Origin of the sequence: Emcibacter sp. (genome assembly GCF_048269205.1) — a bacterium.
In the GTDB taxonomy this organism is placed as follows: Bacteria; Pseudomonadota; Alphaproteobacteria; order Sphingomonadales; family Emcibacteraceae; genus Emcibacter.
Window position 1 is genome coordinate 458,788 of record NZ_JBLXJC010000002.1, and the last position, 112,915, is coordinate 571,702.

Sequence of the window (112,915 nt, forward strand, 5' to 3'; positions counted from 1 at the left end):
CCCTGGGCTATGACACCATTTATGCCCACCAGGACAAGGAAGACGATGCCCTGATCGGCGTAAAATCCACCGCGCTCAGGCTTGGCGCGTCGACCCCGGCCTGGCTGATTATTTTTTACGGCATGACGGCGGTTCTCTTTACCATGGCCGGGGGCATGACCGGCATGGGGTTCGGCTTCTATCTGGGCATGCTGGCCGCCACCGCTCACCTGCTCTGGCAAATCTGGTCGCTGGAGATGGACAACCCGGAAAGATGTCTGAAACTGTTCAAGGCCAACCGGGATTTCGGCGCCCTAATTTTCGCCGCCATCGTCGCCGGGCACTATATCTGAATGAATCGAAGGAAGATCGGAAAATATAGACCGGCGTGACGAACATACTCGTACTTTCCTGATACTCAGGGTCCGTCACACCGGAGAAACCAGGCAGTTTTGCTACAGGCCCAGCTTCCTATACGGTATAGCAAAGGCCATGCCAAAATAAAGTTTTTCCTGTAACCTTCTGAAAAACAACCACCCTGAAGGTTAATCCTGGTTAATAATACTACTTTTGGACGGTAAAATGACGCATTTTGCAATGCATTTTGCATCACTCCCGCACATCGCAGAACGCTAAATAAGTCACTCGCAATATGCAATGTATATACATTGATTGTTTGTAATATTTAAATATTCAATATTTACAGTGCCGCCAAACCCGCAGCTCCTAGCGGGAATAGGCCAGATTAGGTGCCAGCCAACGCTCCACTTCCTCCACCTTCATCCCCCGGCGAGCGGCATACTCTTCCACCTGATCACGGGAAATTTTTCCAATACCAAAGTACTGGCTGTCCGGATGGCAGAAATAATATCCGGACACGGAGCTTGCCGGCAGCATGGCCATGCTGTCGGTAAGGACCACCCCGGCATTCTGCTGAGCATTAAGCAGGCTGAACAGGGCCGGTTTCTCCGTATGATCCGGACAGGCCGGATAGCCGGGCGCCGGGCGGATCCCCCGGTATTTTTCCCTGATCAGTTCCTCATTGCCGAGGTTCTCGTCAGGCGCATAGGCCCAGAATTCCTTGCGTACCCGCTCATGCATGCGCTCGGCAAAGGCTTCCGCCAGCCTGTCGGCGAGCGCTTTCAGAAGAATGTCGTTATAGTCGTCATGGTTCGCCTGGAATTCCTTCAGCTTGTCCTCGATGCCAATCCCGGCTGTGACCACAAAGCCACCCATATAGTCGCTGAGACCGCCATCCTTCGGCGCCACGAAGTCGGCAAGGCACATATTGGCCCGCCCTTCCCGTTTCGCCACCTGCTGGCGCAGAAAATGCACAGTTTCCAGCAGAGACCCGTCTTCGCCGTAAAGCTCCACATCATCGCCAGTTGCATTGGCCGGCCAGAATCCGATCACCGCCTTGGCGCGCAGCCATTTTTCATCAACAATGGATTTCAGCATGGCTTCCGCATCCTGGAACAGGTTCCTGGCAGTCTCTCCAACAATCTCGTCCTTCAGGATTTTCGGATAATTCCCCGCCAATTCCCAGGTTCTGAAGAAGGGGGTCCAGTCGATCCGGTTCACCAGATCGCTCAGATCATAATCCTCGAACACCCTGGTTCCCGTAAAAGCGGGCCTCGGTGGCTGGTAGCCCGTCCAGTCGATCCGGAACCTGTTGGCCCGTGCCTGTTCCAGTGTGACCTGGTTGTCGGCCTTGCGCCCCCGGGCATGCCGTTCGCGCATTTGTTCATAATCATTTGCCACGTCCGCCATGAAAGCGTCGCGATGTTCTGCGCTCAGCAGCTGGCTTGCCACCCCAACGGCGCGGGAGGCGTCCAGCACATGCACGACAGCCCCGGACGTATTGGGGGCAATCCTGACCGCCGTATGCACCTTGGACGTGGTTGCCCCGCCGATCATCAACGGCAGCTTTATTTTCCGGCGCTCCATTTCCGCCGCCACGGTACACATTTCCTCCAGTGACGGGGTAATCAGTCCGGACAGGCCGATGATATCCACCTTCTCCTCCAGCGCCGTGGTAAGGATCTTTTCAAAAGGCACCATCACACCGAGATCGACCACATCATAATTGTTACATTGCAGCACAACACCGACGATATTCTTGCCAATGTCATGTACATCGCCTTTAACCGTCGCCATCAGGATTTTACCCTTGGCCTGACTGCCTTCTGATTTTTCCGCCTCAATATAGGGAATAAGATGAGCCACAGCCTGTTTCATCACCCGGGCGGATTTCACCACCTGGGGCAGAAACATCTGGCCGGAGCCGAACAGGTCACCGACTACATTCATACCATCCATCAGTGGCCCTTCGATCACCTCCAGAGGTTTTCCGCCCCGGTCTGCAACCAGTTGCCGACATTCTTCCGTATCTTCAACGATATGGCTGGTAATCCCCTTGACCAGGGCATGGGTCAGACGCTTGCCCACAGGCAGCTCACGCCAGGCCAGATCCTCCTTGCGCTCAACACCCTTCTCGCCCTTGTATTTATCGGCAATCTCCAGCAAACGGTCGGTGGCGTCCGGGCGACGATTGAGAATTACATCCTCCACACGCTCCCGAAGTTCCGCGTCAATTTCCGAGTAAACGGTGATCATGCCTGCATTGACAATGCCCATATCCATCCCGGCCTGAATGGCATGATAGAGAAATACACTATGCATGGCTTCACGTACCGGATTGTTGCCCCGGAAGGAAAAGGAAACATTACTCACCCCGCCGGACACATGCACATGGGGCAGGTTTTCCTTGATCCGCCGGGTCGCATTGATGAAATCAAGACCGTAACTGTTATGTTCCTCGATCCCGGTGGCAACCGCAAAGATATTGGGATCGAAAATGATATCTTCCGGCGGAAAGCCCACCTTTTCGGTCAGGACCTTGTAGGACCGTTTACAGATTTCATATTTCCGGTCCTCGGTATCGGCCTGGCCGGCCTCGTCAAAAGCCATCACCACCACCGCAGCGCCATAACGCTTGATCTTGCGGGCCTGGTCGATAAAGATTTCCTCCCCTTCCTTCAGCGAGATGGAGTTGACGACACCCTTGCCCTGGATGCATTTGAGGCCTGCCTCAATCACCGACCATTTGGAACTGTCGATCATGATTGGCACCCGGCTGATGTCCGGTTCCCCGGCAATCAGGTTAAGGAAGGTAACCATGGCCTGCTCGCTGTCGAGCATGGCCTCGTCCATGTTGATATCAATGATCTGGGCCCCGGCTTCCACCTGCTGCCGCGCCACATCAAGGGCCTCGGCATAGTCGCCGTTCAGGATCAGTTTTTTGAACTTGGCCGAACCGGTCACATTGGTCCGCTCGCCTACATTGATAAAGATCGGTGTCTGTTTCATGGTCTTGTCTATTGTCCCTGCGACTGAACGACTTCGAAGGGCTCAAGCCCGCTGAGCGTCATATGAGTCGGAATATTCGGTATTTTGCGCGGCGGGATATCAGCCACCGCCTCGGAAATGGCGCGGATATGTTCCGGCGTGGTGCCACAGCACCCGCCGATAATATTCACAAGCCCGCTTTTCGCCCACTCCCGAAGCTGACCAGCCATCTGTTCCGGTGTCTCGTCATAGTCACCCATCTCATTGGGCAGGCCCGCGTTGGGATGAGCAGATACGCAGGTATCCGCTACCCGGGACAAGGCCAGCACGTGCTGGCGCAACTGGTCAGCGCCCAGGGCGCAATTAAAGCCGATACTGACCGGATCCGCATGACGTACGCTGTACCAGAAGGCTTCCGCCGTCTGGCCGGACAGGGTGCGCCCCGAGGCATCTGTTATGGTGCCGGAAATCATAATCGGCAGCTTCCTGCCAATGTCATCAAAGACATTCTCGACCGCAAAAAGGGCGGCCTTGGCATTGAGCGTATCAAAAACCGTCTCGAGCAGGAGGATATCCGCACCACCCTCAATCAGGCCTTTCGTCGCCTCTTCATAGGATTCCACCAGTTCATCGAAGGAGACATTGCGAAAAGCCGGATTATTCACATCGGGAGAAATACTGGCCGTCCGGTTGGTCGGGCCAAGCACCCCCGCCACAAATCTCGGCTTATCCGGTGTTTTCTCCGTAAATTCATCGGCAGCCTGCCGGGCCAGGCGTGCCCCTTCCCGGTTCAACTCGTAGACCAGTTCTTCCATGCCGTAGTCGGCCTGGGATATGCTGGTGGAATTAAAGGTATTGGTCTCCAAAATATCAGCCCCGGCCTCCAGATAGGCCCGGTGAATATCAAGGATCATATCCGGCTGGCTCAGGATCAGCAGGTCATTATTTCCTTTTACGTCCTGTTTCCAGTCGGCAAAACGCGCGCCCCGGTAATCCGCCTCGGTTGGTTTATGTTGCTGGATCATGGTGCCCATGGCCCCGTCCAGCACAAGAATACGTTTTTCCAGAGCTTTTTTTAGGAGGGTCGTGCGGTTGGTCATTTGCTCTCTCCAGCGCTTTGATCCCGGTTGGGACGGATTCCCAGAACATGGCACAGGGCCAGGGTCAATTCGGCCCGGTTCAGGGTATAGATATGAAAATGTTTTGTTCCGCCCTTATAGAGGCGCATGCATTGCTCCATCGCCACCATCGCCGCCACATGCTGGCGACAGTCCGGGCGTTCCTCCAGCCCGTCAAACAGGTCGTACAGCCATTGCGGAACCTCGATCCCGCTTGCCTTTGAAAACTTTTTTGCCGTTTCGAAATTGGTGACCGGCAGAATTCCCGGCACAATCGGCACGGTAATCCCTGCCGCAAGCACACGGTCCATAAAACGGAAATAATGTTCTACATCGAAAAAATACTGGGTAATGGCGCGGTTCGCCCCGGCATCTATTTTCCGTTTTAAGTTGTCAATGTCAGCCTGTACGCTGCCTGATTCAGGGTGATATTCCGGATAGGCGGCTACGGAAATATCAAAATCCGCAATTTTTTTGGCCCCGGCCACAAGCTCCGCTGCATTTTCGTAACCACCAGGATGCGGCCGGTAAGGCTCTCCCACTGTCGGCATATCACCACGCAGGGCAACAATATGCCTCACCCCCGCATCCCAATATTGACGCAGTATATCATCCACCTCGCCCTTTGTCGCCGCCACACAGGTCAGGTGCGCCGCCGGCGTAAGGGAGGTTTCCTTCAATATCCGGGACACCGTGGAAAAGGTTCTTTCGCGCGTACTGCCCCCGGCACCATAGGTTACGGAAACCATCTCCGGCTGCAACGGCTCAAGCAGGCGAATACTGTCCCACAGTGTCTCCTCCATTTTATCCGAATTCGGCGGAAAAAACTCAAAGGATACCCTGATATCTTTGGCCCGTGTGGCAAACAGGCTTGCTTTAAGCAGATCTGCTTTCTGATCTTCTGTCACTTTATTAAACTCTTGATATATAAAGGAAATAATTTTATTCTTTTCGGGCAAGCCAGATGGAAACATCCAGCTCTCTGCCCCTCAGGGGAATCATTCTGTCGCACATGAGCCCGACCCGGGTACACCAGCTCCGGATTTCACTGTCGGAAAAGCCGAGCCGCCTGTGGGCATGTTCTTCCCTGAGGAATTCCAGGTTGTGGGGCGCAAAATCAACAATAATCACGCGCCCGCTGCGCCTGAGTAACCGGCTGGTTTCCCTGAGCGCGGACAGAGGGTCGTCCGCGAAGTGCAAAACCTGGTGAAACAGAACCAGATCAACGGTTTCATCAGGCAGAGCAAGGTCATACATATCACCGTGCCGAATCTGGCAATTTTCCACCTTGGCCTTTTCCAGATTGACCCGGGCAACAGCCAGCATCTCCCGGCTCAGGTCAATGCCGATGCCGCGCTCGATCCGTGACGAAAAAACCTCCAGCATACGACCGGTACCGGTCCCCACATCCAGAAGCGTCTCAATCGTCATATCGCCGGTCAGTTCAAGCAGGAGGTTTTCCACTTCCTCTTCGGAAACATAAAGGGACCTTATCTTGTCCCAAATCGCTGCATTTTCACGGAAATATTCCGAAGCCCGCTCCGTTCTTTCCCACTTAACTTCGTCAAGCCGTTCCTGATCATGCTGCAACACCTGGTCAGACAGCGGAATAAAGTCCAGTATAGCGCGGGCCAGTTTTCCGAGTGCACCTTCTTCCGCGAGCCGGTAGAAAATCCAGGTTCCTTCCCGGTGCCGTTCCAGAAGCCCTGCCTCACACAGGAGCTTCAGATGACGGGACACCCGGGGCTGGCTCTGGCGTAAAATGGTCACAAGTTCGGTCACCGTCAGCTCTCCGGACCTGAACAAAGCCAGTATCCTGAGCCTGGTTTCCTCACCTGCCGCCCGCAGGCCCGCCAGTATTTCTTCCAATGAATTTTCAGACATTTTATTTTTCCCGACTCCTAAATACAAACAAATATATAAATATATCTTTATATGAAGTAAAGTCGTTAATTTAAAATTTATCTTCCACTGTTACCTGTTGGATGTTGAAAAGCGCAGGAATCTGGACTAGTTATGCTTATCAGGAAGGAAAACGCCCAGACCCAAGTCCCGGCTCAGAAGGATAATATGAGATACTCTTTAGGAAAAATCGCGCCGGGCAGGTCCGGAAACCCTCTGTTGCTCGCGTTATTGTTGGCTGTTTTTCTTATTGGCGGCTGCGCCACGCGCCCGCCGGTAGACGACCATGCCGCCCTTGCCGCCTACGAAGAAGCCAATGATCCTTTCGAACCCTGGAACCGGGCAATCTTTGCGTTTAACAATGCCTTTGATGAGATCATCCTTGAGCCTGTGGCAAAACTCTATCGTAAATGGGGCCCGCCAACCGTTCGCACCGGTATCTCCAACTTTGTCAACAACTGGCGGGAACCGGTTACCTTCATCAATGATATTCTGCAGGGAGAACCGGAACGGGCGGCAACCTCCATCACCCGCTTTCTGATCAATTCCACTTTCGGACTGTTCGGCATTCTGGATACAGCCGGCCACTGGGGCATCGAACGGCATTCGGAGGATTTCGGAGAGACTTTCGCTGTCTGGGGATTTGGCGAAGGCCCCTATCTCATGCTGCCGATTCTGGGCCCGTCAAACGTGCGTGACTTCTCCGGCTTCATGGTTGATTTCTTCTATGATCCGGTCAGTCTCTATCTCCAGGACAGGGGCTGGTGGTATATCCGCTATGGCAGGCTGGCCCTGCGCGGCCTGATCTACCGGGAAGAAAACCTGGAAACCCTGGATGACCTGAGCAAATCCTCGACCGATTTCTACGCCACGCTACGTAGTGCCTATCGTCAGATGCGGGCCTATGACATCAGCAACGGTCAACTTGACCTTGGCGCCGAAGACGACCTGTTCGATGACCTCGACGACGAGGAAAGCTTCTAGAGTTCCCGGTCAGCTCGGTCCGGAGACACGACCTACGCTTTACGCCGGACCTTCCGACGTCCACGCAGCCTTTTGTCCGCTATGGTCTTGGCCCGCTTCTCGACATAGTCCAGAATGGTGCCGGTAATATCCTTGCCGGTCGTGGTTTCAATCCCCTCAAGTCCGGGAGAAGAGTTCACCTCCAGCACCTTTGGCCCCTTTTCGGTTCTGAGCAGATCGACACCAGCCACTGACAGGCCGAGGATGCGGGCTGCCCGGATAGCCGTCGCCCGCTCTTCGCGGGTGATCTTGATTTTGGAAGCCTTGCCGCCTTTATGCAGGTTGCTGCGGAAATCACCGTCACTGCCGGTTCGCTTCATGGCGGCGACAACCCGGTTTCCAATCACAAAACAGCGCACATCGGTACCTGCCGCTTCCTTGACAAATTCCTGAATCAGGATGTCAGCGTCCAGGCCGCGGAAGGCATCAACAACTGATTCCGCCGCTTTTTTTGTTTCCGCCAACACCACACCCTTGCCCTGCGTTCCCTCCAGCAGCTTGAGCACAAGTGGTGCCCCTCCCACGATTCCGATAAGGTCATCGGTGTCGCTGGGCGAACTGGCGTAACCCGTAACCGGCATGCCAACACCCTGGGCCGCCAGCAGCTGGTGTGCATAGAGCTTGTCCCGGGACCGGCGTATGGCATCGGAAGAATTCAGGCAAAAGATGTTCATGGCCTCGAACTGGCGCACAATGGCCGTGCCATAAGAGGTGATTGAGGCCCCGATACGGGGAATAACCGCATCATACCCCTGTAAAACCGCCCCGCCGTAACGGACTTCGGGTTTGGCTGAGGTAATATTCATATAACAGCGTTTTGTGTTGATGATATCCATGCTGTGGCCACGGCGTTCCGCTTCTTCCAACAGGCGGCGTGAAGAGTAGTTGTCCGGTTCGCGACTCAGCAACAGGATTTTGAGGGGCCGGTGTTCAGGTTCCACAGGAACCAGATCATCATATAAGCTGCCTGACAAAACGCCGCACAGGCACGACTGCACAGGATCCACAATGACGCGGCCTTCCAGGGCAGACCGCCCCAGAAGCATCCGGTAGGCCATATTCTCCCGGTAAGTCAGGGATATTTCCACCGGCCAGGCCTCACCGCCAATTCCCAGTGTGGTGGCGATGATGTGACGAAGCTCGGTCTGTCCGTTGGAACTGGTCACTTCCCTTTTGTCCACAAGCGGCGCCGTGCAATGGATCTCGATGTCAGGCCTTTCCGGCAGAGGATGCACGCCGAAGGAGACCATTTTCTTTCCGCGTTCGGTAAATTCATATATGCCGAAAGCATGCAGGGCAGAAGTCTTGGCGCCGGTATCCACCTTTGCCTTTATGGCTGGCAACCCCAGATCAGGCAGGGCCAACCATTCTTCCCAGCCCACTTTTACCTTTTTCACCTCTGACGTCATTCCATTCCTTTCCCGTTCCGGATTTTCATGATCTAACTAGCCTACCAACATGAATGATTTAGGTCATTGCCTCAATGGAAATGAAGCTTTACTCTCTTTCTCTAATAGGGAAAACAATTAGTTTGAAAAATGCATTATAATGGGAGCAACCGGCCTAAAGAGCGTTTGTCCCATAGTGCAGTTTCAGCGCAAAAGGGTGATGTAATGTCTGAAGAAAAAAGTAACATGTCCATGGACGAAAATCTGCGCAACAGGGCCCTGCTCAGCAGCCGCGTCTTCCTGCTTGTCCAGTGGCCGGCCTATATTGTCCTGGGGATTGTCGGCCTTCTGCTGCCGGCACTGACCCATGTGGACCAGGCGGCATTGATGGGGGCCATTCTTCTGGGCATGGCATTCACCAAAATCATCATCATGATCAAGACAGGTCGTGGGCCGGGGACCTGTTTCTGCTGGCGCGCCGGTGTCACCGCCCTCAACATCCTCGCCAGTTTTCTGATTCTGGCCAATCCCCTTCCCTTCGAGATACCCCTGCATATGATTGTTGGCGCCTATATGGTGCCGGCAAGTTTCTATGTGGTTCTGGAGGGCCGCTATTCCTTCCTCGACAGGCGCATTGAAATTGTCACCTACAGCGGTTTTCTGGGCATGGCCATCGGCGCTTCCGTCTTCAGCGGCTTTCCGGATATCGCTTTCTGGACACCGACTTTCGCCTATAGCCTGTATCTCCTGATCCTGGGATATACGTCCCAGCACTTTACTTTCCTGAAGATTTCCGGAGGAGACTTTCAGAGCCCCGACCAGGCTTAAAGACGGCCGGTTTCAGCCCTGGCGTGCCGGACCTGTTTCCCTGGTGTCTCCTGGTCCGGGCATCCTGAAACTGTGCAATGCCGGCAACCGCACCCAGACGGTCAATATAACCATGCCAATGAAAATGATCTGATCCGGATAAAAAAACCGGCCCTCATGGGGGCCGGCTTCCATAGTGATCTGTTGAAAAGTCTAGCGGGTCAGCTTTTTATATTGCAGACGGTGCGGACGATCAGCCGCGGCGCCGAGACGACGATGGCGGTCTGCTTCATATTCCTGATAATTGCCTTCGAACCAGACCACCTCTGAATTACCTTCATAGGCCAGGATATGCGTGGCAATACGGTCCAGGAAGAAACGATCATGCGAAATGATCACCGCGCAACCGGCAAAATCCTCAAGCGCAGCTTCGAGCGCAGACAGGGTTTCCACATCCAGATCGTTGGTTGGCTCATCGAGCAGAAGAACATTGGCCGGGCGGCGCAGCATCTTGGCCAGATGAACGCGGTTACGTTCCCCTCCGGACAGCTGACCGAGTTTTTTCTGCTGGTCGGTGCCTTTGAAATTAAAGTTGCTGACATAAGCGCGGGTCGGCACATCCCGGCCGTTGAAATCAAACATATCCAGCCCATCGGAGATTTCCTGCCAGACAGTTTTACTGTCATCCAGGGCATCGCGGCTCTGGTCCACATACCCAAGCTGCACGGTTTCGCCAAGGCGCAGGGTTCCGTTGTCCGGCTCTTCCTGCCCGGTGATCATGCGGAACAGGGTGGTTTTACCGGCACCGTTGGGGCCGATAATACCGACGATACCACCCGGCGGCAGGCGGAAATTGAGATCTTCAAACAGCAACTTATCACCATAGGCCTTGCTCAGGTGCTCTGCCTCGATCACAACCTGACCAAGACGCGGGCCCACAGGGATCATGATTTGTGTGCTATCGACACGCTGTTCCTGCGCCTTTTCCAGCAGATCGTCATAGGCCTTGATACGGGCCTTGCTTTTTGACTGACGCGCTTTCGGGGATTGCCGGATCCATTCCAGTTCCCTGTTCAGGGTCCGCTGGCGGGATTCCTCAACCTTGGCTTCCTGGCGCAGACGCTTGTCCTTCATTTCCAACCATGCGGAATAGTTGCCCTCGAAAGGATAGGCATGACCACGGTCAAGCTCCAGCACCCAGCCCACCACATTGTCGAGGAAGTAGCGGTCATGGGTCACCAGAACCACAGTACCGGCATAGGCCTGCAGATGCTGTTCCAGCCAGGCCACGGATTCCGCATCCAGGTGGTTGGTGGGCTCGTCAAGCATCAGAATATCGGGTTTTTCCAGAAGCAGACGGCACAGCGCCACCCGGCGGCGTTCCCCACCGGACAGCTTGGTCACATCCGCATCGCCCGGCGGGCAGCGCAGGGCCTCCATCGCCAGTTCCACCTTGCTGTCCAGGTCCCAGGCATCGGCGGCATCTATTTTTTCCTGCAGCTCACCCTGTTCGGCAATCAGGGCATTCATTTCGTCGTCATCCATGGGCTCGGCGAATTTCAGGCTGATTTCCTCAAACCGGTCAACGATGTGCTTGAGCTCGCCCATGCCTTCCATCACATTGGCAAAGACGTTCTTCTCCGGATCCAGATACGGCTCCTGTGGCAGGTAGCCAACCTGGACACCTTCCGCCGCCCAGGCTTCGCCGGAAAAATCCTTGTCCATGCCGGCCATGATTTTCATCAGGGTCGATTTACCGGCGCCGTTGACCCCGATCACGGCAATCTTGGCGCCCGGCAGAAACGACAGGGTCACATCCTTGAGAACCTGTTTGCCGCCCGGGTAGGTCTTGTTCAGACCCTTCATTACATAACTGTATTGATAAGATGCCATTTCGCCTGAATCCTCATAATAAAATCCGTTGCCCTCTCTTACCGAAAGAGAAGGCAACGGACAAGAGCTTTTCCGGCTTACTGGAGGGTGTTTTTGTAGACTTTGCCCTCTTTCATCACGAAACCGACTTTTTCAAACAACGTCAGGTCTTCCAGGGGGTTCCCCTTTATAGCGATCATGTCCGCCAGATGGCCTTCCTTAACTATGCCCACCCGGTCCTCAATGCCGAACAGTTTTGACGTTTCCCGGGTTGCAGTAATCACCGCCTGCATGGGGGTCATGCCCCATTCAACCATCTTGACCATCTGCTTGCCGTTACCGCCGTGGGGATAAACCCCGGCATCGGTACCGTAAGACAGTTTTACACCGGCCTTGACCGCTTTCTGGAAGCTCTGGCGCTGACGCAGGCCAACCGCCCGTTCCTTGGCAAGGGATTCCTCGGTCATGCCATGCTTGGCGCCTTCCTGCAGGATAAAGTCGTCATTATAGATATCCATGGAAAACCAGGTGCCGTGCTTTTTGGCCAGTTTGATACCCTCGTCATCCAGATAGCTCACATGTTCAATACTGTCGGCCCCGGCCAGGATAGCGGATTTAATGCCCTCTGTACCGTGGGCATGAACCGCCACCTTGCGGCCGGCCATATGAGCCTCATCCACAATCGCTTTCATCTCCTCAAGCGTATATTGCTGGGCACCAACCCTGGTTCCCTTGGAGAAAACGCCGCCGGTGCCGCAGAATTTGATCACATCGACGCCGTATTTCATATTCCGGCGCACTTTCTGGCGCACTTCCCACGGACCATCCGCCACCCCCTCGGACTCTTCACCATATTCAAAGGGCAGCATATTATTGTCGCAATGGCCGCCGGTAATCCCCAGCGACGGACCGGACACCAGCATGCGCGGCCCGGGCACATCGCCGGCATTGATCGCATCCCTGAGTGCCACATCCGTAAAACCGGGGGCGCCCACATTGCGTACAGTAGTAAAGCCAGCTTCAAGCGTGATTTTCGCGTTGGCGACGCCGTAAACCAGTTGACGTGCTGTGGAATGTTGATAGGCGTCATAGCCCCAGATTGGCGATCCCACCAGATGCACATGGCTGTCCATCAGGCCCGGCATCAGGTAGCTGTCCGGCCCGAGGTCGACCACCTCCGCCCCTTCCGGAGCGGCAATTTTGGCGTTCTGACTGACAACTTTCGTAATTTTGTCGTTTTCGATCCAGACAGACATATTGTCCAGCACCGTGCCCTTTTCCACATCAATCAGATGGGCCGCGTTCACAATTTTGATTTTTGGTGTTTCATCAGCCTGTGCCGATGCAGAAAAAGTTGACGCAATAAGCGCCAGGGCCATCATCAGGCCAACTCGTACAGTATTCATTACAGGAACCCCTTCCCATTATCCAATAATGAAAATCATGCACCCTATTGTACAAACATACAAGACCGATTGTGGCCGGTCAGAAAATTGACCGCCTTGTTACTGTTCGTTTTCTTCCGATATGACAGGCAGTTCCCCTGCCTGTCCCCTGTCGCGGAGCAGATAGACAAACCCGTAGATAAAAAGCCGCACCACATAGGGCACAAACAGCCACAAAAGCCAGCCAATGAGATTGACGGTCTCTGTAAATCCGTAAAAAGACAGGACATTCCCCAGACCAACTCCCAGCGGCGCCACCGCTGCCAGCAGGAAAGTCCTCAGCAGTTTTTCAACCGTGACCCGGTTATGATCGATAAAATTCAGGCTGCGCACCAGAACAAACAGGAAATAAAGGATCAGTATGGCCAGCAGGATCAGGGGCATGGTTATTTTCCGAAGACCTCCATCATCAGATATTCCAGCTTTTCCCGGTCAACCTGGTCAAAGGCGGCGGGTTCCGTACTGTCCACATCGAAAACCGCAATAAGTTGACCACCTCTGTCGACAACCGGCACAACAATTTCCGAATTGGTGCGGGAATCGCAGGCGATATGGCCGGGAAAGGCGTGTACATCCTCCACAAGCTGGGTTTCCCTGGTGGCCGCCGCCGCACCGCAAACCCCCCTGCCGAACGGAATACGCAGGCAACCGAGCGTGCCCTGATAGGGTCCGACCACCAGTTCATCCGACTTTTCCGGGTCAACCATATAAAAACCGGTCCAGAAATAGGTTTCAAACGCCTGCGGCAGCAGACAGTTGATGGTCGCCATCCGGGCGATAAGATTGTTTTCGCCTTCCACCACCGCCAGAATTTCCCGAATGACGGAGTCGTAGCGTGCTGATTTTTCGTTCATTCCTGCTCTCATTCCCTACTGTTTGGCCCCGACTATAACACCAGCGATCAAGTGGTTCGAGGAAATAATAAAAGCCTAACCATTTGATTTATATATACTTATTAAAAAATAACAAAATCCGTTATTGACAATTGTTGTTTTGGTGTATTATATTACTACAACACTTAAACACCACAACAGTATACTAGTGCCGAAACGAAGGATTGGAATTTAACAGTGGCAGAACAGTGGAAAAATGATCAGCCCATTTACCTTCAACTGAAGGAGCAGATCCGCACCATGATTCTGGAAGGAATCCTGGCCGAAGGTGAAATGCTTCCGTCAGTTCGCAAGGTTGCTGTGGAATACCAGATCAACCCCATCACCGCCTCCAAAGCCTATAGCGAGCTGGTGGACGAGGGGTTGGTGGAAAAACGAAGAGGTCTTGGAATGTTTGTTCTGGAAGGTGCCAGAGAAAATCTGCTTAAAGCCGAACAGCAAAAATTTCTGGAAGAGGAATGGCCCGAAATCATGAAACGTATCGCCCGTCTGGGCCTGGACCCGAAAAAACTGGTGGCTGAAACCACCGAGAACCAAGCGTGAGGGGTAAAAAGATGAGCAACCTGATTACAGCCCGAAACCTGAAAAAAAGCTACAACAGCTTTAAAGCCCTTAAAGGCGTCAACCTGGATATTGAACGGGGTCAGATCGTTGGCATCATCGGCGCCAACGGCGCCGGGAAGACCACTCTGATCAACACCATCCTCGGCCTGTCCGATTATGAAGGCGAGCTGCATGTGATGGGCCTTGCCCCCTATGCCAACCGGGACGAACTGATGAAAGACGTCTGCTTCATTTCCGATGTGGCGACCCTGCCCAAATGGATGAAAGTGAGCCAGACCATTGATTTCGTCGAGGGTGTGCACCCGAAATTCGACCGCCAGAAAGCTCTTGAACTTCTGTCTGGAACAACGGTGCCGCTGGAGAAAAAAATCCGCCAGCTGTCAAAAGGGATGATCGTCCAGGTTCACCTGGCCCTGGTCATGGCCATCGACGCCAGCCTGCTGGTACTGGATGAACCGACCCTGGGTCTGGATATCCTGAACCGCAAGAAATTCTACAGCCAGCTGCTGGAAGACTATTTCGACGAGGAAAAGACCATTCTCATCACCACCCATCAGGTGGATGAAATCGAGAATATCCTGTCCGAGGTGATTTTCATCCGCGAGGGCCTGATCATGCACAAGGCCTCCATGGAGGAAATCGGTGAGCACTGGTTCGTGCTGCACCCGACGCCGGAATATATTGACGCGGCGCGCGCCCTGGGACCGCTACAGGAACAGAAAAGCCTTGGCCGGACGTCTATGGTCTTCAACAACCGGCCGCGTAATGAACTGGAACAGCTTGGTGATGTCAGCCGGCTCAGCCTGTCTGACCTGTTTGTCACCCTGATGACCCGGGATCAGTGATACCGGGGCGATAAGGAGAAGAGCAATGAACAGCATTTTTGCAGGTGATATTCCTTCCCGGAGCTTCCTCGGCCTTATCAGAGCCCAGGAGCAGGAAGTTGAACGCATCAGGCAACTGAAGCCATTGCATACCCTGATCAACGCTGGACTTGCCGCGCTGCTTGTCAGCATTGCCATAGCCGGCTTCGCCACATTGAACGAGGCCCGAACGGAAAACAACCGCATCGGCATGTCCCGCAAACAGATGAACGACCAGGTCGTTGTCTGCAGCCTGGACAACTGCCGCATGACAGAAGTTATGGACGCCTGAAACCGGCCGAGATTAACGGAGATAAAGAAATGAAAACCGATATCATGAAAGTCACCGGATACAGTCCCTTTAAAACCCTCCTGCTGAGGGAGTTCTGGGAAAACCGTCGAAGCATTTTCTACGGTCCGATGGTCGGTGGCGGCATCAGCCTGTTTCTGGTCCTGATCGCCCTGTTTGGCGGCTACATCGGCATACAAACGACAGAAATTGAAATCAATGGCGTTAATTACTACAGCATCATCGACCTGCTTGACGAGTACGGCAAGGTGAGCCCTGAAAAACAGCAGGAAATTATTGGCCTAAGCATGGTGGTGGCCATTGTCTTCATCGGCATCATCGCCTGGTTCAGTATGGTGTTCAACAGCCTTGGTTGCCTCTATGACGAACGCAAGGACAACAGCATCCTGTTCTGGAAATCCATGCCGGTTTCAGATCTGCAGACCGTGGCGGCCAAAACCGTCAGCAATATGTTTGTCACGCCCCTGGTTGCCCTCGGCTTTGCTTATGTCAACCAGTTGCTGGTGGTTGTGCTGATCTCCATTGTTGCTCTGGCGGGTGGGCATAATGCCTGGGATCTCTTCATCCAACCCGCCAATCTGCCGGCCCTGTTCCTTACGGAACTGGTCGTGGTGATCATGTACAGCCTGTGGGCCATGCCGATCTTTGCCTATCTGATCCTGGCTTCTGCCTTCGCCAAACGGACACCGCTGCTGACCGCCATTATCCCGCCGGTGGTTGTGATTGTCGGGGAATATATCCTCTACGGCCAGTCCTATCTGGCGAGTTGGATCGGCAACCAGCTAAACGGACTGAGCGTCTTTGTGACAGCCTCCGACAACGAAAATGTGCAAATTTCCGTGACTGAAGCCTCGGGCATCCTGCAGAGCGCCAGCCTGCCCTCCTTCTGGATTGGCCTGGCCATCGCCGCCGCCCTGCTCTGGGCCGCCACTCAGCTGCGCCGTCGCAGCAACCAGTGAGTCGGCAAAATCGAGATCCTATTGGGAGCTAACTCCTGATATCTTCCACTGCCCCGGCCCTGCGCCGGGGCTTTTTTTTATGACAAAGCCGAAACCGTAACAATATTGAAACATTGCCAATCAGGCTTTTTTCTTTTGTATACAATCCACTAAAAACACCTCAGCGCGCCACTGTAACAAACGTCATATATCTGTCACTTACACCCTACAAAGCTTCATATTCCTATCATTGCATTGCAACAGATTCCCCGGAATATCCGCCTCGATCTCATTGTTGATTTCATCGAACCAGAAACTCCCGTTAACCCAGGCTACCCGAGGGGAAGAAAATGATATTCCTACACAACAGATCGACATTCTACCGGTCAACCACAGCCATGGCGCTGGCCCTGCTGTCCACCGCAACACTGGCCATCGAAGCACAGGCCGTGGAGACCACATCAAGCATCCAGGGTCAAGTCATGACCGAAGCTGGCGTTCCGGCTGGAAACGCCACAGTAACCATCACTCACACCCCGTCCGGCTCCAGAAAAGTTGTTGAAACGGACTCCGGCGGCTCATTTCACACCGCCGGCCTGCGTGTAGGCGGTCCCTACAGCATCACCGTTGAAAGCAGCTCCGGCAACGGCCGCCAGGATAATATTTTCCTGACCCTGGGCGAGGCCTCTGACGTCACTGTCACTCTTCAGGCCATCGCACTCGAGGAAATCGTCGTCACTGGCGCTGCCGGCAGCGGCCAGATCAAAATGGGCATGTCTTCCTCGTTCGATGAAGAGCGCCGTCAGGGCATCCCGGCCACCAGCCGCGACCTGCATGATTTTGTTCGCGTCGATCCCTTGGTCACCGTCGACCCGACAAACAGCAACGCCATCAGCATTGCCGGGTCCAACAACCGCTTTAACAGCCTGACCATCGACGGCGTGAAACAGAACGACGACTTCGGCCTCAACAACGGCGGCTATCCAACCCAGAGAAGCCCGATCATCCTTGACGTGATCGACCAGCTCTCTGTAAATGCCGCTCCCTTCGATGCCCAGTACGGCGGCTTCCAGGGCGGTAACATCAACGTTGTCACCAAGTCTGGCACCAACGAGTTCCACGGCGCCGCTTGGTTCTATTACCGTGATGACAGCCTGACCGGCGACAACATCGACGGCGAGGCACAGGAACTGGACTTCGAGGAAAAAGTCTATGGCGCCACCGTCGGCGGCCCGATCATCCAGGACAAACTTTTCTTCCAGGTGGCTTATGAGAAACAGGAATCAACTGAACCGTTCGACACGGGACCGGCCGGCGCAGGTTTCACCAATGACATTGACGGTGTCACCAAGGCGGATGTGGATGAAATCATTTCCCTCGCCGACAGCGTCTATGGCTATGATGCCGGTTCCTATGAAGACGCCCGCAGCATCGACGAGGAAGACGAGAAAATCTTCGCCAAGATCGACTGGAACGTCAGTGACGATCACCGTGCCGCCTTCACCTACCAGCGCGCCAAGGGCAACAACATCAACCCGCAGAATACTTCTGGCAATAACTATGGCCTGATTTCCAACTGGTATAACAAGACCGAAACCATGAACAGCTATGCGCTGCAGGTCTTCTCCGACTGGACGGGAAATTTCTCCACCGAGGTTCGTGTCTCCTACAAGGAAGTTGAAACCCTGCAGGAAAGCATGACCGGCAATGACTTCGCCCTGATGGAAATTGCCACCGCAGGCGGCGGCACCGTCTATATCGGTCCCGATTATTATCGACATGCCAACTATCTGGACAACAACACCTGGCAGATCAAGCTCGCCGGCACCTATTATCTCGACAACCATGAGATCACCGGCGGTTACGAACGGGAAATGCTGGATGTGTTCAACCTGTTTGTTCCCGGCAGCCGCGGCACCTATGAATTTGACAGTATCGCGGATTTTGCCAGTCAGACGGCCGCCTCCCTGTTCTACAACAACGCCAGTACCAACAATGCAGACGACGGTGCGGCGAGCTTCGGCTATAATATCGACACCCTTTATCTGCAGGACAACTGGACCGTCAACGACCAGTTGAACCTGATGTTCGGTGTCCGATACGAGCGCTACAGCTCCGGCGATGATCCGCGCCTCAACCAGGATTTTGCGGCTTTGCACGGCTTTGGCAATGATGAAACCATCGACGGGCTGGACATCATCATGCCGCGTTTCGGCTTCAACTACGCCCATGATGACCGCCTGACCGTTCGCGGCGGTGCCGGTCTCTTCTCCGGAGGCAACCCCAATGTGTGGATTTCCAACAGCTACTCCAACGATGGGGTAACCATCGTCAATACCTTCATTCCGGGACCGTTAACTGTCCTTGATGGCTTCAACCTGCCCCAGGACGCGCTGGATAACGTGGCCGGTGGAGACGCATCAGGCGATGTCAACTATATCGACCCAAGCTTCGAAATCCCGCGGGCCTGGAAATTCAATCTGGCGGTTGACTATGATCTGGACCTGGGCTCCATGGGCGACGGCTGGCGGATCACCGCAGAAGCTCTCTATAGTAAAACCGACAAAGGCACAGCCTGGGTAGACTCCTGTCTGGACCAGACCGGTACCGCCCCGGACGGGCGCCCGATCTATTCAAGCCTTTGTGATGGCAGCGACCAGCACCTTGGGCTGATCAATTCCGAAGACGGAGAAAGCACCGTCTTTGTCCTGTCCCTGCAGAAAGAGTTTGAAAGCGGTCTGGACTTCTTCTTCTCCTACACCCACACGGACTCCAAGGACATCAATCCCGGAACCAGCTCCACAGCTTCTTCCAACTACGCCAAAATGGCCTTTGATGACCCGAACAATCCGAAACTGGCCACGTCCAACTATGAGATCGAGCACAAGTTCGTGTTGAACCTGAACTATCGCAAAGAATTTGTTGAGAATTGGGAAAGCCAGTTCGGTCTCTTGTTCACCAGCCAGTCCGGTCGCCCGTTCAGCTATACCTATGACGGGAACAGCACCTTCGGCAACCCGGACAATTACCGTGACAGCCAGCTGCTCTATGTGCCGACAGGGGCAAATGATCCGCTGGTGGTTCTGGATGGCATTTCCCAGGCAGATTTCGATGCCTTCCTGGAATCCAGCGGTCTGGACAAATACCGGGGTGAGATTGCCCCGCGTAACACCTTCAACACCGACTGGGTCACCACCGTGGACTTCAAGTTCCGCCAGGAAGTGCCCGGCTTCATGGAAGGTCACAAAGGGGTCTTTACCTTTGAAATCCAGAACCTGACCAACCTGATCAACAACAGCTGGGGCCGGTATAACTATGTCCCGTTCCACTATGTTGAGCCGGTTGTCAGCACCGCGATCGACGGCGATCACTATGTCTATAGCGACCTGAACACCGACGCCGGTGAACAGGATACCAATACCCTGGCATCGCTGTGGAAAATCCGTCTCGGCCTGCGGTATGAATTCTAGGTCACACACCTGAACCATTCCCGGGCGGCAGGACACTGCCGCCCTTTTCCGTTTTCAAGTTCAGAAGAGTAAGGATCATGCAGATTTCCAGAAGACAGTTTCACCGGTGCGCAGCCTCACTTCTTGCAGCCGGAACCTTTTCCTCCTTGCCATTGCAGGCCCTTGCCCTGCCGGAACGAAACGTCTCCGGCCAGCAGCTGAACCTGATTGCCTTCGGCTCCTGTGCCCAGCAGGAACAGGAACAACCCATCTGGGATAAAATCTCCGCCCTTGATCCCGATCTATTTGTTTTCCTTGGCGACACCGTTTACGCCAACACGGAGATTGCAGACAAAATGGCCGGTGATTATGACTTATTGGCCAGGCAAGATACGTTTCGGGCCTTCCGGGAAAAAACCCGGATGATCGGTATCTGGGATGATCACGATTACGGCACCAATGACGGCGGCAAAAACTATGTCATGAAAAAACAGGCCAAACAGATCTTTCTGGATTTCTTTGATGAACCCCGGGACAGTGAACGGCGCACCCGCGACGGCGGCATCTATACCTCCTATCTGTTTGGTCCGAAAGGCCGCCGCATCCATATCATCCTGCCCGATTTGCGCTATGAACGCGACGACACCCCTTATGACTTCAGCACAGATAGTTATCACCAACAACACCGCAATGTGGCGGGCCTCGGCCCCTTCCTGCCCAATCTTGACCCCAGTGCCCGGATCATGAGCGACACACAATGGAAATGGCTGGAAGAAGAACTGAAGGTGCCGGCCGAACTGAAAATCATCGGCAGCGGCATACAGTTTGTCGCCGCCACCTCGGGCTGGGAGGGCTGGGCCCAGTTTCCCCATGAACGTACCCGCCTGATCCGGCTGATCGAAAAAACCCGCACCGATGGCGTGCTGTTCATCAGCGGAGATATCCATCGGGGTGAATTTTCCATGCTGCCTGTGGCCTCCCGGGAAAAGGCGCCCTATCCGATCTGGGATTTTTCCTCGAGCGGCCTGCAGGCTAAAATGTATCCCGGCATCAACCCCAACCGGTTCCGCTTTAACAATATGTATTATGACCAGGCCAACTTCGGCCTGATCCAAATAGACTGGAACCTGCCGGACCCGCAAATCACGGCTGAAATCAGAAATGCAAACGGGGAAATGGTCCTGCAGCATACAATTGCCCTGGGCGATCTGCGGGGCGGCTGGCACCGCGTTGCGGCTGAATAAGCGCCCAGATTACATAGCTTCCGGACCAGCATCAGGAATTACTGTTAACCGAATGGTTATTTTTCTGATATATCAATATATCTGTATATAATAAATAAATCGGAAGGTGGTCCTGCCCCCTGCCGATCTTCGGTTTCTGCGACGGGATTCCACTACCTTGTCAAAGCGCAAGAATAAAAATATACAACAAGGCCATAGGGAAGCGAGAGGCTCGCTGGCACATAATGCCATTGCAAAAGCCGTACCGCCCATTCTGGCCATCACCATTCTTGTGTGCAGCATCTCCTTCTACCTTGTCAGAAATAATTACGAGGATGAATTGCTGGATGGTCTCCGGTCCTATATGGAGCAGCGTATAGACAGGGAAAGCCGTCTGTTTGACGACATTCGCCAGCTTCATGAAAGCGCCAGGGCAGAGTTTATCCGCCGCCTGGATGATCCTGCCCCCACCGACCTGGAAGAACGTTTTGATCAGCTTTTCCCCCTGATGCCTGACGGCACAAGACGTAGCAATCCGTTGCTGTTTGACGGCATGAAGCTGGCGGACAATGTCCCGGTGCGGGGGTTTGGCGCCTTTATCTCGGACGGTAGGGACCTCTCTCTGAATGACAAAAAAAACCTCCTGACAGTTTTTTATATCGTTCGCGATTTTGGCTATACGAACCTTGCCCGTTTCTCCAATTTCTATTTTTTCACGCCGGACAACAAATTGCTTATCCTGGCGCCCGATCGGGAGGACAAGCTCCTGTTCTACAGGCAGGATGCTCCTGCGGATTTTAACTACTACAACGAGGAAGTAAACCAGATTACCCTGCCGGAAAATAATCCCGGCAGGACCACACAATGCACCAGCCTGCAGCCGATTATCTATGACCAGACAGACAAAACATGGACAACCGGTTGTATGACCCCCATGGATATTAACGGTAAACATATCGGGGCATGGGGCAGCAGCATTCTCCTGAACGAGCTTCTCGACCATGCCATACTCGAGAGACTCCCGGAAGCCAGAAACATGATTATAACCGACCAGGGAAAACTGATCGCTCATCCAGATATTACTTACCAGGGCGACCAGTCACTGATCCGGCATCTTGATATTCCCACATCTTCCAATGACTATATGAAAGCCGTATTCCAGAAAGTCCGGGAACACGGAAAGAAAAAGGTCTTTCTGATCGATAACCGGGAATATGGTGAATATATTTCGGCAGGCTATATCGAAGGACCAGGCTGGTATTTTCTGACCTCCCTGCCCGCAAGAATGGTTTCCGACCACGCCTTTACCATTGCCTTCGGTCTTCTTCTGATCGGACTCTTTGCCATTCTGGCCACCTCGGGCGTGATTTACTTTGTGGTCAAAAACACAATTGTACGGCCGGTTTCCGAACTGGCAGAAACCAGCAACCAGATTGCCCTGGGCAGGTTCATCGATCTCGAGGACAACGAGGAACTGAGCAAACTTACCGGCCGGTCAGATGAAATAGGCGGACTGGCCAATGACTTCAACGCCATGGCGCTTCAGCTCAAAAGCTTGTTCCAGTCCCTCGAAGACAAGGTGGAAAAACGGACAACAGATCTGAACAAAGCTAAAAAAGAGGCCGAGCGGGCCAACCGGGCCAAATCCGCCTTCCTGGCCAATATGAGCCACGAAATAAGAACTCCCCTGAACGGCATCATCGGTATCCTGGACATTCTGGAAAAAAGAAATCTGGACGACCAGACAAGACATTATGTCGAAACGGCGGAACATTCGTCACGCATCCTGCTTGACCTGATCAATGATATCCTTGACCTGACCCGGCTTGAGGCCGGCAAACTTCAGCTCCACAACAGCAGCGTCAATCTCGGCGAGGTCACGGCAGATATTCTCAAGGGACTTGCCATCCAGGCGGAAAACAAAAAACTGGAACTGGCCGGTGATGTCAGCAACTCAAGCTCCTTCTGGGTCAAGATCGACGCCAAGGCCTACCGTCAAATTCTGCTCAATCTGGTCGGTAACGCCATCAAGTTCACTGAAGACGGACAGATTGCGGTCAGTCTTGCCATGGAAGACCTGAAAAATGGGACTGTCCGGGCCGTTCTGTCTGTCCGCGATACGGGTATTGGTATTTCCGAAGAAGATCTGCCGCGATTGTTCGACCGTTTCGAACAAGTCACTGCCCATCATGAACATAAATATCAGGGAACCGGGCTGGGACTGGCCATCTGTCATCAGTTGGTCGAGTTGATGTCCGGGACCATACGCGCGGAAAGCATGGTCGATCAGGGCTCCATCTTCACTGTCGAATTTGTACTGGACATCGCCAAAGCGCCCGCAAATGCCAACAGCAGGAAGCGGCAGGACCAGGATGTTCCACCTGATCTGAAGATTCTGGCTGTGGATGATAACCAGATCAACCGCATGATCATTGAAAAAATGTGCCAGTCCCTGAAGATGGAAACCGCCATGGCGAGCGGCGGACAGGAGGCAATCGATATTGTGCGTAAGACAATGGAAGCCAAAGCCGCCCCCTTTGATCTGTTGCTTCTGGATATCAGCATGCCCGACAAGGATGGACCGCAAACCCTTGCCGAGATTCGCTGTCTTGGCGACTGGGCAGTTCATGTCCCTGCCATAGCCCTGACGGCGCATTCGCTGGACGGGGATCGCGAAAGATTCCTTCTGCAGGGAATGGCCGGATATGTCGCCAAGCCCGTTGACCTGAAACTCCTGGCCAGCGAAATCAGAAATGTATTGCAAAAACCCGCAAAGAGCAGGGTATCATAAAGGCAGCCCTTTACTCTTCTTTGAAACTGGTCTAGAATCTTTCAAATATTCTTTCTTTTTCATGTAGTTACAGGAGTCAATAATTAACTAAATCAAACATCCTGTACCCGGGTATTTCTTTCCACAGTAGTTAGTTTAATAGTATTATTTTTGGGAATTTGACCATGAACAAATTTGATGGTGATGCCATGTCAGCAACTCCGAACTCCGGGTTGAATGTGTTGAGCAAAGGACTGTTTTTGTCTTTGTTTGTTGCCACAACCGCCTGCCCCCCGCTTTACGCTCAAGCGGCCGATGAAACCGTCTATGAAGAAATCGTCGTCACCTCTCAGAAGAGAGCGCAGAGCCTGTCGGATGTTCCCATCTCCATCTCAGCCTTCAATGCCGACAACATACAACAGACCGGTATTAACCAGCTTCGGGAAATTGCCGACTTCATTCCCAATGTACTGGTGAGTGCAACCAATGATTTCAACTCCCAGATCACCATCCGCGGCGTGGGGGCAAATAGCCGGAATATCGGCTTCGATACTCGCGTCGGCATCTATCTTGACGGCGTTTATCTGGGACAGTCGCCGGCCATCAATCAGGAACTGATCGATCTGGAACGCATTGAAATCCTGCGTGGTCCGCAAGGCACCCTGTTTGGCAAAAACAATGTGGCCGGCGCCATCAGTCTTGTCTCAAAACAGCCGGCAGACGAACTCGGAGGACGGGTGGCGACATCCATTGGGTCAATGGGTACACTGGAACTGAACGGTGGCATATCCATCCCCATCAGCGACAACGTCCGAAGCAAGTTTTCCGTCCTGCATCAGAGCAGGAACGGTACTGTGCTGAATATTTACAACAGCGACCGTCTGAACGAGCGGGATTCCCTTGCCTACCGGGCGCAACTTGCCATAGATGCCAGTGAAGACCTGGAAATCAATTTTTCATTTGACGGTCTGAACAGTGACCATCTGGCCTTTCTCGGAGAAAACCTCAGCGATACACTGGGAACCACAAAGGACATGATCGCCCCCGAGGAGCGCGAAGTCAGCTTTAATGTCAATCCCTTCGAAACAAGGGACCTTTACGGCGGCAGCATGACCATAAACTATCGTTTCGCAGATGATCATGCCCTGAAATCCATTACAGCCTATCGCGACAACAAGATCCATTACCGGAATGACACTGACTATTCATCGCTGGACCTGGTCTTTATCGACTATTTCGACCACTATCAACAATTCACCCAGGAACTGCAGCTGACCTCTCCGGATAGTGCTCCGCTGACCTATGTGGCCGGCCTTTATTATTACCATCAATCGGCAGACACCGACAGGATTGTGACCAACGGTGAACACTCGTTTCTCCTTGGCAATGTGCCCGGTACGACCGTTTACAACATCGGGGAGCTGACCACCAACAGCTATGCCGCCTATGCAGACCTGAACTATGACATCACGGAACGCCTGACCCTGAATGTGGGCGGACGCTATACTTACGAGAAAAAGGACGTGAACTGGTCGCTCAATGGCGATGATTCCGGCATCTTCCTGATTGCCACAAACCAGGTGGTTGATGACAGATCAGATGACTATGTCTCGGCCCGCGCCAGCCTGTCCTATGCCCTTTCAGACAACATGAATGTCTTTGCCAGCTACGGCAGCGGCTTCAAGAGCGGCGGCTATAACCTGGACTATGTCCGCGCACCGGATTTCATCGAAGGGCTGGAGTACGGCAAGGAAACCGTGAACAGCTATGAGATCGGTTTCAAGAGCGCTCTGCTGGACAATCGCCTGATCGTCAATCTATCGGCCTTTCTGGCCAATTATGACGACTATCAGGTCAATCAGTTTATAGATATCGGTGGCGGCTTTACCTCCATCAGTATCCGCAACGCCGCCAAAGTGGAAACCAAAGGCATAGAAGCGGAAGTCACCTGGCGACCGCTGGACGGCCTTGAGCTGCAGGGTGCCCTGGGTCTTCTGGATGCCACATTTGACAGCTTCCCGGGCGGCGGAGCCGGCGGAGCTGACGTTTCCGGCAACGACCTGATCCGGGCCCCGGAAATCACCTTTGCTGCCAGCGCCCAGTATGAAACCCCCCTGACCGGGCTTGAAGCCCGACTGCTGCTTCGGGCGGAAGTCACCCATACGGGCAGCTTCTATACCACTGAAGACAATTTCAGCACGGCTACATTGGCCGATATGAGCGTCGTGCCCTTCGGTGAAGTGGAGGCCCTGACCCTGGTCAACGCCCGGGCGGGCCTATTATCGGAAAATGAAACCTGGGAGATATACGCCTGGGTTCGGAACCTGTTTGATCAGCAACAAAGCATTGATAGTACGCGTGACTTCTTCGGCACCATTGTCAGTACCCCGAATGATCCAAGAATCTATGGTGTCGAGCTTATCTGGAACTTTTAAACCGGGATAAACTGGCAAATACTATTATGAAAACCCTGAAACGGATTCTGATCCGCGGAACAACGGTTCTCGCGGCGATATGCTTATTATCAATTTCTGTCTCGGCAGAGACGACAACCGAACCGGATATGGTTGTTCCCGACTTTCCGGCCTATCCCGCACCCCGGGATAGGCTGTCGGAAAATGACAGCGGAACACTCTATTTCCCCTCCCAGACCCCCAGCGACTTCCGCTGGCTTTTTGCCCAACAGGCCCGGCCATATCCCATGACGGTCCGGGGCGACTTCTATCTACCGGAGACGGCCTCTGCCGACAGCCCCGTGCCGGCGATCATCATCCTGCACGGCAGCGGCGATATCCGCGAGCGCCGGGAAGTGGCTTATGCGAAACTGCTGCAGTCCAGGGGAATTGCCGCCTTTGTCATTCATTCCTTCGCGGCGCGCGGCCTTGACCAGAACACCCCCTACCTGACCCGGGTCCTGGCCTTGAGCCATGTGGATATCATGACAGACGCCTATGCGGCCCTCAGATTCCTGAACAATCACCCCGCCATCCGGCACGACAGGATCGGCCTGTTGGGATTCTCCTATGGCGGCATGGCCACCCGGGCCGCCATAGACAAACGCATGTATGACATCCTGGGAGATGATGTACCGCCCTTCGCCGTTCATATTGATTTTTACGGCCCCTGCCATACAGACCTGAACACCCGGAAAACTACCGGCGCGCCCTATATCAGCGTCCGCGGCACGGATGACGCCTCCAACAACCCGGAAACCTGCGCCGCCCGGGAAAAGGCCCTTAGACAGGCCGGAAGCCCGGTTGATAGCGCCAGGATCATCGGCGCCGGTCATGCCTGGGAATTCGCCCACCGGCGCAGGTTCATTCCCACCCTGAATGTGGGCCCCTGTGAATTGACATTGGACAGGGACGGCCGCTGGACCATCGGCGATATGACACTTGAGGCCCCGCTTGAGGCACCCCGTACAGAACGGATCGAGGTACGCCGGGAAATGGTGGCAGCCATGCGCAAGAGCTGCATGAGCGAGGGTTACATCATGGGCCGGGACGACAACAGCGCCCTGATCGCCCGCAGGCTTTTGCTGCAATATGTGGAAATGCATCTGCAGAAAGAGTAGACTTCCCCCGATTTCAACGGGGAAAAACAATGAAAAAACGTTATCTTCTGGGGGGTGCCCTCCTTCTGTTCGTCGCCTGGCTGGCCATTCCACCGCTGTTTCTGGAGCCGCCGGAGCAGCAAAAGACCAGCGCCGCAGCCATTGATCTGCCGCCTCAGGACCAGACCCTTGCGCGCCTCAGCGCCGCCGTTCGCATCAAAACCGTCTCCCCGGAAAATCCGGTTGATTTTGACCCACAGGCCTTCCGTGATTTTCATGCTTTCCTGGAACAGAGTTTCCCGCTGGTGCACAGCAAGCTGGAAAAACAGGTTCTGGCCGGCCACAGCCTGCTTTTCAAATGGCCGGGACGTGATGAGACCCTGAAACCGGCTCTGCTGATGAACCACATGGATGTGGTGCCGGTGCTCAATCCGGAACTCTGGCAGCATCCGCCTTTCGAGGGAGTGATCGCAGACGGCCATCTCTGGGGCCGGGGGGCGCTGGACGACAAGGGCGGCATGATGGCCCAGCTGGAAGCAGCCGAAAGCCTTCTCGCCCGGGGGCACCAGCCGGAAAGAACCCTCTATTTCCTGTTCGGCCATGATGAAGAACGCGGCAACCCCGAGGGCGGCGCCGCCACCGCCGCCAGATATTTTGCCGACCGGGACATCAGGCTGGAGTTCGTTCTGGATGAAGGCATGGTCATTTCCGACGGTCTGATGCCGGGTATGGACATCCCCGTCGCCATGATCGGCATCGCGGAAAAGGGTTATATGGACATGAAACTGACCGCCAGCGGCGAAGGCGGCCATTCCAGCATGCCGGATGCGGGCAGCAGCATCGAACGGCTCTCCCGCGCGCTGACCAAACTATATGACAATCCCCTGCCCACACAGATGATGTATGTCCGCATGCTGGGGGAAAACCTGAAATATTACATGCCTTATGGGCTGAAGGCGGCGATACACAACATCGATATCCTTGGCCCCCTGCTGGAGAAAGGCCTTGCTTCCGATAGCACCATGGCGCCCTTCATGCGCACCACCACGGCGCCCACCATCCTCAGGGCCGGAGAAAAATCCAATGTGATCCCGCCCATGGCCTCGGCCGTTGTCAATTTCCGCATCATCCCGGGGGAAACAAGCGACGATGTCATGCGTCAGGTGGCGGAAATCATCAATGATCCCAACATCAAGCTCGAGAAAGGCGGTGTCTCGGAACCCTCCCCCGTATCTGACCCGGAAGGCGCGGCCTTCAAGCTGATCCGCAGGAGCATCCTGGAAACGGCGGGAGATGAGGAAATGGCCACCACCCCGCAACTTGTCACCGGCGCCACCGACAGCCGGTTTCTGGTTGGCGTCACGGACAACACCTATCGTTTCCAGTATGTGCATATCACACCGGACCTGCGCCCCACCTATCACGGACGGGACGAGCGGATCGCCGTCAGCGATTATGCCAAAATGATTGAATTCTATGTCCGGCTGATCGGCAATATGGACGGGATGCAATAACTCAGAGCGCGATATTTTCCGCCCGGGTATTGAGCCCTTCCGCCTTGAGATCGGCAAGCCATGTCCGGCACAGGTCCGGATCACTGATGGCCGCATGAACGCCGGGCGCAAAATCGCCTTTGAGCACGCTCCGGGCCGCCCGCGCCACCGTCAGGGAAACCGTGCGGGCCATGGCCGTCTGCCAGCCGGAACCTTTCTCATCCAGCGCCAGTGAGGCCCGCCAGGGCCCCTCGGGCGTCTCCACCTCAAGCGCCACATAAAGCACCACCCGGTCTTCCTCACCCTCGCCATAGCTATGTTCGGCATGAAGTTTGCCGGAAAGCTCTTTCAGCGTCGCCATATCGGCGTTTTCCACCTGTTCGAAAATATCCGCCCAGGCCTCTTTCCAGCCGCCAAGGCGCAGGGTGCCGCGCACGAATTCGCCAAGCGCCTTTTCCGCCGCCAGGCCATATTCCTCAATGTAAGGCAGGCTGTTGCGGTTGGGATAAACTTCAAAGGTCTCCCCGGCAATGCCGAGATCACTGACCGCTTCCCAGGCTTTGTTAACCACCTGTTCGGCGCCGTCCGCAAGGAAACGGGCCTGGTTCTTCAGCGCCGTCAGTACGCCAAGCGGGGTCCAGCTGAATTTATAGGTAAAGGCATCCGGTTCTGCCGGTATGCCACCGCAGTAGGAGACAAAGCGCATCGGATATCCTTTGCCCATGAGCCCGGCCTTGTTGGCCGCCTCGACCACCAGATGGGCAAACAGATGGTCAATGCCCGGGTCAAGCCCCACCTCGTTGACCAGCGCCACACCGGCCTCTTTTGCCCGCGCTTCAAGCGCCTGCATTTCCGGTGACACATAGCTTGAAGTCACCACATGGCAGCCCCGGCCCATGACCAGTTCCGCGAGCTCCACATGCAGTGTCGCGGGCAGCATGGACACCACCACATCACCGCGATGCAGGGCATCGAGGAAATCCTCCACCAGATGCTCGTCCTCCAGGTTGAGCGGGGCATAGGCGATATCTGTCCCTCCAAGGCGGGAAAGTTCCTCTACCCGGTCCGGGCTCATGTCCCAGACTGTCAGATTGTTATATTTCCGGGCAAGGGCAACAATGCCGGGGCCGGAAGAAAGTCCGGCGCCAACCCAGTGAAAAGCAGGTGATGGAGTCATATATACCTCGGATAATATTCAGATGTCAGGTCAGCCAGGAATTAACAAACAGGCAAGCTGTTGCAGGCGTCATCAAAGGCCCCCAGCGCCGCCCGCCAGACAGGGTTCGCCTCCAGCTTATCCACCGCCTTGAGATAAGGCAATAACAGGCCGGCGAATTCGATGCTGGCTTCCCGGGGCAGCAGCGATGGCAGATTGTCAATGGCGATCAGGTCGATGGCGCCGCCGTTAAGGCCCGCTTTCACCACCGGATTGTCCCAGCTTGTGGGCGCCTCATAAATCGGCAGCGGGTTATAGCTGCTGAGCGGATCACAGGAGACATCGGAAATCACACTGAGCCGGTCATTCTTTTCCAGGTCCTTGAGGCGCACAAACGGCGGAATGCTGTCGGAGACAAAAACGCAGTTGATCAGGATGTCATGGTCAAGGATCGCCTTGCGGTCAAGATCACGGGTTTCCGCCCGGCCCCAGCGGGTGACTTCGACACCGTGACGTTCCAGAAGCTCGCAGGCGCCTTTTCCGCTGCGCCCGCCCGCCCCGATGACCAGAACTTTCGGGCTCGGGCCGTCGGCCTTGCGCTCCCGGATCTGCTCGTCCAGCAGCTCGGCATTGTCCCAGGGGTGCAATTTGGACAGACCCGGACGGCCCGCCTTTTTGTCATACCACTGCATCAGGCCAAGTGCGGCGCCCATATAACCGGCCCAGTAGCCGAAGGCGGCGACCCGGCGGCCGCTGCCGTCGACCATATATTCCAGGTCCAGAATACGCCCGCCGCCATTCATGAAGCGGCCCAGCAGGTTCTGCCAGCCGTTCTGATGCTTGAAGGCATGGGCGAAATAGATATGGTTGTTTTTCAGGACTTCCGGCGTGCGGGGCAGTTCCTTAAGCCCGAGAATGGTGAAGTCGGCCGGGGCACCCGCCCAGCTTCCGGGCTCCGCCATCCGGCAGCCTGCGGCCTCATAGTCGCTGTCCGGGAATATGCGCTTGGTCGAGCGCTCCACCACCACATTATACCCAATATCGATAAGCTCCTTCGCGCCGGAGGGCAGAAGCGGCGTACGCCGTTCGGTCGACCGGTCCTCGTCCCGAAGCCAGATGGTGAATTTGGACATTGCAATCGTTCCTTCTTTTTATCCCCAGACTGGACGCGGGCCTTTTGGCCCTTATGGAACGATTTTCCGTCAATTGACTGCCGATTCATACCCCCGAACCGTCGAAATGATCGGCATAATGCGTGGATTTAGCGGTTTTTTCCGGCGATGTGTATTACATGGATCAATAGATATTACTCGCCGGTCGCTTGCACTGTACGCAGCTCAAACATCAATTTTTGGCCTTTAGGCGTAAAATTCCAAAAAAGAGCCATGTCACCTTTTGTAGTTTGCGCATACTTTGTTTCTACCAGCCCCAAAGCAACTAGCTGCACAGTAACAGTCTGAAAAACTTGATCGTCAAGCGTTTGAGACGATCCACCAATATTTGTACGCGCTAAAGCGCCTTCCTTCAAAACATGCTTCACTATATTTTCATTAGGATTCTTGATTAAATAAGGAGATATTATTGCGAAAATTTCTCCCCACGTTATTTTAACAGACCATCTCTTTCTTCCGTAATCCGTCGTATAGTTACCGTAGAGTTCAAATATATCCTCCAGCCCCGCTAACCCCTCATAATGAATCGGTTCTGGAGGAATGATACTTGCAACTTTCTCATTTAGTGCCGAATTTTCTTTTCTCAGTTGATTCAATTCAGTTAGTAATTCCTCATTAGAAATAATAGAGGCCCTTACCCATCCTGTAGCAGGAAAGGTCTTGATAGTTTTTGTCAAACTCAGCGAAACCAACCCAGGAAGATCCTTAACATCGCTCCAGAATTTAACAAGACGACCATCTGAAACTTTGTCTCTGAACGCTTGCAACTTCTCCCTCAATTCAGGGTCAATATCAGATTTATCCACTGAAATTTTATCTGGATTTTCGTGCAACAAAGCAACTACCTTAAGGCCCTTTTCAACCGCGTAATCAAACTCCTTTTCTGTGTAACTAATGCCTTCGTTAGTAAGGGATCCATACCGGCCACCAACGATCAATAGGTAATAGTCACAATCATCAATAATTTTCTTAATAAATTCCCATTGCTCTTCATCTGCCGCTGGAAACAATTCCATTCCAGCTGGAATACAATCCATCTCCATCAACGTTTGAGTTACATGCTGCCTTTCTTCTTTCAGATCAGCATATGTAGAACTAACAAATACCTGATATCTCTTTTCCAACTATTTTCCCTAAGAACCAAGTTGTTGAGGACTAATTCAAAATCAACAAACAATTATAACAATGGGTTGTAAAAAAGTACAAAGAGAAATCCCAAGATTGCGAACAGAAGCTCTAACGGATTAATTTGCAAATTAACCAAGCAGCCCCACCCTTAAAACTAAAAGCTCCCCACTACATTATCGAGCTCGGCGCGGACGGTGAGAAATCTTCCTCCCCAATTAACTCACAAACACCCTTAAAAACCATCTCCCCCCTGTGCTATAACCGCCGCATCATAATAATTGTACCGGGCGGACCGGCTTTCCCCAATCCTGAACAGGGCATTTTTCCATGACAGACCTTCATCAAAAAATCGAAGACAGTTTCAAGCTGCAGGGCATGATGGAAACCCTGGGCGCCAGGCTTCTGTCCGTGAAGAACGGCGAAGTGCAGATCGAGCTTTCCTATGACAAAAAGCTCGGCCAGCAGCAGGGCTACCTGCATGCCGGTGCCATTTCCGGGGAAAGCCGCAAGACGGTGGCGCTCATGCAGGCGACCATGGTCAATGTCAGGGTCTGAACCCTAGCCGTAAAACTCGAACCCGCCCGCATCATTGTCCAGTTCGGCCCGAACGGTGAGATATTCGACACTGTGCGCCGTGGCCATGCCCTGCATCATCCTGTCCCAGTCGGCATTATGGAATGCCTCGGCGAGCTCGCGGGAGGTCCATTCATAGACGCCGACCGCCTCCCCGTTCTCGGATACGGTGAAATATTTATGCCGGAGCCCCTCTGCCGACGCGTAAACAGGCATGATGCTTTCGAGGAATTTTTTATATTCCCCGGACGGGCGTTTTTCCTTCGGGCTAAAACGCACCAGCGTCACGCATTTCATATGGACCTCCCTTTGTTTCATCCTCTCATTGTGACAAACTCGATCCGATGGCGACAAGGACAATTTCCATTTTCCCCTCCACATCGCAAGAATCGGGTCGCCGGAACGGAAATTATGCACAATTATGGCGCTCAATCTGCAAAACAGCATAATTCATCGGAAGGATTTGAGTGATGACGGATCAAAAAGAGATAGATTACGCCCGTATTGAAAAAGCCATTCTGTATATCAGGGAAAACTTGCATGATCAGCCGTCCCTGGAGGAAATTGCTGCCGTGGTGCAGCTCAGCCCCTTTCATTTCCAGAAACTGTTTACGGCCTGGGCCGGGGTGAGCCCCAAAAAATTCATGCAGTATCTCAGCCTGGAATATGCCAAGTCCCTGCTTCAGGACCGCACTGTCAGCCTGCTGGACACCGCTTATGAGACCGGCCTGTCCGGCACAAGCCGCCTGCACGACCTGTTTGTCCGTATCGAGGGCATGACCCCGGGCGAATACAAGCACGGCGGCGAAGGCCTGGCCATCAACTACAGTGTGGCCGAAAGCCCCTTCGGGAAGCTTATCGTCGCCTCCACGCCGAAGGGGATCTGTCATATGTCTTTCGCGGAACAGGAGGACAAGGCCCTGCCGGAGCTGAAACGGCGCTTCCCCAAGGCCGCCTATCACCAGATCACCGATAAATTCCAGCAGGACGTCCTGTTTATTTTCCAGAAGGACTGGAGCCGGCTGGATGACATCAAACTGCATTTGTCCGGCACCCCGTTCCAGCTCAAGGTCTGGGAAAGCCTGCTCAAGGTACCCCTGGGGTCCCTTGTCACCTACGGCGATATCGCCAACGACATCGGCAGCCCGGCCGCGGCACGGGCCGTGGGTACGGCGATCGGCAACAATCCCGTCGCCTTCCTGATCCCCTGCCACCGGGTCATCCGCAACAGCGGCGAGCTTGGCGGCTATCACTGGGGAGAAACCCGCAAGTCCGCCATCATCGGCTGGGAAGCGGCAAGAAGGTCATAACCCCGATGGAAAATTACAAAGACAAGGCCGACCTGCTGGACTGGCAGCATATTTCCGACTGCCTGAACGAGACCGGCTATGCCCATGTCCCCGGGTTTCTGGCTGACGAACTCTGCGAAGCCCTGATAGAGGGCTATGACAATCCGGACGGGTACCGGAAAACCGTGGTGATGGAACGCCACCGCTTCGGGCTCGGGCAATATAAATACTGGGACTATCCCCTGCCGCCGGTTATTCAGGCTTTGCGGGAAGCGCTCTATCCGCCGCTGGCGGTCATTGCCAACCGCTGGATGAAGATCCTGAATACCGGCCAGGAGTTTCCCGCCAGCCTGGGTGAACTGCAGACCGCCTGCCATAGTCACGGCCAGACGAAACCCACGCCGTTGATCCTGAAATATGGCGCAGGCGGGTTCAATACCCTGCACCAGGACCTCTATGGCGAGGTATATTTCCCGTTACAGGCGGCCTTTTTCCTCAACCGGCCGGGCGTCGACTATAGCGGCGGGGAGTTTGTCCTGACCCAGCAGACACCCCGGGCGCAATCCCGGGCCATCGTCCTGACCCCCGGCAAGGGAGACATGCTGATCTTTACAACCCGCTTCCGGCCTGTCAAAGGGGCGCGCGGCTATTACCGGGCGGTCATGAAGCACGGGGTAAGCGAAGTGCGCGAGGGCCGGCGCCACACCATGGGCATGATCTTTCATGACGCGGCGAGTTGACCCGTGATTGGCCACAGCGATATTGACAAAGCGTGCCTCAGGCAGAAAATCAAAGATGGCGGGATCACCTTCGCCGGCAACAGGCGACTGAAAATCTATGGCACATTATGCTGTCCGTCCGGCAAACGCATGAAACCGGAGAACCGTGTGTTCTTCACAAATGAAAAAGAGGCTATAGACTGCGGCTATCGTCCCTGCGGCACCTGCATGAAGAAAGACTATGACGAATGGACCTCATTGAACGCCTGAAGGGCGAACCCGACAATCTGCTGCCCTGTGACGGCACCGTGCTTTATTACGGCCCGGTGATGGAGCCGCAACGCGCCGACAGCTATTTCCATGTGCTGCAGGAAACAATCGACTGGCAGCATGACCGGGCCGTCATCATGGGTAAAGAGATCACCACAAAACGCAAGGTGGCCTGGTATGCGGACAAACCCTTTGACTATCGTTATTCAGGTGTCACGAAGGTGGCCCTGCCCTGGACCCGGGAACTCAGGGAACTCAAACAGCTTGTCGAGGACAACTGTGGCGAGGTCTTCAATTCCTGCCTGCTGAACCTCTATCACAGCGGCGAAGAAGGCATGGCCTGGCACAGCGATGCCGAAAAAGCATTGAAGAAAGACGGCGCCATCGGCTCCTTAAGCCTGGGGGCGGAAAGAAATTTTTCCTTCCGGCACAAAAAGACCAAAAACAGGGTTTCCCGGCTCCTGCAGCACGGCAGCCTGCTGGTGATGAAGGACACAACGCAGACCCACTGGCTGCACCGCCTGCCGCCCAGCAAAACCGTACAGCGGCCCCGCATCAATCTGACATTCCGCCTGATTGTGGAGTGATCCACAAGCAGGAGATTTGAGGAAAGCCTAAGGGATTAAACTTTTCCGTATGAGCTGCGACCAAGGCTGCATGAGGGGACTAAAAGTCCCCGTCCACATCCCGGCCGAGCTCACCGGCCGAGGGTCGCCATTTTTCCAGCAGCACCACCAGCACAATGCAAATCAGGGCGAGCACCACCGCCAGCACCGGATAGGCAATGCCGGTGAGAGAGGCAATGGTGATCTTGCCCGGCCCTTCGCTCAGCAGCGCCACCTTGACCGCCGGTTCCATATAGCCATACACGGTGGCCCCGACCAGGGCGCCGACAAGGGTAAAGAGAGCGTCCCGATAGCCCACCCCTACCTGGGCCAGCACCGTGCCCGGGCATGCCCCGGCCAGCGAAATGCCACACCCCAGCATCAGACCGCCGACAAGCACTCCGCCGTAATAGGTGGCCTTGGGACTAAGCGTGACCAGTCCCATGCCGTTGAGTACGGCCAGCACCAGGGCACTGGTAGCAATGGCGCTAAGAAAGACTTTCAGCATAATGAAGTTTTTAAACTGCATCTGGCCGACAATCATACCGGGCTCGAAGACCCGGGACTTTTCAAGAGCCAGGCCGAAGACGGCGCCCATAACCAGACCGATCAGGATGGCTGATATAACAGACATGATGTTTTCCTTTCCCGTTTAAAGCCGACGCAGAAGAATGAAGGCGGTAATAATGCCGCCCGCGAACATGGCCGCCACCGCCAGGGTGGAGCTGACCGCAAGCTGGGCCGTACCGGACAGACCGTGGCCGCTGGTACAACCGCCGGCAAGCCGGGCCCCGAACAGCATCAGGAAACCACCGATGAAGGCCACGCCGTATCGCACCCCCGGGCTGGTGGTACCAAGAGCCCGCGCCCAGATGGGTGAAATGGGCTGGCGCCTTGCCCCGGACAGTCGCGACGACAGGAAAGCGCCAAGCGCAATGCCGATAACCAGGGCAAGCTGCCACAGGTCTTTGGCCCCGCCGTCAATATATTTAGAAAAATAGTCCATCTGAACCACCGCCGGATCCACCAGCGAGGCAAAGTAGCCACTGACCGTCATATAGGAGGACGACGCCCCCAAGGCTGCATTGATCAGCATGAAGGCCGGTATCTGCAGCAAGCCGATGACAATCCCGGCCACCCACGGCGACCAAGCCTTGTCCTTCAAGGAAATTTTCGACATTAGTCCCTCCTGCCCTTGCGGGCTTGTATGTGTTTCTTTCAACTGGAAAACTATTTCTACAAACCGGCCAGGCCCGGATGGGCCGGAAAGGAGAGTATACTCCATTCCACCCCGTCATGGAAATCCGGCCCGCAAAGGATTGCATGGATCGGGGGCAGGCGTCATTGATGCGGATCAAAGGGAGGCGGAGAGAGAATTAGGGAAATGGTGGGCCCGGCAGGACTCGAACCTGCGACCAAACCGTTATGAGCGGTTCGCTCTAACCAACTGAGCTACGGGCCCCCGAAAGGATTAATGGTGAATAGCAGATCAGGGGGAATGAGAGCAAGCCGAAAGTGTATCCGGCTTACCCCGCCATATATTTATTTAAGCTCGTCGATTTCGCGGGACAAATTATGGCTCTTGTCGGTGACGATACGCTCCAGGACCTTGATGCGCTCCTCAAGCCCCTCGATACGGTCAAGGTAAGGCTTGATCTGGTTCTTGGAGTAATAATCATCATCGAGCCCAAGGTCATGGGCCAGGGTGCCAAGATCAAGCCGGGCACCGTTTTCCCTGGCCTTAAGCCAGTTTTTGATAACGCCGCCGATGACCGCAATCAGAACGATCGCCACCACCATTTCAAAAGGTCCCATCGTCTATCCCCTTTTCAGTGACCTTGGGTTAACCTCAGGTATCCAGGAAGCTTCTCAGCTTCCGGGACCGGCTCGGATGTTTCAGCTTGCGCAGCGCCTTGGCCTCGATCTGGCGGATACGCTCGCGGGTCACGCTAAACTGCTGGCCCACTTCCTCCAGTGTATGATCGGTGTTCATACCAATGCCGAAGCGCATCCTGAGCACACGTTCCTCACGCGGGGTGAGGCTGGCGAGAACACGGGTCGTGGTATCGCGCAGGTTGGCCTGGATGGCGCTGTCCACCGGCAGGATGGCGTTCTTGTCCTCGATGAAATCGCCGAGATGTGAATCCTCCTCGTCGCCGATGGGGGTTTCGAGAGAAATCGGTTCCTTGGCGATTTTCATCACCTTGCGCACCTTCTCCAGCGGCATACTGAGACGGGAGGCGAGCTCTTCCGGGGTTGCTTCCCGGCCGATCTCGTGCATCATCTGGCGGCCGGTGCGAACCAGCTTGTTGATGGTTTCGATCATATGCACCGGAATACGGATGGTGCGGGCCTGGTCGGCGATGGAGCGGGTGATGGCCTGCCTGATCCACCAGGTGGCGTAGGTGGAAAATTTGTAACCGCGGCGATATTCGAATTTGTCCACCGCTTTCATCAGGCCGATGTTGCCTTCCTGGATCAGGTCCAGGAACTGCAGGCCGCGGTTGGTATATTTCTTGGCGATGGAGATCACCAGGCGAAGGTTGGCTTCCACCATTTCCTTTTTGGCAATGCGGGCTTCCTTCTCGCCCTTCTGCACCATGCTGACGATCTTGCGGAATTCACCGATATTGAGACCGCTTTCCTGGGCGATATCGGCCACCTGGGCGCGCATGTTGGTGATCACTTCGCGCTCACGCTCGGCAAAGTCGGCCCAGCCGCGTCCGGAAATAGTGCTAACTTCGTCAATCCAGGTCGGCTCAAGCTCCCGGCCCAGGTAATTTTCCAGATAGACCTTGCGGTTGATCTTGTAACGTTCAGCCAGGCGCAGCATTTTGCCTTCAAGGCCCATCAGGCGCTTGTTCAGGCTGTAAAGCTGTTCCAGCAGCGCATCAATACGGGCATTGTTCAGACGCAGCCCCTTGATGGCGTCGGCCAGTTCCACGGAAATTTTCTGGAATTTCTTTTCCTGACTGTCGGACAGGTTTTCCGTCTTCAGGCTGGCTTCGTGACGGGCGTCCTGCAGTTTCACCAGCTTCTTGTAGCTGGCCTGCAGTTTAGAGAAGGTTTCCATGACCTCGGGACGAAGAGCTTCCTCCATGGCCGCGAGAGACATGTTGTTCTCGGCGTCATCGTCGTCGTCCTCATCCTCTTCTTCGGCGCCTTCGGCGTTCTCGCCCTCTTCCTCGCCCTCTTCACCGTAACCGTCGCGGTCCCGGGAAGCTTCCGTCTCTTCCGGGGCTTTCTCGGCAACTTTTTCCGCAACGACCGCAGGCTTTTTCTTTTCCTCGCCCTCGTCGTCCCCGTCGCCGTCCTGTGTCGGGTCAAGACCGTACATGGCGTCCAGGTCAATCACGTCCCGAAGCAGGATTTCCTCTTCCTCCAGCAGCTGGGCCCAGTTGACCAGGGCGCGGAAGGTGAGCGGGCTTTCGCACAGACCGGCGATCATGGTTTCCCGGCCGGCCTCGATCCTCTTGGCGATGGCGATCTCGCCCTCGCGGCTCAGCAGTTCCACACTGCCCATTTCCCGCAGATACATGCGTACCGGATCGTCAGTGCGATCGGTCGTGGTCTTTTCGGGAACGGCGGCTTCCACCTCTTCCTCTTCCTCCTCGTCGGACTTCTTTGCAGCCTTTTCGCTCTCGGCCGCATCATCGGCCTCGTCGGCCTCGATGATATTGATGCCCATTTCGGAAATCAGGGACATGACGTCCTCGATCTGTTCCGAGGACATTTCATCCTGGGGCAAGGTATCATTCAGCTCGTCATAGGTGATATATCCCCGCTCCTTGGCAGCGGCGATCATCTTCTTGACGGTTTCCTGGCTCGGATCGCTCAGGGGGCCTTCTGTTGCATCTTCTGTTTTCTCGACGTTTTTATCTGTCGTCTTTGATGCCTTTTCAACCATATATAACCTCTAATATCCCAGACGTAGTAACTACTGAAACGCCCGGGCCGTCCTGCAACGGTCCCAGGTTCACATTATTATCTTCAGGAAGAGCTCTGCTTTCCCGATGCAATTCCATATTCATCCATGCTGGCGTCGACTCTGCGGGCGTGTTCGATTTCTGCATTCAATGCCTGAAATCTTGCGAAAACCTCATCTGTCATATTTTCTGCCAGTTCCTGCTCTATGGCCTGCCGTTCCTTCTCCAGAACAAACAGACGTTTTCGATTGACCACATGCAGCCATCCCTGTTCCACATCCTGTGGCGCAGCGTCGGGCCACGCGAACCAATCGGCCTTGAGGACTTCCTGATCAAATATGACTTCTATTGCCTTGCCGAATCCCTGATCTATCAGGTGGCGATTGAGGCTCTCTCTGTCAAGGTCCGAGTCGCGAAGTGATATACGTATGATTTCATTACGGAGTTTGTCAAGCTCCTGTGATTCGAAATCACAAATTGCAAGCTCCTCGTGATGTTGCTCCAAAAGCCACGGATGGTTCAAAACCGTTAGAATCATTAGCCTTTCAAGGTCCAGAAGCACCCGGCCGCCGGTCTTGCCCCGGGCCGTGTCGCTAAGGGTCCGCACCCCGTAGGATGGCTCTTTTGCCGCCCCCCGCCCCTTCCAGGTCCGGCTTTTACCTGCGCCGCCATACCGATTCTCGCCCGAGTCCCTCTGTCGCCCCATCCCGGAAGAGAGATTTTCCGGCAGAATTTCCTCGCCCAGATGTTTCTCCAGACGCTTGCGGAAATCATTCTGGTAATAGCCGCGGATTGTTTCGTTTTTGATTTCGGACAGGGTCTGCTGGATATTCTGCTGCAGGCCGGCGCGCTGTTCCGGCGTCTCGGCCGGCGTCGCCCGGATCAGCATCTCCCACAATACCGTGGCCAGCGGCCTGCCCTTTTCCAGCAGTTCGCCAAAAGCCCCGGCACCGTGCCCCTGCACGAAACTGTCCGGGTCCTCGCCTTCGGGAAGATAAATGAAGCGCAGGGAATGGCCCGGCTTGAGCAGGGGAAGCGCCCGCTCCACCACACGTTCCGCCGCTTTCAGCCCGGCCCGGTCTCCGTCAAAACACAGGATCGGCTCCGGCGCCAGCCGCCACAGCTCGCCAATCTGTTCCTCGGTCACCGCGGTGCCCAGCGGGGCTACGGCATACTGGAAGCCGGCCTGGGCCAGGGCGATCACATCCATATAGCCTTCTGCCACCAGCACCCGACCCTGGTCATAGGCCGCCTTGCGCGCCCCGGCCAGATTATAAAGCAGCCTGCCCTTGTGAAACAGCGGGGTTTCCGGGCTGTTGAGATATTTGGCCTTGGCCTCGGATGACAAGGCCCGGCCCCCGAAAGCCACCACCCGGCCCTGGCGGTCTGTGATGGGAAACATCACCCGGTGGCGGAAACGGTCATAGCTTTCTTTCTGGGTGCCCGGCTGATCATGGGGATCCGCCTCTGGCCTGATCAGAAGGCCGGCTTCTACCAGCATATCCTCGGTGATCCCGTCCCGGGCCAGCATGGCGTCCTTCAGCGCCGTGCGGCCATCCGGCGCATAACCGAGGCGGAAATCGCGGATGGTCGGCTCACTAAGCCCCCGGCGCAGGAGATAATCAAGCCCCTGCTTGCCGGCCCGGGTGCGCAATTGCGACTGATACCAGTGGCAGGCCGCCTCCATCACATCATAAAGATTTTTGCGTTTTTCCGTTTTCACCCGGTCTTCCGGGGTATATTCGGGCATGGGAAGTCCAGCCTGGGCGGCAAGGCGTTCCACCGCTTCGGGGAAGCTCAGCCCCTCCGTCTCGGTAACAAAACGGATGATGTCGCCATGGGCGCCACAGCCGAAACAATGATAGAAGGCCTTGTCGTCATTGACCGTAAAGGAAGGTGTTTTTTCATTATGGAAGGGACAGAGGCCGGAATGTTCCCGCCCCTTGCGGACAAGCCGCACCTTGCGTCCAACCACTTCGCTGACCGGCAGACGCGACCTGATTTCTTCAAGAAAGTCCGGCGAAAAGCCCATTCAACTGGTCCACCCCTGTTGTCCGTCGTGTCCCCGGCACAGGCCGGGTCCGGCGGACAGATCATTACACATCAAAGATCAGGATAAAATATCCTTGGCAGATGCGCTGGCCCTGGCAAAATCCATCTGGCCGGCATATTTCTCTTTCAGAAATGCCATGATTTTTCCGATATCCTTCAGGCCGGACGCTTCCGTCTCGCCAATGGCTTCCCTGACGGCGGCCTGAATTTCATCTTCGCTCATCTGGCGGGGCAGAAATTCGGAAATGATTTCCATTTCCTCTTTTTCCTGTTCCGCCAGTTCCAGGCGGCCCCCTTCTTCGTAGGCCTTGACGCTTTCCTTGCGCTGCTTCACCATTTTGGAGAGGATTTCGATGATGTCGTCATCGCCGACGCTCTGGTTGCCGGCTTCCGTCCGTTTGGAAATGTCACGATCCTTGATGGCGGCCAGGATGAGTCGCACTGTCGCCAGCCGACGTTTGTCCTTGTCCTTCATCGCCTGCTTCATGGCGTCGTTGAGTTTCTCACGCAACATATTGATTTCATATCCTTTTTTACAAAAAGGCCGACTAGATCATTGAAGAAACAGTCGGCTCTCTCTTTCAGGAAAGAGATAACTCTATCGTATATGAACCTAAAAATCAACCTGAAATAAAGTTTTAACCCATTGATTTTAAAAGATAATTTTTTAAAATGTTTTTCTTGACCTACATGGGACGATTGCTTAAGTTCCGGTCAATTTGCGTCGGGGCAAGGGACAGGATATGCTGTCCGCAACACACCGCCCTGTAAGCCGCCGGATATAAATCGCCAGATAAAGTTCAGTAGAGAAATCGAGCCGTTCATGAACCACGATCAGACCGACCACAACCCGCCGCACCCGAACATCAACGCCGCTCTTGTCCTGGCAGACGGCACCGTTTTCTGGGGCTACGGAATAGGTGCCGAGGCCACAGTGGTCGGCGAGGTCTGCTTCAATACCGCCATGACCGGTTACCAGGAAATCCTGACCGATCCCTCCTATGCCGGGCAGATCGTCACTTTTACCTTTCCCCATATCGGCAATGTGGGCACCAATGACGAGGATATTGAAACCTCGCCGGAACATAATCCGGGCGGTGCGGCGCTGGGCCTTATCGTACGCGAGGACATTACCAATCCGTCCAACTTCCGCGCCGGCAAACATCTTGATGACTGGTGCAGGGAAAGGAATCTGACCGGTATTTCCGGGATCGACACCCGTCGGCTGACCCGCCACATCCGTTTGAACGGCGCCCCCAACGGCGTCGTTTTCTATAACAGGGCCGGCCGGTTCGACATTCCGGCCCTGATTGAACAGGCCCGCGCCTGGCCCGGTCTCAACGGCATGGACCTGGCAAAGACCGTCACCTGCCCCAAACCCTACAGTTGGGACGAAACCCGCTGGGTTTTGAGAGAAGGCTACGGAAAACAAACTTCACCTAAAGCCCATGTGGTGGCCATTGACTATGGCATCAAGCGCAACATTCTGCGTTGCCTGGCCACCAGCGGCGCCAAAATCACCGTGGTGCCCGCCACCACAAGCGCTGCCGAGGTTCTGGCCCTGAAACCGGACGGGATATTCCTGTCCAACGGCCCCGGCGATCCGGCCGCTACAGGCGAATACGCCATTCCTGTGATCAAGGAACTGCTCGAGACCAGCATCCCGATGTTCGGGATCTGCCTCGGCCATCAGATGCTGGCCCTTGCCGTCGGCGCCAAAACCGTCAAGATGCACCAGGGCCATCGCGGCGCCAACCACCCGGTGATGGATTACAACACGGACAAGGTTGAAATTACCTCCATGAACCACGGTTTTATGGTGGACAAGGACAGCCTGCCCAACAACGTGAAAGTCAGCCACATTTCCCTGTTCGACCAGACCCTCTGCGGACTGGAACTGGTGGATCGTCCGGCTTTTTCCGTACAGCATCACCCGGAAGCCAGCCCGGGACCCCAGGACAGCCACTACCTGTTTGACCGTTTCATGGAGATGATAGAGAAACATGCCTAAACGTACCGACATCGAATCCATTCTCATCATCGGCGCCGGCCCCATTATCATTGGACAGGCCTGCGAATTCGACTATTCCGGCTCCCAGGCCTGCAAGGCCCTGCGCGAGGAAGGCTATCGCATTATTCTGGTCAACAGCAACCCGGCCACCATCATGACCGACCCGGAGATTGCCGACGCCACCTATGTGGAACCGATCACTCCGGAATATGTGGAAAAAATCATTGAAATGGAAAAACCGGACGCCATTCTGCCGACCATGGGCGGCCAGACCGGCCTCAATACGGCCCTGAAACTGGCTCAGCGCGGCGTCCTCAAAAAATATGGCGTGAAGCTGATCGGCGCCAATGAAGAGGCCATTGAAAAAGCCGAGGATCGGGAAAAATTTCGTGCCGCCATGGATACCATCGGCCTTGAAAACCCGCGTGCGGCCATTGCCTCCTCCCCTGCCATCAAGGACGAAGACGGCAACATTATTGACTATGACCGGGCTACAGGCATCCGCCAGGCCATGGAAGCTCTGGAGGAAGTTGGCCTTCCCGCCATCATCCGTCCCGCCTTTACCCTGGGCGGTACCGGTGGCGGCGTCGCCTATAATCGGGAAGAATACGAGCACTTTATCAAGAGCGGTATCGAAGCCTCTCCGGTCGGCCAGGTGCTGATCGACGAGAGTCTGCTGGGCTGGAAGGAATATGAGATGGAAGTGGTCCGCGACACAGCGGACAACTGCATCATCATCTGTTCCATCGAAAATATCGATCCCATGGGCATCCACACCGGCGACAGCATCACCGTGGCCCCGGCCCTGACACTGACCGACAAGGAATACCAGATCATGCGCAATGCCTCGATCGCGGTATTGCGGGAGATCGGCGTGGAAACCGGCGGCTCCAACGTGCAGTTTGCCGTCAATCCGGAAGATGGCCGCCTGATCGTGATTGAAATGAACCCGCGGGTGAGCCGCTCTTCCGCGCTGGCCTCCAAGGCTACCGGCTTCCCCATCGCCAAGGTGGCCGCCAAACTGGCCGTCGGTTATACCCTTGACGAGCTGCAGAATGACATTACCGGCGCGACCCCGGTGTCCTTTGAGCCGACCATTGACTATGTAGTGACCAAGATTCCGCGCTTTACATTCGAAAAATTCCCGGGCACCCAGCCGACCCTCACCACTGCCATGAAATCGGTCGGTGAGGCCATGGCCATCGGCCGGTCCTTCGCGGAAAGCCTGCAGAAGGCGCTACGCTCACTGGAGACCGGCCTGACCGGCCTCAATGAAGTGAAGATCCCGGGCTATGACCCCAAAACCCCTGACGTAAATGCCATCCGGGCGGCACTTGCCAGTCCGACCGTCGATCGTCTGCAGGTCATGGCCCAGGCCCTGCGTGAAGGCATGTCCCCGACAGAGATCCATTCCATTGCCAAATATGATCCCTGGTTCATCGAGCAGATCAAAAAGATCATTGATGCGGAAAACGAGGTGCGCGAAAAGGGTCTGCCGGACAACATTTTTGAGCTGGGCAAACTGAAAGCATTGGGCTTTTCCGATGCCCGCCTTGCCGAACTGACCAATCAGAAGGAAGCCCAGGTAACAGCCAAACGCCTGTCCCTTGACCTGCATCCGGTTTACAAGCGGGTCGATACCTGTGCGGCAGAATTCGAAGCCCTGACCCCCTATATGTATTCCACATACGAGCGGGATGCTGCCGGCGGAGCTGAATGCGAGACGCGGCCCACGGACAAGAGGAAAATCATCATTCTGGGCGGCGGCCCCAACCGCATTGGCCAGGGGATCGAGTTCGACTATTGCTGCTGTCATGCGGCGTTCGCCCTGAGCGACCGGGGCTATGAAACCATCATGGTCAATTGCAACCCGGAAACAGTCTCTACCGACTATGACACTTCGGACCGGCTCTATTTCGAGCCGCTGACCGCCGAGGATGTGATCGAGCTGATCCGCAAGGAGCAGCAGAACGGCGAAGTGATGGGCGTGATCGTCCAGTTCGGCGGCCAGACGCCGCTGAAACTGTCCCATGCCCTGGAAGCCGCCGGTATCCCCATCCTTGGCACTTCCCCGGACGCCATCGACCTGGCCGAGGACCGGGAAAGATTTCAGGATCTGATTGAGCGGCTCGATTTACGCCAGCCGGACAACGGCCTGGCCACCACCGAGGAACAGGCTGTGGAGGTGGCCGAGCGCATCGGTTATCCGATCCTGATCCGGCCTTCATACGTGCTTGGCGGCCGTGCCATGGAAATTGTCTATGACACCACCAGCCTGCGCCGCTATATCAACGAGGCCGTAACCGTGTCCGGCGACAGCCCGGTCCTGATCGACCGCTATCTGGGCGGCGCCACCGAAGTGGACGTGGATGCACTTTGCGACGGCACCAAAGTTCATGTGGCAGCGATCATGCAGCACATCGAGGAAGCCGGTGTCCATTCCGGTGACAGCGCCTGTTCGCTACCGCCCTATTCCCTGAAAGACAGTGTCATGGAGGACATCTGCCGCCAGACGGAAAAACTGGCTTTGGCGCTGAATGTGAAGGGCCTGATGAACGTCCAGTACGCGGTCAAGGATGATGTGGTTTATATTATTGAGGTCAACCCGCGCGCCAGCCGCACAGTGCCCTTTGTGGCCAAGGCCATCGGCGCCCCGGTGGCCAAGATTGCCGCCCGCCTGATGGCTGGTGAGCCCCTGGATAATTTCAACATCCCCAGCTTCAAAACGAATCATGTGGCGGTCAAAGAGGCTGTAATGCCTTTTACCCGTTTCCCGGGCGTGGATATTCTGCTTGGCCCGGAGATGCGCTCCACCGGCGAAGTGATCGGCCTGGATACGGATTTCGCCCGCGCCTTCCTGAAATCCCAAATTGCAGCCGGCACCCATCTTCCGCTCAAGGGCACCGTGTTTATATCGGTCAAAGACAAGGATAAACCGAAAATGATCGGGGCGGCAAAAGAGCTCACGGGAATGGGCTACAAGGTCATTGCAACCGGCGGAACGGCTTCATATCTTAAGGAAAACGGTGTCGATGTAGAACGCATCAACAAGGTTCTGGAAGGCCGTCCACATATTGTCGACGCCATGAAAAACGGAGAGGTCCACCTGGTGTTCAACACCACCGAGGGGGCCCAGTCCATTCAGGACAGCTATGAGTTGCGGCGCACCGCACTGGTGAACAATATTCCCTACTATACCACGACCCGCGGCGCCCTTTCTTCCATGGAAGCAATAAAAGTCTTGAAATCCAGTGAACTTACCGTTAAACCCCTTCAGTCTTATGCGCGTCAGGAGAGTAATATTGCCTGACCTGTCAAAATAGACTTGAACAAACTGTCGCATTGCCCCGGGGAGGCAGGGGCTGTGCGAAAGATTTTTATTTGCTGAACAGAAAAAAGAGCCATGGTAGAAAAAGTTCCAATGACCGCAGCCGGTCATATCAAACTTGAAGCAGAACTGAAACATCTCAAACATGACGCCCGTCCGTCCGTGATCAAAGCGATTGAGGAAGCCCGCGCCCATGGAGATCTTTCGGAAAATGCCGAATATCATGCTGCCAAAGAACAGCAGGGCATGATTGAAGGCCGGATTCAGGAAATCGAGGACAAAATCAGCCGGGCTGAAGTTATCGACCCCGCCGACCTGAGTGGCGACAAGGTGGTTTTTGCCTCTACCGTCACCATTGCCGACGAAGACGACAAGGAATTCACCTACCAGATTGTTGGCGTGGATGAAGTGGATGTGAGCAACGGCAAGATTTCCCTGAGCTCTCCGCTCGGCCATGCCCTGATCGGCCGCAGGGTCGGTGACGAGGTGGAAGTAAAAACCCCCCAGGGCGAAACCTACTACGAGATTGTCAAAATCGAGTTTAAATAGGTTTTCCTGACATCCCTAAAAAAACAAAGCCACCGGATCGGTGGCTTTTTCTTTGTCGGCATGAATGCGGAATGACCCTCAGTCCACAGGCACCCCGTGCAGATGCTTTCCGCAACGGATGCTGAGTGAGGTTTTCACACTGGCCACATTGGGAGCAGGCGTCAGCTTTGTGGTCAGGAAATTCTGGAATTGAGCCAAATCACGAGAGACGATTTTGAGAATAAAATCGATTTCCCCGTTCAGCATATAGGCTTCCCTGACCAGGGGCCACGCATTGACCATTTCCTCGAAAGCCTTGAGATCATTTTCTGCCTGGCTGTGCAAACCGACCATAGCGAAAACCGTCAGGCCATAGCCAAGGGCCTCTGCATTCAGATCGGCATGATAGCCCTGGATATACCCCGCATCCTCCAGCGCCCGGACCCGACGCAGACAGGGCGGTGCAGTGATACCAACCCGTTCCGCCAGCTCCACATTGGTCATGCGGCCGTCTTGCTGCAGATTCTCGAGAATTCGACGATCAATTTCGTCCAGTTTAACCTGATGCATAGGGTCCCCTTAAATTTGCAACTTAATACGCTATGATTTTTTTATACCGGATTCCCCCCATTACGGCAAGAAAATGTCATGACGTTGATAGAAAATATCTATTTTTTTCAAGACGGTAAAATAATAAACAAACTGTTTTCATCACAAACAATATTCAGCAGAGCTTCCCCAGGACTTTTTTCCGCATCGTCGCACACCGGATTTCTGTCAGCCGGGAAAGATTTGGGCTGGCACTTGCGGACAGAAAAAGTTATAGTGTCCGGAAGGGGAGACGGAAGTCCGGAAGATAAAATTTTAATCAATGACGGTGTTGCCTGCACACCGTGTGTTATTGTGCATCTAAAGGGAATGCAGTGCCAGAAAGCGCTATGTATGATGATAAAATCCGGAACTTGCTAGAACTGGCCCGGGACGATTCCCTGCAGAGCAGGACGCTTCTTTTTTCACACATTTGTGACCTTTTTCTACAGCAACGTCCGATGCAGTCGGACAAGCAGGTCCGGATGCTGCTGGATATCCTGCGCGAACTCCTGTCAAATGTAAGAGTGGAAACCCGCGTGGAAATAGCGGGTCTTCTGGCAGATATGAACCATCCCCCCCAGGAACTGGTCAATATTCTCAGCGAGGATGTCGCCGAGGTTGCCGCCCCGCTGCTGGAAAGGGCGATCATTTCCGATGAACAGCTTATGCATCTGGTCCGCTACGGCAGTGACGGCCACCGCCTGCATATCAGCCGCCGGTTCGGTTTGTCGCCGCTTGTGCGTGAGGAACTGACCCGACAGCAACATAAACACCAGGAACAGATCCGCCACAAGCTCAGTCTGAATGCACTTGAACAGCGCGAAGCGGGCCGCCGTCCTGAACTCGACGAGTCCATGACCGCCAATATTCTTGAGCTGGTCCGGGCTCAGAACCTTCACGGCAGTTTTACCGACGAAGAAGAAACGGGTGAGCCCTCCCGACAGGACGCTGGCGAACAGACACCCTCCGACAGCGGAGATAAAAGCGCCGCAGGTCCTAAACTTGTCCTGGATAACAGGGGGCCGTCTTCCCGCGACGTCCCCTCTTTCCTGAAAAAGGAAAAAACACCCGAGACCCCTGACAACGGCGAGGAAGATACTTCAGACGGGGAGACCGTCCAGATCAGCCTTGCCACCCTGTCAAAAGCCATTTTCAATCTTGAAGAGGAAGCCAGGCTGGCCAGCTCTTTCGGCAAACACGCCGAAACGGGCGACGAAGCCTCCCCCGAACGGATTCCTCACGATCACGGACACCCGCCCGGCAAAGCCGCCAACGATCAGGCGGAACAGCAGTCTGAGGCCGAAATCGAAGCTCCGGTTTCTGTTGAAGCGGAAAAACCGGATTCAGATATTGAAACTGCCGAGCAGGCACGCCAGCAGTCAAAGCGCAGCAGGGATTATGTTCGCGCCACCGCGGACTGGTTCTGGGAAATCAACCGGATGGGCACCATCAAGTTTCTGTCCGAGGAAGCCTTCACAGCCTTTGGGCGCCCCGCCAACAGCATGATCGGCGAGGATTTCATCGAAATGTGCGAGGTGCCGCCGGATCACACAGGCAGTCCCGGCCTGGAATCCCTGTTTGAACAACGCACCCCTTTCCGGGATCAGCCTTTCCTGGTGCGCTCTGAAGAGGGCGACAGCACCAAATGGCTGCTTAGCGGCATCGCCGTGTTTGATATCCAGACCGGGCGCTTTACCGGCTTCAGGGGCAGCGCACGGGCCGCCGATGCCTCACAGGATCTCCTCTCTGTACAAAAGGAGGACGAGGAAGCCGCAGAAAATACACAGATCACCCGACCCGCCGCAATGGCACCGACGCCATCCCGGAAAGAAGCGAAGCGGGAGAAGGAAGATCATATTGCTTCGGAACTCCTGCAGAACCTGTCCCACGAATTCCGCACACCGCTCAATGCCATTATCGGTTTTTCCGAAATGATTGACATGGAGGCCTGGGGCCCGGTCAACGAGCAGTACCGGGAGCATACCAAAAACATTCTGAGCGCAGCAAATCTGCTGAAAGATGCCGTGAATGATGTGCTGGATTCGGCAAAACTGGACTCCGGCCTGATCGAGGTCACCCCCGAATCCTTCTCTCTCAAATCCATTATTGATACCTGCGCAGAAAAGATCACACCGCTGGCCACGAGCAAAAAGATCAAGTTCCACAGCAGCAGCGATAATATTGACGTTATTCTCTACAATGATCGCCAGTGTCTCGAAATGTGTCTCGGCAAGATGATCTCCAGTGCCATGAAAAAGGCCCGCGAGGGGGATTTCATGAATCTTTCCGTTCTCATGAGCAGCAACGCCCAGGTCAGAATCGAGGTCCCCCTGCTGGGACAGAAAATTACTGAAGATGACACCGAAAAGCTGTTCCAGAAGGTTGCCAACGATGGTGACAGGTCAGGAAATAACGGAAAAGCAGAAAAAATTTCCACCCCGAGACTGGCCCCCGGATACGGCCTTTCCGTTGCCCGGGACCTTGCCCGGCTGATCGGCGGAGACCTTTCCTGCCATTGTCAGGACGGCTATGTGAGCCACCTGGTCCTGACGATCGCCAATTACCCCCAAAATGCCTAAGCTGTTATAATTCTTAATTCTTTCAAAATATAAGAGTTAACTATTGTGATCATTCCGCCATCTTTAGGGAATGAGCATGTAAAGTTTTATGTTTTTTTGATGAAAAAACACTTTAACAACAAGTTAATTTTTGTTCAATTTAACCATTGTAAGTATTTGTAATAAAACGATAAAAAAGGAATTGTATTAACTTTTTGTTCATAACTTCCGGGCATAGTGATAGTCACAAATTTGGCATAGGAACCTAATTTAACTATTGGCACATTGGAGTAAACGAAATGAAAATGTTTTTTGCTAAACTGAAGAAATCTGAAGCTGGTGCAACTGCTATCGAATATGGTCTGATTGCTGCTCTCGTAGCTGTTGCTGCCATCGCCGGTCTGCAGGCTGTTAGTTCTTCTCTGAACAACACCTTCACAGCAGTTTCTACCGAGCTTAACACTGCCAGCCAGTAATCAAGCTTTCGGTATAATCTGAAAAGAGCGGCTTTGGCCTTACAACAAGGCCAGAGCCGTTTTTTTTCAGTCCCGTTATTTCCGGACACACATGATTTGACATTCAGGATTACAGGGGAAAGGTCATGATGAAAAAACTAATGTCAGAACTCGGCAAAAACAAAAAAGGCGCTACTGCCATTGAATATGCCCTGCTCGCATCTATGGTTGCGGTTGCCGCCATCGGTGGCCTGACGGCCTTCAGCGACAGCTTTCTGGGCATGAGTGACAACACTGTCACGACGATCGAAGACGCAATCAACCGCGACTGACAACATCGATAAACTGTCTGGTTAATCAGCTTTTATTAGCATCAATTAACCAAACCAATACTTTTTTCCCATATCACTTGTATCCAGAGAAATTGCAAACAGGGGAAAATGGTGTTCACAGAGATTGTGATTATTTTGTTCGCCGGCCTTATGATCTGGGCGGCCATCTCCGACATAAGACACTATATCCTTTCGAACAGGTTGTGTCTCATTGTCCTTCTACTGTATCCGGCATTTCTGCTCGCCCTCTATCTGGAACGGGACACCCTGTCCCTCGGCCTGGTGGGCTGGTCAGTCCTGATCGCCCTGATCCTATTTGCAATCGGCATGCTTCTTTTCGCCATGAATGTCATGGGCGGAGGTGATGTCAAACTTATCCCCACAGTGGCTCTCTGGGCAGGTCCTGCCCATGTTCTGGACTATCTGATGATTATGGCTCTGACCGGCGGTTTCCTTGCCGCGATTATTTTGGCCAAAAACCGCCTTATCGCATCAAAAGCCGCCAAATATTCAGAGAATATAAACTTCTCTATGGCAAAAACGGAATATGCAAAGGTCCCTTATGGAGTCGGCATAGCCTTGGGGGGCCTATATGTCGCCTTCCGGCTTTATATGTCACTGGATGGACGAGTGTAATAAGGAAAACAGGTTATGAATATCAATATGCGCAGCATCGTACTTGTCGGAATTGCCCTGGTCATCGCGGGGGTAACCGCTTTTATGGCCCGCAGCCTGCTCAAACCGGCTGCTGCCCCCCAGCAACAGCAGGTTGTTCAGGCAGCACCGTCCAAGGTGCAGGTTCTGGTGGCCGCTGTTGATCTTCATACCGGGCGTTTCCTGAAGAAAGAAAACCTGACATGGCAGTCCTGGCCCGAAGACGGCCTGCATGAGAGCTATATCCGGAAAGGCGAGAATGTTGATATAGAACAGTTTGCCGGAGCAGTGGTGAAAAGCACAATTACTGCCGGTGAGCCCATCACGGATTCCCGCATTGTAAAACCGGGCAACCGGGGGTTCATGGCCGCCGTACTGCCGTTCGGTAAACGCGCCGTTTCCATCCGGATCAACGCAACTTCAGGTATCTCGGGTTTTGTATTTCCCGGTGATCATGTGGATATTCTCCTGACTCATAAAGTGTCGGCAGGTGGCCGCAAAAAGGCTCAGGCCAGTGAAACCGTTCTCACAAATGTCCGTGTTTTGGCTATCGACCAGCGGACCGCCAACCCGACACACACCCCTTCCGTGGGTAAAACAGTGACCCTGGAAGTCACGCCCAAGGACGCCGAAAAAATCTCTCTTGTCGAAAAAATGGGCAACCTGTCCCTGGCCCTGCGCAGCCTGGCCCGGGATAGCGATGAAAAAGACGCGAACCTGGCCTCGGATGAAGATCAAACTTCCGTCACCTGGGATAGTGAAGTCAGTCAGCTCCTGTCAGGCGGAACAGGTATGCCGTCTGGAAAAGGAAAAAGCTTCAGCGTCAAAGTGGTAAGAGGAAATGAAGTCCAGCAGCTGGGCTTCGCAAAGCAAGGAAACTAATCATGACAGCGCGTAAGAACATACGTCGCCTGACCGGCAAGACAATGAAGAAATCAGCTTTCTGCCTGATTGCGGTGTTCAGCCTGCTGCTTGGCAGCCTGCCCTTTGCATCCGCCTTTGCCCAGCAACAGGAACATATCCAGGTGGAAGTAAGCAAAGGTACGCTTTTGCGCCTGAAACAGCCGGCCTCGAACATTTTTATTGCTGACCCATCCATTGCCGACATCCAGGTCAAATCACCGACACTGGTCTATATATTCGGCAAAAAACAGGGCGAAACCAGCCTTTACGGTGTCAGCGACGAGGATGAAATCCTGCTGAGCGGCGAGATTTCCGTTACCCATAACCTGGGAAGTCTGGAAAGCGCGCTGAAAAGCGTAATGCCCGATGCCCGGATCAGCGTAAAATCCTATGAGGGGCTGCTGGTCATGACCGGCCATGTGGAAAGCCCGGACCAGGCCGAAGAAGCCCGTCGCATGGCTGCCGAGTTTATCGGCCAGGAAAATACCATTATCAATCGTCTGACCATTGCCACTCCGGTCCAGGTCAATCTGCGTGTGCGCATTGCCGAAGTCGGCCGAGACACCATGAAACAGTTGGGCTTCAACTGGCAGAACAGCTTTATCAATGGCAGCACGGCCATCGGCATGTTCCAGGGATCCCAGGTCTTTGATGCCGTGGATGGCGTTAAGGAGTTTTTCTCCCTTAACCGCGGCAACAACTTTGCCGGCGGCTTCAGAACCGGCAATTTTGATATCAACTTCATCATCGACGCGATGGAACAGGAAGGCGTCCTTTCCGTTCTGGCGGAACCTAACCTGACGACAATTTCCGGTGAAAGCGCCAGTTTCCTGGCCGGTGGGGAATACCCGATCCCGGTGATTGAAGACCGCCAGCTGTCTATCACTTACAAGGAATATGGTGTTGCCCTGGACTTCAAGCCGACCGTCGTGGACAGCGGCAAGATCAGCATGCATATCAAGCCGGAAGTCAGCCAGCTGTCTTCCGCAGGTGCCGTAACCCTGGACGGTTTCAGCATCCCGGCCCTGACAACACGGCGCGCCGAAACTACCGTCGAGGTTGGCTCCGGCCAGAGCTTCGCCATCGCCGGGCTGATCCAGAACAACGTCACCAACAATATCGCAAAATATCCCTGGCTCGGTGATATTCCAATCCTTGGCGCCCTGTTCCGTTCTACGGAGTTCCAGCGTCAGGAAACCGAGCTGGTTATCATCGTAACCCCTTATATCGTCAAGCCGCATAACGGTAGTAATATGCCGTTGCCCAATGACAATTTCAGGGTTGCCAACGACATGGATCTTTTCCTGAGCGGTCACTCCTATGAGAACCGCAGCCCGGACACTGCACCTGCAGCCCAGGGTAAAACCGGTGAAAAAATGAAAAGCGCCGCCGGCTTCATGCTGGATTGAGGAGGATAATGATGATGAAAAATATTCTTAAACTTGTCGCTGTCGCCTCTCTGCTGATGACAACCGGATGTGCCGGTTTGTATGAAAGCACCGGCCTCGAGAATCAAAAACGCAATAAGGTCGAAATGGTGCGTCTGCCCTATATGCTGACCTTTTCGGAAAACAAGCATCGCCTTGACAGGACTGAAGTCAATGCCCTTGCTGCCTTCCTCACAAACAACAATGTGGGATATGGCGACGAGCTCAGCATGGACTTTCCGCTGGAAAAAGACGGCAGCCTGTCCGAACTGAACAAAAAGCGCCTGTCCTATGTTACGGATCTTCTCAAATATCATGGCATCATCATGGCTGGAGAAGTGACACCCTATGGTGTAGCGCCGAAAACCGATGAGGCCCGCCTGCTGATCTCCCGCTATGTGGTAACACCACCGCGCTGCGGCGACTGGTCCCGCAACAGCACCTCAAATTACAATAATGCCCCGATGCAGGATCTCGGCTGTACGACCCAGGCCAATCTGGGACTTATGGTCGCCAATCCGCGCGATCTGATTACGGGCAATCGGTCCGGTCATCCCCAGACCGAAAAAGCAGCTAAAGCGGTCAACGCCTACGTGAATTCCGCTTCCAAAGCCACGTCCGCCGGGGGAACAGGCGGCAAGGGCGGTAGCGGCTCCAAATAAGGGATTAAGACATGAGTGTAGCTAGCCTTCTGAAAAAAGAGGACAATTCAGCCGACAATATCTTCGGCGCATTTGTCTGTGATGACGACACCACCCAGGCCCTTGTTCCCGTGCTGACGGAAAGAGGCTGGAACCCGGCCAGTATTAAAACCGGCGGGGTCGAGAGTGCCATCAGGACTTTGTCAACGATGCCTTCTCCCCAGTTCCTGTTGGTGGATATTTCAAAATCATCCTCTCCAATGGAGGATCTGGCCTCTCTTGCCGAAGTGGTGGAGCCGGGCACAATAGTCATCACGCTTGGCAATACAAACGATATCGCACTGTATCGCGAACTGATTTCCTACGGCATTCATGATTATCTGGTAAAACCGGCGAATTCCGACCAGATTCGAGAAGTCCTGGCGTCTGCCGAGCATGCAGCCCGGACTCCCGAGGAGACCGACAGCAGTGCGGCAGCCGACGACACAGAGAAGCTGATCGCGGTAGTTGGCGTGCGCGGCGGACTTGGCACCAGTACAATCGCCACCAGTCTCGCCTGGCTTTTGGCCCATGAGAAAAAACAGTCAACTTCCCTGCTGGATATGGATATTTATTTCGGCACGGGCGCCCTGGCCTTTGATCTGGAGCCGGGTCGCGGTCTTTGTGACGCGCTGGAGAATCCGAGCCGTGTTGACGGACTGTTCATCGAACGCGCCATGATCAAAGAAAGCGAGCAGCTGTCCATTCTCGGCTCTGAAGCACCGCTCCATGATCCGACCTATACGGATCCGGCGGCTCTCAGCCATTTGCTGACAGAACTGAAACACAACTTCAAATATGTGGTTCTCGACCTGCCGAAGAACATGGTGGCGGACTATCCTCTGGTTCTATCAGAGGCCAGTGAAATCATTCTGGTTTCGGACCTCAGCCTTGCAGCCACGCGCGATACGATCCGTTTTCTGGCGTTCTGCAAATCTGTCGCCCCGGAAGCCAAGGTCAGAATCCTGCTGAACAAGGTTGCTGGCATGGGTCAGGTGGAAGTGGAGAGAAAAGATTTCGAGGCTTCCATCGAACGCGCCGTCGACTGGGAAATCCCCATGGACACCAAACTGATGATCCAGGTGTCCAAATCCGGCAAGCCCCTGCCCCAGGCCGCGAAACACAGCAAACCTGTGAAGGTTCTGAACATGATTTGCGACAATATTCTTGGCAACGCCACTGAAGAAAGTAGCGCGCCTTTCTGGAAAAAACTGCCGTTGAGCAAAAAAGATTCCAAACCGGCTAAATAACCGCGAGAAAACATGAAACCAGCGTTCGGACGAAAATCAGCATCAGGCGGAAAGCCGGGCTTTGCAGGTGGCAAGGCCCCGGGCTCTGCAGGCTTTGGCAAAGGTGGCGATCCGACTGCAACGGCAGCCGGGACACCGCAGGCTGCACCTATTCCCCAGGAAAGCGGCTCAAATGCAAGCATGGTGGACCAGGCCTTTGATCTGATCGAACCCGTTCTTCTGGAGCGGATTGATCCCGCCGCCGCACGGGAAATGGAACGCAATGAGGTTACCAAAATCATTCAGGGTCTGATTGATGAAATGACCTCCAGTAACGAACTCCAGCTCAACGATCTGGAGCGCCGTGATCTGCTGACCGTTCTCCTCAACGACCTTTTGACTTCCGAAAGCACCAACGGAGAGGAAGAACCGGAGGAAGAAGAGAACGCATCCCGCAAACAACGGGAAGGCAAAAGCCAGACCAGCGAACAAATCCAGCAGGCCAGCCAGGACAGTATCATGGAGGCCAAAGACCGGCTTCAACCGCTGCTTCTGGAATATATCGACGCGTCCGCCGCCAACGAGATGGACCGTGCGGAGCTTGCCGAACAGGTCAGTGAAGCTGTCAACGAGCTTATGGCGCAGGAAAAAATCAACCTGAACCTGCGGGAACAGCGTGAACTGGTCAATATGCTGCTCCATGACATGCTCGGCCTTGGCCCGCTCGAACCCCTGCTTGAGGACGAAACCATCACCGAGATCATGGTCAACGGCCCGAAACAGATCTATATCGAGAAAAGCGGCAAGCTGACCCTGTCAGATGTGACTTTCCGGGATAACCAGCATCTGATGAATATCTGTACCCGGATCGTGACCGCCGTCGGCCGCCGGGTGGACGAAACCACACCAATCTGCGATGCCCGTCTTGCGGACGGCAGCCGTGTGAACATCATTATTCCACCGCTGGCCATCGATGGCGCATCCATCTCAATCCGTAAATTCGCCAAGCAGAAAATTACCCTGGACAAGATGATGGAATTCGGTTCCCTCTCCCCCCAGATGGCGACGGTTCTGAAAATTGCCTCTGCCTGCCGGTTGAATGTACTGATTTCCGGCGGTACCGGTTCCGGTAAGACCACCATGCTGAATGCCCTGTCGCGTATGATTGACGAGGGCGAGCGTGTCGTCACCATTGAGGACACAGCCGAGCTGCAAATGCAGCAGCCCCATGTGGTGCGTCTGGAAACCCGTCCTGCCAACCTGGAAGGCAAGGGTGAAATCAGCATGCGTGACCTGGTGAAAAACGCCCTGCGTATGCGTCCCGACCGGATTATTCTGGGTGAGGTTCGTGGCGCCGAGGCCTTCGACGTGCTGCAGGCCATGAATACCGGCCATGACGGCTCCATGTGTACGCTTCATGCCAACAACCCGCGTGAGGCCCTGACCCGTATGGAAAACATGATCGGCATGGCTGATCTCAAGCTGCCGCCCAAGGCGGTGCGCGAGCAGATTGCCGGCGCCGTGGATATGATCGTACAGATTTCGCGTATGCGCGACGGCGGCCGCCGCACCTGTGCCGTTACCGAAGTGGTCGGCATGGAAGGCGAGATTATCACCACACAGGATTTGTTTGTTTACGAGTTTACCGGAGAGGATGCGGACGGAAAACTGTTGGGCGATTTCCGCTCCACAGGGGTTCGTCCGCATTTTACCGAGAAAGCCGAATATTACGGCCTGCATAGGGCTCTTCTGGATGCGCTATAGGATGAAACCATGACTGTAGATAACCCAACCGTTGTAATGATCGGCATTTTTACCGGGGTATTCCTTGTCCTGGCCACCATGGCGCTTGCCGTCGGTCTTCTCGGCAACAAACAGAAGGTTCTACAGGGCCGGTTGCGGCGGGCGATCGACAGACATCAGAAAAAAGGCCTGGGCAGTGAAAATGGCGAAAAGAGATCACTGTTTATCAAACAGGAAAAATCTTTCTTTGACCAGTTTGTACCGCGCCCGGACGAACTGCGCAAACGCCTGCGCCGCACAGGGTACAAAATCCAGTTCAAACAATACGTCCTCACCAGCCTGGGCGTAGCGGCAGTTGTCGCCATCCTGGTGAAAGTCATCGGCGGCTTTGGTATTCTTGCCTCACTGATGGTCGGGATTGCCGCCGGGCTTGCACTGCCGCATATGGTGATTTCCTCCCTGATCAAGAAACGACTGAACAAGTTCACGACCCAGTTCCCGGAAGCCATTGACCTGATTGTCCGCGGTCTGAAAGCCGGTCTGCCGGTCACGGAATCGATCGGTACGGTCGGCAAGGAAATGGATGATCCCATTGCTATCGAGTTCACAAAAATTATTGATGACATCCGGTTGGGTAAAACCCTGGACGAGGCGCTCTGGAAGGCCGCCGACCGCCTGGACACGCCGGAGTTCAAATTCTTCGTCATTAGCCTTTCGGTACAGCAGGAAACAGGTGGTAACCTGGCGGAAACGCTGGAGAACCTGTCCACCATCCTGCGCGGCCGCAGCCAGTTGAAACTCAAGGTCAAGGCCATGTCCTCCGAGGGTAAGGCCAGCGCCTATATCATCGGCTCCCTGCCCTTTATCATGTGTGGCGTACTGACACTGCTGAACTACAGTTACATGTCGATCCTTTTCACGGATCCGCGCGGACAGATCGCCATAATCGGAGGTCTGATCTGGATGGGGATCGGTCTGTTTATCATCTCCAAACTGATTAATTTCGAGGTTTGATCATGGAACAATACTTGCCCGCGGGAATTACCGGAGAAGATATCATTACCGCACTGGCGGGCATGTCCGCCTTCCTGGTGGTCATGGCCATCTGGAGCACAGGCATTGTCCGGGATTCCATGCATGGTCGCCTGAAAGCCCTGCAGGAAAGACGGTCAGACCTGAAACGGGGATATGTGGCTCCCGTAAAACGCCGGACCACCGTCAAGTCAGCCAAACACGTGGGCCTGATGAACAAAGTGGTTAAAAGCCTGAACCTGTTGAAAAACGAACAGACCGAAAAATACCAGAAAAAACTTGTCCAGGCTGGTTTCAGGGGCAAGGACGCCCTCGTCGTTCTCATGTTCTTCAAACTGATGTTGCCGCTTTTTATCGGTATTATTGCCGTCGTACTCATATACGGCCTGGGCATGTTCGAGCTTTCCACCACGATGAAAGCCTTTTCCTGTATCGGCGCGGTATTGCTGGCGTCCTATATGCCGGAAATCATCCTGAAAAATATTTCCGACAAGCGTAACACTGTCATGCAGAAGGCACTACCGGACTTTCTGGACCTTCTGGTGATTTGCGCGGAAGCAGGTCTTACTTTGGATGCCGCCCTGCAACGTGTGGTCAAGGAGCTCGGGAACACCTGCCCGGAACTTGCCGATGAACTTGGCCTGACCTCTGTAGAGCTTGGGTTCCTGCCGGACAGGAAACAGGCCCTGCTCAATCTGTCGGAACGTGTCAGCCTGCCCTCTATCAAGGCGGTAACCGCTACCCTGATCCAGTCAGAACGATATGGTACACCGCTGGCGAGTTCCCTGCGCGTGTTATCAGGCGAATTCAGGCATGAACGTATTATGATGGCGGAAGAAAAGGCAGCGCGACTGCCGGCCACAATGACCGTTCCGCTGATCCTCTTTATTCTGCCGACACTTTTTGTGGTGCTGATGGGTCCTGCGACCTGCCAGCTGGCAGACAATCTGGTTTAAGTCAAAAAATAATGCAAGGAGAGCTTGTTAGTCAAAGGCATCTGCCAAAGCATGAGGAGCTCTTGAGATGAAGAAAAAGAATGTTGCTAAACAGGGCCGTTTTCGCGGCCTCTTTGGAAGACTGGGAAGGGACGAAAAAGGATCGGCCCTGATGGAGGCCGCCTTTGTGCTGCCCACCATCACCCTGTTGACCCTGGGCACACTGGAAGTGGGGGCGGTCATGTTGAGTACCACCCTTATCGAGGGAGCCATTGCCGATGCTTCCCGCACGGGGATTACCGGCTACACCGTGGACGGCATGACCCGGGAAGAATATATCACCAAGGTCCTCGAAGACAGCACCTACGGGTTTATTTCTCTCGAGAACCTGGTCATCACCAACCAGGTGTATGACACCTTCGCGGATATCGCCAGGGCTGAACCCTATAATGACCTTGATGAAGACGGCGACTATACCAATGGCGTCGACAGCTTCACCGACCTCAACTGCAACAACCAGTGGGATGCGGATATCGGCCAGAGCGGCGTTGGCGGACCCGGTGCCGTGGTGGTCTATACGGCGGAATATGACGCCAATTTCATGACCGGATTTTTCTCCAAGGCAATTGGCGATGAAGACGGTAAAATCCGGCTGGTCGCCAGCACAGCCGTGAAAAACGAACCTTACGGATCACCGACTGCTGACTGTGATCCCCAGGTAAAAACCTGAGAAAGGCGGCTGCCATGAAACGTATAAACCACCTTTCAGGCATTTTCAGACGTCTGTTCCGTCGTGAGGACGGCACTATCCTGATGGAATTTGCCTATACCTTTCCGATCCTCATGATGTTGTTGATCGGCGGGTTCGAAACTTTCCGGATTCTCCTGATCGAACGCAAAACAAATCAAACAGTCAACGCCGTTGCCAACCTGGTGTCGCAAAACGAGATCCTGCCAGAGCAAATGATCACCGACGCTTTCAATGCCGTTGACAACGTGATGACACCCTTCGATATCGACAATGGTGGACGGGTGATTGTGACCCGCCTTCAGGGCACGACATCCGGCACACTGATCACCGACCAGTGCATCACCGGCGCCGGACTATTGTCGCAGAGCAAACTGGGTGCCCAGGATGAATATGCAGACCTGAATCCCATCCCCGGCACTTTCGACCTTGAGGATGGAGAGATTGCCATCGTGGCAGAGGTCTATTTTCTCTATGACCCCATGTTCGTGGACATGAGCTATTTCTTTTCCAGCGGCCTGTATCAGCAGAAAACAGTCTATCAGATCTCCGTCCACAAACCCCGTTTCGGCAATGTGGACTTTACTGATGGCTGTCCGGTCTGATCAGCCGGCAGGCTTTAGAATGATGTAACGAGCATGCGGATTGCCATGGCCCCGAGAATAAGGGCAAAGGTAATCCGCAGCTTTTCATCTGCCATCCGGTGCGCGATACGAACCCCGAGCGGTGTCGCCAGCATGGTTGCGGGAATGACGCACAGCACGGCCAGAAAATTGACATAACCAACACTATAGGGCGGCAATCCCTCTACAGACCATCCGGTGATCATAAACCCGATGGAACCCGGCAGGGCGATCAACAGCCCGATGGCGGCAGATGTCCCCACCGCCCGGTGGATGCCATAACCCAGCTTGCTGAGCACCGCGACACTGAATGTCCCACCGCCGATGCCCATCAGGGCGGACACACAGCCGATCAGAAAACCGCTTATGGCCTTGAGTACAGCACCGTCCCGATTTGCGGCAACGGTTTCCTGGCGCACGACCGCAAGCCGGATGGCCACCAGCAACGCCACAGTTCCAAAAATCAGGGACAGTACCTGTCCCCGCAGGCTGTCAGCCAGAAATGACCCAACGGCAACACCCATAATGATAAAGGGGGCAAAGGACTTCAGCAGCGGAAAATCAACGGCGCCCCTGCCGTGATGGGATCTGGCCGACACAATGGACGTGGGGACGATGGTGGTCAGTGAGGTTCCCACGGCCATATGCATGGCAATATCGGGAGAAACGCCGGCATGATCAAAAATAAAATGCAGCACCGGCACCAGAACAATGCCGCCGCCAACCCCGAGCATTCCGGCAAGCACCCCGGCACAGGCTGACGCACCGGCCAGCAACGCAACAAAACCAAGGATATTTTCCAACTCGTTCTCCTAACCGGCTTCGGATCAGGCAGCGAACACTGTGCCGGCCAGGACCGAACCGGGCCCGTGACTTTGCCGATCTCTTCCTCCGTCTTTTCTGACAAAACGGGAAATGTCAAAGGCTTTTTTTGTTTCATGGTTAATAAATGGTTAATTTTTTAGTTGATTCGGGGAATCATTTAAGAGATGATTCCCGTAGTGATTTGAATCTTATAAATGAATCTTGTCAGGCAAGAGGGAGGGTGCGGACTCTAACCTTGTGTAAATGTCAAATATTTTCACAACAAAAAAAACAGAGTCCGATCCAGGTATTATGAATGTAACAGCGCGCGATTTCAAAACGTCAGGTGCGGATACAATTCCCCCGTCGGAGGCTGTGGACAACAGCCGGTACAACAGGGAATTCGGGCTGTTTGATTCCGTCTTCCATGAAGTCAGCGACGCCATTCTGATCATTTCCGCCGGCGACCAGTCCCGCCCGTCCCATATCGAGGACATCAATCACCAGTTTGAACTGTTCACCGGTTACAGCCTGGAAGATGTAAGGGGCACCGACCTCTATACCTATTTCGCGGACCATATTCCCGAAAGCAAGATCCAGTCCATCGCCCGGGCCCTGGAAAGCCGCCAGTCCGCCATTTTCTATTGTCACTGGAAATGCCGCAATGGTGACGTGATTGATGTGAACATGACGATCCGTCCCATCGGCAGCAGCGACGAGGACTGCACCCGCTTTATCTGTGTCCTTCGGGAAAGCCGGACCGAGAAAAACACCCGCGACGAAGCCGCCCGGGAAATCAAACAGAAGCTGCTGGCAGCCATGCACCATAATTTCCGCACGCCGCTCAACGGCATTCTCGGCTATTCCGAGGTAATCATGACGGAAATGCTGGGCCCGATCGGCAAGGATTCCTACAAGGAATATGCCAAGGACATCCACGGCGCCGGTCAGAACCTGCTGTTTCTGATCGACAACCTGCTTGATCTGAAGGAACTTGAAACCACCGAGTTCGAACTGCTTGAATCCATGTTCGATCTGGGTGATCTGGTCAATGACTGTCTCGGGGTTATGAAAGAACCAGCGGCCAAAAAGGATATTACCCTGAAAACATGTGTCGCCGGGGACATGCCTCTGGTACACGGCGACCGGGAACGGCTTGAAAAAGTGATCTACAGCCTGCTGGAAAACTCCCTGAAGTTCACCCCGGTCGGTGGTTCCATCTGCCTGCGCACCTCGCTGGAAAAGGACGGCACCTGCCTGATTACCTGCCAGGACAGCGGCAGCGGCATGTCGCCGCAGCAGGTGGCCAAGGCCTTCAGCCACGACTCCCATCTGGCCGACATCTATTCAAACCCCACCACCGGCATCGGCTTCGGGCTCGCCTATGTGAAAAAGCTGATCGAGAAACACGACGGCACCGTCTCCATTTCTTCCAGTCCGGAAAACGGCACCACGGTTTATATTCATCTCCCCGCCGAGCGGATGGTTTAGGTTTTCAGAGAGTTTTGCTCCCCCCCGGCTCATAGAACCCACCACCCAGATGCTCATGCCCCCAGACCATCAGGTCCTTGAGAATGCCTTCCAGTGAGCGGCCCTTGTCGGTGAGTTCATAGCGATATCGTACCGGCCGCTCCTGATAGGGCTCGCGCTTCACAAGCCCCTGCTCCATCAGTTTCTTGAGGCGGCCCGAAAGCAGGTTCGTGGGCGGGCCCTCGGCACTTTCCTGTAGTTGCTGGAAGGTATGTTTGCCGTGCCACATCAGGTCGCGGATGATCAGCAGGGTCCATTTATCGCCCAGCAGGTCCAGGGTGCGGGCGATGGAACAGGCGGAGCGGAAATCCTGAGCGTTGCTATTCGGTGAATGAGCCATATGTGTCCTAAAGTCATTTCTGGTCCCGTCCAGCATAACCTGGTCACTTTACTTTTTAAAGTTTTTGTTGTACTAGTTGCTTTAATAAATAAAGTTACTAAATAAAAACGAGGTATCTGTCATGATCCACACCTCCATTCTCGAACGCATCGGCAACACACCCCTGATCCGGCTCGGCTCGATCATACCGAAAAACTGCGCCAATATTCTCATAAAAATAGAAAGTGAAAATCCCACAGGCAGCATGAAGGATCGCATGGCGCTCAGCATGATCGAGGCGGCGGAAAAGGACGGCAGGCTGAAACCCCGTGGCCGGGTTGTGGAATATACCGGCGGCAGCACCGGTGTTTCGCTGGCCCTGATCTGCGCCGTCAAGGGATACCCCCTGCATATTGTCACGTCCGACGCCTTCAGCCTGGAAAAGCGTAATCATATGAAGGCACTGGGCGCGGAACTGACCATTGTGCCGAGCAAGGACGGCGGCATGGATGAGGCACTGACCCGCAACATGATCGCGGCGGCCGGGGAAATTTCAGAAAAAACAGGTGCTTATCCGACCGATCAGCTCAACAATGCAGATCAGATTGACGCTTATCACAAAATGGGGCAGGAAATCTGGAACCAGACCGACGGCCGGATCGACGCCTTTGTCCAGAGCACCGGCACCAGCGCTTCGGTCCGGGGTACCTCCGAAATTCTGCATAGTCACAATCCGGGAGTACATTGTGTGGCTGTGGAGCCTGCTGAATCCGCTGTTCTGTCGGGCGGCCCTTCCGGCGTGCATAAAATCGAAGGGGCCGGTGTGGGGTTCATCCCGCCCCTTTGGAAACGGGAAGCCGTAGACAATATCATGACTGTCAGCACGGATGAGGCCATGCGGACGGCCCGGGAGCTGGCGAGAAAAGAGGGAATTTTTGCCGGCACCTCCACCGGGGCCAATGTGGCCGCGTCAATCCGGCTGGGTCAGAAGCTCGGCCCCGAGGCCACCATTGTCACAGTCATGTGCGATTCCGGTGTCAAATATCTCTCGACAGCGCTTTACGGGGGCTGAGGGACTTCAGTTCCCTTCCCCGGACAGGACCCGCACCGGTTCCGGAACGCTCAAGACGTTGGCGGTTTTCACGTCCGAGCTGAAGGTATAGTTATTCTTTTTCAGGACCTCACGACAACGGTCCATGACAGACGTTTTCAGCTTCCAGAAATCCGTCCTTTTATCAAAGGTATTGATCCAGTAGAAAACCTTCAGTTCCACATATTGAGGAGTAAAGCCTGAAATAGTGACCGCACTGGCAGGGTCGGCCAGAACCTTGTCCGTGGCCCGAACCGTTTCCAGCAACAAGGCACAGGCCTGTTCCGCATCGTCCATATAATCAATGCCGATGGTGAAGGAGAGGCGCCGCAATCCATCCAGGGTGTAATTGATCAGCGGCTGGGCGAATATCTGGGCATTGGGCACAAACACATCCGCCCCCTCGTACGTCCGAATATGAGTGCAGCGCATTTCCACATTTTTCACAACCCCTTCAATGTCGCCGGTCAGCACCAGGTCATTGATATTAAAGGGTCGGCTGAAAGCAAGATAGATGCCGGCCAGGATATTTTCCCCGATATCCTTAAAGGCGATACCAATGGCCAGAGCCGTAATGCCGCCGCCGGTGAGAAGGCCGAGTGAGGCCGCCTTTAGGCCCCAGATATTGAGGACCACGGCCACCCCGATAAAGACAAACAGGCTGACCACCAGTTTGCGGAAAAATTCCCGGTGTGTGGGAGACAAGTCGCCGCGCTTCAATAAAGTCAGCAACAGGTGGCCCGTTATTTTTCCAACGAAATAGATGATCAGGAACACCAGCAGGGAAGCCCCCAGCCGGGGCAAAAATTCCACAATCTGGTCAAGCTGCGCCAGGACTATGGCCGCTGTATTTTCCATGTTCAATGCTCCCCTTAGAGGTTATATGACAAGTGTATGATGTTTTTTCGCCCATTGAAAGCTGTCATATCACCTGCAAGCACCACTGGATTTCCTATGTTCTCCCTTGATCTCGCGGGCTAACTGCGCCATATGAGTGCCAGGAGAAATTAGAGCGAAAATACAAAGAACAGGGCCATATCATGAGCGATACACAGATCATCACCGCCAATCATCTGCAGAATGGACTGAATGTCTATTATGTGGAAAGCGATGCCGGGGTTTCCTGGGAACAGGATATTGCGGCTGCTACGAAATTCGCCAAGGAAGAGATCGAGGCCGCACTGGCACGTGCCGCTGATAGCGAAAAGCAGAATGTGGTGGTAGGAATTTACGCCATTGATGCGGACGACGACAGCGCCCGGGAAAAAATTCGTGCACAGGGCCCGTCAATCAAATATGGTCATGAGGTAAACTAGAAGCCTTATTGCAAGGAGCGCCCCATGCTTGTTGAACAGCTTTACGCCGACAACCCGTTACGCAATTTCCATTACCTGATTGCCTGCCCCGAAAGCCGGGAAGCCCTGGTCATTGATCCACTTGATGTGGACCGTTGCCTGCATGCGGCAGAGAAACAGGACTGGAAGATCACCCAGATCCTCAATACTCACGAGCATTGGGACCACATCGGCGGCAACGAGGAAATGATCGAAAAAACCGGGGCGAAAGTTCTGGCCCACAAGGGGGCCGCCGACAAGATCAAGCATCTGGATCGGGGACTTTCCGCCGGGGATATCGTCGAGGTCGGATCATCGGTTAATCTGAAGGTGCTGGACACACCGGGCCATACCATGAGCCACGTGTGTCTTCTGTCCAACAGCGACAATCCCGGGCTCTTCTGCGGCGATACGATGTTTAATGCCGGGGCCGGTAACTGCAAGAATGGCGGCCATCCGGAAGAACTTTACGACACCTTTTCCCGCCAGCTGGCCAGTCTGCCGGAGGCCACCCGCATCTATCCGGGCCATGACTATTTCGTCAACAATCTGCAGTTCACCCTGGACCGGGAGCCGGGGAACGAGACCGCCAAACAGTATCTTGCAAAACTGGAAGGTCAGGACCCCCATGCGGCTTATATCTCGTCACTGGCCGAAGAAAAGCTGTTCAACACTTTCTTCCGGCTGGATAACCCGGAAGTGGTCAGGCGGCTCAGAGAAAAATTCCCGGACCTGAGTGACAGACCGACAGAGAAAGAGGTCTTTATCGCGCTCCGCGAGCTCAGGAATAGCTGGTGAAAGATTCAAACGTATGTTAGATTTTTCTTGAATTGATTTTTGGCTATCTGCAAGAAGGGAAAAAGAATGAGTCTGGAAGAGAACACAACCTTGATCCGGGAAAAAATCGCTAGCGCCGGCGGTCTCGATAAAGTGGTAAAAATTGATTTTGAGGGCGACGGCGTGATCCTGATTGACGGTACAGCCTCCCCCGCGGTTGTTTCCAACGAAGACAAAGATGCCGATGTAACCATGATCATCAGTGAAGAAAATTTTGACGGCCTGATGGATGGATCCCTGAACCCACAGATGGCCTTTATGATGGGCAAGCTGAAAATTGAAGGCGACATGGGCCTGGCCCTGAAGCTGGGCGAAATTTTCAGCTGATTGTTTTTACCGGAGAACATAAAAAAAGGCGCCCGTTTGGGGCGCCTTTTCCATTTCAGGAATGAACCCTTATTTCAACACGATGGTCGCACGACGGTTGCGGGCTTCCCTGACACCGTCTTCAGTTTCCACTTCACAGTCACATTCGCCATGTGAGGAAAGTACGATCCTGTTTGCGGGAAGACCTTCGGCTTCCAGCGCCACCTTAACAGCCTCGGCACGTTTGGCAGAGAGCTTGTCGTTATAGGCGTCGCTGCCGGATTTGTCGGTAAATCCATCCACCATAATGGTCACGTCACCGGCTTTTTTCACTTCTGCGGCGGCCTCAGCTACTTTCGACCGTCCAGCACCGTCCAGTTCAGAACTGTCAAAGGCAAAATAGACAATGAAGGGACCTTTTTCAAACATGGGACCTGCGGCCGGTTCCGGCATTGGATCAGGCACCGGCACTACTTCCGGCTCAGGCGCAGGCTCATAAACCGGTGCCGGCTCTGCAGCTGCAACCTTCACAGGCTGCGGCATTTCCTCAGCAGCAGTTTTCTTGCTGCCGCCAAAACGATAGGTCAGACCGAGCAGAAAATCATGCACATCATAGGATGCCTTGAAATTGCTGTCATCGGCAGCTCTGAGCCCCACATCATCGGTCATCAGATAACGGTATTTGGCAGAAACATCCAGGCTGTCGGAAACCGGCACTCGCACACCGGCAAAAGCCTGATAGGCGAAAGTGGTCTTTTTTTCCGCCACATAGTCAATGCTGGTCCAGTCCACACGACCCAACCCCAGACCCGCACCAATGAAAGGTTCGATACCCATGCCATCGTTACGGTCAAACACATCAATAACAACATTTGCCATCAAGGTAACCAGACGGGAACTGCCATCGGCAGAACCACTGGCAAGACCCATACCGCCTGCATTTGTTACAGCCAGACTATCCAGACCATGGCTATGGTAGCCCAGTTCACCTTCAAACCGCAATGTGCCGTAATCATAACCACCAATCAGACCAAGCGCAGCGCCATCACTGAATTTATTTCTGAGATTCAGGCCGGAACTTGCCCCGGTTGATTTTTCAGTACCGAGCAAGCTGTAACCAGCTTCGGCGCCGGCGTACCAGTTTCCGTCCTCAGCCTGTGCAGTTACTGACAGCAGGGCGGCCGAACATACTGATACCGCAAGAATTTTCTTTAGCATTTCCATTTCACTCCCACATTAAGTGTTTTTGTAGACATAGTTAAATTTTATTCAAACTTTATCTAATATTCTACCGTGGAATATGTCATTATTAGGAACAGGTAAAGAAAAATTTCAACTTTCTATCAGGCCGTGATTCCGGCAGGCGGAAAGCAAGGAATTTATTGCCATTCTTGCTTCTGAATCAATAACTTGACCACCTGATACATCAGCGACCTGGGGCTGTCTTTCCCCAACGACCTGATGCCCCTCCACATCGGTCAGCACGCCTTTGAGAACCCCCGTCTGCCACATTCCGGACTGAAATATGGTTAACAAACCAGTCTCCCTGACCCAAAAGCTCATACCCTCGACCGGCCTGTGATAGCTCCAGGCACCTCCCGACCAAAGGGCCAGATTGTCATCCTGCCCTTCCCAGTCTCCACTTGCTCCCACACCCACAACCCAGGCCTGCCCCTCTTGCGGGTCGACCAGTGGCGCAACGAGGTCCATGGCCTCTACAACCGGCTGGACAAAAAGATCCAGGATATTCAGGGCCATATTATGGGTCACTTCCTTCTGGGCCTGGCTGGCGATGATATAGGGCATGGACAGTCTGGCTGTATTATCCATCATCATGGTCTCCTCTGGTTTTTACAGGATTACTTCGGCCGGAATTCCCCGGCCGACCGTATCACTGATTTGAAAAATCCGCAGGCTGATCTGCGCCGGAAGCTCACTGAAATCTGTCAGTTGATCGGTTGCCGCATAGATGACTTCCGGCGTCACACACTCCAGGGTACGCACCACCTGCCCCTCCAGCAGAATTTCAGTCACATATTTCTCATAGGCCTCTCCCACGGGCACATCCTGCCCATCCCTCCAACCGCCACCAAATCTGCTGCGGCGAACCCACCGAATTTCAAGATTGCCCTGGTCATCACGCCTTCCCCTCACATGTACAGGCGAGAAAGGCTTGAGACTTCTGCCTTCCACCATTTTAGGCTGATACTCGATATCATCGATACTCTGCCCAATGGTCAGTGCCGCAAAGGACAGTTCCCGGCCGGTGTCCGACAATAGCAACGGCAATGACAACAGGCTGCTGTGGCTCAACAATATGAAAGGCTCTCCCGCTACATGACCCAACACGCGGTCTTCTGTGCCCCTGCGCCCCCTGAGCAAGATACTTAGTTCATAAAGTCCAGGCTCAACAAGCGTGGCCGCCGCAAACTGCAGTATCTCGCCACCGACAACAACCATATTGGCCCCATTCAATACTTCCCGCCAGAGACGACTTTCCAGCACATCTGCGGCATGATCCAGCCGGACAAGCAATCGGCTGGTATAATCGGGAAAATGCAGGGGTCCCTCCCCAAGCGCATTCTCGATCATTCCGGTCACCGCCGGAATGGCCGCAGAGAACTGCTTCTCCATATGTCCCCCGACATCACGAGACAGATAGATCGCCGCCCCGGGCCAGTATCCGGCCCCGAGCGCATTGACCGCAGCAAACAGGTAAACCCCGTGCGGATCCTCGTCGTCGGGAGAGGGGAGATCCGCCAGCACCAGACGGCTTGTCGCCAATGGCACGACCTGTTGACCCGGAATTGCACCCGTATCTGCAGAAATATCCCTGGCTGGCAGAGGTTCCCCGTTCTTCATCGCCAGGACTCTTACTCCCCTGGCGGATAGCTCAGTCTCCAGAATCACGGCACCATACTGTGAATCAGACAGCGAAAGCCGCACCACATCGCCCGGCGCCATGCGGCAGAAACCAGGCGGCAACATGAACTCAATCCGTTCCCGCCGCCGCCAGCGATTTTCCAAAAGACATTCCGCTTTTTCCTTGGCGTCGTTAGAATTCAACACTAGCGGCGCCTGCTTCTGCTCGGTAAGTTCACTCCCGCCAGTCTGGCGAAAAGCCCGTTGCAGGCCCGCCTGATAGTCCCGCGCCACATCCAGATAGCTGACCGTAATTTCCCGGGGCAGGGAAAGCTCCTGGTCCCTGATAACCCGCAACGGACTGCCTCCCTCTCCCCCCTCCGGCCGTAAAAGCTGCGACGCCGGAATATCTTCCCCGGCCTGTCGGCCCAGAGGGCGACACAGCAACCCGTCTCCCTGCTCGACCAGATCAAAATCATACAGTTCGGCCAGTTTCTCCAGAGCCTCCCTCGGCCGAAAACGGCCTGAAAGAACGTAACCACTGACCTCCCGCGACAGGTCCCCGGCCTCAACCTTTTCCAGCCCAGCCAGAAAACATAACTCTTCAACCAGTTCCGAAAGCATTATGCTTCCCGCCTCTTCAGCAATTACCTCGAAAGTCAGATTGGGAATGCGGTTTGCATATTCCGCAAGTTCCAGTCCCTCGAACATAACATAGGCCAGCCCCCTGAAGGCGGAAGCAGCCTCAACTCCCTCCACCGCTTCGATCAGCGGGTCCGGATCCTGATCGGGATCTCCCCGATAGATACGGATTGTCCCTGCTGTCGCCATTTGTCCGTTTTCATCGCGCAACAGCTTGCCGTCCGCCCAGATCCGGCCGACAGAATGGATGCACCGGGCTGAAAGGCCCACAGCAAAAGAGGAGGAATAGGTATATGTTACAGTAGTCACAGTCTGGCTGCTGCCCTTGCCACCCACTTTCTCACTGTCCTCGTGGCGGGTTTCAATCAATCCCTGTGACCAGATAACATTGCCGGAAAGACGCACAGTACCGAACACCATCGGCACGGGTTCACCATAGGACGCGGTCTGCACGGACAGGTCCGACAGGCGCGGCCCTTCACTGCTGCGGGAAGAATGACTGCCAAAGATGAGCGCATCCAGCCCCTGACCAACCAATCCACCAACTAACCCGCCAAAAGGTCCGGCAATGGCCGTGCCCACGGCTGTCAGAACAACTGTCGCCACCTTCAGTCTCCCAGAACCGGATATCGGAAATGATGTGTGATCTGCCCTGCGTCAAAGGCGGACAGGCTCTGTTCCACGACCCGACCCAGACGGGCATCCGCATGAATAAGTCCTCTTTCTGTCAGTATTCCCGCATGCTGGACGTGACGGCCCGGTCTAATCAGGACAATATCGCCCGGTTTTAGATGATCCCTGGCGACAGGCTGCAGCCCCGCCTCCCGGGCGGCAGACTCGAGCTGGCCCGGACGTGGTACAGCGGTATAATAGGGCCAGTCCTCCATCACATATCCGATCTGCCTGCCCACATAGAGAACAAGACCCACGCAATCGAGGCCTTCTCCCGCCATTTTGCCGGGAATCCGGCCCTTATGTCGAAAAAGACTTTCCACACAGAATCTTGCCGCTAGAATAGCTTTCTTTCTCAGGGGGTCATTTGTGCCGACCATTTGTGGACTCCTGAACCGAATAAAATGATTGCAAGGGATATTGGATTATGGATTTGAATGTTGTGGGGATGCACATACACGAACTGCGCAACCAGTGCCGGTTTATCGAGGCAAATGTGGGTGTGCTTAACCAGTCGCTGGAAAAACAGGCACCGGTCGGCATCTTTTTCGCCCTGCAGGGCATCATGACCTCTGCAAACCAGCTTGCCCGCATTCTGTGGACCCCCCGCAAGGGCGGCAAGGAACGGGCCACCAAGCTGCGCGAGATGCTAGGTCTGCCGGAAAAACATCCGCTGAATAATGAGAGTATTCTTAGCCTCTGGGACTATTCCGACGAAGCCAACGACCAGTGGATCGCCCAGTCCAAGGACGAATATATTCTTTATGATTTCATTGGCGATATCGCCAACAGCCAGCACAAGGACGTGGAAATGAAGAACATCTTCCGCGCCTTTGACCTGGTGGCAAAAATCTATACCTTCCGCGGCGTCGGATACAATATGGATGCCCTGCTGAAGGCCATCGGCGATGTCAGCAACCGGGTGAACCAGATTCACGTGCGCATGTTTCCGGAGCAATGGAAACAGGCAGACGAAAACGGCGCACCCACCGAGGCAGCCCTCGCCCAACCAACGCCAGTTGAAGAAAAAGAACCGGCCACCGAAAGCGCGGATAGCAAATAAAACTATTTCAGGCCCGGGTAGTCATAAAGACTGTCACTGCCCGGGACCTGTGGCTCGCCCCTGAAATTCAGAACATTCTGAAATCGCTCAAGACAAGTTGCACGCCGTTTATCGCATCCGGCCTGCGCCTTGAACCTGTCGCCGACAGTCACTGCCGCAGGCAGCACGTCCCCCAAGACAAACTCACCTGCTTTCCAGGTTCTGATCTCAACCTTCTGGCCCGCATTGGCACCACTAATCCACCAAAGCAGGCCGTAGTCAAACCAGCCGTCCGCCTCCTGAATATCCTGCGCCTGAAAAGTCACACTGCCGGTTACTTCTGTCACGGTAGAGATCCTGCTGTGTTTCAGTAAATCCACATGACATCTGTCCGACCCCAGAATGGCGCGGCATTCCGGCGAATACTGCTGGCCCGCCGTCTGCTGCAACTTCTGCATTAGCCCCCGTATTTCCACCGTAAACCCCGGACCATCAAGGGAAAAATCCCCGAGCCAACCGTGACGCACGTCAATCCTGCCGGTCCCGGGCGCCTGCCAGTTGACCTGAAAGATTTCCACCCGGGCATGATCATAACGCCCCGCCAGAATATCCTTTTCAGCGATAGAGGCATGAGAAAGAATGGCAGTAATATCCAGATTGTCCACATTCAGCGAATTGCTGCTGCTGATATCCGTCGGCACAAATCCACTGGTGGGCACGAACAGCTGTCCCTCAATTTCCAGCGCCCGGTCATGGGTGGTAAAAGCCCGGCGAACTCCGTCCCGGCGGGTCAGCACACAACACCAGGCGAGGCTAAGCAACTCTTCCTGAAGATGCAGCCCGAGCTCTTCGGAAACCACCTTCATTTACAGCCGGACCTCGATCAGGGAGATGGAAGGCACCTGTCCGGCCCGAAATGTTTCCAGGGTGACGGAAAGACTGTCCTCGGCGAACCGGACCGGCACATCGAACTCGAAACCTGCACTAATGGTACTGTTTTCCGCCGGGGCTTCGTCGAAAGAGACCAGCCCCCTGGTCTCGTCCAGTTGCCAACCCTCCGTCAGCTCAATGCTGTCAATGGCGATGCGAACCGTTTCCGCCACCGGCTTGGCAATGTTGCGGGTTTGGGAATATTCGCCGCTTTGATATATTTTCAAGAGCTGGAATTCGGTTTCCTCCCCGTCCCCGACGGCGATTACCTGGTCTGTTGCCCCCGTTTCTTCCGACGGCAGACAGCTTTTGTAGTCGGTCCAGTCCCGGAAGCGGAAACCAAAGGCCCGGCCGGCACGTCCCCTGAAAAAAGCAATCAGTGCCGCCAAGTCATCCTCCGACCTGAGACCGCTTCCCACATCATAGGTCAATCGGGCCTCGGCCCAGTCCCTGTTGCGCTGCTCGTATCCGGAAGCCATTTCCGCCACCGCCGTGGAAAAAACCGGCCCGCCGCCCGCACCGAAACCAATTGCGTCCGGAAAGCGCACCTCATGAAATCCACTCATATCCTGTTCCTGTTCCTCGTTATAGACAAAGCCGTCCCGGACAACCTGCGGCCAGGCCCAGACGAAAACTTCCTCAAAACTGCGAAGAAATCCGTCCCTGGCCGCCTGATCGATATTCCGCCACAGGGCGGGTGTCTCTGCCGAAAGATTGAAGCCGGCAAAATAATGCAGATCCGCCATGTCATAGCCAAGTTGTCCGACCACCAGGTCTAGGGAACGATGATGCTTTTTCCAGTGACCGTCGATAATGAAATCATAGTCCTCGATCTGAAAATAATCGAAAGCCGGCATCTGCCAGGATGTGACCGGATAATTGACGGTCTGCAGCATTGGCGCCTCGTCCACCAGCACCTGAGGAAGGTAAAACAGAAGCCCCACTTGCGCCGACGGCCAGTTTGCCCTGATCCCGTCCCGGAGCCCAAGTGTAGACTGTCCCAGCTTCACCCCGAGCCAATCCAGATAATGCTGCTGCTCAGGAGAGCCCCCTTCAAAGGCGCTTTGGTGTTTATCCGGTACCGGCAGACCGGTTTCCGTCTCATAAAGCGTCATTGTCGCCGGATCATAAAAATGAGGTACTCGCGCCTCATCCAGACTGACCCACCACCAGGGCTCACCGATCTGCAGACGGATATCCAGACCGGCTTCATCCGCAAGGCCGGCAAACTGGTCGAATATGTTGCCCAAATATGCTGTGGCCTCCGGGTTTGTCGGGGCGATAAGGCAGGAAGGCGGCTCCCAGCCGGTCAGTGCCGGCGACCCGTCATGGGCAAGTTGCCGCCAGTCGGAAGGCATGTGCTCGGCCAGAATTTCATAAGACAGCGACAGAATAACCTCATAGCCGAACAGCTTCGCCTGCTTCAGGAAATCCCGGTGCCAGGCCACTGCCGCCGCATTCACAGCAGTTGAGGGATCAACCACAAAGCGGGTCTCCTGCGTCGACCAGGCCAGAGTGAAATAGTGGCTCATGCCCACATAGTGATTGATTATATCCCGGTAACCCAGTTGGATCATATTCCAGATGACCCGTTCGGGCGTCAGATGATAACTGTCGTCGTAGCCGTTACAGATCCTCAGAGGATGAGGCAACACATAGCTGTCTCCCGTCCTCAGGGTTGATGTGCTGCCTTCCACACGGATGTCGGAAACTGTCACCTCCGCCTCAACAGGCTGGCTCAGCGCCCCAATGCTGCTGCCGTCATAGTCCGGCGGCACCAGACTGATAAACAGCCTGTCAATATCTCCGGGCCATACAGGATCCGCCTCCGCAGGCAACGTAAAACCGCCAACCAGATTATCAAAATCGAGGTGAATTTCTGCATCTTCAACAGTTCCCGTGGCATAGTTTGCAAGCCTGACATACCAGGTCCGGGGATTACCCTGCGGATCCCGCCCCTCAATGGTCAGGGTCGGGCCGTGCAAATGATCAAGAGCAGCAATGCCGGAACTCTGCCATCGGAAAGACAGCACCGTGTGGCTATAATCCCGTCTGGTTTCATACTTCAGCAGCGGATGATCGTGCCGGTCCTCACTTTCCCAGATCAGGCCGCAAAGATCTTCTTTACGGTAAAAAACAAGGTTGCAGACAAGCACGTCAGTGCCGGAAGTCACCGCGGAGGCGACCATGGGTCTGGGAAAATTCACCGTCCAGTAACGCGGGGAAAACCGCCTGATCCAGTTAATTTCCGCCTGTTCATCCTGCTTGGCCAGCCAGTACATATCAGAGGTTCCGTTCCGCCCGTTCCACGGCCCGGCGCACCGCCACAGCAATCTGTCCGGCGCTTTTCCGGCCTGCCTGCGGGCTCGCATTCTGTCCGGTCACATTGATGGTGATATTGGTCGTCCGGTTCGCAATATTCCCCGCACCGGGACCGGGCGCAATCCGACCGGCCGTGTGGGGGATAAAAACCTCGGGCCCCTTCTCCCCAACCAGATAGGGCTGCTCAGGCGATACCGCACCACCCCCCTCCCGGCCAAACAGGGACGTTGCCAGATTGGCAAACAGGGAGGTCCCCCCAGAATTTCCACCAGAAAATCCCCCATTCAGCAAATTTCCGAGGATATCATCCAACACGTCAAGCGCGGTCTGACGCAGGCTTTCAAAGCTCAATTCGCCATTCCGGACAAAACTGCCAAGGGCGCGGGACATACCGTCAGCGGTATTGGACGTCGCACCCTCAAGACGGCCCAGGTCCTTCTCCATGTCTCCCAGCGCCCCTTTGAGGCCGGAGGTATCGGCCCTCAGTTTCACGACCAGGGAATCCAGTATGGTTTCGCTCATAATTTCCCCATTAAAAAAGCCCGCTCAAAGCGGGCTATAAAGAATTATATAGATAAGATTTAACTAGCTGTTCTTGACAAAAATGATCGCAACACGTCCAGTCAGGAAGAAACCGGCGGCTATACCGATCAGTTCCTCCATATATTGCAGATCGCCGTCATTGAAACGCATAACCACCATCAGCATGATCAGAATACCGATCGCTTGAAAGATGTTGGCGCTCCGCATAATCCACTTGCGATACTTGATGCCGGAGGGACTTGCGGGACTGGAGTCCTCTACTACCCCCGCCTGGCGGTCGGCAACCCGTTCGCGCAGGGATTTTCTGGGTTCCTGTGTTTTTTTCGTAAACATACAGGCAATATGGCCCCGCACTCCCTCCAGGTCAATGGCCAGTACCAAGTTTTTCCCTGAGTTCCGCGAGCTCCTGTCGGCCCAACGGTTTCCCTTCTTCCGACCAGAAATCAAGGTATCCTTGCCGGGACGCAAGTACGAGAGAAACATCAAACGGTGTCGCACGCCAGAAATCACCGGGCGACCATCCCAGAAGCCCGAAAGCGATCATCGCCCAGGCCTGGAGAATTCGTTCACTTGCCTCTCTGCTCAGGACTTTCCCGGCAGCACAGGCTCCCCGCCGCCGGTCAGGCATATGGCCAGAATATCCCGGACCGCCCCCATCACAGAGACCAGTCCCTGCTCGAGGATCAAGCGCCCTACCTCCTCAAAGGGCGGACGGTCACGCATGACAGCCCACAGGATCACGGTAACTTCCCTGATACCTATATCACCATCCGCCGCCCGACCCGCCAGCGCGATCAGTCCGCCCAGACGCTCCTCGATCTCCAGAATGGCCTGGAAATCAGGAATAAGAACCCTTTCCGTACCACCGAGGATCAGTCTGACCTCACCTCCTGCCATTAGCCTGCCACCGCAAAATTCACGGGGCCGGAGCTCTCCAGAGCGATATTGTAGGTTCGCTCCCCGTTATAATCCCCGGCATAGTCCAGTCCGATCACCTGAAAGCCGCCGGTGAAGCTGTCACCGCTTTCAAAAATGATCCGGTAATTGTCCACTGTGCCCGCCAGCGCCTTTTCTTGCATCAGCTGTTCACTGGCAGAATTGGTGAAAATGCCGCTGCCGCCAAGGGAAATATGACGGATTCCCGCGCCGGACAGAAGCTCCCGCCAGCCCGAAGACCCCTTATGAGTAACATCCACAACTTCGTTACTGATTTTCAGCGAAGTGGAACGCATACCGCCAATGGCGCTGAAGCTTTCCGGGTCGGCACCATCACCGACTTCCATCAAAAAGGCGCGACCTTTTTCAATTGTCATTCTCTTCTCCCGCAAGAATTCTGGCCCGGTATCGCATTACCCCTTGGCGGATACGGCCGTCCGTTTCAAAAAAAGTTTCAAAAAACACAAATTGCAGGCTTGCAACCTGAAGGCCGTCCCCCTGTAAAGCCCCGGCCGTCACCAGGTCATGCAGCAGATCGGCAAGCTCCCGGATTTCCAAATGCCCCGACCGGCCGGACCAGAGGTGCAGATCAAACAATACCTCCTGCCCCGTAAAATCTTTTGCCGACCAGTCCCTGACCGACATATCGCCTATGGCAAGATAGGGCAGCTTTGCCCTTTCAGGCACATGGTCAAAAACACCGGACAGGCGGCCCGAAAGTTCCGGGTCACTGCTCAGAAGCTGATAGAGGTTTTCCTGCAGCCTGTTCACTGTGGATAGGCTCATGTTCCGCCTCCGAATAATTCCGGCGATAACGCAAAACGCACTTTCACCTCTTCTGTTGCCGGGGTGAGAAAAGGCCGGGCCGCCATTTTCGATGTGCCGAATTCCACATATGGCGCATAGGACATTGATGTCCTCACCTCATAAGATGCACTTTCCCTGGCCACATGGATACTGTCGGCCAGCGGACTGACCGGGCTTTCTGACTTTCGATCGCGATAGACCCTGTGGCGCGCCCCGGCGGCAATTTCCATCGCCAGGCCCTCTACAAAACCATCGAGACGTTTTTCATAACTGCGCCGTCGATCAAGCAAGTCAGCCTGCAGTTTTTCCCGACCTTCAATCATCAGTTTGCTCCACCCTGAAATCAAGCCAGCGGCCGTCGCCGTCCGGGTCCTGAACTGTCAGCACCCGGTAATGCCCGACCCCGTGACGCAGCCGGTCGCAACCTTCCAGTTCTGCCAGAAATCTCACCCTGATATCCAGAACAGGCTTGCGGACCAGTTTGCGCGCCTGCACTTCCCGACGTGCAGCAACCGGCCTGACGGCGGCCCAGACGCAAGCCACATCCCGCCAGACGGTCGTAACTCCGCCGGTACCGTCGCCTGTCTCCTCCGCCTTCTGGAAGGTGATCCGGTGGCGCAATTTCCGGTAACTCACAGTTTCACCCTGCGATAGGGTCGCCAGAACTCTTCGGCCCGACGCTTTTCACCAAGCGCCTCTTCCCCGGTTTCAAGGCAGGCCGCAATCCAATGCAGGAGCCCCTGCCTGATATCAGCAGGAACCTCGTTCCAGCTATCCCCGTATCCGGCGCTAAAGGTAATGCGAATACCTGCCACCGGGATTTCCGGCATGGGCCAGGCCTGGCCATTACTGTGCACAAGCCTCGGCCGGAAAGAGCAGAGATCAATGACAAAGTTTTCCGGCGCAAGCGGCTGATAATTCCCTTCCATAAAGACAGCGACTTCCTCAACCGACAGGACGGGAGAAAACGGCAGATATACCGGTCCCGCGCCCCAGTCATTGCGAAAACAGCGCCAGACCTGGCGAACCAGTCTGCGATCGACAAAGGTTTCACAGGCCTGCCTGCCGGAGCGGATCAGGCCGAGCAGCAGGCTATCCTCGTTCGTATGATCGATTTTCAGATAGTCCTTTACTTCAGCCAGGGTCACCGGCTCTGCCGCTGGCGGCATGACAAGCTCCAGTTTCATTGCTCTTCCACCCTGATGGTCAGGGATCGCTCATCGCTTCGCCCCTGATTTGTTGAAATATGATTAGTCAGGCGATAAATCACCCCTGACTGGCCTCCCGCGACGAACACGGCTGTAAGCCCTTCATCCGGAATCATCTCTTGATCGACCTGCAATCCCTGTGCCTCATCCGGGAATAGGGACCAGTTGCTGGAAACGATCTGTTCTCCATCCTGCAGATAGTCGCCACTCCAGTCGATGCTGAAGTCAATAACGGCAGAAGGATCTTTCAGATAAACGGGCATCAGACGGCCGGGTCCGCAATTTCGATATCCCAGCCATTCAGGCTGAGCTCGCTGCCGGCCACAAGCTCGAGTGACGTACAGGTGGTCACATAAAGCAGGCGGGAATTTACAGTATCAAGTAGAGTCACATGATCAGCAATACCGCCCTGATCCACTGTCACACTGGATTTCGCAGCCACCGTCACCTTCCGTCCGCTGACATTTCCATCAGACAGGCTGAAGTCACCGGCTGTCATGGCTGCATCGGCCAGACAATTGATCCCGCCTGTAACGGCCTCCGCATATCCGGCCGGTTCACCTGCACAAACAGTCAACAGGTCACAGTGACCGCTAATCTCGTTCAGTGCCGCATCCAGGACACTGTCATCCACTTTTTTTGCCATATCTACAGCCTCGTCATTCGGTTTGATTTCGGTGTGATCCGTCGTCGGGAACCCGCCACAACTTCTATTCTCTCCACTTTCCCTGCAGGATATCGCCGGGCGGCAGGCGGAACCCGGGGAACAAAAATACGGACCATCAGCGATTGCATGACATGGTCGCCGGCCTTCACCTGCAATCCCTGCAGCACTGCCCCCGGCAGCACCTCCCCGCCCATCAGCCCGTGTACTCCAGCCGCCGGGACCACAAGAAACAAACTTGTCAGTTGCGGACTCTCCGACTGCACGCCAAGTAATGCCCCGGCCGGTGCAAGCGGCACGCCGCCGGCGGCCGCGTCATGCTGGACGCGGATAAAGCTGAAGCCGGAGGAAGACTGCCGCATTCTCAATCCGGCCCGACCAGTGGGATAGGTGGCATCCTGTACTTCGGCCTGCAGAACCCCGTCCGCATAAAGGCTGATGCTATCCCCCACCGCCTGCAGCCGCAGGACAACATCATTGTCATGTCCGACTACCGGGTCTGAACTCTCCAACACGACATTCGCGCCCTGATCCAGCCTCAGGATCTGATAGGAACTTGTGCCGGCGCTATAGGCGCCCATATAGCCGCTGCCGCCGTTTGCCGTATCGCCGTAGCGGAGCAAAAGGGCATTGTTCAACGTCACATGGGATGCCTCGATAGCCTCATCCCCGGAAGAGGGCTCCGCCGTTTCCAGCAGATAAATCGCTTCACCACTCGCCCACCAGGGCGAGGCCAGCTTCCCCGCGCTCCAGTCTACAAAAACGGAACCACCGGGCCTTATTTCATCAGTCCAGCCGCTCCCCTGCCGGGACGGCAGATGGTCCTGCAGGGGAGTATCTTCGGTTTCAGTATCAAACCAGTCTTCAAACAGGGTCACCCATGCCATCTGCCGTATTTCCCCCTGTTCAGCCTCAGGCCGCGAACTGCAGCAGCTTGATGGCCTGGTCGTTGGTGACCGCGCCCCCGACCCGTTTGGTGGTATAGAAATGGATATAGGGCTTGTGGCTGTAGGGGTCGCGCAGGATTTTCGTACCCATACGGTCCGTCACCGTATAGGCACGACGCATATTGGCGAAAGCAATTGACAGGGAGCCGGCTGCCCGGTCAGGCATGTCGGCCACTTCCACCACCGGATAGCCCAGCAGGGAGGACGCTGCGCCGCTTTCCAGACCGGGCCGCCAGAGATAATTGCCGTCCTGGTCCCTGAACTTGCGGATTTCCGCCACAAGACCGGTATTGAGATAGAATTTGGCTCCGCTGCGATAGCCCGCCTTCATGCTGTGAACCAGATCGATCAGAATATCCGCCGGATCGGCAGCGGCCCAGTCGCCGTCTACCCCGGTGGAAATCGCCTGGATTTCGCCGAAACTACGACTGCCGTCATCATTGGCGGACATGCTATAGGTCAGGAAACCTTTCGGTTTGTTGAGACCGTCGCCATTTACAAAAGCGGCATTTTCCTGGATGGCGAATTCCTCCGCCAATTCCTCGCCCAGCCACTGTTCCACATCGAAATGGGCATCATCCAGCATCACCTGGGTGGCAGCCGGATTGGCATAAAGCTCACCCAGCGGCGGATCGATCTCCGCCAATTTCGGTGCGTCGGTTTCCGAACGGGCTCCGGTTTCAGCCACCCAGCCGGAGGCAATACCGCCCACATTGACCAGCTTTTTGTAGCGGGAGGAGCCAATATTGACCACTTTCGCATCAGCACGGATCGGGGACAGAAGTCGCAGGCGCTTTTCCAGCTCCCGGTCGAGTTCCTGCGGGATCGCATATCCGCCATCCTCGCCGCTTAAGCTATTCAAGGCCTTTTCTTCCAGTCCCTGCATCTGTCCCTTGCGGATAAAACCGTCATAGAAGGCGGTCTTTGTCTCCCGATCCCGGACACCGTCATCCTCCCCGGTCAGGGACGGACGACGGGAAGAACTGTAAAGCCGGTTCATTTTTTGCTGCAACCGGTCCAGATCATTATTCATCCGGTCCAGCTTTTCCCCGGTCAGCACGTCTACAGTTCCCTTTTCCTCCAGTTCCTTCAGCCGCTGGTCATTAGCGGCCTTGAAGTTTTCAAAAGAGGAAGTGAGATTTTCCAGCGCCTCTTTGGTTTCCAGTGTCATATTTTACCTTTCCTGTGTCATGAGTTTACTGAGATGATGCATAGCGGCCAGTAGTCCTGCCTGTTCCGGGCAGGCGCACTGACCTGAAGGCCCTTCTTCTCCCTTGAGCGAGAGGATGCGCGCCTTGTCATTCATGGGAAATGTAACCAGCGAGACTTCCCACAGATCAACTTCCTGCAATATGCGGTGACCGTCCGCATGACGATGCGATTTCCGCGTATGAAAGCCGATGGAGAGACCGTCCAGCGCTCCGCTTTTCACCAGGCCCCAGGCCTCGTCCGCCCGGCGGATTCTGGTCAGCATCCGACCGCGTACAAAAAGTCCGTGATGATCCTCGGCAATCTCCTCGATCACGCCCAGCGGTTCCCGCGGATCGTGCTGCCAGAGCAGTTTGATGCCTGTCGTTCCCCGGTCTCTGAGAGAATTCCGGAAAGCCCCGGGCAACACCAGGTCATTGCCATTATCCAGCACATTGAACACACTGGCATAGCCCTCGAAACGGCCGTCGTCGCCGTCTCCGGTCAGAAAATTCGTCATGTTTTTTCCCGAAACAGCCCGTTCAGAACGCCGGGCCGAGATGCAGAAGTTTCATTTTTACCGCCAGCCCGAGGATCAGACTGGTCAGCACAATCTTGATGATCCACCTGAGGACGATTTGCCTCACCGTGCGGCGGGTTTCCCGCCAGCTCTCCAAAAGGGCGCGTAATTCGCTCAGGTCCCCGGACGCCTTGCAATCCTGCAGGCCAAGATCGGCCAAAGCACGAGCAGCCCCCTCTTCGGTCGCCTTTTCAATCAGGTGATAAAGGGTTTCCCGGCCTACCCCTTCTTCAGAGGCCTGATGAACGATATTCTGCAGGGAAGCTGATGGCTCGTGCATCACTCCGCCTGCTCCAGCGGGCCAAGGCCCACCGCCGCCCGCTTTTCATCCACGGTCAGGAAATCAGCTGCACCAACCCGCTCCCACAGAAGCTGGCGGTCATGGCTCAGCGCCGGGATGGCATCCTGGTCAAAGGCAAGACGAAGATCCGGCCCATATTCCGGACAAAGCCAGCCATTAAGCGAAGAGACCACCCGTTCCAACATGGGCAGTAGTGTCAGCCGCCACAGCGCCCGGTTGGCCTCCTGAAAATTACTGTAGGTATTATCGCCGGGGATACCCAGAAGCATAGGCGGGATACCAAACGCCAGGGCAATTTCCCGGGCACTTACATGCTTGCCATTGATGAAGTCCATGTCAGCCGGAGAAAAAGCCAGTTTCTGCCATTTCAGCCCGCCTTCCAGGAGCATGGGCCGTCCGGCATTACGCGCCCCCTGATAACTGTCGGCCAGCTCGTCTTTCAGCCGGTCAAACTGTTCACCGGACAAGGAATCCTGTCCCTCCCGCCCTTCAAACACCAAAGCTCCCGACGGCCGAGCTGCATTGTCGAACAGGGCCTTGTTCCAGGCGGAGGCGGCATTATGGACATCCACGGCCATGGCTGCCGCCTCCAGCGGAGAAAGGCCATAAAGGTCATCCAGGGGATGGAAATATTTCAGATGCAGAAGCGAGGATTTGCCCTCTACAGGATCTACCGGAAAAACATGTTCCCGGCCGCCCAGACTATAGACATAGGCTTTCGGCCAACCGGACCTGTCCTGATCAAGCCGGATACGGTCGGCCCTGAGCACATAGAGTTCAGACGGCTGCCCGTCAGCGCCCCGGACCAGTTCCACGTAGCTGTTGCCGGCGATATTCAGGAAGGAAAAAAGACTTTCAAAAAAGGTCATCCGCCCCTGCATGGGGTTTGGCCGGGCCAGCAGGTCAAGCACCGGATGATGATCCAGCCGGCGTCCGTCGCGAAACAGCACAAGCGGCACCGAGGCCGCACTTTCGGCCAGCAGCTTCACCGAACGATGGGCCACCACATTCTTTTTGTATCCTTCTTCAGCCAGCGAGCGATAGGTGCGGTTGCTCCAGCGCGCATCGCCAAGACCGAGCCAGACCGTCTCCGAACCTCTCTGCAAATGGGACACCGCGCTCGCCTTCTGTTCCCTGCGGGCAAACAGACCCGCGAGTTTTTCAAATGACTTCATGTCGAATTCTCCGATAGGGGGATGACGGGCGGCAAAGTCACTGCCTTCCCTGCACCTTGCTCAAAAGCTTCTGTTTCACTATTGCAGGAGCAGCACCTTGCCGCCGTTTCCCGACCGGTCATGGGAGGAACCGGTCTTCAGTAAATGATTTGCCTGATGCGCGGCCGATTTTCCCGCCGCAGCAAAAGGTCCGTAATCGCCCAGACCAGGGCATCAACCCGGTCCGGACTTTTTCCTTTCCTGACCTCAGCCTGGCTGAATCCGCACATTTCCTCTTCCAGTTCCGGGAATATGCCCTGATGGAATACCCGGCCCTGCTCGTAAAGGGCGGCAACAGGTTCGGCACGGACCGCCTTTCCCCGGCTTGCCCTGACCGGCAAATAGCTCACTTCCGGATCAACCTGACGGATCAGACTTTCCACCAGGTCGCCACCGTTGTTGACCTCGGCTACAAGCCGGTCGGCCTCAAATTCGTGATAAGCTCTGATGGCGCGTCTTGCCCAGTCGAGCGGGCTCAAACCCTGCACCGTCTCATCGCGGACCACAAAGGCCCGGCCCGCCTCATCGCGACCGGCGACAATGATGCCACACTGGTCCGCATCCGGGCCGGACGTCACCGGCGGATCCACCGCCACCACGATCCGGGACAGCTCCGGCAAATCGTCAAGACGACATCCCTCCAGCAGGTCCCTGTTCCAGAGTGCGCCCTCGATACCTGTCAGCAGTTCGCCGTAGAGTTCCTGTCGGCCAATCCTTGTGTTTTCATAACGCTGGCGGATTTCCTCCAGAAAAACCGTTGGCAGATTGGCCTTGTTCTCGAAGGTATTGCCCCGGGTAACATGAACTCTGTCGTCCTCCACCATACGGCGCAGCAGCGGTATATTCCGCGGGGTGGTGGTGATCATGACCCGGGGGCTGTGCCCGAGCCTCAGGCCGAACAGCAAATTATTCCAGGTTTCCTCCACATGGCTCCATTTGGCGATCTCGTCGGCCCAGGCCAGTCCATGCTGCGGACCACGCAGCTGATCAGGCGATTCCGAGGAGTAGAGAAAGGCCTGGATGCCGTTGGGCCAAACCAGGCGCTTCTTGGACACCTCAAAGTGCGGCCGGAACGCCTCGGGCGAACAAGCCATCAGTCCGCTTTCCCCCTGCACCATAGTCTGCACACCGTCGAGAAAACTGTCCGCCACCAGGGCAATGCGCTCCGGCGTGCCTTTCGGCGCCGAAAGCGGGCTTGGGCCTTCCACCTGGCTGCGCAGCCATTCAACACCCATCCGGGTCTTGCCAAAACCGCGGCCAGCCATGACCAGCCAGCAGAACCAGTCTCCCTCCGGCGGCAACTGCGCCGCCCTGCCCCAGAATTTCCAGTCGTGCAGCAGGGCCTCACAGTCCCGGTCAGAAAGACCCGAAACCAGACGGTTCAGATCTTTTGCCCCGAGACCCGCAACTCCTGCGGCCAACGATTCAGCTTTCATTCTCTCCGTCATCACCGGGATGCAGCCTGTCTGAAATTTCCGCAAGCTTTCTCAGGAGCCTTTTTCTGGCATTGTCTGCCGAAGTCCAGTTCCGGGGTGATTGTTTCTGCCCGCCGTCCGAGAATACTTCCGGCCGATGCGCCTTCAGAAGAAAGATGGCCAGACGTTCATCAGGGCCGATAGAGCTTCCCGTCCTGCCCCCATCTTTCGTCCCTGCCCCCAGCGCCCTGTCCCACAACATGGCTTCCAGCCGGTCAAGCGCCTCGTCCATGGCCTCCTGCCAGAGATTGCGGAACCGGCGGTTCGCCTTTCGCTTGCGGTAAATGAAACTGCGCGGAACTCCTGCTGCTGCGGTGGCAACGCTGACATTTCCGGTCTGCCTGAGCACGGAAAGGAACCTTTCTTCCGCCTCTTCAGTCCAGATCACACCTGGTTTGCGAATCCGTTTAGCCCTTTATTTCACAAAAAAACACCTGTTCCGAAGAAACAGATGTCCGCCATTGCCGATAGGGACAGATTGGCCAGTCCCGAAAGCCTTTTTCCCACTGTGTTAAATATAATAGCCTATTAACCCCTATTTGTCAACAGAATTCTCCGAAAATAACTCATAAATAGGATAAAACTTTAATAAAACTCTCTTAAAATACTGATAAAAATATTATATTTGCCTATATTGACCTATTGCGGTAAGCTTTAATCGGATGAAGGTTTTCAAGCCCCCTTCATCCACCGGTCTGCATGGTATTCAATTGCCATGCTGGGTTGCCTTTTAACGCGATTTTAGGCAACACGTGATCGAAACCCTCCTTGCAACTATGGCGCTCCCCTCTGGGAAGCGCCATTTTTTCTCAACCGCTACAGGTACTTTTTCAGAATCTCGTCCACCTGCCCGACATAGCCCCCTCCGAACAGGCGCACATGAACGAGGAGGGGGTATAACAGATAGATATCCTTGCGAGTCGCGAAAAACCCAGGATCAATGGGCCGATATTCGCCATAAATTTCGAAAAACCTCTGCCCCGCGGTGCCGAACAGGGTCATAAAGGCCAGCTCCACCTCGGCGTCGCCAAAATAGATTGCCGGATCAATGACACCGGTAACACGGCCCTTCTCTGACAGGATATTCCCGCCCCACAGATCACCGTGCAGCAGGGAAACCGGCGGCCTGTGGCCGAGATAACGCTCCAGCCGGTCAGCAAGCGTCATGATGCGCCTGTAAACATCTTCAGGCAGGTGTCCATTTCGCCTTGCCAGGTCCGCCATATGGACAAGCCGCCGGTCCCGGAAAAAGACACACCAGTCGTCACTGTCCATGTTTGGCTGTCCCAGTGGTCCGATCACCGTATCATGCTCAAACCCGAAATGATCCTGGCTAATGGAATGTAATCCCGCAACCAGCTTCGCCAGATGGTCCTGCGCCTGTCCCGCCGGCGTGCCCGCCTTCCCCGGCAGATATTCCATCACGATACAGTCCTCGCCGGAGTAATGAACCTTCGGGAGGGGAAGAGCGGTATGATCGCGCAGATACTTCAGCATCCCGGCTTCGCACAGAAGATTGTCCCCCTGCTTGAGTACCACCGAGACACCGCTCTCCAGGCGCACAAGCTGCAGATCAGCAAGACATCCGCCTGACAACGGGACAGCGTCCCGGATCCCGCTGCCGAATTCTTTCTCGATAAGATTTTTTATGTCACCAATGGATATTCTCCCACCTGTTCCTTTGACGGTTGCGATATTTCGTCTTGAAATGTCACCATCGGGCGGGTACAGCATAACATCAGCAGGACAACAGATTCAAAAGGACATTTCCATGGCGATATACAATGTCACTCTCAAGGCAAGCCTGAAACGGGGAACCTTTTACTGGGTCGCCGAAGTCAACGCGGACTCCGAGGAGGAAGCCGTTGTCTCCGCCGAACATCTGTTTATGGAAGAAATGGAAAAAGCCGGAGACTGGGAATTCGACGACTTTAATGTGGAACCCGGCTAGAGCCTCAGAATGTTCTGGTCAGCCCTAACTGGAAGCGGTGCCTCTGGTAGCTATAGAAGCTTATGTTGGAATTGTTGTTGGAATAGCTATAGCTAAATACCGGCGCGAAACCCCAGATCGACCAGTCCCTTTTGATAAAGTCCACTGAAACGCTGTAACGGGTATCCTTGCGATCTTCTCCCTCTGTTTCCAGGTAGAAGGCATTTTCCACGCCATCATAAGTGCGGAACAGCACTTCGGGCCGCACATAGAGCGTCACTCCCTGACCGAAATCCTGGTAAAAGCCAAGCCCAAAGCGTAGGGAAAAATTATCCAGAGAATCCTGCTGCGTTTTCTCCCAGGTCCCACCGACCAGAAACTGCAGAATACTGGATGATGTCAGGCTGTAGCTGACGCGTGCCGTACTGCTGGCCAGATGACCGTCCCGCCGGACATCCCTGTCGTATCTCAGTTCCTGCCAGCTGAGCGTACTGTCCAGACGCCAGCGCCGGGACAGTATATGGTCCGCCAGCAACTGTCCGCCATAGGCATAGTTATAGTCTTCCCCGCCATACCAGCGATAATAACCCAGAAGCTGGGGCGTCAGGGTGGTTTTCCTGAAAATAAGACTGGGTCCGAAACTGCCGGAAAGGAAAGTATCGTTAAACTGCGTCTTGCTATACTGGGTGTGATAGATATCCATGCCGCTTTTCAGCTTCACCTTTTCCCCCAGCGGCCAGAAATAATCCAGCCCTGCAGAACCGATAATACCCAGACCGGAAGTTTCCCGGGCATCTTCTGACAATTCAAAGGGCAAACCATAGATATAAACCGTATCCTGGTCGGTTGCGCCAGTGATGTTGGTATCCGGGGCCACGGCAAAATAAGCCCTGACCTGCCATCTTTTGCGCTTGCGGATTTCATAGAGATAACGGGACACATTCTCTATCACCGCCGGCGGCAGCTTTTCCGCCAGAATCAATTCGAAATGATGCCGGGCCGCCACATCTTCCTTCGCCAGAAACAATGCCCGGGCGAGCTCCAGCCGGACCCGCGTGAGTTTCGGATGATAGTCAAGGATTGATCGGAATATCCCGATACCATCCCGATAGCGTTTCTGCATGACGGCAATCTGGCCGGCTAAAAACTTCTCCTGCACCGGATCCGGCGTCCGTCCCGCAACCTGTTCCAGGACCTGCCTGGCTTCCTCCAGCTTACCCTGAATAATCAGCTGCTCGACAAAGGGCAGAAGCTGGTCGGCCTTGAGGTTGAAAGTCTGCCGGCTGGGAACCGCCTCCTCCGCCATGACCGACGTTTCCATGCCGCAGAAGTTCGTCAGCAACAAAGCTGAGAGCACAAAAATTTTCATGAAGCCCCCCAATAAATACGCGGACAAACCCACTGGTATTTGCTCACTCCACATACAACTCGAGAAACCCTGCTGCGACACGGTCGTGCCACGGCACCTTATCGTCCTGGGTGTGGAATCCCAAATGACCACCATCTTTCGTGATCAACACGGTAATATCCGAATCCTCCGGCCAGAGCTTCTCCTCATATATGTCAACCGGGACCCAGGGATCGTTCTCAGCATGAACAAGCAAAGTTGGCTTACGGATTCCCATCAGAAACCGTTCGGCAGACTGACTTGAATAATATTTATCCACCCCGCCAAAATTATGGACGACCGAGACATATTTGTCATCGAACTCAGATATGGTCTCAGCCATCAGGGCTGCATTTGTTACCGTTTCCGGATAGCCCTCCCGAGCCAGATTCAGGTTCGCCTGGTTTTTCAGCCCGTGCAGAATATAGCCGTGGTAAAGACGGTTCCGTTTCTCCATCAACTGCCGTTCTGTCGACCTCAGGTTAAGGGGCACAGAGACGCCCACAGCTGCCCTGACCACAGTATCCTTTCCACTCTGACCGAGATACTTCAGAAGCATATTGCCGCCAAGCGACGAAGCATGGGCAAAAACGCCCTGATCCTTATATCTGGCCGGCAATTGATCGAGCACCGCAATCAGGTCTTCTGTAAGCCCGGCGTGAAACGGTCCGTAGCTGCTCTTCGCCGATGGACCGGATCCCCGGAGGTTTAGCCTGAGCACGGGAAACCCTCTGGAACGCAGATAGGCCGCTGTTGAAACAATCGGAGCAGCTTCTTCACTGCCGGTAATTCCGTGAATTAGAATGACAAGGTTCTTTTCGAGCTGCTCACCTTCTTCATTTTCTGTATGGAGTGTTCCTGCCAGCTTCTGTTCGCCCTCGATGTCAAACATCAGGCGTTCACCCGGTTGCTTCAGGGTGAGAGGAGGCCCAAGAATAGTATTACGCATGGTTTGCAGGTCCGCCCCTCCCCACTGTCGACTTCCAATAAAGTCGGGGATCTCCAGACCCTGCAGATGTTTTCCGAGAAGTCGATAACCGCAGTTATTTGCGCTCATACCCCTTTTCTCTCTCATCAAGTTTCATTTCAAAGGTTACCCAGCGGGATTTTTGGGCAAATTTCTTGTAAAAGGCCAGGGCATCCGGGCGATCTTCGTGGGTAATCCAGCGAATCATAGTGCAGTTCTGCGTTTCGGCGATATCCTTTATAGCCTCCAGCATTGCTTCACCGATGCCGTGCCGGCGTGCGTCCTCTGCCACATAGATATCGTCAAGAAAGATCCCGACTTCACCGGCCAGTGGCCTCAGAAACCGACGGTAATGCACGATACCCACGGGCTTGCTGTCCTTGATCGCTGCCAGACCACGCAACTCTGCTTCATGACCGCCCAGCCATACCCATACCCTGTGCAGTTGCTCATCAGTAATCGGGACATCATAGGAATCCGCATACCCCCGGTATAGTTCAGCCCAGTCCTCAAAGGCCAGCTGGCGGATTTCGACGATTTCGATCATTATAACCCCTTGTGTTTTCTTCAATATATAATAAAAAAGCCGCCCATCAAGTAGATAGGACGGCCTTTTGAATATTTATAACGAAACAGCTCTTACAAAGCGCCGTCGCGTTCCATACGCTTACGGTCAAGCTTGCGGGCACGGCGAACGGCAGCAGCGGTCTCACGGGCCTTCTTTTCAGAAGGTTTTTCGTAAAAACGACGCATTTTCATTTCGCGGTACACGCCTTCACGCTGCAATTTCTTTTTCAGCGCGCGAAGAGCCTGGTCTACGTTATTGTCGCGGACGATAACCTGCATGGTTAAGCGTCACACTCCTTTCTAGGTCAGATGTTTAACAATAAAACAGGAGCATCCCGCTCACCGGGCCACTCCCACGGGTGCTCTTCTAACAAAAGAAAGGCGTCCTGTGAAGCATTTTATGTGGGAACTGTTATCAAATTATGAACAAAGCTGCCGGATATGACTTTACCTGGCATTTCAGCAGGCGCTATAATGCGCCCATGAGCAGAAAGAAAAAGATCAAGACTGACATTCCTGATGAACTGCGTGAGCCCTTGCTTGAGGCGGCGCTGGAGCATATTCCCTTTGACGGCTGGACCGATATCATATTGCGCAAGGCGGCAAAAGACCTGGACATAGACTACGGACTTGCAAGGCTCGCCTTTCCACAGGCGCCGGGGGACATGATTGATGCCCTGGCGGCAAGCTGCGATAAAAAAATGTCAGATGCCGCAAGTCTGCTTGAACTTGATAAAATGAAGATCAGGGAACGAATTACCACCCTGATCCGCCTTCGGCTCCAGGAAGAACTCCCCCACCGGGAAACGGCGCGCCGGGCCCTGACCTGGCTGATGTTGCCGCAGAACCAGCCACTTGCCATCAAACTGCTGAACCGGACCGTTGATTTGATGTGGCGGCTGTCCGGCGACAGTTCCACCGATTTCAACTATTATACAAAGCGCCTGACCCTGGCCGGGGTGTACAGCAGTTGCTTCCTCTACTGGCTCAGTGATGAGACGGAAAACCAGACCGACACCGATGCTTTTATCGACCGGCGGATCGAGGACGTGATGAAAATCGAAAAAGGCAAGGCCGAGCTCCGGAAATGGACCGGGCACCTGCCGGACATATGGCGCCAGCTTGGCAAAATGCGCTACGGGCAATAAATATCGGCCCCATCCATTGAGACGTTTATTTTTCAGTCAGACATCGACTTTATGGTCGAAAGGATAAAGACGGGTCACATGGCCCATCTTACGGCCCGGGCGGGCCTTGAGCTTGCCGTAATGATGCACATTGGCCTCAGAATCGGCCAGAAGATGCTCCAGCTCGAGGATATCGTCGCCTATGAGGTTTTTCATCACCGCCTGGCCATAAAGCCGGGTATCGCCCAGTGGCAAGCCGCAAATAGCCCGGATATGCTGCTCGAACTGGCTGGTGGGGCAGGCCTCGATGCTCCAGTGACCGGAATTATGCACCCGGGGGGCAATTTCATTGACCCTGAGGCGTGGCTCATCCGGTGATACGAACAGTTCCACCGCCAGCACCCCCACATAATTCAGTTCCGCGACAATCTTTTCGGCAAGCGCCACGGCTTCATCAAGAAGGCCCTGATCAATGCGGGCCGGACATATGGAGACATCAAGAATATGGTTGGTATGTATATTTTCCGCCGGCAGAAAGGATTTTACCTCGCCGGTGCGGCCCCGGGCCACAATGACTGAAATTTCCATATCGAAATTCACAAAGCCCTCGACAATATTTTTGTCACTGCCCAGACTTTTCCACGCTGCCTTGACATCCCCCTCAGAGCGGACAATCGCCTGTCCCTTGCCGTCATAGCCGAAACGACGGGTTTTCAGTACCGCCGGATAGCCAATGGTCTTCAGCGCGTCAACCGCCTCATCGGCCGACCCAACACCCTCATAGGGCGCCGTGGCAATCCCGAGCGCATTGATAAAGGCCTTTTCCTGCAACCGGTCCTGGGACACCTCCAGCACCCTGGCATCGGGAAATACGTCAACGTCCTCCGCCAGCCAGCCAACGGTTTCCACGGGAATATTCTCAAATTCGTAGGTGATGACGTCCACGGACTCTGCAAAGGCCTGAAGGGTTTCCCTGTCCTCATAGGCCGCACGGGTCACCCGGTCCGTCACCTGGCTCGCAGGAAATTCCGTATCGGGACAATAGACATGAGTCCTGTAGCCAAGCTGGGCCGCCGCCATGGCCAGCATTCGACCGAGCTGTCCACCGCCGAGAATTCCAATTGTCGCACCAGGAGTAAGGCCTGTCATTTTGTGATCCTAAAGACTACTGATCCCTGGGTTCAAGCGCCACTGCGTCAGTCTGCTTTGTCCGCCAGGCGGCCAGTTTCCCGGCCACCGTGTCATCCATGAGAGCAATAACAGATGCCGCCAGAAGCCCGGCATTTTTTGCACCGGCCTTGCCTATAGCCAAAGTACCGACCGGCACACCGCCCGGCATCTGGGCGATGGAAAGCAGACTGTCCATTCCCTTGAGCGCCTTGCTTTCCACGGGCACACCAAGCACCGGCAGAGTGGTCAGGGAAGCCGCCATACCCGGCAGGTGCGCCGCCCCGCCGGCTCCGGCGATAATGACCTTCAGTCCCCTGTCAGCAGCAGTTTCTGCATAGTCATACAACCTTTTGGGGGTCCGGTGCGCGGAAACAATTTTTGTTTCAAAGTCGACACCGAGATCCTGCAATACCTCAACGGCATGTTTCATGGTCTCCCAGTCAGACTGGCTGCCCATGATTATCCCTACCACTGGTTTTTTATCGCTCATCTGTTCAATACCTTGTTTCGCCACGGCCCATATTCTGCTCGACAGGGCTAAAGGAAAGGTGGCGATTATAACGATCCCGCGTCCGCAGGCAAGTTTGCATTTTCATGCGGACAATGCCATAATGTTCCAATAGGGTGTAAACAACAATTTATTGTGCAACAGAATAGACTAAGGCACAATATCTAGACACGAAACGGAATGATAAGGTGAATATTTATGGCACTTTTTCCGGGTCCGGCAGTCTGATGTAAGGGGTTGCGTTTCATGAAGATTGAAAATACACGGTCAGTGGGTAAAAGCGGCCCCATCCGCAGAAAATCAGCCCCGAAAACATCCAGGGTCGCAGACTCCCCTGCTGTCAGAAATATATCAGATACAAGTTCGGTTCTCGGTATACCGCCGGAAGAAATGACCGAACGCGTCCACAGGGCTATCATGACCCTGATGTCGGAAGTGGAAAGCATGCGTCAGGAACTTGAACTGGCCCATCGCAAAATTTCCGAGCTCGAGCGGCTGGCGGATCAGGATTCCCTGATCAATATTTCCAACCGCCGGGCTTTTGTGCGTGAAATGACCCGAATGATTGCCTATTCCGAACGCTATGGCATCAACAGCTCCCTGATCTATCTGGATCTCAATGACCTGAAAGTCATCAATGACACCTATGGTCATGCCGCAGGGGATGCTGCACTGGTCTTCCTTGCTGACAATATGGTCAAATGCCTGCGCGATTCCGATATCATCGGCCGTCTTGGCGGGGATGAATTCGGCATTATCCTGCCCAAGGCCAGTGAAAACGACGCCAAGAAAAAGGCTGCGTTTATCGTCGAAAAAATCACCAAAAAGCCGCTCATGTGGGAAGAACATGAGATCCCGCTCAAGGTTGCCTTTGGTGTATATTCGCTGAAATCCGGTGAAAGTCCCGATCAGGCCCTGGATGAGGCAGACAAGAAAATGTATGCCCATAAGCAGGATATAAAAAAGGAAAAAGCCTGATTCCCCGTGGCCGCTCAGGCGATAATATCGGGCAACAATTCATTTTCCAGCCGGGCAACTTCGTCCTTAAGAAGAAGTTTCTGTTTTTTCAGCCGTTGAATCTGCAGCATGTCGGTACGCCCTGTCTCCAACAGCGCCTCAATGGCATCATCCAGATCCCGATGCTGGATTTTAAGCTCCTGAATTTTTTCCAGAATATCGATTTCATCCATTGCTCAATAACCCGAACGCCTGCTAGATTGGTATGATACCGGCCTTACTGCGGCAAAGGCTGGGAATATAGCATATTTTTAAAAAACTTTCCTGTGTAAAGTGTGCATATGGATGAAAACGACCTTTGGCAGTACAGTCTCGACGTTTACGACAGCACCGCTGCCGCCGATGCCTGCCTCGCACTGCAGGATCACTTCAAGGCAAATGTAAATTTACTGCTCTATTATACCTGGATCGCCCGTCGGCATGGCCGAACTGTCGATAACGAGCTATGCGCCCGGACGGAACGGCATATTGCTCCTCTTGTAAATGACCTTCTTCAACCAATGCGGTCCATTCGGCGCAGCATAGACAAGACCTCTGCCTCCCCTGACCTGCTGCAGTTCAGAAAAAACATTTTGAACCTGGAACTGGAAGCGGAAAACATCATCCAGAAGCGCTTGTTTGATCTTACCCCTGACCTCCTTGACCTTACCGAACCCTCCGATCTGTCGGTGCGGGACAGGCAAAAATATAACCTTGCCGTTTACGGAGAATTCCTGGGCACAGCCTTTCCGGACGAACACCTCGAACCTTTTCTCGATCACTGTTAGCCCGAGTCTTTTAGATTTTTCTCATATTTGCAGAAGTGAGCCGACACCAGCGCAGCACTCCACTTTCTGGAATAACACTAACCTGCAGTAAAAATACCTCTGATTCCAAGATGTTCTGAATACACCCGGTGCAGGGCGCTGCGGGTGACCGGGTATTGATGACATTGGCCGAAAAATATGTTCTAATTTTAATCTTGCCAACAAAAAGGAGATTCTCTGATGCGCGCAGCAGCTCACATTAATGCACTTTCCGAAAAACATGCCATGCTGGATAAAAGGATTAATGACGAAGTACATCGTCCCGCCCCGGATGATATTATTCTTCACGAGCTTAAAAGAGAAAAACTCAGGCTAAAGGACGAAATAGAGAAATACAAAAATCTCTGACGACCAGAAAAACAAAGGCCCCGCAACCGGGGCCTTTTCATTTCTCAATCTTAAATCTTCGACTACCTATAAATCAGTTGCTTTGGGAAGCTTCCTCTTCGCTAACCGGCTCCCCGATGGCATCTTCCTGATCTACGGGCGGCTCCTCCTCGGGAGCATCCTTGGCCATTTTTACCGCCGCCTTTCTGACAGCTTCATCAAGCTCAATCTGTTTGCACAGGCCAAGAATTACAGGATCCACCGGTTTGATGTTGCTGATGTTCCAATGTGTCCGGTCGCGGATGGCCGCGATGGTAGGTTTTGTCGTACCAACAAGACGTCCAATCTGGGCATCAGTCAGTTCGGGATGGTTGCGCAACAGCCAGGCAATGGCATCCGGCTTGTCCTGTCGCTTGGATACCGGCGTATAACGGGCACCGCTGGAACGGGTCTTGGCGGGTACCTTATCCTCTGTCAGTTGCAGGTGAGCCGAACTGTCGGCCTGACACCGTTCAATTTCCTCCCAGGTCAACTGACCGTTTGCGATCGGATCCTGCCCCACCATATTTGCGGCAACCTGCTCGTCGGCGATACCCTGCACTTCCAGCTCATGAAGACCGCAAAACTCAGCGATCTGTCGAAATGACAGAGCTGTATTATCCACTAGCCACACGGCTGTCGCCATAGGCATCAAAGGCTGGTTCATCGATATTCCTTGTTTGTCCTGAAATTTTTATTGTTCTTTTCCCGAGCAGCATAAGACAGTTTGAAGTAATTGGCAAAGGGCTTTAACGACCTTTTAGCGGTTTTTTGACCAGGAGGTAACAAAGAAGGCCCCTAAACAAAAAAGGCGGCCGGAGCCACCTTTTCATAAGATACCGTGTAGAAATGCCTGTTACTGGATTGCCCAGGTCAGCGGCAGTACGATCACCAGTTTGTCGTCACCCAGGCTGGAGGGCGGTGCCGGCAGCGGGTTAATACGACCAACCAGGTTTTCAACTTCCGCATCCAGAATATCGTGGCCGGTGGACTGTACCAGTTCATGACTTGTAATCGAACCGGAACGATCAAACGCGATTTTCACCTTGGCCTTACCTTCAAGCTCATCTTCCATGGCAGCACGGGGATAAACCTGTTTCTTGGCTACAAGCTTAACCAGTTTAACCTGCCAGTCTTTAAGTTCATTGGCGTTTACCTCGAGAGTTCCAAAAGCACTGAACAAGCCCAGGCTCAGCAACAAACCGATCACTTTCATCAACCTACTCATAACCATCTTCAAAAGTCTCCTGCAAAATTTTCAAATTGCATTCCAGGAACACATTTCAAGTGTTTTCTGTTCCCCCTTGGAACGCCTATGAGAATCAACCTACTGTAAATTGGTTACTCAAAGTTTAAAGCTAGACTTTTAGGCTTTGGTTAATATCCTGTTTACCATAATGCTTTTTTGAACGGGCAAGATGGACCAGCGGGAGCACGCCGGAAGGGCAAAAGGAAAATCACTGTTGTACTGAACCTGAATTGTTGCCAAAATACGCAAAATCCCATCAGGAGATGATTATGTTTAAAAAGCTATTTACGGCAGCCGGAGTGCTGTTTCTGCTGGCCGGCACGCCCCTTTTAGCCATGGCGGAGACTCCGTTGACTGGCCCCCGGATCGAGAATTTTCTCGATACCTGGTCCCCCCTGCAACAACTCGGAGAAAAATACAGTCTGGATTTTCAGAACTCGCCACCCCCGGAAGTAAATCAGGAAAACGGCTTCAATCCCTTTCTGTCCTCACTGAATATTCTGAAAGGGCATCAGGCTTATGGTGAATTCATGTCGATTCTAAAAGGAGCCGGTTTCTCCTCTCCTGAAGAATGGGCAACAACAGCCAACCGGGTTATGCGGGCCTATATGGCTTCAAGTTTTGATGCCGGGGAACATTCCATGTCCAGCATCGAGATCAAAGACGCCATCAAACAGGTACAGGAAAACCCCCATATTTCGGACGTCCAGAAACAGGCCATCATAAATAACCTGAAAAACAGCGTGGCCGCTGTAAATTCCATGAAAAATGTTTCACAGGACGACCTTAATGCCGTAAAACCCTATCTGGGGAAAATAGAAGAAACGATTTCCGAGGAATCCAAATGACACGAACCGAAATGCTGCGTCTGCGCAAATATCTAAATGACAAATTCGAAAGCAACAAGTTTTCCCTGGAACAGCCCTCGACCAAAGATGACGATTGTCTTGAAGTCAATTACGACGGTGAATTCATCGGCGTGATTTACAAGGATGAGGATGAAGGCGAAATTTCATACGCCTTTCAGATGGCCATACTGGAGATGGACCTGCCCAGCGCGGCAGACGCGTCCCTTATCTGAATCGGGCGGCGAACGTCCAGACAAAAAGGCGCCTTGTTACAAGGGGGCCTTTTTTATTTCCGGACCCGGCAGTATTTCACATTGTCGTTTCCGGTTTCGCTTGCCCGCCCCCGGCGAACCATGTAAAAGACCATCCCCTGAAACAGGTATATAAATACTATAAAGGTATCTCCCGGTTCATTAAAACATTTGGGAGTTTTCAACTATTTAAGTAAACTATCCGCATGTTGACGATCTATCACTACTGGTTCTGTCCCTTTTCCCGGAAGGTCCGCATCGCCCTGCAGGAAAAGGGGGTCGAGTTCGAAATGAAGCTGGAGATGACCTGGCAACGGCGTCCCGAATTCCTGGCACGGAATCCTGCCGGAAACGTTCCGGTCCTGGTGAATGATGACCCGCAACAAACGATTTGCGGCGCCTATGCCATCGCAGAGTATATTGACGAAAAATATGCCGAACCGGGACTGATTGGTGAAACGGCGGAGGAGCGGGCCGAAACCCGCCGCCTGGTCGAATGGTTTGACGACAAATTCCATCGCGAGGTCACATCCCTGATCGTGAATGAAAAAGTCATGAAGTCTTTCCTGAAACGGGGCACACCGGAAGCTGCCAACATTCGATATGCCGGACAGAATATCAAACATCACCTGAAATATATCGAGTATCTTACGGACCGGCGCAACTGGCTGGCCGGGAACGATTTTACCTTTGCAGATATTTCGGCGGCAGCCCACCTCTCCTGCGTCGACTATCTGGGGGACGTCCCCTGGCAACATTTTGAAAAAGCCAAAGACTGGTATGCCCGCGTCAAGTCGAGACCCAGTTTCAAGGCAATCCTGCAGGACAAAATCGCCGGACTGGCGCCTTCTGCACATTATCGCAACCTGGACTTCTGAATTTATGGCAGAACCGGAAAGCCACATCCTGAAGCTGGCACACGAAGCCGGATTTGAAGCTGTTGCCATCACCTCGGCTGACGGCATGGCAGGCCCTGCCAGACATTTCGAACAGTTCCTTGAAGCCGGGCGTCACGGCGACATGACCTGGATGGAGGATAAGGCGGACCGCCGCAAGGACCCCAAGACGCTCTGGCCCGATGTACGTTCCATCATTATGCTCGGCATGAACTATGGCCCTGACAATGATCCCCTTGAGAAATTGTCAGAGAAGAATTCAGGCAACATCTCTGTCTATGCGGGTGGGCGCGACTATCACGACGTTATCAAAAAAAAACTGAAACAGGTCGCCCGGGAAATTCATCGTACCTATGAGGCGGAAGTAAAGGTTTTCGTCGATACCGCCCCGGTCATGGAAAAACCTCTGGCCGCCAAAGCCGGACTTGGCTGGCAAGGGAAACACACCAATCTGGTCAGCCGTGAATATGGCTCGTGGCTGTTCCTCGGTAGTATATTTACGACCCTGGACCTGAAAACCGGCCCGGCCGAAAAGGACCATTGCGGCTCCTGCCGGAACTGTCTGGATATCTGCCCGACAAACGCCTTCCCTGCCCCGTACCAGCTGGATGCCCGGCGCTGCATTTCTTATCTGACGATCGAATACAAGGGCCATATTTCACCTGAATTCAGGGAAGCCATAGGCAACCGGATCTATGGTTGTGACGACTGTCTTGCTGTCTGCCCCTGGAACAAGTTCGCACAGAAAACCCGGGAAAGCCGGTTTTTCATACGCCCTGAACTGCAGGCACCCGAGCTTTCAAATCTTCTGGAACTGGATGATACCGGCTTCCGGGCGTTGTTTTCCGGCTCCCCCGTCAAAAGGATCGGTCGGGACAGCTTTATCCGCAATGTGCTCATTGCCATCGGCAACAGCGGGAATGCCGACTACCTTGCCCGGCTGGAAGAAAAACTGACCGAAGACAATCCTGTCGTTCGCGCCGCTGCCGTCTGGGCTCTTTCGCGGCTGGCGGACCGGGAAACCTTCACAGCCTGTAAAGAGCGTTACCTCGCCGGGGAAACAGATCTTAATGTCCTGCGGGAATGGCAGGAATAAAAAGGGCGCCCGGCAACGCTCCCTTTTCTCATTTTCTCCTGATCAGTCCGCCTTCAGCAAGTCCAGATTCTGCTGCGCTGTTTCTGCAACCTCGCTATCGGGGTAAAGATCGATCACTTTCTGCCAGACCTGACCGGCCTTGAGCTTTTCGCCGGTCACCCGATACAATATGCCGCTTTCCAGAAGAAAATCGGCATTGTCCTTGTCCAGTTCCAGTCCCCTGTCAATATCCAGGCGTGCCGCCGCATGATTGTTCCTATATCTGAACACCTTAGCCCTGAGGAAATATCCCTGTGTATCCTCCGGCGCGATCTCAATGGCCCGGGTCAGATCATCCACTGCCGCCTGATACTCCCGGCGCAGAGACTGTATCTTTCCGCGCTCCAGATAGATTTCCCTGAGGAGAGACTGATCCGTTCCCGCCGCCAGCAATGCCGAACTGAGCGTCGAATAGGCCTTGTCCAAATCACCTGCCCTTTGCCAGGCGATTGCCGCCTGGGTATACAGGTCCGTTCTCAGCCTGCGCCTGTTGGCCAGAGCATAGTCTCCAAGACCGTTGCCGGTCAGAATGCTATCTGCTTCCCGTTCAAGCAGCTCTGCCGCCTCTGTTGACCTGTCCAGTGCCATCAGGGCCAGCGCCTCGCAATGCCGGGCCGCAGAAAGTCCCTGACGGGCAATATTCCAGTCCCGGGCAAAAACAAGCGCCTGTTCGGGGTCATTCTCTACCATCTGCAAGCAGACGCCATAACGGGTGGAGTCCGGCTCTTCGGTCATCTGCATCTGATCGTCAGTCTGTGCAATTGAAGACTGGACGCCCCCTGCCGCCAGATGGCATATTAGAAGAGATGCGATATGTAAAAATAGTGTTTTCAGTCCAAGTCTCGTTTCTGCCATAAATCTAAAATAGCTTTCCCTTATCATCATAAGCTGTCGGGGAATTTACAGGCTGTCTGCAATTTCGGCAAGCCTGGTCATCATAGAGGAAAAGATCATGCATTATTTGAAAAATCTCACCCTTTCCCTTCACATCCTTGCAGCCATGCTGCTGACAGCCGGACTTGCCGCTCCGGCCAGCGCCCAATCTGCCCCCGGGCAGATTGCCATTGCCCAGGAACCTGTTTTCCAGGACAGCATCACCATGGAGCTTGCCGCCGAGGACTGGCTGACGGCAAATTCAGCTATAATCTACGTCCAGATTGTGGCTGTTTTCGATGAGAAACAGAGTGGGGATGTTCGCAAGAACGTCCAGAAGGAACTGGGAAAACTTATTCCCGGCGCGGATTGGAAATTTACAGGGTTTAATCGCCGGGAAGGCTCCGCCGGATACGAGCAATGGACCATCAATGCCGAAAGCAGGGTTGGTGATAAAAACATTGATGGCCTGAGAGAGAAATTTGAAAAAGCCAGCCGCACCGGTTTTAAAATGCAACTGCAGAGGGTTTCCTATTCTCCCAACGAACAGGAAAAGCAGGACCACTACCGTCTGTTGCGAAAAAAGATCTATGAAATGGCCCGGACGGAGCTGAAAAACCTGAACGACCTTTTTCCGGAGCGCAAATACCGGATTACCCAGCTGACATTTTCCCCTTCCGCCATTCAGTACCAGCGCACATTGGCGGCAAAAACGCTGGATGACAAAACCCTTGAAGCCTATCGCGTGAACCGGGATACTGGCGACGGGCAAATGAATGTTTCACAGCTGGTCCGGCTTCACGCCACGCTGGTTCTGGGAACAACATTCCTGCCGACCAAGGAATAACCTGGCGCTGTCAGCGCAATATATGGACAGCTGATGCAAAAAAAGCTTTTCTGTTTCGGCCTGGGCTACACCGCCCGGGCCCTTATTTCCCATGTGGCTGGAGAAGATGACTGGACCATTGCCGGCACCTGCCGCTCTCCGGACAAGCGCGATAAATTTGCCCGTCAGGGGATTGAATGTCATCTTTTTGACGGATCCATTCCCCTGCGAAACATAGTGGATGCCCTTTCAGGCGTCACCCATATGCTAATTTCCACACCACCGGGGGAATCCCGGGGCGACCCGGTTCTGGCCTGTCATGGAAATGATCTTTCCCGCCTGACAAATCTTCACTGGATCGGCTATCTGTCCACCACCGGTGTTTACGGCGACCATGACGGCGGCTGGGTGGATGACGAGACACCGGAAACCCCAACATCCCGGCGCGGGGAACTGCGCCTTGCAGCAGAGCGGGACTGGTTGATGCTGGCTGAATCAGCTTCCCTGCCCGTCCATCTGTTCCGGCTGGGCAGCATCTATGGCCCCGGTCGAGGTCAACAGGAAGGCCTGAAATCAGGCCGCACAAAAAAAATCGTCAAACCAAACCAGTATTTCAGCCGCATTCATGTGGAGGACATTGTCCAGGTCTTGCTTGCTTCCATGGCGCATCCCGATCCAGGGCAGAGCTATAATGTGGTGGATGACCTGCCGGCGCCGCCGGATCAGGTCATTGATTATGTCTGTGACCTTATGTCCCTGCCCCGCCTGCCGGACGTGGATTTCGAAACTGCCGATCTGTCACCGCTGATGCGCAGTTTTTACAGCGAAAGCAAAAGGGTCCGGAACGACCGCATCAAATCGGAACTGGGCGTTAAATTGAAGCATCCGACCTATCGGGAAGGTTTCGCCGCGCTGGTCAAATAATCACTCGATCAGCGCATAGGCCCTGACCGGGAAGGTTCCCATTCCCTTGACCTTGACCGGTACGGCGAAGAAACGGAAGGCGCTGTCCGGGAGTTTATCCAGTCCGGTCATATGCTCAACGATTGTAATTTCATCCCGCAGCAATATTGAATGCACCGGCCGGGCGCCGCCCCTGATATCGTCAATATTGTAGCTGTCGATGCCAACGAGGACCGCACCATTGTCGCGAAGCCAGACAGCCGCATCCTCCGTCAGGAAGGGATGCCCTTCGAAATAATCGTCTGTCCTCCAGTGGCGTGACCAGTCCGTATGCACCAGCACCGCCTTGCCCCTGACATCAAGCCCCCTGAAATGGGTGTCATTAATGGCCATGGCTTCCTCATCCACCCGGACCACAACCGCTTCCAGGTCGGCAATGCGCTCAAGGTCCAGTTCGGAAAGGTCCTTGCCGTCTGAATAACGGTGAAAAGGACTGTCCATATAGGTGCCGGTATTGGCGACCATCTTGATTTCGCCAATATGAAACTCGGTGCCTTCGTCATAATGTCCCCGGGAATCTCCCCGACTGAGGAAATCACAGATGATCGGTGCCGGCAGCCCCTTGTAGGTAATCATGCCGTCTTCAACGTTATGGCTGAGGTCGATCAGTTTCTTGGTCATGGTTTATCCCTCCAGAAGGCTGTCAAGGGTTGCACAAAGTCGTTCCAGGTCACGATCCGATGACAGGCGATGGTCGCCGTTCTTCACATAGGTGATCACCACATCTTCTGTGGTCAGGGCATCGCTGATCCGTTGCGACCAGCGAAACGGCACATCCTCGTCTTTCATCCCGTGCAACAGGCGAACCGGGCATTCCAACTCGATGGGACCGCCCAGCAGAAGATGATTGTCCCCTTCCTCAATCAGCCTGTAACTAATCACATAGGGGGCGTCGCTATACTCACTGGGTTCCAGGTAATAACCATCCTGTTTCAGTTTAGCCTGTATTTCCGGGCTGTACTTGTCCCACATCAACTCACGGGTGAAATCCGGCGCCGGGGCAATACCGATAAAAGCGGCAAGCCGGTCCTTCACTTCAAGTCCCACTAAAAGACCGGTCCAACCACCCATGCTGGAGCCGATGATCAGCACCGGCCCCTCGGTCAGGCGCTCCACCACCGCCAGGGCATCTTCCTTCCAGGCGCCGATGGTACCGTCCCTGAATTCACCGGATGACGAACCATGTCCGGAATAGTCAAACCGGATATAGGCCTGGCCGCGCAACCGGCAATGTTCCTCCAGCGCCAAGGCCTTGCTGCCTTCCATATCCGACATAAAACCGCCGAAAAAGATCACGGTCGGGCCTTTGCCTTCGATCTTGTGATAGGCGATTCTCCGGCCGTTCTCCAGGAATAGAAAATTCGGTGCATCTGCATCTGCGGTCATAAGTACATTCCGGCATAATTAAGTTCCGGGTCTACTATAAATCCTTGTGGCCGATTGAAAAACGCTTTTTGAGCTTTATTTACCAACCGGAACCCGTTGCAAGCTTGACTTGCGTGGAAATCCCGATAAGTTCCCCAAGGACGACGACAATCTATTTTTTCAACAGTTAAAGACGGCCCGAAGATCATGACCAGACAAGTATCCCTTACCCTGCCCGACGGCAGCATCCGCACCTTTGACGGTCCGGTGACGGGACTGACTCTGGCCGAAGACATCGGACCCGGCCTGGCCAAGGCAGCCCTGGCCGTTGTGGTTGACGGCGAACAATGGGACCTGTCCCGGGAAATCGAGAGCGACGCAAACGTCTCCATCATTACCCGCAAGGACGAGGCGGCACTGGAAATCCTGCGCCATGACGCCGCCCATATCATGGCCGAGGCCGTCAAGGAACTCTACCCGGACACCCAGGTGACCATCGGTCCGGCTATTGAAGACGGTTTCTATTACGATTTCGCGCGCAAGACCCCCTTTACAACGGAAGACCTGGAAAAGATCGAAGCCCGGATGAAGGAAATTGTGGCGCGCGACGAGGAAATCACCCGCGAGGTCTGGAACCGGGACGACGCGGTGAAATTCTTCCGTGACATGGGAGAGGAATATAAGGCGGAAATTATCGCCGATATTCCCGCCGACCAACCGATTACCCTTTACCGGCAGGGCGAGTTCATCGACCTCTGTCGCGGCCCGCACCTGCCCAGCACGAAAAAACTGGGCGACGGTTTTAAACTTATGAAGGTGGCTGGCGCCTACTGGCGCGGCGACAGCAACAATGAAATGCTGACACGGGTTTACGGTACCGCCTGGCGCGACAAAAAGGAGCTCAAGGCTTACCTTGTTCGTCTTGAAGAGGCCGAAAAACGCGACCACCGCAAAATTGGCCGGGAAATGGGCCTGTTTCATCTGCAGGAAGAAGCCCAGGGCTCAGTCTTCTGGCATTCAAAAGGGTTCCGCATCTGGATCGAGCTGGAACGCTATATCCGCGCCCGTCTGGCCGATGACGGCTACGAGGAAATCAAAACCCCCCAGCTGATGGACTCCAAATTGTGGGAACAGTCCGGCCACTGGGGCAAGTTCCGCGAGAATATGTTTGTGGTGCCCGACATGGTGCCCACAGCCGACGGCGATATCGAGGTGCCGAAAGACGCCCGCATGATGGCGCTGAAACCCATGAACTGCCCGGCTCATATCCAGGTTTTCAAACAGGGCATCAAAAGCTATCGCGACCTGCCGATCCGCATGTCGGAATTCGGCTGCTGTCACCGCAACGAGGCTCATGGCGCCCTGCACGGCCTGATGCGCGTGCGACAGATGACCCAGGACGACGCCCATATCTTCTGCCGCGAAGACCAGATTACCGACGAGACAAAGCGCTTCCTGGCGCTATTTGCCAAAGTCTATGAGGACATGGGCCTCAGCGACATTAAATATAAACTGGCAACACGGCCGGAAATGCGGGCCGGCGATGATGCCACCTGGGACCGGGCGGAAAAATCCCTTGCTGACGCCCTGACCGCCAGCGGCCTCGACTTCGAATATGCCGAAGGCGAAGGCGCCTTCTACGGCCCCAAACTGGAATTCCACCTGACCGACGCTATCGGCCGGACCTGGCAGTGCGGCACTTTCCAGCTTGACTATGTGTTGCCGGAACGGCTTGACGCGACCTACATTGGCCAGGACGGGGAAAAACACCGTCCGGTTATGCTGCACCGCGCGGTCTTCGGCACCTTCGAACGCTTCATCGGTATTCTGATCGAACATTACGCCGGGCGCTTCCCGCTCTGGCTGGCCCCGGTGCAGGTTGTGGTGACCGGCATTACCTCTGACCAGGACGACCATGTTAGAACCGTTCACCAGCAGCTTGTTGACGCCGGACTGCGCGCCGAGATGGACTTGCGCAACGAAAAAATCAACTACAAGGTAAGGGAGCATTCCCATGCCAAGGTTCCCGCAATATTCGTGATCGGCGGCCGGGAAGCAGAGCAAAATACGGTAACGATTCGGCGTTTGGGTTCCCAAAAGCAGGAAACCCTTGATTTAACTGACGCAATCCATAAACTTAAGGAAGAATCTGTTGCGCCGGACCTGAGATGATCCGTTACGAAAAATTCATCTTTGTATCGTAGTAAACAGACGAAAACCATTTGCAATAACCAGCGATGAACTGTCGCAGGAGGAAACTATAGCTAGACGACCAATGGCGAGCCCGCCTGCCCAAAAGGGCCCAAGGGTAAACACTGACATTAATGTCAGTGAAGTGAGACTTATTGACGCCGAAGGTGAAAACCACGGCACTGTGGCAATTGACAAAGCCCTGGAAATGGCGCAGGCCGCCGGCCTTGACCTGGTGGAAATTTCCCCCAATGCCGAGCCCCCCGTCTGCAAAATACTGGACTACGGTAAGTTCAAGTATGAAGCCCAGAAAAAGGCCAGCATGGCCCGGAAGAAACAGAAAACCATCGACGTCAAGGAAATCAAGATGCGTCCCGGCATCGAAAAACATGATTATGACGTCAAGATGCGTTCGATCGATAAATTCCTGTCCGCCGGTGACAAGGTGAAAGTTACTCTCCGCTTCCGTGGACGTGAAATGGCCCACCAGGAACTGGGCATGGAAGTCCTGCAACGCGTAAAGGCCGACTTTGAAGACCGGGTTAAAATCGAACAGCATCCGAAGCTGGAAGGCCGACAGATGATCATGATCATGGCGCCCAAATAACACAGATCTTTTCCGTCAAATAAATATTGCATTGCAGCAAAAGCAGGTCTATGAAAGGCCTGCTTTTTTGTTTTTAAATAAGTTGAGTAACAGATCCATGCGCGAATTTACCACTCCCGTTCTTTTTCTGATCAATTTCGTTCTGCTTCTTCTTGTGCTGGCCTTTGTGTGGACGCCGATGGTTTTTGTCTATGCTGCCATGGCCGGTGTACCGATCATGTTTGCGACCCTGTTTAACATCGCTTTCATTCCGGTACTGCGCGGTACTGAGCCCCGAGTCGGAAATTCCTGACCCTGACCCCGTTTTTAATATCCTGATATTCCATCACTTTTGGAGCAGGATATATTCTGTAGTATACTTCCCGTGAGTGTACGCCCATAGGTCGTACAGATTAGCACGCTGTCCCGGGTCAGCTGAACAGGGCAACGGTGCTATGGAAGCAAACCCGCCTGAGGCAAAATGCCGGGCGGGTTTTTCCGTTTCCCCTGCACAGATCCGGGAATCACTTTTTCGTGAATTTCAATATGCCAGCGTCGGATCAGGTTCCACAATACGTACAATATGTGGAATCATGTAACGGAAAAAAAACGGACATATCCACACAATCTTGGCTTTGTTCAGATTCAAGTTGGGCCTATACTGCATGTCTATAAAAAACAGTATCTGTAAAACTGATCCATATTAAGGAAATATAATGTTCTTCAGGGGTTTAGTCATAGTTTTCATCCTTGTTTCGGGGGTCATAGGGGCATATTTTTACTTTGCCGGGGAACCCCGGCAGGCGACACGCATGGCAGGCGAACGGGTAGTACAGGTTATCGCCACCAGGGTCGCTATGGACCAGTTTGTCGACACGGTTGAAGCACTGGGCACCACAAAGGCCAATGAATCTGTCGTCCTGACGGCCACCACGACAGACAAAGTTTCGGTCATTAACTTCAATGACGGCATGATTGTCAAAAAAGGGACCGTCCTGGCCACTCTGGTGACCGAAGAGGAAGAGGCCGATCTGCGTGAGGCCCGGGCCAACTTTGACGAGCAGGAACGGGAACTGAAACGTATCAGGGGACTGGTGGAAGCAAAGACCCTGGCCACTGCCCGGCTCGACGCCCAGAAAACTCTCTATGAAAAGTCCCTGGCCCAGCTTCAGATTGCCCAGGCGCGTATCCGCGACAGGCAGATAATCGCACCCTTTGACGGTAAACTGGGTATCCGGCAAATCAGCGTCGGCGCCCTTGTAACACCCGGCACAGTCATTACCACCATCGACGACCTGTCCGTCATCAAAGTGGACTTTACAGTGCCGGAATCGTTTCTCGCCGCCCTGAAGGAAGGCCAGACCATCGAAGCCAGGTCGGCGGCCTATGACCGTCTATTCACAGGACGAGTGGCAACCGTCGACACCCGGGTCAATCCTGTTTCCCGCGCGGTCATGGTCCGCGCCGAAATTCCCAATGACGAAATGCTGCTGAGACCCGGGATGTTGCTAACGATCGACCTGATCAGAAACCGTGGCCAGTCCATCATGATCCCCGAAGAATCCATCATCAATTATGAAGACCGGAAATATGTTTTCGTCGTACAGTCCGACAATACGGTTTCCCGCCGCCAGATTGAAACCGGCCGCCGGCGGCCCGGGGCGGTGGAGGTTCAGGCAGGCCTCGAGATCGGAGAACTGATTGTCAGTGAAGGGTTGTTGAAAATCCAGGACGGAACCAGGGTAAGTCTCAAAACAGATGAACCGGTAACCGCATCCGGCACTGCAGGCGGGGAGTGACACTATGATCCTGTCTGACATCTCCGTTGATCGCCCGGTTTTCGCCACCGTCATCAGCCTGCTGCTGATCACCTTTGGCGTCATGAGCTTCATGGAGCTCCCCCTGCGCCAGTATCCGGACGTCAATCCACCGGTCATTTCTATCCGCACCAACTATCCGGGCGCCTCGGCACAGGTGGTGGAAACCAAGGTCACCCAGATGATCGAGGACAGGATCAGCGGCGTCGAGGGTATCAAGACGATTTCGGCAAACAGCACCGACGGGCGCTCTTCCATCACTATCCAGTTTTCCATCAACAGGGATCTGGATGAAGCCGCCAGCGACATCCGCCAGCGTGTCTCCACGGTACTGAATAACCTGCCCGAGGAAGCCGACCCGCCGGAAGTCACAAAAGACGACGAAAACGACGACCCGATCATGTGGTTGAACCTGCGCAGCACCACCATGGACAACCTCAAGCTGGCGGACTTTGCAGAGCGCTATATCGTCGACCGGTTGTCCAGCATTGACGGCGTAGCCCGGATCCGGATGTCCACCTCCACCTATGCCATGAGATTGTGGCTCGATCGGGAGAAAATGGCCGCCCGAGGGGTCACAGCAAGCGATATTGAAACAGCCCTGCGTACAGAGAATGTGGAGCTTCCCGCCGGAAGGCTGGAGTCATCGGAACGGGAATTCACCGTCCGCATGAGCCGCGAATACGAACGGCCCGAGGATTTTGCCGCACTGGTCATCAAACAGAATGAAGACGGCCACCTCACCAGGATAGGCGATGTGGCTAATGTGGAACTGGGTGCCGAAAACTATCGCTCTGAAATGCACAGCAACGGCGACTATATGATCGGGCTCGGGATCATCAAACAGTCCAAGGGCAACACGCTTGATGTCGCCCGGGCAATCAAGGCTGAACGGGAGAAAATCAATAAATCCCTGCCTGCCGGCACAGAAATCGGAATGAGTTATGACAGTTCCCGTTTCATTGAGGAGGCAATCAACGAGGTTTATAAAACCTTCGCCATTGCCATGGTTCTTGTCGTGGCGGTGATCTATTTGTTCCTTGGCAGCGTCCGGGCCATGCTGATCCCGGCCGTTACGGTGCCGGTGTCCATCACGGCATCTTTTATTTTCCTCAATATGGCTGGCTTTTCAGTCAACCTCCTGACCCTGCTGGCGCTGGTTCTGTCCATCGGACTGGTGGTTGATGACGCCATCCTGGTGCTGGAAAACATATACAGACGCGTGGAAAATGGTGAGCCACCGCTTCTTGCCGCCTATCATGGCGCCCGCGAAGTCGGCTTTGCCGTGATTGCCACCACTCTTGTCCTTATCGCGGTATTTGTCCCCATCGTTTTCATCGAGGGTGAAACCGGCCGTATGTTTACTGAATTCTCGCTGGCCATGGCAGCGGCGGTGGCCTTTTCCTCCCTGGTTGCCCTGTCGCTTTCCCCCATGCTCTGTTCCAAGTTGCTGAAAAAGAAGGACAAAGACAATGCCTTCCATGCCGCAGTCAACAACAGCTTCAGGAAGCTTGAAGATGGATACAAGAGCCTCCTGGAATGGCTGCTTAAACGTTACTGGATTGTTCTGGCGACAATGGCTGTTGTTCTGGTAGTTGCCGTCGGACTTTTCCGGGCTCTGCCGTCGGAATTCATGCCTCTTGAAGACCAGGCCGTTGTTTACATCATGGCCAAGGGTCCGGAGGGAAGCAGCTATGAAACCATGCACGACAAAATGTTTGCCGTGGAAAAAGACCTGCTTGGATATCTTGATAGTGGCGAGGCCTTCAACATCATTGTCAGGGTCCCCGGTTTCGGCTCCAGGGGCGCCAATTCCGGCATCGCCATTGTGCGATTGTCAGAATGGGATGAGCGTGACCGCTCTGCCCAGGAACTCCGTGACGAGCTGCAAAAGAAACTCTCAAGCCATGTTGGTCTGCGCTTGTTCGCCACCATGCCCACCGGCATTCGCCGGGGATCAGGCCAACCGGTTCAATTCGTCCTTCAGGGCACGGATTATGACGAGCTTGCCCGCTGGCGTGACATTATGCTGTCGGAACTTGACGATTATCCCGGCATATCCGGCCTCGACAGCGACTATAAGGAAACCAAACCGCAAATTCTGGTTGATATCAACCGCGACCGGGCCGCGGACCTTGGTGTCTCTGTCGCCACAATCGGCCGGACCCTGGAAACCATGATGGGATCACGCGAGGTCACGACCTTTGTTTCCGGCGGAGAGGAGTATCCGGTGATCCTGGAGGGCATCAAGGGTGATACACAGACACCGGACGACATGTCCAATATCTATGTACGCTCCGACCGGACCGGCAACCTGATACCCATTTCCAACCTGGTCAGCCTGCATGAAGTGGGCAGCGCCTCCGACCTCAAGCGGTTCAACCGCCTGCGCTCAATCACCCTTTCCGGAAGCGTAAACCCGGGGTATACCCTCGGCGAGGTGCTGGATCATATGGAATCCGCCGCCAGGACCCACCTTCCCGCCACCGCCGGCATCGACTACAATGGTGAAAGCCGCGACTTCAAAGAAGCCGGCAAATCTATCTATCTGGTGTTCGGCATGGCCCTTGTCGTGGTGTTTCTGGTGCTCGCGGCACAATTCGAAAGCTTCCGTCACCCCTTCATCATTCTGCTGACGGTGCCCTTCGCCATGACCGGGGCTTTCCTGGGACTGCAACTGACCGGTCAATCGCTGAATATCTATAGCCAGATTGGCATTATCATGCTGGTGGGACTGGCCGCCAAGAACGGCATCCTGATTGTGGAATTCGCCAACCAGCTCAGGGACAGGGGTGTGGAGTTCATGGAGGCGCTGCTGGAAGCCTCACGCAAGCGCCTGCGGCCCATTGTCATGACCTCGATTACAACTGTGATGGGATCGGTGGCGCTGGTACTCGGCACCGGCGCCGGGGCGGAAACCCGCTTTGTCATCGGTATCGTGGTCATCAGTGGCGTACTTGTCGCCACCTTCTTTACCCTGTTCATCGTGCCGGTGGCCTATATGATCTTTGCACGGGGAACGAAGTCCCCCAACGCCATCAGGGACCTGCGCCTGAAGATCGAGGAAAGGCTTCGCCGGAGCGCAACGGACCAGAAGTAAGCGGGACGGATCGAAAGAAAGGAGAAGGTTACTGGATACGTTCCACCTTGTAACCTTTTTCTTCCAGCATATTCAGCACGCTGTCTTCACCAACCAGATGGGCCATGCCGACAACAACAAGAACCTGCTTTCCTGAATTGATTAGTTCAACAAGGGGGGAAACCCACTTTTTGTTGCGATTGACCAGAAGCGCGTCATACATGGAGGGATAGGTTTTCATCTCCTTCAGCATGGTATTCTCGATCTGCTCGGCATCACCGGAGGCCCAGGCGGCAATATAACTGTTCATATAGTCGTCGAACTGATCCATTTTATCCAGGGTATCCTTGAGCATGGCTGTCTGCACTTCAAGGGGATGATGGGCCAGAGCCTCAATCTGCTCCTTGGTCGTCTCAAGACCGCTTATGGCTTTCCCGGTCTGTGTCGCCCGTCCCTGCAGAACATGATCAACACCGCTCTGCGGATCAAGGCCGTTGGCGACAATGGTCTGGACAGACAGCATGATCGCCAGATACCAGGGCTGCAGACGATTGACCTGCGCCTCTGCGAGGCCCATGGGCTGTGTCAGCTTCAGGGCTTTCTGATAATGCTCGGCATCCAGCAGGGTGTTCAGGCTGTATCCCTGAGGCAGCATGGAATTGGACATCATCAGCATGGCAATCTCCCCCTGCCCCTTCGCATCCATGACCGTTTCCATTACAAACACGTCGGTCTCATCAAACGCCTTCTGAACATTTCCCTGATACCAGGTCAGGCCTTTTGGCAGGACATGAAAAGAGCCAAGGAAATAGACTGTGGCCTCTTCCTTTTCGA

The 112,915-nt window shown here is 54.4% G+C and carries 115 protein-coding genes, 1 tRNA gene and 1 pseudogene (2 of these 117 running past the window's edge); 56 read left to right on the plus strand and 61 right to left on the minus strand.

Annotated elements, in window-relative coordinates:
- Window positions 1-332: the 3' portion of a 4-hydroxybenzoate octaprenyltransferase gene (ubiA, locus tag ACN0YD_RS10955; protein WP_417319694.1), read on the plus strand. Its footprint begins 619 nt before the window's first position; 332 of the gene's 951 nt are visible here — the last part of the coding sequence; its start codon lies off the left edge, out of view; the stop codon is at window positions 330-332.
- A 373-nt stretch (window positions 333-705) separates the two neighbouring features.
- Here ubiA and metH read toward each other — a convergent pair.
- The 3 genes and pseudogenes from metH to ACN0YD_RS10970 all read right to left on the minus strand — a co-directional run bounded on the left by metH (window position 706) and on the right by ACN0YD_RS10970 (window position 6,329).
- Window positions 706-4,427 (minus strand): annotated as a pseudogene (gene metH / locus ACN0YD_RS10960) (methionine synthase).
- The gene (gene metF / locus ACN0YD_RS10965) at window positions 4,424-5,353 is read right to left on the minus strand and encodes a methylenetetrahydrofolate reductase [NAD(P)H] (RefSeq protein WP_417319696.1); all 930 of its coding nucleotides are present in this window, start codon (window positions 5,351-5,353) and stop codon (window positions 4,424-4,426) included. The pseudogene metH and the gene metF overlap by 4 nt, the downstream one beginning before the upstream one ends.
- A 34-nt stretch (window positions 5,354-5,387) precedes the next feature.
- Complete coding sequence (locus ACN0YD_RS10970) at window positions 5,388-6,329, minus strand: ArsR/SmtB family transcription factor (protein ID WP_417319698.1); 942 nt, start codon at window positions 6,327-6,329, stop codon at window positions 5,388-5,390.
- Window positions 6,330-6,566: 237 nt separating this feature from the next.
- On the opposite strand from ACN0YD_RS10970, the gene ACN0YD_RS10975 reads away from it, so the two are divergent.
- Window positions 6,567-7,331 (plus strand): VacJ family lipoprotein, encoded by a 765-nt coding sequence (locus ACN0YD_RS10975; RefSeq protein ID WP_417319700.1) that lies wholly within the window; start codon window positions 6,567-6,569, stop codon window positions 7,329-7,331.
- 32 nt (window positions 7,332-7,363) lie between these two features.
- On the opposite strand, the gene rimK is transcribed toward ACN0YD_RS10975, so the two are convergent.
- A complete protein-coding gene (gene rimK, locus ACN0YD_RS10980; protein WP_417319702.1) occupies window positions 7,364-8,779 on the minus strand; it encodes a 30S ribosomal protein S6--L-glutamate ligase in 1,416 nt (471 codons plus the stop codon).
- 204 nt (window positions 8,780-8,983) lie between these two features.
- Between rimK and ACN0YD_RS10985 the strand changes: the two genes are divergently transcribed.
- Window positions 8,984-9,586 (plus strand): hypothetical protein, encoded by a 603-nt coding sequence (locus ACN0YD_RS10985; RefSeq protein WP_417319704.1) that lies wholly within the window; start codon window positions 8,984-8,986, stop codon window positions 9,584-9,586.
- Window positions 9,587-9,778: 192 nt separating this feature from the next.
- Here ACN0YD_RS10985 and ettA read toward each other — a convergent pair whose 3' ends face one another.
- The 4 genes from ettA to ACN0YD_RS11005 all read right to left on the minus strand — a co-directional run bounded on the left by ettA (window position 9,779) and on the right by ACN0YD_RS11005 (window position 13,736).
- Entirely contained in the window at window positions 9,779-11,458 is a 1,680-nt protein-coding gene (ettA, locus tag ACN0YD_RS10990) for an energy-dependent translational throttle protein EttA (protein ID WP_417319706.1), read from the minus strand.
- 77 nt (window positions 11,459-11,535) lie between these two features.
- Window positions 11,536-12,843: an amidohydrolase family protein gene (locus ACN0YD_RS10995; RefSeq protein ID WP_417319708.1), complete on the minus strand. Its 1,308-nt coding sequence runs from the start codon at window positions 12,841-12,843 to the stop codon at window positions 11,536-11,538.
- A gap of 99 nt (window positions 12,844-12,942) precedes the next feature.
- Complete coding sequence (locus ACN0YD_RS11000; protein ID WP_417319710.1) at window positions 12,943-13,266, minus strand: hypothetical protein; 324 nt, start codon at window positions 13,264-13,266, stop codon at window positions 12,943-12,945.
- A 2-nt stretch (window positions 13,267-13,268) separates the two neighbouring features.
- A complete protein-coding gene (locus tag ACN0YD_RS11005; RefSeq protein ID WP_417319712.1) occupies window positions 13,269-13,736 on the minus strand; it encodes a GAF domain-containing protein in 468 nt (155 codons plus the stop codon).
- Window positions 13,737-13,952: 216 nt separating this feature from the next.
- On the opposite strand from ACN0YD_RS11005, the gene ACN0YD_RS11010 reads away from it, so the two are divergent.
- The 10 genes from ACN0YD_RS11010 to ACN0YD_RS11055 all read left to right on the plus strand — a co-directional run bounded on the left by ACN0YD_RS11010 (window position 13,953) and on the right by ACN0YD_RS11055 (window position 28,959).
- On the plus strand, window positions 13,953-14,318 hold the full coding sequence (locus ACN0YD_RS11010) for a GntR family transcriptional regulator (protein WP_417319714.1): 366 nt from the start codon (window positions 13,953-13,955) through the stop codon (window positions 14,316-14,318).
- A gap of 11 nt (window positions 14,319-14,329) precedes the next feature.
- Complete coding sequence (locus ACN0YD_RS11015) at window positions 14,330-15,184, plus strand: ABC transporter ATP-binding protein (protein ID WP_417319716.1); 855 nt, start codon at window positions 14,330-14,332, stop codon at window positions 15,182-15,184.
- Window positions 15,185-15,209: 25 nt separating this feature from the next.
- The gene (locus ACN0YD_RS11020; RefSeq protein ID WP_417319718.1) at window positions 15,210-15,494 is read left to right on the plus strand and encodes a hypothetical protein; all 285 of its coding nucleotides are present in this window, start codon (window positions 15,210-15,212) and stop codon (window positions 15,492-15,494) included.
- A 29-nt stretch (window positions 15,495-15,523) separates the two neighbouring features.
- Window positions 15,524-16,471, plus strand: a complete 948-nt coding sequence (locus tag ACN0YD_RS11025; protein ID WP_417319720.1) for a hypothetical protein — start codon at window positions 15,524-15,526, stop codon at window positions 16,469-16,471.
- Between the two features lie 329 nt (window positions 16,472-16,800).
- Window positions 16,801-19,920: a TonB-dependent receptor gene (locus ACN0YD_RS11030; RefSeq protein ID WP_417319721.1), complete on the plus strand. Its 3,120-nt coding sequence runs from the start codon at window positions 16,801-16,803 to the stop codon at window positions 19,918-19,920.
- Window positions 19,921-19,997: 77 nt separating this feature from the next.
- Complete coding sequence (locus ACN0YD_RS11035) at window positions 19,998-21,143, plus strand: alkaline phosphatase D family protein (RefSeq protein WP_417319724.1); 1,146 nt, start codon at window positions 19,998-20,000, stop codon at window positions 21,141-21,143.
- A gap of 157 nt (window positions 21,144-21,300) precedes the next feature.
- Window positions 21,301-23,913 carry an ATP-binding protein gene (locus ACN0YD_RS11040; protein ID WP_417319726.1) on the plus strand — a complete coding sequence of 871 codons (2,613 nt, stop codon included), beginning with the start codon at window positions 21,301-21,303 and terminating at the stop codon, window positions 23,911-23,913.
- Between the two features lie 164 nt (window positions 23,914-24,077).
- Window positions 24,078-26,327, plus strand: coding sequence for a TonB-dependent receptor (locus tag ACN0YD_RS11045; protein ID WP_417319728.1), 2,250 nt, complete (start codon window positions 24,078-24,080; stop codon window positions 26,325-26,327).
- A gap of 26 nt (window positions 26,328-26,353) precedes the next feature.
- Complete coding sequence (locus ACN0YD_RS11050) at window positions 26,354-27,466, plus strand: dienelactone hydrolase family protein (protein WP_417319730.1); 1,113 nt, start codon at window positions 26,354-26,356, stop codon at window positions 27,464-27,466.
- Between the two features lie 29 nt (window positions 27,467-27,495).
- The gene (locus tag ACN0YD_RS11055; RefSeq protein ID WP_417319732.1) at window positions 27,496-28,959 is read left to right on the plus strand and encodes a M20/M25/M40 family metallo-hydrolase; all 1,464 of its coding nucleotides are present in this window, start codon (window positions 27,496-27,498) and stop codon (window positions 28,957-28,959) included.
- 1 nt (window position 28,960) lies between these two features.
- On the opposite strand, the gene ACN0YD_RS11060 is transcribed toward ACN0YD_RS11055, so the two are convergent.
- From ACN0YD_RS11060 to ACN0YD_RS11070, 3 genes are all read right to left on the minus strand, one after another.
- Window positions 28,961-30,115, minus strand: coding sequence for a saccharopine dehydrogenase family protein (locus ACN0YD_RS11060; protein WP_417319734.1), 1,155 nt, complete (start codon window positions 30,113-30,115; stop codon window positions 28,961-28,963).
- Window positions 30,116-30,156: 41 nt separating this feature from the next.
- Window positions 30,157-31,227, minus strand: a complete 1,071-nt coding sequence (locus ACN0YD_RS11065; protein WP_417319735.1) for a saccharopine dehydrogenase — start codon at window positions 31,225-31,227, stop codon at window positions 30,157-30,159.
- Between the two features lie 173 nt (window positions 31,228-31,400).
- Window positions 31,401-32,390, minus strand: a complete 990-nt coding sequence (locus ACN0YD_RS11070; protein WP_417319737.1) for a DUF4062 domain-containing protein — start codon at window positions 32,388-32,390, stop codon at window positions 31,401-31,403.
- Between the two features lie 331 nt (window positions 32,391-32,721).
- Here ACN0YD_RS11070 and ACN0YD_RS11075 point away from each other — a divergent pair, with 331 nt between their 5' ends.
- The gene (locus tag ACN0YD_RS11075) at window positions 32,722-32,949 is read left to right on the plus strand and encodes a PaaI family thioesterase (protein WP_417319739.1); all 228 of its coding nucleotides are present in this window, start codon (window positions 32,722-32,724) and stop codon (window positions 32,947-32,949) included.
- Window positions 32,950-32,952: 3 nt separating this feature from the next.
- Here ACN0YD_RS11075 and ACN0YD_RS11080 read toward each other — a convergent pair whose 3' ends face one another.
- Complete coding sequence (locus ACN0YD_RS11080; RefSeq protein ID WP_417319741.1) at window positions 32,953-33,264, minus strand: hypothetical protein; 312 nt, start codon at window positions 33,262-33,264, stop codon at window positions 32,953-32,955.
- A gap of 173 nt (window positions 33,265-33,437) precedes the next feature.
- On the opposite strand from ACN0YD_RS11080, the gene ACN0YD_RS11085 reads away from it, so the two are divergent.
- The 4 genes from ACN0YD_RS11085 to ACN0YD_RS11100 are packed head-to-tail and all read left to right on the plus strand — an operon-like array spanning window position 33,438 to window position 35,832.
- Complete coding sequence (locus tag ACN0YD_RS11085; protein ID WP_417319743.1) at window positions 33,438-34,277, plus strand: methylated-DNA--[protein]-cysteine S-methyltransferase; 840 nt, start codon at window positions 33,438-33,440, stop codon at window positions 34,275-34,277.
- A gap of 5 nt (window positions 34,278-34,282) precedes the next feature.
- Window positions 34,283-34,996 (plus strand): 2OG-Fe(II) oxygenase, encoded by a 714-nt coding sequence (locus ACN0YD_RS11090; protein ID WP_417319745.1) that lies wholly within the window; start codon window positions 34,283-34,285, stop codon window positions 34,994-34,996.
- 3 nt (window positions 34,997-34,999) lie between these two features.
- Entirely contained in the window at window positions 35,000-35,245 is a 246-nt protein-coding gene (locus ACN0YD_RS11095; RefSeq protein WP_417319747.1) for an Ada metal-binding domain-containing protein, read from the plus strand.
- A complete protein-coding gene (locus ACN0YD_RS11100) occupies window positions 35,224-35,832 on the plus strand; it encodes an alpha-ketoglutarate-dependent dioxygenase AlkB family protein (RefSeq protein ID WP_417319748.1) in 609 nt (202 codons plus the stop codon). The genes ACN0YD_RS11095 and ACN0YD_RS11100 overlap by 22 nt, the downstream gene beginning before the upstream one ends.
- A 79-nt stretch (window positions 35,833-35,911) precedes the next feature.
- Here the strand turns inward: ACN0YD_RS11100 and ACN0YD_RS11105 are convergent, their stop codons facing one another.
- The 7 genes from ACN0YD_RS11105 to ACN0YD_RS11135 all read right to left on the minus strand — a co-directional run bounded on the left by ACN0YD_RS11105 (window position 35,912) and on the right by ACN0YD_RS11135 (window position 42,342).
- Entirely contained in the window at window positions 35,912-36,484 is a 573-nt protein-coding gene (locus tag ACN0YD_RS11105; protein ID WP_417319750.1) for a YeeE/YedE thiosulfate transporter family protein, read from the minus strand.
- 18 nt (window positions 36,485-36,502) lie between these two features.
- Entirely contained in the window at window positions 36,503-37,030 is a 528-nt protein-coding gene (locus tag ACN0YD_RS11110; RefSeq protein WP_417319752.1) for a YeeE/YedE thiosulfate transporter family protein, read from the minus strand.
- 205 nt (window positions 37,031-37,235) lie between these two features.
- Window positions 37,236-37,312: transfer RNA gene (locus ACN0YD_RS11115), tRNA-Ile, on the minus strand.
- 80 nt (window positions 37,313-37,392) lie between these two features.
- A complete protein-coding gene (locus tag ACN0YD_RS11120; RefSeq protein ID WP_417319754.1) occupies window positions 37,393-37,665 on the minus strand; it encodes a hypothetical protein in 273 nt (90 codons plus the stop codon).
- Between the two features lie 34 nt (window positions 37,666-37,699).
- A complete protein-coding gene (rpoD, locus tag ACN0YD_RS11125; RefSeq protein WP_417319756.1) occupies window positions 37,700-39,757 on the minus strand; it encodes an RNA polymerase sigma factor RpoD in 2,058 nt (685 codons plus the stop codon).
- An 83-nt stretch (window positions 39,758-39,840) separates the two neighbouring features.
- Window positions 39,841-41,808: a DNA primase gene (gene dnaG, locus ACN0YD_RS11130; RefSeq protein WP_417319758.1), complete on the minus strand. Its 1,968-nt coding sequence runs from the start codon at window positions 41,806-41,808 to the stop codon at window positions 39,841-39,843.
- A 78-nt stretch (window positions 41,809-41,886) separates the two neighbouring features.
- Window positions 41,887-42,342, minus strand: a complete 456-nt coding sequence (locus ACN0YD_RS11135; protein WP_417319760.1) for a GatB/YqeY domain-containing protein — start codon at window positions 42,340-42,342, stop codon at window positions 41,887-41,889.
- Window positions 42,343-42,651: 309 nt separating this feature from the next.
- Here ACN0YD_RS11135 and carA point away from each other — a divergent pair, with 309 nt between their 5' ends.
- From carA to greA, 3 genes are all read left to right on the plus strand, one after another.
- Window positions 42,652-43,839 carry a glutamine-hydrolyzing carbamoyl-phosphate synthase small subunit gene (gene carA, locus ACN0YD_RS11140; RefSeq protein WP_417319762.1) on the plus strand — a complete coding sequence of 396 codons (1,188 nt, stop codon included), beginning with the start codon at window positions 42,652-42,654 and terminating at the stop codon, window positions 43,837-43,839.
- Window positions 43,832-47,149: a carbamoyl-phosphate synthase large subunit gene (gene carB, locus ACN0YD_RS11145; protein WP_417319764.1), complete on the plus strand. Its 3,318-nt coding sequence runs from the start codon at window positions 43,832-43,834 to the stop codon at window positions 47,147-47,149. Before carA ends, carB begins: the two co-directional genes overlap by 8 nt.
- 93 nt (window positions 47,150-47,242) lie before the next feature.
- Complete coding sequence (gene greA / locus ACN0YD_RS11150; RefSeq protein WP_417319766.1) at window positions 47,243-47,716, plus strand: transcription elongation factor GreA; 474 nt, start codon at window positions 47,243-47,245, stop codon at window positions 47,714-47,716.
- 78 nt (window positions 47,717-47,794) lie between these two features.
- Here greA and ACN0YD_RS11155 read toward each other — a convergent pair whose 3' ends face one another.
- Complete coding sequence (locus tag ACN0YD_RS11155) at window positions 47,795-48,265, minus strand: Lrp/AsnC family transcriptional regulator (protein WP_417319768.1); 471 nt, start codon at window positions 48,263-48,265, stop codon at window positions 47,795-47,797.
- 353 nt (window positions 48,266-48,618) lie between these two features.
- On the opposite strand from ACN0YD_RS11155, the gene ACN0YD_RS11160 reads away from it, so the two are divergent.
- From ACN0YD_RS11160 to ACN0YD_RS11220, 13 genes are all read left to right on the plus strand, one after another.
- Entirely contained in the window at window positions 48,619-50,865 is a 2,247-nt protein-coding gene (locus ACN0YD_RS11160) for a histidine kinase dimerization/phospho-acceptor domain-containing protein (RefSeq protein WP_417319770.1), read from the plus strand.
- 278 nt (window positions 50,866-51,143) lie between these two features.
- Window positions 51,144-51,320 (plus strand): Flp family type IVb pilin, encoded by a 177-nt coding sequence (locus ACN0YD_RS11165; RefSeq protein ID WP_417319772.1) that lies wholly within the window; start codon window positions 51,144-51,146, stop codon window positions 51,318-51,320.
- Between the two features lie 125 nt (window positions 51,321-51,445).
- Entirely contained in the window at window positions 51,446-51,631 is a 186-nt protein-coding gene (locus ACN0YD_RS11170; protein ID WP_417319774.1) for a Flp family type IVb pilin, read from the plus strand.
- Window positions 51,632-51,739: 108 nt separating this feature from the next.
- Complete coding sequence (locus ACN0YD_RS11175) at window positions 51,740-52,267, plus strand: A24 family peptidase (protein ID WP_417319775.1); 528 nt, start codon at window positions 51,740-51,742, stop codon at window positions 52,265-52,267.
- Window positions 52,268-52,282: 15 nt separating this feature from the next.
- A complete protein-coding gene (cpaB, locus tag ACN0YD_RS11180; protein ID WP_417319776.1) occupies window positions 52,283-53,167 on the plus strand; it encodes a Flp pilus assembly protein CpaB in 885 nt (294 codons plus the stop codon).
- 2 nt (window positions 53,168-53,169) lie between these two features.
- Window positions 53,170-54,597 carry a type II and III secretion system protein family protein gene (locus tag ACN0YD_RS11185; RefSeq protein ID WP_417319778.1) on the plus strand — a complete coding sequence of 476 codons (1,428 nt, stop codon included), beginning with the start codon at window positions 53,170-53,172 and terminating at the stop codon, window positions 54,595-54,597.
- 8 nt (window positions 54,598-54,605) lie between these two features.
- Complete coding sequence (locus tag ACN0YD_RS11190) at window positions 54,606-55,277, plus strand: CpaD family pilus assembly lipoprotein (protein WP_417319780.1); 672 nt, start codon at window positions 54,606-54,608, stop codon at window positions 55,275-55,277.
- Window positions 55,278-55,288: 11 nt separating this feature from the next.
- Entirely contained in the window at window positions 55,289-56,545 is a 1,257-nt protein-coding gene (locus ACN0YD_RS11195; protein WP_417319782.1) for a P-loop NTPase, read from the plus strand.
- Window positions 56,546-56,557: 12 nt separating this feature from the next.
- The gene (locus ACN0YD_RS11200) at window positions 56,558-58,288 is read left to right on the plus strand and encodes a CpaF family protein (RefSeq protein ID WP_417319784.1); all 1,731 of its coding nucleotides are present in this window, start codon (window positions 56,558-56,560) and stop codon (window positions 58,286-58,288) included.
- Window positions 58,289-58,297: 9 nt separating this feature from the next.
- On the plus strand, window positions 58,298-59,281 hold the full coding sequence (locus ACN0YD_RS11205; RefSeq protein WP_417319785.1) for a type II secretion system F family protein: 984 nt from the start codon (window positions 58,298-58,300) through the stop codon (window positions 59,279-59,281).
- A gap of 2 nt (window positions 59,282-59,283) precedes the next feature.
- A complete protein-coding gene (locus ACN0YD_RS11210; protein ID WP_417319787.1) occupies window positions 59,284-60,255 on the plus strand; it encodes a type II secretion system F family protein in 972 nt (323 codons plus the stop codon).
- 67 nt (window positions 60,256-60,322) lie between these two features.
- Window positions 60,323-60,964 (plus strand): TadE/TadG family type IV pilus assembly protein, encoded by a 642-nt coding sequence (locus ACN0YD_RS11215; RefSeq protein WP_417319789.1) that lies wholly within the window; start codon window positions 60,323-60,325, stop codon window positions 60,962-60,964.
- Window positions 60,965-60,978: 14 nt separating this feature from the next.
- Window positions 60,979-61,587 carry a TadE/TadG family type IV pilus assembly protein gene (locus ACN0YD_RS11220; RefSeq protein ID WP_417319791.1) on the plus strand — a complete coding sequence of 203 codons (609 nt, stop codon included), beginning with the start codon at window positions 60,979-60,981 and terminating at the stop codon, window positions 61,585-61,587.
- A 14-nt stretch (window positions 61,588-61,601) separates the two neighbouring features.
- Here the strand turns inward: ACN0YD_RS11220 and ACN0YD_RS11225 are convergent, their stop codons facing one another.
- Window positions 61,602-62,408: a sulfite exporter TauE/SafE family protein gene (locus tag ACN0YD_RS11225; RefSeq protein ID WP_417319792.1), complete on the minus strand. Its 807-nt coding sequence runs from the start codon at window positions 62,406-62,408 to the stop codon at window positions 61,602-61,604.
- Window positions 62,409-62,721: 313 nt separating this feature from the next.
- Here ACN0YD_RS11225 and ACN0YD_RS11230 point away from each other — a divergent pair, with 313 nt between their 5' ends.
- Complete coding sequence (locus ACN0YD_RS11230) at window positions 62,722-63,900, plus strand: ATP-binding protein (RefSeq protein WP_417319794.1); 1,179 nt, start codon at window positions 62,722-62,724, stop codon at window positions 63,898-63,900.
- Between the two features lie 4 nt (window positions 63,901-63,904).
- Here ACN0YD_RS11230 and ACN0YD_RS11235 read toward each other — a convergent pair whose 3' ends face one another.
- The gene (locus tag ACN0YD_RS11235) at window positions 63,905-64,279 is read right to left on the minus strand and encodes a winged helix-turn-helix transcriptional regulator (RefSeq protein ID WP_417319796.1); all 375 of its coding nucleotides are present in this window, start codon (window positions 64,277-64,279) and stop codon (window positions 63,905-63,907) included.
- 121 nt (window positions 64,280-64,400) lie between these two features.
- Between ACN0YD_RS11235 and ACN0YD_RS11240 the strand changes: the two genes are divergently transcribed.
- Complete coding sequence (locus ACN0YD_RS11240) at window positions 64,401-65,330, plus strand: PLP-dependent cysteine synthase family protein (protein WP_417319798.1); 930 nt, start codon at window positions 64,401-64,403, stop codon at window positions 65,328-65,330.
- Window positions 65,331-65,336: 6 nt separating this feature from the next.
- Here ACN0YD_RS11240 and ACN0YD_RS11245 read toward each other — a convergent pair whose 3' ends face one another.
- Complete coding sequence (locus ACN0YD_RS11245) at window positions 65,337-66,206, minus strand: mechanosensitive ion channel family protein (RefSeq protein ID WP_417319800.1); 870 nt, start codon at window positions 66,204-66,206, stop codon at window positions 65,337-65,339.
- 182 nt (window positions 66,207-66,388) lie between these two features.
- Between ACN0YD_RS11245 and ACN0YD_RS11250 the strand changes: the two genes are divergently transcribed.
- The 3 genes from ACN0YD_RS11250 to ACN0YD_RS11260 all read left to right on the plus strand — a co-directional run bounded on the left by ACN0YD_RS11250 (window position 66,389) and on the right by ACN0YD_RS11260 (window position 67,846).
- Window positions 66,389-66,664, plus strand: a complete 276-nt coding sequence (locus ACN0YD_RS11250) for a DUF2849 domain-containing protein (RefSeq protein WP_417319802.1) — start codon at window positions 66,389-66,391, stop codon at window positions 66,662-66,664.
- Window positions 66,665-66,688: 24 nt separating this feature from the next.
- Window positions 66,689-67,480, plus strand: a complete 792-nt coding sequence (locus tag ACN0YD_RS11255) for a hydroxyacylglutathione hydrolase (RefSeq protein ID WP_417319804.1) — start codon at window positions 66,689-66,691, stop codon at window positions 67,478-67,480.
- A gap of 66 nt (window positions 67,481-67,546) precedes the next feature.
- Window positions 67,547-67,846, plus strand: a complete 300-nt coding sequence (locus ACN0YD_RS11260) for an SCP2 sterol-binding domain-containing protein (RefSeq protein ID WP_417319805.1) — start codon at window positions 67,547-67,549, stop codon at window positions 67,844-67,846.
- A 69-nt stretch (window positions 67,847-67,915) separates the two neighbouring features.
- Here ACN0YD_RS11260 and ACN0YD_RS11265 read toward each other — a convergent pair whose 3' ends face one another.
- From ACN0YD_RS11265 to ACN0YD_RS11280, 4 genes are all read right to left on the minus strand, one after another.
- Complete coding sequence (locus ACN0YD_RS11265) at window positions 67,916-69,043, minus strand: OmpA family protein (protein WP_417319807.1); 1,128 nt, start codon at window positions 69,041-69,043, stop codon at window positions 67,916-67,918.
- Between the two features lie 114 nt (window positions 69,044-69,157).
- On the minus strand, window positions 69,158-69,661 hold the full coding sequence (locus tag ACN0YD_RS11270) for a DUF2793 domain-containing protein (RefSeq protein WP_417319808.1): 504 nt from the start codon (window positions 69,659-69,661) through the stop codon (window positions 69,158-69,160).
- A 15-nt stretch (window positions 69,662-69,676) separates the two neighbouring features.
- Window positions 69,677-71,935 (minus strand): phage tail protein, encoded by a 2,259-nt coding sequence (locus ACN0YD_RS11275; RefSeq protein ID WP_417319810.1) that lies wholly within the window; start codon window positions 71,933-71,935, stop codon window positions 69,677-69,679.
- A 2-nt stretch (window positions 71,936-71,937) separates the two neighbouring features.
- Entirely contained in the window at window positions 71,938-72,381 is a 444-nt protein-coding gene (locus ACN0YD_RS11280; protein WP_417319812.1) for an NlpC/P60 family protein, read from the minus strand.
- A gap of 47 nt (window positions 72,382-72,428) precedes the next feature.
- Between ACN0YD_RS11280 and ACN0YD_RS11285 the strand changes: the two genes are divergently transcribed.
- The gene (locus ACN0YD_RS11285; RefSeq protein WP_417319814.1) at window positions 72,429-73,064 is read left to right on the plus strand and encodes a hypothetical protein; all 636 of its coding nucleotides are present in this window, start codon (window positions 72,429-72,431) and stop codon (window positions 73,062-73,064) included.
- A 2-nt stretch (window positions 73,065-73,066) separates the two neighbouring features.
- Here the strand turns inward: ACN0YD_RS11285 and ACN0YD_RS11290 are convergent, their stop codons facing one another.
- The 21 genes from ACN0YD_RS11290 to ACN0YD_RS11390 all read right to left on the minus strand — a co-directional run bounded on the left by ACN0YD_RS11290 (window position 73,067) and on the right by ACN0YD_RS11390 (window position 87,892).
- Entirely contained in the window at window positions 73,067-73,909 is an 843-nt protein-coding gene (locus ACN0YD_RS11290) for a DUF2163 domain-containing protein (protein WP_417319816.1), read from the minus strand.
- Window positions 73,910-76,255, minus strand: a complete 2,346-nt coding sequence (locus ACN0YD_RS11295) for a TIGR02217 family protein (RefSeq protein ID WP_417319817.1) — start codon at window positions 76,253-76,255, stop codon at window positions 73,910-73,912.
- Window position 76,256: 1 nt separating this feature from the next.
- On the minus strand, window positions 76,257-76,817 hold the full coding sequence (locus tag ACN0YD_RS11300; protein ID WP_417319819.1) for a tail tape measure protein: 561 nt from the start codon (window positions 76,815-76,817) through the stop codon (window positions 76,257-76,259).
- Between the two features lie 63 nt (window positions 76,818-76,880).
- Window positions 76,881-77,219: a hypothetical protein gene (locus tag ACN0YD_RS11305; protein WP_417319821.1), complete on the minus strand. Its 339-nt coding sequence runs from the start codon at window positions 77,217-77,219 to the stop codon at window positions 76,881-76,883.
- Window positions 77,203-77,466, minus strand: coding sequence for a phage tail assembly chaperone (locus ACN0YD_RS11310; RefSeq protein WP_417319823.1), 264 nt, complete (start codon window positions 77,464-77,466; stop codon window positions 77,203-77,205). The genes ACN0YD_RS11305 and ACN0YD_RS11310 overlap by 17 nt, the downstream gene beginning before the upstream one ends.
- Window positions 77,421-77,735 carry a gene transfer agent family protein gene (locus ACN0YD_RS11315; RefSeq protein ID WP_417319824.1) on the minus strand — a complete coding sequence of 105 codons (315 nt, stop codon included), beginning with the start codon at window positions 77,733-77,735 and terminating at the stop codon, window positions 77,421-77,423. The genes ACN0YD_RS11310 and ACN0YD_RS11315 overlap by 46 nt, the downstream gene beginning before the upstream one ends.
- Window positions 77,735-78,151 carry a phage tail tube protein gene (locus ACN0YD_RS11320; RefSeq protein ID WP_417319825.1) on the minus strand — a complete coding sequence of 139 codons (417 nt, stop codon included), beginning with the start codon at window positions 78,149-78,151 and terminating at the stop codon, window positions 77,735-77,737. Before ACN0YD_RS11320 ends, ACN0YD_RS11315 begins: the two co-directional genes overlap by 1 nt.
- The gene (locus ACN0YD_RS11325; RefSeq protein WP_417319827.1) at window positions 78,141-78,560 is read right to left on the minus strand and encodes a DUF3168 domain-containing protein; all 420 of its coding nucleotides are present in this window, start codon (window positions 78,558-78,560) and stop codon (window positions 78,141-78,143) included. The genes ACN0YD_RS11320 and ACN0YD_RS11325 overlap by 11 nt, the downstream gene beginning before the upstream one ends.
- Complete coding sequence (locus ACN0YD_RS11330) at window positions 78,557-78,904, minus strand: HK97-gp10 family putative phage morphogenesis protein (RefSeq protein ID WP_417319828.1); 348 nt, start codon at window positions 78,902-78,904, stop codon at window positions 78,557-78,559. The genes ACN0YD_RS11325 and ACN0YD_RS11330 overlap by 4 nt, the downstream gene beginning before the upstream one ends.
- Complete coding sequence (locus ACN0YD_RS11335; protein ID WP_417319830.1) at window positions 78,897-79,217, minus strand: phage head closure protein; 321 nt, start codon at window positions 79,215-79,217, stop codon at window positions 78,897-78,899. The genes ACN0YD_RS11330 and ACN0YD_RS11335 overlap by 8 nt, the downstream gene beginning before the upstream one ends.
- Window positions 79,214-79,768 carry a head-tail connector protein gene (locus tag ACN0YD_RS11340; RefSeq protein WP_417319831.1) on the minus strand — a complete coding sequence of 185 codons (555 nt, stop codon included), beginning with the start codon at window positions 79,766-79,768 and terminating at the stop codon, window positions 79,214-79,216. Before ACN0YD_RS11340 ends, ACN0YD_RS11335 begins: the two co-directional genes overlap by 4 nt.
- Window positions 79,765-80,052 carry a hypothetical protein gene (locus tag ACN0YD_RS11345; RefSeq protein ID WP_417319833.1) on the minus strand — a complete coding sequence of 96 codons (288 nt, stop codon included), beginning with the start codon at window positions 80,050-80,052 and terminating at the stop codon, window positions 79,765-79,767. The genes ACN0YD_RS11340 and ACN0YD_RS11345 overlap by 4 nt, the downstream gene beginning before the upstream one ends.
- Window positions 80,052-80,435 carry a hypothetical protein gene (locus ACN0YD_RS11350; protein ID WP_417319834.1) on the minus strand — a complete coding sequence of 128 codons (384 nt, stop codon included), beginning with the start codon at window positions 80,433-80,435 and terminating at the stop codon, window positions 80,052-80,054. Before ACN0YD_RS11350 ends, ACN0YD_RS11345 begins: the two co-directional genes overlap by 1 nt.
- Window positions 80,436-80,437: 2 nt before the next feature.
- The gene (locus ACN0YD_RS11355; protein ID WP_417319835.1) at window positions 80,438-81,340 is read right to left on the minus strand and encodes a hypothetical protein; all 903 of its coding nucleotides are present in this window, start codon (window positions 81,338-81,340) and stop codon (window positions 80,438-80,440) included.
- A gap of 25 nt (window positions 81,341-81,365) precedes the next feature.
- On the minus strand, window positions 81,366-82,571 hold the full coding sequence (locus tag ACN0YD_RS11360; protein WP_417319837.1) for a phage major capsid protein: 1,206 nt from the start codon (window positions 82,569-82,571) through the stop codon (window positions 81,366-81,368).
- A gap of 3 nt (window positions 82,572-82,574) precedes the next feature.
- A complete protein-coding gene (locus ACN0YD_RS11365; protein WP_417319838.1) occupies window positions 82,575-83,108 on the minus strand; it encodes an HK97 family phage prohead protease in 534 nt (177 codons plus the stop codon).
- Between the two features lie 22 nt (window positions 83,109-83,130).
- Complete coding sequence (locus tag ACN0YD_RS11370; RefSeq protein WP_417319840.1) at window positions 83,131-83,448, minus strand: DUF6127 family protein; 318 nt, start codon at window positions 83,446-83,448, stop codon at window positions 83,131-83,133.
- Window positions 83,448-84,644: a phage portal protein gene (locus tag ACN0YD_RS11375; RefSeq protein WP_417319842.1), complete on the minus strand. Its 1,197-nt coding sequence runs from the start codon at window positions 84,642-84,644 to the stop codon at window positions 83,448-83,450. The genes ACN0YD_RS11370 and ACN0YD_RS11375 overlap by 1 nt, the downstream gene beginning before the upstream one ends.
- A gap of 137 nt (window positions 84,645-84,781) precedes the next feature.
- Window positions 84,782-86,119, minus strand: coding sequence for a DNA-packaging protein (locus ACN0YD_RS11380; protein ID WP_417319844.1), 1,338 nt, complete (start codon window positions 86,117-86,119; stop codon window positions 84,782-84,784).
- Window positions 86,109-86,546 (minus strand): hypothetical protein, encoded by a 438-nt coding sequence (locus ACN0YD_RS11385; protein WP_417319847.1) that lies wholly within the window; start codon window positions 86,544-86,546, stop codon window positions 86,109-86,111. Before ACN0YD_RS11385 ends, ACN0YD_RS11380 begins: the two co-directional genes overlap by 11 nt.
- Before the next feature lie 428 nt (window positions 86,547-86,974).
- Complete coding sequence (locus ACN0YD_RS11390) at window positions 86,975-87,892, minus strand: fructosamine kinase family protein (RefSeq protein ID WP_417319849.1); 918 nt, start codon at window positions 87,890-87,892, stop codon at window positions 86,975-86,977.
- Between the two features lie 37 nt (window positions 87,893-87,929).
- Here ACN0YD_RS11390 and ACN0YD_RS11395 point away from each other — a divergent pair, with 37 nt between their 5' ends.
- Complete coding sequence (locus tag ACN0YD_RS11395) at window positions 87,930-88,109, plus strand: hypothetical protein (protein WP_417319851.1); 180 nt, start codon at window positions 87,930-87,932, stop codon at window positions 88,107-88,109.
- A 4-nt stretch (window positions 88,110-88,113) separates the two neighbouring features.
- Here ACN0YD_RS11395 and ACN0YD_RS11400 read toward each other — a convergent pair whose 3' ends face one another.
- The 4 genes from ACN0YD_RS11400 to rpsU all read right to left on the minus strand — a co-directional run bounded on the left by ACN0YD_RS11400 (window position 88,114) and on the right by rpsU (window position 91,288).
- Window positions 88,114-89,457 carry a surface lipoprotein assembly modifier gene (locus ACN0YD_RS11400; protein WP_417319853.1) on the minus strand — a complete coding sequence of 448 codons (1,344 nt, stop codon included), beginning with the start codon at window positions 89,455-89,457 and terminating at the stop codon, window positions 88,114-88,116.
- A 43-nt stretch (window positions 89,458-89,500) separates the two neighbouring features.
- Window positions 89,501-90,532, minus strand: a complete 1,032-nt coding sequence (locus ACN0YD_RS11405; RefSeq protein WP_417319855.1) for a YheT family hydrolase — start codon at window positions 90,530-90,532, stop codon at window positions 89,501-89,503.
- Window positions 90,519-90,989: a GNAT family N-acetyltransferase gene (locus ACN0YD_RS11410; RefSeq protein ID WP_417319856.1), complete on the minus strand. Its 471-nt coding sequence runs from the start codon at window positions 90,987-90,989 to the stop codon at window positions 90,519-90,521. The genes ACN0YD_RS11405 and ACN0YD_RS11410 overlap by 14 nt, the downstream gene beginning before the upstream one ends.
- A 92-nt stretch (window positions 90,990-91,081) precedes the next feature.
- On the minus strand, window positions 91,082-91,288 hold the full coding sequence (rpsU, locus tag ACN0YD_RS11415) for a 30S ribosomal protein S21 (RefSeq protein ID WP_139942079.1): 207 nt from the start codon (window positions 91,286-91,288) through the stop codon (window positions 91,082-91,084).
- 143 nt (window positions 91,289-91,431) lie between these two features.
- Here rpsU and ACN0YD_RS11420 point away from each other — a divergent pair, with 143 nt between their 5' ends.
- Complete coding sequence (locus tag ACN0YD_RS11420; protein ID WP_417319859.1) at window positions 91,432-92,157, plus strand: COQ9 family protein; 726 nt, start codon at window positions 91,432-91,434, stop codon at window positions 92,155-92,157.
- Between the two features lie 36 nt (window positions 92,158-92,193).
- On the opposite strand, the gene ACN0YD_RS11425 is transcribed toward ACN0YD_RS11420, so the two are convergent.
- Both ACN0YD_RS11425 and purE read right to left on the minus strand, forming a co-directional pair.
- Window positions 92,194-93,285, minus strand: coding sequence for a 5-(carboxyamino)imidazole ribonucleotide synthase (locus tag ACN0YD_RS11425; RefSeq protein ID WP_417319861.1), 1,092 nt, complete (start codon window positions 93,283-93,285; stop codon window positions 92,194-92,196).
- A 16-nt stretch (window positions 93,286-93,301) separates the two neighbouring features.
- The gene (purE, locus tag ACN0YD_RS11430) at window positions 93,302-93,796 is read right to left on the minus strand and encodes a 5-(carboxyamino)imidazole ribonucleotide mutase (protein ID WP_417319863.1); all 495 of its coding nucleotides are present in this window, start codon (window positions 93,794-93,796) and stop codon (window positions 93,302-93,304) included.
- A 408-nt stretch (window positions 93,797-94,204) separates the two neighbouring features.
- On the opposite strand from purE, the gene ACN0YD_RS11435 reads away from it, so the two are divergent.
- Window positions 94,205-94,792, plus strand: coding sequence for a GGDEF domain-containing protein (locus tag ACN0YD_RS11435; protein ID WP_417319864.1), 588 nt, complete (start codon window positions 94,205-94,207; stop codon window positions 94,790-94,792).
- A gap of 14 nt (window positions 94,793-94,806) precedes the next feature.
- Here ACN0YD_RS11435 and ACN0YD_RS11440 read toward each other — a convergent pair whose 3' ends face one another.
- Window positions 94,807-95,004, minus strand: coding sequence for a YdcH family protein (locus ACN0YD_RS11440; RefSeq protein ID WP_417319866.1), 198 nt, complete (start codon window positions 95,002-95,004; stop codon window positions 94,807-94,809).
- 108 nt (window positions 95,005-95,112) lie between these two features.
- On the opposite strand from ACN0YD_RS11440, the gene ACN0YD_RS11445 reads away from it, so the two are divergent.
- Window positions 95,113-95,598, plus strand: a complete 486-nt coding sequence (locus tag ACN0YD_RS11445) for a TIGR02444 family protein (RefSeq protein ID WP_417319868.1) — start codon at window positions 95,113-95,115, stop codon at window positions 95,596-95,598.
- A gap of 219 nt (window positions 95,599-95,817) precedes the next feature.
- Entirely contained in the window at window positions 95,818-95,985 is a 168-nt protein-coding gene (locus ACN0YD_RS11450) for a YdcH family protein (RefSeq protein WP_417319870.1), read from the plus strand.
- 73 nt (window positions 95,986-96,058) lie between these two features.
- Here ACN0YD_RS11450 and ACN0YD_RS11455 read toward each other — a convergent pair whose 3' ends face one another.
- Window positions 96,059-96,670 carry a DUF1013 domain-containing protein gene (locus ACN0YD_RS11455; RefSeq protein ID WP_417319872.1) on the minus strand — a complete coding sequence of 204 codons (612 nt, stop codon included), beginning with the start codon at window positions 96,668-96,670 and terminating at the stop codon, window positions 96,059-96,061.
- Between the two features lie 189 nt (window positions 96,671-96,859).
- Complete coding sequence (locus tag ACN0YD_RS11460) at window positions 96,860-97,237, minus strand: energy transducer TonB (RefSeq protein WP_417319874.1); 378 nt, start codon at window positions 97,235-97,237, stop codon at window positions 96,860-96,862.
- 284 nt (window positions 97,238-97,521) lie between these two features.
- Between ACN0YD_RS11460 and ACN0YD_RS11465 the strand changes: the two genes are divergently transcribed.
- The 4 genes from ACN0YD_RS11465 to queG all read left to right on the plus strand — a co-directional run bounded on the left by ACN0YD_RS11465 (window position 97,522) and on the right by queG (window position 100,343).
- Window positions 97,522-98,100 (plus strand): hypothetical protein, encoded by a 579-nt coding sequence (locus ACN0YD_RS11465; protein WP_417319876.1) that lies wholly within the window; start codon window positions 97,522-97,524, stop codon window positions 98,098-98,100.
- Window positions 98,097-98,333 (plus strand): DUF3126 family protein, encoded by a 237-nt coding sequence (locus ACN0YD_RS11470; protein WP_417319878.1) that lies wholly within the window; start codon window positions 98,097-98,099, stop codon window positions 98,331-98,333. Before ACN0YD_RS11465 ends, ACN0YD_RS11470 begins: the two co-directional genes overlap by 4 nt.
- A gap of 224 nt (window positions 98,334-98,557) precedes the next feature.
- A complete protein-coding gene (locus tag ACN0YD_RS11475) occupies window positions 98,558-99,229 on the plus strand; it encodes a glutathione S-transferase family protein (protein ID WP_417319880.1) in 672 nt (223 codons plus the stop codon).
- 4 nt (window positions 99,230-99,233) lie between these two features.
- Window positions 99,234-100,343 carry a tRNA epoxyqueuosine(34) reductase QueG gene (gene queG, locus ACN0YD_RS11480; protein WP_417319882.1) on the plus strand — a complete coding sequence of 370 codons (1,110 nt, stop codon included), beginning with the start codon at window positions 99,234-99,236 and terminating at the stop codon, window positions 100,341-100,343.
- Window positions 100,344-100,385: 42 nt separating this feature from the next.
- Here queG and ACN0YD_RS11485 read toward each other — a convergent pair whose 3' ends face one another.
- Complete coding sequence (locus ACN0YD_RS11485; protein ID WP_417319884.1) at window positions 100,386-101,123, minus strand: tetratricopeptide repeat protein; 738 nt, start codon at window positions 101,121-101,123, stop codon at window positions 100,386-100,388.
- A 211-nt stretch (window positions 101,124-101,334) separates the two neighbouring features.
- Between ACN0YD_RS11485 and ACN0YD_RS11490 the strand changes: the two genes are divergently transcribed.
- Both ACN0YD_RS11490 and ACN0YD_RS11495 read left to right on the plus strand, forming a co-directional pair.
- Complete coding sequence (locus tag ACN0YD_RS11490) at window positions 101,335-102,102, plus strand: hypothetical protein (protein WP_417319886.1); 768 nt, start codon at window positions 101,335-101,337, stop codon at window positions 102,100-102,102.
- A gap of 33 nt (window positions 102,103-102,135) precedes the next feature.
- Window positions 102,136-103,005, plus strand: a complete 870-nt coding sequence (locus ACN0YD_RS11495) for an SDR family oxidoreductase (protein WP_417319888.1) — start codon at window positions 102,136-102,138, stop codon at window positions 103,003-103,005.
- Here the strand turns inward: ACN0YD_RS11495 and ACN0YD_RS11500 are convergent, their stop codons facing one another.
- Complete coding sequence (locus ACN0YD_RS11500; RefSeq protein WP_417319890.1) at window positions 103,006-103,665, minus strand: cyclase family protein; 660 nt, start codon at window positions 103,663-103,665, stop codon at window positions 103,006-103,008.
- 3 nt (window positions 103,666-103,668) lie between these two features.
- A complete protein-coding gene (locus tag ACN0YD_RS11505; RefSeq protein ID WP_417319891.1) occupies window positions 103,669-104,430 on the minus strand; it encodes an alpha/beta hydrolase in 762 nt (253 codons plus the stop codon).
- Between the two features lie 186 nt (window positions 104,431-104,616).
- On the opposite strand from ACN0YD_RS11505, the gene thrS reads away from it, so the two are divergent.
- The 5 genes from thrS (at window position 104,617) to ACN0YD_RS11530 (ending at window position 112,102) form a co-directional block, all read left to right on the plus strand.
- On the plus strand, window positions 104,617-106,581 hold the full coding sequence (gene thrS / locus ACN0YD_RS11510; RefSeq protein WP_417319893.1) for a threonine--tRNA ligase: 1,965 nt from the start codon (window positions 104,617-104,619) through the stop codon (window positions 106,579-106,581).
- A gap of 103 nt (window positions 106,582-106,684) precedes the next feature.
- Entirely contained in the window at window positions 106,685-107,206 is a 522-nt protein-coding gene (gene infC, locus ACN0YD_RS11515) for a translation initiation factor IF-3 (RefSeq protein WP_417319894.1), read from the plus strand.
- Between the two features lie 97 nt (window positions 107,207-107,303).
- Window positions 107,304-107,498, plus strand: coding sequence for a hypothetical protein (locus tag ACN0YD_RS11520; RefSeq protein WP_417319896.1), 195 nt, complete (start codon window positions 107,304-107,306; stop codon window positions 107,496-107,498).
- Window positions 107,499-107,997: 499 nt separating this feature from the next.
- Window positions 107,998-108,984, plus strand: a complete 987-nt coding sequence (locus tag ACN0YD_RS11525; protein WP_417319898.1) for an efflux RND transporter periplasmic adaptor subunit — start codon at window positions 107,998-108,000, stop codon at window positions 108,982-108,984.
- Window positions 108,985-108,988: 4 nt separating this feature from the next.
- Window positions 108,989-112,102, plus strand: coding sequence for an efflux RND transporter permease subunit (locus tag ACN0YD_RS11530; protein ID WP_417319900.1), 3,114 nt, complete (start codon window positions 108,989-108,991; stop codon window positions 112,100-112,102).
- Window positions 112,103-112,130: 28 nt separating this feature from the next.
- Here the strand turns inward: ACN0YD_RS11530 and ACN0YD_RS11535 are convergent, their stop codons facing one another.
- On the minus strand, window positions 112,131-112,915 hold the 3' portion of the coding sequence (locus ACN0YD_RS11535) for a TraB/GumN family protein (protein WP_417319902.1). Its footprint extends 145 nt past the window's final position; only the last 785 of its 930 coding nucleotides appear in the window; the start codon falls outside the window, past its right edge; the stop codon is at window positions 112,131-112,133.

Excerpts from the sequence above, each read along its gene's own strand:
- ACN0YD_RS10970 (WP_417319698.1), bottom strand. The coding sequence starts at position 6,329 with ATGTCTGAAAATTCATTGGAAGAAATACTGGCGGGCCTGCGGGCGGCA.
- rimK (WP_417319702.1), bottom strand. The coding sequence starts at position 8,779 with ATGACGTCAGAGGTGAAAAAGGTAAAAGTGGGCTGGGAAGAATGGTTG.
- ACN0YD_RS10985 (WP_417319704.1), top strand. The coding sequence starts at position 8,984 with ATGTCTGAAGAAAAAAGTAACATGTCCATGGACGAAAATCTGCGCAAC.
- ettA (WP_417319706.1), bottom strand. The coding sequence starts at position 11,458 with ATGGCATCTTATCAATACAGTTATGTAATGAAGGGTCTGAACAAGACC.
- ACN0YD_RS10995 (WP_417319708.1), bottom strand. The coding sequence starts at position 12,843 with ATGAATACTGTACGAGTTGGCCTGATGATGGCCCTGGCGCTTATTGCG.
- ACN0YD_RS11000 (WP_417319710.1), bottom strand. The coding sequence starts at position 13,266 with ATGCCCCTGATCCTGCTGGCCATACTGATCCTTTATTTCCTGTTTGTT.
- ACN0YD_RS11005 (WP_417319712.1), bottom strand. The coding sequence starts at position 13,736 with ATGAACGAAAAATCAGCACGCTACGACTCCGTCATTCGGGAAATTCTG.
- ACN0YD_RS11015 (WP_417319716.1), top strand. The coding sequence starts at position 14,330 with ATGAGCAACCTGATTACAGCCCGAAACCTGAAAAAAAGCTACAACAGC.
- ACN0YD_RS11020 (WP_417319718.1), top strand. The coding sequence starts at position 15,210 with ATGAACAGCATTTTTGCAGGTGATATTCCTTCCCGGAGCTTCCTCGGC.
- ACN0YD_RS11025 (WP_417319720.1), top strand. The coding sequence starts at position 15,524 with ATGAAAACCGATATCATGAAAGTCACCGGATACAGTCCCTTTAAAACC.
- ACN0YD_RS11030 (WP_417319721.1), top strand. The coding sequence starts at position 16,801 with ATGATATTCCTACACAACAGATCGACATTCTACCGGTCAACCACAGCC.
- ACN0YD_RS11035 (WP_417319724.1), top strand. The coding sequence starts at position 19,998 with ATGCAGATTTCCAGAAGACAGTTTCACCGGTGCGCAGCCTCACTTCTT.
- ACN0YD_RS11045 (WP_417319728.1), top strand. The coding sequence starts at position 24,078 with ATGAACAAATTTGATGGTGATGCCATGTCAGCAACTCCGAACTCCGGG.
- ACN0YD_RS11050 (WP_417319730.1), top strand. The coding sequence starts at position 26,354 with ATGAAAACCCTGAAACGGATTCTGATCCGCGGAACAACGGTTCTCGCG.
- ACN0YD_RS11055 (WP_417319732.1), top strand. The coding sequence starts at position 27,496 with ATGAAAAAACGTTATCTTCTGGGGGGTGCCCTCCTTCTGTTCGTCGCC.
- ACN0YD_RS11060 (WP_417319734.1), bottom strand. The coding sequence starts at position 30,115 with ATGACTCCATCACCTGCTTTTCACTGGGTTGGCGCCGGACTTTCTTCC.
- ACN0YD_RS11065 (WP_417319735.1), bottom strand. The coding sequence starts at position 31,227 with ATGTCCAAATTCACCATCTGGCTTCGGGACGAGGACCGGTCGACCGAA.
- ACN0YD_RS11075 (WP_417319739.1), top strand. The coding sequence starts at position 32,722 with ATGACAGACCTTCATCAAAAAATCGAAGACAGTTTCAAGCTGCAGGGC.
- ACN0YD_RS11080 (WP_417319741.1), bottom strand. The coding sequence starts at position 33,264 with ATGAAATGCGTGACGCTGGTGCGTTTTAGCCCGAAGGAAAAACGCCCG.
- ACN0YD_RS11085 (WP_417319743.1), top strand. The coding sequence starts at position 33,438 with ATGACGGATCAAAAAGAGATAGATTACGCCCGTATTGAAAAAGCCATT.
- ACN0YD_RS11090 (WP_417319745.1), top strand. The coding sequence starts at position 34,283 with ATGGAAAATTACAAAGACAAGGCCGACCTGCTGGACTGGCAGCATATT.
- ACN0YD_RS11100 (WP_417319748.1), top strand. The coding sequence starts at position 35,224 with ATGGACCTCATTGAACGCCTGAAGGGCGAACCCGACAATCTGCTGCCC.
- ACN0YD_RS11105 (WP_417319750.1), bottom strand. The coding sequence starts at position 36,484 with ATGTCTGTTATATCAGCCATCCTGATCGGTCTGGTTATGGGCGCCGTC.
- ACN0YD_RS11110 (WP_417319752.1), bottom strand. The coding sequence starts at position 37,030 with ATGTCGAAAATTTCCTTGAAGGACAAGGCTTGGTCGCCGTGGGTGGCC.
- ACN0YD_RS11120 (WP_417319754.1), bottom strand. The coding sequence starts at position 37,665 with ATGGGACCTTTTGAAATGGTGGTGGCGATCGTTCTGATTGCGGTCATC.
- rpoD (WP_417319756.1), bottom strand. The coding sequence starts at position 39,757 with ATGGTTGAAAAGGCATCAAAGACGACAGATAAAAACGTCGAGAAAACA.
- dnaG (WP_417319758.1), bottom strand. The coding sequence starts at position 41,808 with ATGGGCTTTTCGCCGGACTTTCTTGAAGAAATCAGGTCGCGTCTGCCG.
- ACN0YD_RS11135 (WP_417319760.1), bottom strand. The coding sequence starts at position 42,342 with ATGTTGCGTGAGAAACTCAACGACGCCATGAAGCAGGCGATGAAGGAC.
- carA (WP_417319762.1), top strand. The coding sequence starts at position 42,652 with ATGAACCACGATCAGACCGACCACAACCCGCCGCACCCGAACATCAAC.
- carB (WP_417319764.1), top strand. The coding sequence starts at position 43,832 with ATGCCTAAACGTACCGACATCGAATCCATTCTCATCATCGGCGCCGGC.
- greA (WP_417319766.1), top strand. The coding sequence starts at position 47,243 with ATGGTAGAAAAAGTTCCAATGACCGCAGCCGGTCATATCAAACTTGAA.
- ACN0YD_RS11155 (WP_417319768.1), bottom strand. The coding sequence starts at position 48,265 with ATGCATCAGGTTAAACTGGACGAAATTGATCGTCGAATTCTCGAGAAT.
- ACN0YD_RS11165 (WP_417319772.1), top strand. The coding sequence starts at position 51,144 with ATGAAAATGTTTTTTGCTAAACTGAAGAAATCTGAAGCTGGTGCAACT.
- ACN0YD_RS11170 (WP_417319774.1), top strand. The coding sequence starts at position 51,446 with ATGATGAAAAAACTAATGTCAGAACTCGGCAAAAACAAAAAAGGCGCT.
- ACN0YD_RS11175 (WP_417319775.1), top strand. The coding sequence starts at position 51,740 with ATGGTGTTCACAGAGATTGTGATTATTTTGTTCGCCGGCCTTATGATC.
- cpaB (WP_417319776.1), top strand. The coding sequence starts at position 52,283 with ATGAATATCAATATGCGCAGCATCGTACTTGTCGGAATTGCCCTGGTC.
- ACN0YD_RS11185 (WP_417319778.1), top strand. The coding sequence starts at position 53,170 with ATGACAGCGCGTAAGAACATACGTCGCCTGACCGGCAAGACAATGAAG.
- ACN0YD_RS11190 (WP_417319780.1), top strand. The coding sequence starts at position 54,606 with ATGATGATGAAAAATATTCTTAAACTTGTCGCTGTCGCCTCTCTGCTG.
- ACN0YD_RS11195 (WP_417319782.1), top strand. The coding sequence starts at position 55,289 with ATGAGTGTAGCTAGCCTTCTGAAAAAAGAGGACAATTCAGCCGACAAT.
- ACN0YD_RS11200 (WP_417319784.1), top strand. The coding sequence starts at position 56,558 with ATGAAACCAGCGTTCGGACGAAAATCAGCATCAGGCGGAAAGCCGGGC.
- ACN0YD_RS11205 (WP_417319785.1), top strand. The coding sequence starts at position 58,298 with ATGACTGTAGATAACCCAACCGTTGTAATGATCGGCATTTTTACCGGG.
- ACN0YD_RS11210 (WP_417319787.1), top strand. The coding sequence starts at position 59,284 with ATGGAACAATACTTGCCCGCGGGAATTACCGGAGAAGATATCATTACC.
- ACN0YD_RS11215 (WP_417319789.1), top strand. The coding sequence starts at position 60,323 with ATGAAGAAAAAGAATGTTGCTAAACAGGGCCGTTTTCGCGGCCTCTTT.
- ACN0YD_RS11220 (WP_417319791.1), top strand. The coding sequence starts at position 60,979 with ATGAAACGTATAAACCACCTTTCAGGCATTTTCAGACGTCTGTTCCGT.
- ACN0YD_RS11230 (WP_417319794.1), top strand. The coding sequence starts at position 62,722 with ATGAATGTAACAGCGCGCGATTTCAAAACGTCAGGTGCGGATACAATT.
- ACN0YD_RS11235 (WP_417319796.1), bottom strand. The coding sequence starts at position 64,279 with ATGGCTCATTCACCGAATAGCAACGCTCAGGATTTCCGCTCCGCCTGT.
- ACN0YD_RS11240 (WP_417319798.1), top strand. The coding sequence starts at position 64,401 with ATGATCCACACCTCCATTCTCGAACGCATCGGCAACACACCCCTGATC.
- ACN0YD_RS11245 (WP_417319800.1), bottom strand. The coding sequence starts at position 66,206 with ATGGAAAATACAGCGGCCATAGTCCTGGCGCAGCTTGACCAGATTGTG.
- ACN0YD_RS11250 (WP_417319802.1), top strand. The coding sequence starts at position 66,389 with ATGAGCGATACACAGATCATCACCGCCAATCATCTGCAGAATGGACTG.
- ACN0YD_RS11255 (WP_417319804.1), top strand. The coding sequence starts at position 66,689 with ATGCTTGTTGAACAGCTTTACGCCGACAACCCGTTACGCAATTTCCAT.
- ACN0YD_RS11260 (WP_417319805.1), top strand. The coding sequence starts at position 67,547 with ATGAGTCTGGAAGAGAACACAACCTTGATCCGGGAAAAAATCGCTAGC.
- ACN0YD_RS11265 (WP_417319807.1), bottom strand. The coding sequence starts at position 69,043 with ATGCTAAAGAAAATTCTTGCGGTATCAGTATGTTCGGCCGCCCTGCTG.
- ACN0YD_RS11270 (WP_417319808.1), bottom strand. The coding sequence starts at position 69,661 with ATGATGATGGATAATACAGCCAGACTGTCCATGCCCTATATCATCGCC.
- ACN0YD_RS11280 (WP_417319812.1), bottom strand. The coding sequence starts at position 72,381 with ATGGTCGGCACAAATGACCCCCTGAGAAAGAAAGCTATTCTAGCGGCA.
- ACN0YD_RS11285 (WP_417319814.1), top strand. The coding sequence starts at position 72,429 with ATGGATTTGAATGTTGTGGGGATGCACATACACGAACTGCGCAACCAG.
- ACN0YD_RS11290 (WP_417319816.1), bottom strand. The coding sequence starts at position 73,909 with ATGAAGGTGGTTTCCGAAGAGCTCGGGCTGCATCTTCAGGAAGAGTTG.
- ACN0YD_RS11295 (WP_417319817.1), bottom strand. The coding sequence starts at position 76,255 with ATGTACTGGCTGGCCAAGCAGGATGAACAGGCGGAAATTAACTGGATC.
- ACN0YD_RS11300 (WP_417319819.1), bottom strand. The coding sequence starts at position 76,817 with ATGAGCGAAACCATACTGGATTCCCTGGTCGTGAAACTGAGGGCCGAT.
- ACN0YD_RS11310 (WP_417319823.1), bottom strand. The coding sequence starts at position 77,466 with ATGCCTGACCGGCGGCGGGGAGCCTGTGCTGCCGGGAAAGTCCTGAGC.
- ACN0YD_RS11315 (WP_417319824.1), bottom strand. The coding sequence starts at position 77,735 with ATGGCAGGAGGTGAGGTCAGACTGATCCTCGGTGGTACGGAAAGGGTT.
- ACN0YD_RS11320 (WP_417319825.1), bottom strand. The coding sequence starts at position 78,151 with ATGACAATTGAAAAAGGTCGCGCCTTTTTGATGGAAGTCGGTGATGGT.
- ACN0YD_RS11325 (WP_417319827.1), bottom strand. The coding sequence starts at position 78,560 with ATGAGCCTATCCACAGTGAACAGGCTGCAGGAAAACCTCTATCAGCTT.
- ACN0YD_RS11330 (WP_417319828.1), bottom strand. The coding sequence starts at position 78,904 with ATGATTGAAGGTCGGGAAAAACTGCAGGCTGACTTGCTTGATCGACGG.
- ACN0YD_RS11340 (WP_417319831.1), bottom strand. The coding sequence starts at position 79,768 with ATGAAACTGGAGCTTGTCATGCCGCCAGCGGCAGAGCCGGTGACCCTG.
- ACN0YD_RS11345 (WP_417319833.1), bottom strand. The coding sequence starts at position 80,052 with ATGCCCGTTTATCTGAAAGATCCTTCTGCCGTTATTGACTTCAGCATC.
- ACN0YD_RS11350 (WP_417319834.1), bottom strand. The coding sequence starts at position 80,435 with ATGGCAAAAAAAGTGGATGACAGTGTCCTGGATGCGGCACTGAACGAG.
- ACN0YD_RS11355 (WP_417319835.1), bottom strand. The coding sequence starts at position 81,340 with ATGGCATGGGTGACCCTGTTTGAAGACTGGTTTGATACTGAAACCGAA.
- ACN0YD_RS11360 (WP_417319837.1), bottom strand. The coding sequence starts at position 82,571 with ATGACACTGGAAACCAAAGAGGCGCTGGAAAATCTCACTTCCTCTTTT.
- ACN0YD_RS11365 (WP_417319838.1), bottom strand. The coding sequence starts at position 83,108 with ATGACGAATTTTCTGACCGGAGACGGCGACGACGGCCGTTTCGAGGGC.
- ACN0YD_RS11370 (WP_417319840.1), bottom strand. The coding sequence starts at position 83,448 with ATGCACGAGCCATCAGCTTCCCTGCAGAATATCGTTCATCAGGCCTCT.
- ACN0YD_RS11375 (WP_417319842.1), bottom strand. The coding sequence starts at position 84,644 with ATGAAGTCATTTGAAAAACTCGCGGGTCTGTTTGCCCGCAGGGAACAG.
- ACN0YD_RS11380 (WP_417319844.1), bottom strand. The coding sequence starts at position 86,119 with ATGAAAGCTGAATCGTTGGCCGCAGGAGTTGCGGGTCTCGGGGCAAAA.
- ACN0YD_RS11390 (WP_417319849.1), bottom strand. The coding sequence starts at position 87,892 with ATGCTGTACCCGCCCGATGGTGACATTTCAAGACGAAATATCGCAACC.
- ACN0YD_RS11395 (WP_417319851.1), top strand. The coding sequence starts at position 87,930 with ATGGCGATATACAATGTCACTCTCAAGGCAAGCCTGAAACGGGGAACC.
- ACN0YD_RS11400 (WP_417319853.1), bottom strand. The coding sequence starts at position 89,457 with ATGAAAATTTTTGTGCTCTCAGCTTTGTTGCTGACGAACTTCTGCGGC.
- ACN0YD_RS11405 (WP_417319855.1), bottom strand. The coding sequence starts at position 90,532 with ATGAGCGCAAATAACTGCGGTTATCGACTTCTCGGAAAACATCTGCAG.
- ACN0YD_RS11410 (WP_417319856.1), bottom strand. The coding sequence starts at position 90,989 with ATGATCGAAATCGTCGAAATCCGCCAGCTGGCCTTTGAGGACTGGGCT.
- rpsU (WP_139942079.1), bottom strand. The coding sequence starts at position 91,288 with ATGCAGGTTATCGTCCGCGACAATAACGTAGACCAGGCTCTTCGCGCG.
- ACN0YD_RS11420 (WP_417319859.1), top strand. The coding sequence starts at position 91,432 with ATGAACAAAGCTGCCGGATATGACTTTACCTGGCATTTCAGCAGGCGC.
- ACN0YD_RS11425 (WP_417319861.1), bottom strand. The coding sequence starts at position 93,285 with ATGACAGGCCTTACTCCTGGTGCGACAATTGGAATTCTCGGCGGTGGA.
- purE (WP_417319863.1), bottom strand. The coding sequence starts at position 93,796 with ATGAGCGATAAAAAACCAGTGGTAGGGATAATCATGGGCAGCCAGTCT.
- ACN0YD_RS11435 (WP_417319864.1), top strand. The coding sequence starts at position 94,205 with ATGACCGAACGCGTCCACAGGGCTATCATGACCCTGATGTCGGAAGTG.
- ACN0YD_RS11440 (WP_417319866.1), bottom strand. The coding sequence starts at position 95,004 with ATGGATGAAATCGATATTCTGGAAAAAATTCAGGAGCTTAAAATCCAG.
- ACN0YD_RS11445 (WP_417319868.1), top strand. The coding sequence starts at position 95,113 with ATGGATGAAAACGACCTTTGGCAGTACAGTCTCGACGTTTACGACAGC.
- ACN0YD_RS11450 (WP_417319870.1), top strand. The coding sequence starts at position 95,818 with ATGCGCGCAGCAGCTCACATTAATGCACTTTCCGAAAAACATGCCATG.
- ACN0YD_RS11455 (WP_417319872.1), bottom strand. The coding sequence starts at position 96,670 with ATGAACCAGCCTTTGATGCCTATGGCGACAGCCGTGTGGCTAGTGGAT.
- ACN0YD_RS11460 (WP_417319874.1), bottom strand. The coding sequence starts at position 97,237 with ATGGTTATGAGTAGGTTGATGAAAGTGATCGGTTTGTTGCTGAGCCTG.
- ACN0YD_RS11465 (WP_417319876.1), top strand. The coding sequence starts at position 97,522 with ATGTTTAAAAAGCTATTTACGGCAGCCGGAGTGCTGTTTCTGCTGGCC.
- ACN0YD_RS11470 (WP_417319878.1), top strand. The coding sequence starts at position 98,097 with ATGACACGAACCGAAATGCTGCGTCTGCGCAAATATCTAAATGACAAA.
- ACN0YD_RS11475 (WP_417319880.1), top strand. The coding sequence starts at position 98,558 with ATGTTGACGATCTATCACTACTGGTTCTGTCCCTTTTCCCGGAAGGTC.
- queG (WP_417319882.1), top strand. The coding sequence starts at position 99,234 with ATGGCAGAACCGGAAAGCCACATCCTGAAGCTGGCACACGAAGCCGGA.
- ACN0YD_RS11485 (WP_417319884.1), bottom strand. The coding sequence starts at position 101,123 with ATGCAGATGACCGAAGAGCCGGACTCCACCCGTTATGGCGTCTGCTTG.
- ACN0YD_RS11490 (WP_417319886.1), top strand. The coding sequence starts at position 101,335 with ATGCATTATTTGAAAAATCTCACCCTTTCCCTTCACATCCTTGCAGCC.
- ACN0YD_RS11495 (WP_417319888.1), top strand. The coding sequence starts at position 102,136 with ATGCAAAAAAAGCTTTTCTGTTTCGGCCTGGGCTACACCGCCCGGGCC.
- ACN0YD_RS11500 (WP_417319890.1), bottom strand. The coding sequence starts at position 103,665 with ATGACCAAGAAACTGATCGACCTCAGCCATAACGTTGAAGACGGCATG.
- ACN0YD_RS11505 (WP_417319891.1), bottom strand. The coding sequence starts at position 104,430 with ATGACCGCAGATGCAGATGCACCGAATTTTCTATTCCTGGAGAACGGC.
- thrS (WP_417319893.1), top strand. The coding sequence starts at position 104,617 with ATGACCAGACAAGTATCCCTTACCCTGCCCGACGGCAGCATCCGCACC.
- infC (WP_417319894.1), top strand. The coding sequence starts at position 106,685 with ATGGCGAGCCCGCCTGCCCAAAAGGGCCCAAGGGTAAACACTGACATT.
- ACN0YD_RS11520 (WP_417319896.1), top strand. The coding sequence starts at position 107,304 with ATGCGCGAATTTACCACTCCCGTTCTTTTTCTGATCAATTTCGTTCTG.
- ACN0YD_RS11525 (WP_417319898.1), top strand. The coding sequence starts at position 107,998 with ATGGCAGGCGAACGGGTAGTACAGGTTATCGCCACCAGGGTCGCTATG.
- ACN0YD_RS11530 (WP_417319900.1), top strand. The coding sequence starts at position 108,989 with ATGATCCTGTCTGACATCTCCGTTGATCGCCCGGTTTTCGCCACCGTC.